Genomic DNA, 115,343 nt, shown 5'->3' with positions numbered 1-115,343 from the left:
GCCATCAGCAGGCCCAGCCCGACGACGCCGCCGGCCACCCCGTTGGTACTCAGCGCTGACACCGGATTCAGCGAGTCGAAGCTCATGCCATCGGGATGATGCAGCAAAGACGCCACCGCACTGATGGTGAGCATGCCGATCTCGCAAACCAGCACCACACCAAGAACTTTGGCCGCTACCGAGATGTCGAAGTGCGACAGCACCGCGATCACCACCAGACACACCGCGGCATAGATCTCCCACGGCAGGGTGATGCCCAGCTGCTGGCTGAACGCCTGATCCGTGAACGCGGCGAAGATACCGATCAACCCGGCTTCCATCGTCATGTAGGTGAACATCGACATCACGCCGGCCGCGAGACCGGGGATTCTCGACCAACCGCGCGAAACGAATGTGTAGAAAGCCCCTGCGGCGGTGATGTGCCGCGCCAGCGCGACGAATCCGACGCTGAACACCGCCAGGACCACAGTGGCGATGATGAAGCCCGCGGGGGCACCCAAGCCGTTGCCGAAACCCACCGCGACGGGCAGGTTGCCCGTCATCGCCGTGATCGGTGCCGAGAATGCCACCACCATGAAGACCACGCCGACGAGGCCGATCGCCCCGCGTTTGAGTGTCGAATGGCTCGCGTCAGAGCCGACCGCGGCAGATGCCGCGGGTACAGATTCAACGGCCATGGAGGCCTTCCTTTCCTACAGGCAACGTGATGTGCGTTACAGGTGCCGCGAGCGTAAGCGTTTAAAGAACTAAAAACAAGACCTATAGACCTAATCAATCAAACGTGACACTCTGTTAACAGCTTCGACCCAAAAGGTCTAATCACTGATTCTTTGACCAGTGCGTGCGACAACGTAAGCGCGACAGGAGGAACGCCATGCGCACTTGTACACAGCCGACGTCGACGGTCGAGCTGCTCGCTGCACATCTGCACACCGCCGCCGAGCACGGCAGGCGCGCCGCCAACAGCGGCGCCGTGTGCAGACACATCCCCGCGTTGGCCGGGGTCCCGAGCACCGGGTTTGCGATGGCAGTCGCGGGTGTCGACGGCAGCCTCCTGCACACCGGCGACAGCGACCATCCCTTTTCCATCCAAAGCCTGTCCAAGCTGTTCGCACTGTGTGCGCTGCTGCGCCATGACCGCGAGGCGTGGAACGACGTGGGCTGGGACCCGACGACCTCCGGCTACGGCTCGGTCGCCGACCTCGAACGCAACCACGGCAGACCGACCAATCCGTTCGTCAACTCCGGTGCCATCGTCGTCACCGACCGCCTCATCACCCACAGCGGTGATGCCGTCGCGTCCACCATCGGCCTTCTGCGTAATGCGGATGCGCGGGCGGCAGTGGACTCCGACATCGACGTCGCCCGTTCCGAGAGCTCGACCGGCCACCGCAACTCGGCGATCGCCCACGTCCTCGCCGAGCACGGCTACCTCGAAAACCCGATCGACGTAGTCCTCCAGCAGTACTTCTCCCAGTGCGCGATCACCGCCAGCGTGAAGACTCTCGCCACCGCGGCCCTGTTCCTGGCCGACCGAAGCGGCCCGAGCGCCATCCTGGACGAGGCCTCGGTGCGACGCGTGAACGCGGTCCTACTGACATCCGGTATGTACGGCGCCGCGGGCGATATCGCCTACCGCATCGGCCTGCCGTCGAAGAGCGGCATCGGCGGCGGTGTCCTCGCGGTCATGCCGGGCAAAGGCACGGTGTGCGTATGGAGTCCGCCGCTGGACGCCGTCGGCAACTCGGCAGGCGGGGTCGCCGCCATCGACGAGTTCGCCCGACTCGCCCGCTGGTCAGTGTTCTGACCCCCTCGTCAGAGAAAGTACAGTCGGCTCAGCGACACCGAATCCGCGGGCGCGGAGACGACCGGCGCGTCGTCAAGCGTGACCAGCCCGGTCTCAGCAGCCACCCGTACCGCGCCGGTGCGGCTGTTGTGCACCATCTGCGCCGGCCCGATCCCCCGGGTGCCGCGCACTCCCACCCGGCGCCGGCGGGTGGTCAGCACATCGGTGCCGCCACCGGCAGCGGCCTGGCTGACGAAGGCCACCGACAGATCGGCCGGTGTCGCACCGTGCCCACCGAACAGCGGGCCGTAGACCAATGGCTGCGCTCGGTCGATGGACGCATTCGGATCACCGACGACACCGTACGCGGGGAAGCCGGCTTTGAGTACCAGCTCGGGCTTGGCACCGAAAAGCTCGGGGCGCCACAACACGATATCGGCCAGCTTACCCGGCTCCAACGAGCCGATCTCATGTGAAAGCCCATGCGCAATAGCGGGATTGATGGTCAACTTGGCGATATAGCGCCGAACCCGGTCGTTGTCGTGGCGGTCATGCCCGGCACCCTCCAGCGCACCCAGATCGGCCTTCATCTTGCCCGCCATTGCGAACGTCCGCCGCACCGTCTCGCCGGCGCGGCCCATCCCCTGGGCGTCGGAGGAGGTGATCGGGATGACGCCGAGATCGTGCAGAACATCCTCGGCGCCCATCGTGCCCGCTCTGATCCGGTCACGGGCCATCGCGGTGTCACCGGGCAGATCGGCTTTGAGACCATGCGAGGCCATGATCATGTGGAAGTGCTCCGCAGTGGCATCACGGCCGAACGGGAGGGTCGGATTCGTGGAGGAACCAATGACATTCGGCTCACCAGCCAGCCGCAGCACGTTCGGCACGTGGCCGCCGCCGCACCCCTCGATGTGATACGCGTGGATGGTGCGACCGCTGAGCACCGCGAGCGTGTCCTCCACCGACAGGCACTCGTTGAGCCCGTCGGTGTGCAGCGCGACCTGAACGTCGTACTCGTCGGCCACCGTCAGGGCGGTGTGGAGAGCGCGGGTGTGGGCACCCAGGTCTTCGTGCACCTTGAAACCGCTGGCACCGCCTTCGACGAGCGCCTCGACCAACGGCCCTGCATCGGAAGATGAACCACGACCGAGGAATCCGATGTTGACCGGCCAGGCGTCGAACGAGTTGAACGCATGGCGCAGCGCCCAGGGCGAGTTCACCCCGACGCCCCAGACGGGGCCGAACTCCTGGCCGATGATTGTCGTGACGCCGGACGCCAGCGAGGCCTCCATGATGCGCGGGGACAGCAGATGCACATGGGTGTCCACTGCGCCTGCCGTCGCGATCAGCCCTTCCCCGGACACGATCGTCGTGCCCGTCCCGACGACCACCTCGACGCCGTCGAGAGTGTTCGGATTGCCGGCTCGCCCGACTGCGGAGATTCGGCCCTCGCGAATCCCGATGGACACCTTGCGAATTCCCAGGATCGCATCGATCACCAGCACATTGCTGATCACCACATCGCAGGTCTCCCGGACCGTGGCGCCCAGCAGATGCAGGCCATCGCGCGCGGTTTTGCCGAACCCGACCAGGAATTCGTCACCGGGCTTGGATGAGTCGTCCTCGACTTCGACGATCAGGCCGGTGTCCGCCAGCCGAACCCGGTCACCGGTCCGGGGGCCGTAGGTCGAGATGTAGTCGTGTGCGTCGTAGCTCATCGCGGCTCCACATTGTCTCGCTCCTCAACCGCCTCGTGCCTCGGCGGCATCGGTCGACTCGACTGGTCCCCCGAATCCAGGTAGCCACACTCCCGCGCCCGCCGCAATGCCTCCGCCTTCGCCCCCGGCGCATCCAGCGGACCATCGACCAGCCCGGCGAACCCGATGGCGATCCGGGCGCCCCCGATCGGCGTCAGGCCGACCTCGGCCGTCGCACCGGGATCGAACCGCAGCGAACTCCCCGCCGGGATCGCGGCCCGCCGGCCATAGCCGGTGGCCCGGTCGAACGACAACCGCGGATTGGCTTCGAAGAAATGGAAATGCGATGTCACGCTGATCGGGACGGCCGAGGTATTCGTGACCGAAATCATCACCACATCAACAGCTTCGGGCAGCGGCAGGTCCCCGGGCAAGGCCGCCCCCGGCGCATCCGGGCCCAGCGAACCGCCGCCGAACGGGTCGGTGAGGACGACCAGCCGGGTGCCGTCGTCGAACACCGCCTCGACGTCGACCGAGGTGACGATGTCCGGCACGCCCGGCAACACGTCTTCCGCACCCAGCGCCGCGCGGCCCGCGGCCATCGCATCCGCCAGTCGGGCACCGTCGCGCGCCGCCTCGCAGATGGTGTCGGCGATCAGCGCCGTCGCCTCCGGCACGTTGAGCCGCAGCCCACGTGCCCGGCGCTCGCGCGCGAGCTGCGCCGCGGTGAAGATCAGCAGCCGATCACGTTCACTCGGAGTGAGACGCATGGCGGCTAAACCACTTCCGGACAAGTCAGGCTCACTTAGCGGCGCCCCTCTCGCCCCAGGCTCGTTCCTCGCCTGCATCGTCGAGCGCCTCGGAACAGGCCCGCGCGATCGCCAGCTCCTCGTTGGTCGGAATGACCAGCACGGTGATCGGTGACTTGTCGGCGGAGATGAGTCGCGCGCCACGGGCCGGACTGTCGTTGAGGTGTTCGTCGAGCTCGATCCCCAACGGCGCCAGTCCGGTCAGGGCGTCACGGCGCACGGCGGCGTCGTTCTCGCCGACACCGGCGGTGAAGGTGATGACATCGGTACTGCCTAGGACCGCGAGGTAGGCGCCGATGTACTTGCGCAGCCGGTGGATGTAGACGTCATAGGCAAGGCGGGCCTGCTCTGAACCGTCGGTGATCTGGCGGTGCAATTCCCGGAAGTCGATTTCCCCGCCCAGGCCGAGCACACCGGAACGGCGGTTGAGCATCGACTCGATGTCCTCGACACTCATGTGTGCGGCGCGCGCGAGATAGAAGACGATGCCGGGATCCACGTCACCGCTACGGGTGCCCATCACCAGACCCTCCATCGGGGTCAGCCCCATCGACGTGTCGACCGGCCGACCGCCCACGATCGCCGACGCCGACGCGCCGTTACCCAGATGCAGCACAATCTGATTCAGGTTTTCCAGCGGCACCCCGAGAAACTGCGCGGCCTGCTCGCTGATGTAGCGATGTGACGTCCCGTGGAAACCGTACCGGCGGATCTGCCACTGGTCGGCGATATCGCGGTCGATCGCGTAGGTGGCCGAGGCCGCCGGCAGGTCGTGGAAGAACGCGGTGTCGAACACGGCGATCTGCGGGATGTCCGGCAGGATCCGGCAGGCCACCTCGATCCCGAGTACGGCCGGTGGGTTGTGCAGCGGTGCCAGCGGAGCGAGTTCGGTCAACCGCGCGATCAGTGCGTCGTCGACACGCGTCGGCCGGAACAGTGCCCGACCCCCGTGCACCACGCGGTGCCCGACCGCGACCAGGCCGAGGGAATCCAGATGTGCCCCCGCCTCCTCGAACAACTCGAACACGGTGCGCAGCGCGGCCTCGTGATCGGCGATGGCGCCGGCGCGGTGCAAATCCTGGTCGCCGATCTTCAGCTTGGCCGACGACGTGTCCTCACCGATCCGCTCGACGATGCCCGAGGCCACGGAGACGCCCGAATCCGGTTCCACCAGTTGAAACTTCACCGACGAGGAACCCGAATTGAGCACCAGCACCGTCCGGGGGGCAGCCCCTGCAGTGGTCATAGCCCCTGGGCCTGGATCGCGGTGATGGCCACGGTGTTGACGATATCGGACACCAGCGCGCCGCGGGACAGGTCGTTGACCGGTTTGTTGAGGCCTTGCAGCACCGGTCCGATGGCGATCGCGTTGGCGCTGCGCTGAACAGCCTTATAGGTGTTGTTGCCGGTGTTGAGGTCGGGGAAGATCAGTACCGTCGCCCGGCCTGCGACCGGCGAGTCCGGCATCTTGGTGGCCGCGACGGACGGCTCGACCGCGGCGTCGTACTGGATGGGCCCTTCGACCAGGAGCTCCGGGGCCCGCTGCCGCACGAATTCAGTGGCAGCGCGCACCTTGTCGACATCGACGCCCGTGCCCGAACTGCCGGTGGAATAGGACAACATCGCCACCCGAGGTTCGATGCCGAACTGGGCGGCGGTGCGCGCGCTGCTGATCGCGATGTCCGCCAACTGCTCGGCGGTCGGATCCGGGACGATCGCGCAGTCACCGTAGGCCAGCACCTTGTCGGCCAGGCACATCAGGAAAATGCTCGACACTGTCGAGACATCGGGCATCGTCCGAATGATCTCGAAGGCGGGCCGCACCGTATGCGCGGTGGTGTGGGTGGCGCCGGAGACCATCCCGTCCACCAGGTTGTTGTGCACCAGCATGGTGCCGAAGTAGGAGACGTCGTGGATGGTCTCCCTGGCCTGCTCGACGGTGATGCCCTTCTTCTTGCGCAGTTCGGCGTACTGCTCGGCGAAGGAGTCGCACAGCTCACTGGTGCGGGGATTGAGCACGACCGCGTCGGCCAGGTCGACTCCGAGTTCGGCCGCGCGCCCGCGCACCTCGGCCTCGTCGCCCAGAATCGTCAGATCGGCGACCCCGCGCTGAAGCAGCCGTCCAGCGGCCTTGAGGATGCGGTCATCCTCCCCTTCGGGCAGCACGATCCGCTTGCGATCGGAGCGGGCCCGCTCCAGCAGCTGGTATTCGAACATCTGGGGCGTCGTGATCGTCGGGATCGGGATCGCGAGACGGTCGAGCAGGTCCTCGATATCCACATAACGGTCCATCAGGTCGATCGCGGTGTCGATCTTGCGTTGTGAGGTGATGGTCACCCGGCCCCGCGCCGAGGCCACCGCGCTGGCGGTCTCGAAGGTGCCGAGATCGGTCGAGACGATGGGCAGTCGTAGCCGCAGGCCGTCCACCAAGGCGGCGATCGACCGGTGCAACTCGAGTCCGCCGTTGAGGATGACCGCAGACAACGACGGGAACCCTTCCGCCGCGTGGGCGCTCAGCACGGCCAGCACCACATCGGAACGGTCACCGGGCGTCACCACGGCCACACCTTCGGTGAGCCGTTCCAGCACGTGTTCGGCAGTCATACCGGCCACCAGCACATCGAGTACTTCGCGGCCGAGCAACGCCTCGTCACCGTTGATCAGCGTGCCGCCGACGGCCGACTGCAGGTCGGCAACCGACGGTGCCACCAACAGGGCGTCTTCGGGCAGGACATAGGACTTCGGCTCAAACCGGCGCAGGGCGTCGGCGACCTCCGTCAGCTGTTCGGGTCCGCACCGGTTGGCGACCACCGCCGCGGTGTGGGCGTGTTGGGCACCCAGCTCGGCGAGGCAGAGCTCGACGACGGCGGCGACCTCGTCAGGCGTGCGGCCCTGGGCCCGGATCGCGAGCACTACCGGCGCGCCGAGGTTGACCGCGATCCGCGCGTTGACGCTGAGCTCACTGGGGCTGGCGACATCGGTGTAGTCACTGCCGACGATGAGCACCGCGTCGCACTGGTCGGCGACGTGATGGAAGCGATCGACGATGTCGGCGATGGCAGCATCGGGGTCCTCGTGCAGCCGCTGGTAACTCACCCCAACACACTGGTCGTAGGGCAGTCCAGCGGTGGTGTGGTCCAGCAGAAGTTCGAGAATGTAATCCCGGGACGACCCGGCGCGGGTAATGGGCCGGAAGACCCCGACCTTGGCTACCGTGGCAGCCAGCCGATGCAGTATGCCCAGCGCGATCGTGGATTTTCCGGTGTCCCCTTCCGGCGATGCGATGTAGACACGGGCAGATGAGCTGTAGCCGTCGAGCACCCGACAAGCTTCCCCTACATAGCGCTGTCAGGCCAGACGACATCCACCGATGGCAGCGTTCTGACCTCGGATATTTGCTGAAGTCAATAAAATTACCGGAATATAGGGAAAAAGGTCACTACCTTACGGCCGCGCTAATTTGCCATACCCCTTTCTCCACGTTAATGTCACTCCCGCAGGAGTTCCACGCACTCATCCTTCAACGAGCGCGCATGCGGACTCACAGTCGAGTTCTTCCTTGCGAGGGGTATGCATGGCTTTCACCGATGTGGTCGGTAGCGGATACGGCACTGTCAAACGCCAAGTGGAATCAAGCGCGGCCGGCCACTCCAGATTCGCGTTCTGGTGGCGGATTGCAGCGGTGGTCGCATTGTTTTGCGTCGCCTACGGCGCCGTCTTTTTTCGAGTTATCAGCGACTCAGTCGACGGATCGCGAGCCGTTTTCCTCGTGGTGGCACCGATATTGGTCGTGACGGCCGCGACCGGCTACCGCACTCCGCCGCGGGGGGTGGGCGACAACGAATCAGACTGGATCGTCGCCGCACTGACCGGCGTCGCAGGTTTCACGATGATCGCCCTGATCACGAACCGCTTTCCCACCCTGGCGGGCATGTGGCGGCTGGAGCTGGTCGGTGGACTCGTGTGGGTGGCGTGCGCAGGCATGGTCATCTTCAGCGTGCGGCACGTGGTGCGAATGTGGCAGGTGTGGCTATTCGCACTTATCTGCGCTACCACGGTCCCCTATCTATTGGCCTCTTCCGCATTAGGCGGATCAGATATCGCCGCCGTCGCAGTCGGAACGGTATTCGGCACCTATGCCGTCTATATGGCGGGCGGCAGAACGCGCCAGCGATGGCGCTTGGTGGCCGCGGCGCTCTACCTCGTGATCGGTCTCGTCGCCGCCATCATGTTGACCCCGATGTTCGGCCTGATGGTGACAATTATCGTGGTCGCCGGTATTGCGCCCGCGCTCACCGCATTCGGTCTCTACCATTTCACCGAATGGACCGGGAATCACCGCACCGGCGCAGTCACCGTGGGTTTCCACCCACTGTCCGTGAGGTCACTGGTGGCACTGGCCGTCATCGCCGTCGCGCTGCTGTCCATCCACCTGCCCTCGAATCGCCCACCGGCGCCGCCGCTGGTCAACGCCGACTGGACCCAACGCAGCGTGCTGGGGCCCACCACCAACTTCGAGTTCATCACCCGCTTCCTGGGACCTGGCTCAAGACTGACCCGGGTGAAAGTTCCGGCCAGCGCGGGACAGCCCGCCGCCGCTGTGGATGTCATGTCGGCCCCCACTCTCGCCGCCCTGCAAGACTATTCGGACGCCGTGTGGTACCCGGCGTCGAAGCCGGTGAACTACCAGCCCGCATCGGTCGACGTCGAACTGCCCGCGGGTGCCCGTAGCGCCCACACCGACGCCGACGCCGCATCCGACGGCGGAGCCACCGACTGGTACGCCCTGACCTGGCTGTGGCAGACCCCGGCTGCATTCCAACGGGTCACCGTGGTGGTCAACCAGCACATCGACGCCGATAACGTCGTCGCGCCGCAACCTTTGACGCTGTCGGACAACCTGGCCGGCCCGGCCGCGTGGATCGCCCGTCAGCAGGCTGACGGTGTCGGCCCGGTCGCGCCCGAGGTCGTCGATCGCGCGGTGGAAGTGAGTCGCCTGGTCCTTCACGCAGGCGGGCTACCCGTTGCTTGATGAGCCGGGGCGCGGCATGCTTGCCCCCAACTTCTCCGCGCGCACAGCGCTCGGCCGCAAATCACTTCTTCGTCTCGCTGCGCTACTGGCCGTGCTGATCGCACTCATGGCGGCCTTCCCGCATGCTGTGCTGCCCACGATAACCACGATCGTCGCCATCTTCTACGTGGCATCGACACTGGACCGGAACTGGCTGCTACTCAAGGGACTTCACTCACCGTCGCAGATCGTCATCAGCGACGAGGAAGCGCTGGCGATCCCCGACGAGAACCTGCCCGTCTATACCGTTCTGCTGCCCGCCTACGACGAACCTTCGATCGTCGAGAACTTGATCAACGGCGTCGGCAAGCTGGTGTACCCGGCGGACAAACTCGAGGTCCTGCTTCTTATCGAGGAAGATGACCTCGCCACCCAGGCCGCACTCGCCGGCCTGCCCCTGCAGACCGTGCGGGTGGTGCTCGTCCCCGACAGCCAGCCCAAGACCAAACCGAAGGCCTGCAACTACGGCATGGCACTGCCCGACCTTCGCGGCGAGATGGTCACCATCTACGACGCAGAGGACGTACCCGACCCGCTCCAGTTGCGCAAGGCTGTGGTGGCGTTTCGCCGGGCTCCGGAAAACATCGGTTGCATCCAAGCACGACTCGGCTATTTCAACGAAAAGCAGAACCTGCTGACCCGATGGTTCGGCCTGGAGTACGACCAGTGGTTCAGCCTCGTATTGCCGACCGTCGAGGCCGCCAACTGTGTTGTCCCGCTGGGTGGTACGTCCAATCACATGCCGGTGTCGGTATGGCGGGCAATTGGCGGCTGGGACGAATTCAACGTCACCGAAGACGCGGACCTGGGTGTCCGGCTTGCGCGCCACGGCTACCGCACGCTGATCCTGGACTCAATCACGCTCGAAGAGGCCAATTCCGATGTGGTGAACTGGATTCGGCAGCGGTCACGCTGGTACAAGGGCTACCTGCAGACGATGATCGTCCACTTCCGCCATCCGGTTCGGCTACACCGCGAGATCGGCACCAAGGCGATGCTGCGCCTGGTCAATATGACTGGCGGCATCCCGATCACGAACGCCTTCAATTTGCTGTTCTGGTTCACCATGCTGGTCTGGATCAGCGGACGCCCCCTGGTTGTCGGCATGTTCTTCCCGCCCATCCCGTATTACATCTGCCTGGTCCTGTTCCTGATCGGTGCTCCCACATCAGTTTTCGTGGGCCTGATCGTCACCAAGGCGCTGGACAAACCGTATCTCTGGTGGGCAGCCCTGTTGGCGCCCTTCTACTGGATCCTCCAATCGATCGCCTCGGTCAAAGCGATATATCAGTTGATCTTCAGGCCGTTCTTCTGGGAGAAGACCGTGCACGGCCTGACACACAATCCCGACGTTCACATTCTCAGCACATCAAAATAGGAAGTTCATGATCAAGCGCATTGCGGTATTGGGTACCTTGCTGTCTTTCTTGACTCTTCCGGTGGCCGCGACCTTGCCGTTGGCAGTGGCCGCACCGCCGCCCGCCCCGGCTCCGGCGCCCAAGGGCACCGGTACCACCCCGGCGATCAGCTGGAACCAGCTCGGCCTGTCCAACGACATCCAACTGGTGGGCACCAATCAGAACACCGATATCGGGGTCCCGGTCCCCCAGGGCGTGGTGCCGACCGTGCTCACCGGCCAGATCGGCTCGGTGGTCAACCTCCGCAACGGGCGCGTCGACGTGCTCGACGCGCGGCAGGTGTACCTCGGAAGTATCGCTGCCCCTTCTAATCTGACCACCACCCGGTTCTCCATCAACATCGCTCCGGCGCAGGTCGTCGATGGAATCGCCAAACTGAGCTTCGTGCTGCGCGATGACAGTCCGCCGGCCGACAGCTGCTCACAGCCGTCTTCGGTGTCACTGAGCGATCTGGCCAACACGTACTCCGGCCCGACTCCCAACCCGCGGACCGTCGCCGACTTCCTGCCCGGTTACCTCGACCAGATCGTCATCCGGGTCGGGCCGAATCCATCACATGACCAGCAGCAGGCGGCGCTGGATCTGGTCGCCAAGCTGACGCACCTGTACCGCCCGATGCCCGTTCGCATCGACGTCGACACGACGGCCAATCCGCTGACGCCCGCACCTGCCGGTGTGTCGCGACGGGTGATCGAGGTTCGCGACGGGGGCGAGCCCGCCCTCAAGGTGGTCGGCGCCGACACTCCGCTGGCCCTGCTGGCCCTCTCCGGCAGTGGCGCAGGTCTGCTGCAGCAGGTCGACCTCTTCGCCGATCGTAGGATCAAGCTCGCCCAGTCACCCACGGCATCAGTCACTTCCGCGCAGGACATCGAGCGGCCCTCCACCGAGTCGATGACCTTCGGGGAGTTGGGCATGACGGGCCGGGTCACCGTGCAGGGCACGACGACCCTGTACACCGGCTTCGACGCCGACGCGTTCTCCGTCGGGTCCATCGACACCGCGAAGGTTCATCTGCTGGCCAAGTACACCCCGGTCGTCGGCGGGGACGCGACGGTGCTGCTGCGCTCGGGCAGCGCCATCATGGCCTCGCATGTGCTGGACAACTCCGGCCAACTCGATATCAGCGCCGACATCCCGGCCGACGCCATCCGCTCCAATGTCGGTATGGCCCTGGAGATCCGGTATGTGCCCAAACAGCAGTGCGCGCCGCTGTCGGATCGGATCACCTTCGAGCTGGACTCCGGGTCCACCGTCACCGTCGTTCCGGGTATGAACAACCGCGGCGGTTTCCCGATCCTGCCGATGTCGTTCACCCCCGACTTCAACGTCACTGTCGACTCGGCTGACCAGATCCGTTGGGCCGCACAGGCAATCAACCTGATGGGTCAGCAGTCCACCGTCGTCATGCGACCCAACGTGACAACATTCGACGAAGCGGCCAAATCGGGGACCGCACTGTTGACGGTCGCCACCGGCGACGAACTCGCCAAGGCCGGGATGGCCCCACCATTGTTGCCCAAGCAGGGCGAGACCGTGGCAATCAACGGCGCCCCGATAACCGATGTGGACCTCAACGGACCGATCGGGGCGGTGCAGGCCTTTTCCAACAACGGTCGCATGGTGCTGGCGATCACGCACACCGGTGACCTGTCTCTGGTCGATCGCAGCTTCGACTACATCCGCAGTCTCGACGGCCGATTCTCTTCGCTGTCAGGCGATGTCGTCGCCACCGGCGCCTCGGGTGACAGCCTGAACCTCACCCTTCGCGAAGGCGGCCCCATGCCGCATCAGCCCAACCCGGGCGAGGGCTGGAAATGGTGGGCGATCTCGACTATCGCCATCGGTGCGATCGTCATCGTCGGAGTGGCTGCAGCCCTGCTGATTCGGCGCAGACGCCGCACCGTGGGCTAGACCGTGACAGTCCTGGAGCTGACACCCGCGGTCGGTGCCGCGGCCGCCGACAACGGCCCTCCACCTGCGCCCTCGCGCAGGTGGGGGGTGGCGCTCTTCGTCTTCTTCGCGGCGGTCTACGGCGGCGTCGGCGCTCTACTCACGTTGCGTTACGGACTGATCGACGCCGACGGCATCAGCCGGGTGGCCAACGCGGGTTACGTTCTGATGAGCCGCGATCCGCACCTGTCGGCCATCGGCTTCGTCTGGAATCCGTTGCCGAGTCTGGTCGAAATACCCCTGCTGAAGTTCAGTCAGTGGTGGCCGGAACTACGGACGCAGGGCCTGGCAGCCGTCATCCAGAGCGCCCTGTTCATGGCGGGCGGCGCGCTCATGGTCCGGCGCATCGCCCTCGACCGCGGGGTGGGCGCGGGCTGGCGCTCGATAGCGGTTATCTGCTTCGCGCTCAACCCGGTGATCATCATCTATGGCGGCTCCGGGATGAGCGAGGCCGCCGAAGCGTTCACCACACTGTGGTGCGTCCGGTACCTGTTGCTGTGGCTGCAGTCACGGCGCACCGGCGATCTCGCGTGGGCCGGTGTCGCGCTCGGCGTCGGCTATCTGGCCCGCTACGAGGTCGCCGTCACCGCCTGCGGCGTCGGACTGTTGGTCGCGATCGTGGAGTTCCTGCGCTCCCGCCGCGAGTCAAGGATCTCCAGCGCTGTCCTCAGCGTCGTCATCGTCCTGTTCCCGTTCGGCGTCGCGTTCGTCGTATGGGCGCTGACCGGCTGGATCGTCAACGACACCCTGTTCGCGACGTTGACGTCCAAATACGGCAACGGCAGCCAGATCGCCGAATCCATCTCGCGCAGCGTCGTGTTGGCACAGGCCGGCGACCAGAGCTGGACGTTGATCTCGGCCCGGCTACTGGCGATGCAGCCGTTCGTCGGTATCGCCGTCATTCTCGGTGTCGTCACCAGCATGCTCGGCAGGAAGTTCGACGCCCTGGTGCCCGTCGCGGTCTTCGGTCCGGTGCTGGCGTTCGCAGCATGGGGGCAACACACCTCGACCACCTTCGGCTGGTTCCGGTTCTACCTGCTCGCCATACCGTTGGTTGCCTGCGTGGCACTGACCTGCTGGAACGCCGCCGGCTCCACCAAGGCGCCGCCATGGCGGCTCACCACCGCCGAGGCCAAGGCCGGTGCGGTTCTGCTGACCGCCTCGCTGCTGATCGGCTTCCCGGTGACGGCCAAGTCGATGCTGAATCAGGACATCGGCAACCAGCAGCTCCAGTTCGGTCTCAACTCACTGCTCGATCCGCAGAACAACCGGCCCGAAGATCAGTGGTACCGGCGCATGCTCAACAACGAGCGCCTGCTGGCCGACTACTTGGACAGCAAGAAGCTGCCCAACGGTTCGGTCCTGATGGACACCTTCCACGGCTGGGGCATCTGGCTGGCCAGCGACGACCCCAAGCAATTCGTGGTCACCAGTGACTACGACTTCAGGGCGGCATTGAACCGCCCCTGGGACTTCGGCATTCAATACATCGTCGACAGCAACCCGGCACACAGCGCCGCGAACGCGGTGAACCTGCGCTACCCGAGTTTCTGGTACGACGGCGCCGGTATCGCCACGATGGTGTACAGCGGCCGCGGCGACACCGGCGATGAGCGGTGGCGGGTTTTCAAGGTAGTCAAACCGACCTCGAAGGCAGATCTCGCCAAAGCCGCCTCCGAAACGGCTCAGCCGCCGGCCAAACCCGGCGGCTGAGCCCGAAGGCCGGCTAGCCCAGTTTGCGCAGGCGCGGTTCCAGGTCCTTCTGAAACAGGTCGAGGAAGCGGCGCTGATCGTGGCCCGGGGCGTGGAACACCAGATGGTTCAACCCCCAGTCGACGTACTCCTTGACCTTGGCGACCGCCTCGTCCGGATCCGACGAGACGATCCAGCGCTTGGCCACCTGTTCGATAGGCAGCTCGTCGGCAGCCTTCTCCATCTCGACCGGGTCGTGGATGGATGTCTTCTGCTCCGCGGTCAGCGACAGCGGTGCCCAGAACCGGGTGTTCTCCAACGCCAGTTCGGGGTCGGTGTCATAGGAGATCTTGATCTCGATCATCCGGTCGATCGCGTCGGGGGCCTTGCCCGCGGCCTCCTCGCCTTCCTTCACCGCGGGGATGAGCTTGTCCTTGTACAGCTCTGCGCCCTTGCCGGAGGTACAGATGAAGCCGTCGCCGGCGCGGCCGGCGTACTTGGCCACCTGCGGCCCACCCGCGGCGATGTAGATCGGGATACCACCCTCGGGCACGTCGTAAATCGAGGCACCTTTGGTCTTGTAGTACTCGCCGTCGAAGTCGACCTTGTCGCCAAGCCACAATTCGCGCATCAGCTTGATGGACTCGCGCAGCCGGGCGTAGCGCTCCTTGAACTCCGGCCACTCGCCTTCGTAGCCGGTGGCGATCTCATTCAGCGCCTCGCCGGTGCCCACGCCGAGGAAGATCCGGTCGGGGTACAGACACCCCATCGTGGCGAACGCCTGCGCAATCACCGCCGGGTTGTACCGGAACGTCGGCGTCAGCACCGAAGTGCCCAACACCAGCCGCTTGGTGCGCTCCCCGACCGCCGTCATCCACGCCAGTGAGAACGGCGCATGCCCGCCCTCCTGACGCCACGGCTGGAAGTGATCGCTGACGGTGGCGCTGTCCATTCCGTGCGCTTCCGCCTCGACCGCCAGTTCGACGAGCTCACGTGGAGCGAACTGCTCCGCCGACGCCTTGTATCCCAATTTGAGTTCAGCCACGGTTCTTTTCTACTCCCTTATCTAGACTCGCCCGATGGCACCTGCACCAGCCACGCTCGAACAGGTAACCGATCGCGTTCACTTCGCCAAGACAGACCTGGTGAACTGGACGGTCGTCGCCGACGACAACGGGGTCCTCCTGATCGATTCCGGATTTCCGGGTCAGCGCGCCGAGGTACTGGCCTCCCTGCGCGATCTCGGTTACAACGCGGCCGACGTCAGCGCAATTCTGTTGACCCACGCCCACATTGACCATTTCGGTTCGGCACTCTGGTTCGCCGACCAGTGCGGCACACCCGTCTATTGCCATGCCGATGAGGTCGGTCACGCCAAACGTGAATACCTCGAACAGGCCTCGCCCCTCGACGTCACACTGCATGCCTGGCAGCCTCGCTGGCTCAAGTGGTCGATGGACATCAGCCGCAAGGGTGCCTTCACCCGCGGGCGGATCTCCTCCGCGCAGGCGCTGACCGAGTCCGTCGCTGCACAGCTGCCGGGACAGCCGATGGCGATCCCCACGCCAGGGCACACCGGTGGGCATTGTTCCTACCTCGTCGACGGCGTCCTGATCAGTGGGGACGCGCTGGTCACCGGCCATCCGGTCTCGACAAGACGCGGACCACAGCTGCTGCACCGGGTGTTCAACCACAACGAGACCGATTGTGTGCGCAGCCTGGCCGCCCTGGCCATGCTCGACACCGATGTGCTGGTTCCCGGGCACGGCGATCTGTGGCGTGGACCCATCCGCTACCTGGCCGAGCAGGCGACACCATGATCACTCGAAGCGACCAAATCGTCGAGGCCGGGTGGCGCCGGACCTGCTTGCGGTACTTACCTTCCCGGATCGGCACTAGGTCAGTCCCCAGCGTTTGGCGATCAGTTCGTGGCTGCGCAACCGGTCCTCGTGCCGGTGGGTCACCGAGGTGATCACCAGTTCGTCAGCGCCGGTGACGCGCTGCAGGGCCTCGAGCCGGTCGGCGACCTCGTCCGGGTCACCGACGAATTGCGTTGCGGTGCGGTCCTTGACGATCAACTCCTGCTCATCGGTCAGCGGGGTGAAGTCGTCGGGATCGGGGTAGGGAGCGGCGCCCCCACGCGCCCGGATCGAGTGCACCCAGGCTCCGTAGCTCGACGCCAGATGCCGCGCGGTCGCCGAATCCTCGGCGACGACAACATCGGCCGAGGCCACCACGTACGGCTCTGCCAGGGTGACCGACGGACGAAAAGCGCTGCGGTAGGCCGCAACTGCATCCAGCGCGGTCCCGGGGGTGATGTGGTAGCTCGCCACGAACGGCAACCCGAATTCGCCTGCCACCTGTGCGCTCTGCCCCTTGCTGCTGCCGAACACCCACGGCACGAGGGCAGTACCCTCGCCCGGCACGACATGCACGTCGACTCCATTGACCAGATAACTGCCGTCGATCATCGCCAGGATGTCGCGGACCTGATCGGCGAAATCGGGAACCTGCGCCTCTGGTTGTTGGATGACCGACATCTGCGCGCGCATCCGGTCGCTGCGCATCAATGTGCGCAGATCGAACGGCGGGGGCACGACGACACCGTCGATCTCGCGCCATTCACCCGGCGGTTTGGGCGGTTCCGGGGATTCGGTGGCCGGGGACTCCTTCTGCGCTTCGGTCCGTCGTTGACCCGATCGCCCGACACCCAGATCGATCCGGCCGGGGTGGAATGCATCGAGGATGCCGAAGTTCTCGACGGTCGCGACGGCGGTGGTGAAGCCGAGTTGAACAGCGGCGGCTCCGACGTGAATCCTGTTGGTGGCGGCCGCGATCTGCCCGATCACCAGAGCCGGAGAGGAACTGGCAACGGCGACGAAGTGGTGTTCGGCCAGCCAGTAGCGCCGATAACCGAACCGCTCGGCATGCTGCGCCAGGTCGACGGTGTTGCGCAGCGCGGTGGCAGCGTCGGAACCCGCGCTGATCGGCGCCAGGTCGAGGATGGCGAGTGGCACGTTCACGGCGAGACCTCCGCATATCGATTGTCTGGATACGCGGCACGGAAGCGCCCGGACCGGACCAGCAGCGGTGCCGCCGGCGGATCGTCCTGAGCTACGCGCATGAACATCACACCAGGGTCCAACGCGCGACCAGCGGCTGCATTCCGGGCCTGCCATGTCCTCAGCCATTTACTCACCGTGAAGGCAAGCGCAGCAACCGCCGGAACCCCGTCATCGAACCCTTTGCGACTCTTTGCGCGAAAAGTTGACACGTGTAAAGTTTCGCCGCATGGACAACATCCGGGGTAAGACGATCGCCATCACCGGTGCCGCCCGCGGCATCGGTTACGCCACGGCGAAAGCACTGCTGGCCCGTGGCGCGCGGGTGGTCATCGGCGATCGCGACGTCGCAGTTCTCGAGTCCGCGGTCGCCGGCCTGAGCGGCCTTGGCATGGTGTCGGGTCACCCGCTCGACGTCACCGACCGCGACTCATTCGAGACGTTCCTCGACAAGGCCCGCACCGACGGGGACGGGCACATCGACGTGCTGGTCAACAATGCCGGAGTGATGTCGGTCGGGCCGTTCCTCGAGCAGACCGAGGGCGCGATCCGCAGCTCCGTCGAGGTGAACTTCTACGGTGTGCTGACCGGTTGTCAGCTGGTACTGCCGGAGATGGTCCGCCGGCATCGCGGGCACATCATCAACATCGCGTCGATGGCAGGCATGGTGGCCGTGCCCGGCCAGGTGGTCTACGCGGGCAGCAAGTTCGCCGTCGTCGGACTGTCCACCGCACTGGCTGACGAGTTCGCCCCGCAGGGCGTCAACGTGACGGTCGTAATGCCGACCTTCACCAACACCGAGCTCATCTCCGGGACCGAGACCACCTCGGCGACCAAACCGGTGCAGCCCGAGGACATTGCGGCCGGAATCGTCAAAGCGCTCGACAACCCCAAGCGCACCCACCTGTCGGTGCCGGCACCCCTGCGGTTCACCGCTTCGCTCACCGGGATGTTGCCCCCGAAGGCGCGCCGCTTCCTGAACAAGAAGATGGGCACCGACACCGTCTTCCTGACGTTCGACCGCACCGAGCGCAAGCGCTACGAGGATCGCGCGCAGGCGGCTCTCGGCGTGCTTGAGCAGAGCTAGTTCCCGGCAACCACGCCAGTCCCAGACGTCCCGGCGCGGGAGTGACATCTCGAAGTGCCCGCTTAGCGAGCGAATTCCGATTCGCTCATTGGGCGGGCACTTTGTTATCCCGTCCCCTCCGGCATTCTCCCGTCCCCTCCGGCGCCCCCAGTTCTGATCAGTCCGGGTAGTCCATCGGCACGCCGAGGGTGTTCAGCGTCATCGCCAGCGCGTCGTACTGGCCCACCAGCGTGACGAACTCGATCAGCTGACGCCGGTCCAGATGGCCCTCCAGTGACCGCCAACTCGACTCGGTCATCGTGCGATCGGCCACCAGTTCGTCGACCGCCGTCAACAGCGCCTGCTGTCGGTCGGAGAGCCCGTCGGCTGCAGGCCAGGCGAAGATCTTCGCCTGCGTCTGGGCGTCGACGCCGCGCTTGAGGGCCAGCCGTCGGTGTTGCTGGAGCTCGTACTCGCACTGGCGCAGGTGGGCCGTCCGGAGGATCGCCAGCTCGGTGTCGCGCTTGGGCAGCCGGCCGAAGTTCAGCAGATAACCGGAAAACGGTCCCCAGGTCCAGAACATGCCCTTGTGCTGCGCCAGCACCGTGAACAGATGGAACTCGGGGATTTTCCAGGCCCAGGCGGCGAACTTGCACCAGAGCCACCCGATCAGGCCGAGCTCACGCCGGCCACCGGGAGGGATACGCGGCGATGTCATCGCGCCATTAGACACCGACAGCGCTCCGGGCCTGCAGGCGCGAGCCGTAACGTCGCAGGCATGACGAACATCCCCACTGTCATCCCCACTGTCGACGAGGCCTTCGCCCGCCTGGACATGCCGATGCGGGAAGCGATGATGACCCAGCGGGCCGTTCGTCGGGTCCTACCCGACGAGGTGGACGACGCCATCGTGCGCAAGTGCATCGAACTGGCGCTGCGGGCGCCGACGGGGTCGAACGGCCAGAACTGGGAGTTCGTCGTCGTCAAGGACCGCGCCGTCAAGGAGAAGCTGGCCGCGCGCTACCGGCAGGCCTGGTCGGTGGCGCTGGCCACGCAGTATCGCCCCTGGACGATCGGGCGTGGTCTTCGGCGCGAGCTCGTCACCACCGATGACCCGATGGCCAAGCTCCTGCGGGCCGTCCAATGGCAGGTGGACCATTTCGCCGAGATCCCCGTCCTCGTCGTGCCGTGCCTGGGCGGCGGGCCCCGCGCGGGCATCGTGCCCTACGTACCAGCGCCACATGTGCTCGCCACCGGCGTCGCCGGATCGATCTACCCGAGCGTGCAGAACCTGCTGCTCGCGGCCCGCGCGATGGGCTTGGGCGCGAACCTGATCACCCTGCCCCTGTGGAGTGTCACCTCGGCGCGACGGATCCTCGGCCTGCCGGCATCGGTGACGCCGTACTGCGTGATCCCGCTGGGCTGGCCGCGCGGCCGCTACGGGCCGACGACGCGCAAACCAGTCGAAGAGGTGGTCCACCTCGACGGCTACGGAAACCGCGCCTGGCTCGACGGGTAAATCCTGGCACTACTTACTGCCACGTCAGTTAAGCTGGCCGCAACCCGCGCCGGACCTTTCTACGCGCAACCAGAAGCTGCAACGCCGACCTGCCGCCCAGCCGGCCCGGCCTGATGACGAGCACACTGGCAAATATTCGAATGTGAAGGATCCCACTGTGGCTGCCCCCAGCGAACCTTTGGTCACGCCCGTCGCGGTGATCGGAATGGCCTGTCGCCTACCTGGCGGTATCGACTCCCCCGAACAGCTGTGGCAGGCCGTGCTGGCCGGCGACGATCTGATTACCGAGATCCCCAAGGACCGCTGGGACGGCGACGAGTACTACGACGCCGAACGTGGTGTTCCCGGCCGGTCGGTATCGCGCTGGGGCGGCTTCCTCGACGACGTCGCCGGATTCGACGCCTCGTTCTTCGGCATCGGTGAACGGGAAGCCACCGCGATCGACCCCCAGCACCGACTGCTGCTGGAAACCGCGTGGGAAGCCGTCGAGCACGCCGGTATCGCGCCCACGTCGCTGGCGGGTTCGGCGACCGGTGTCTTCGTCGGGTTGTCGCACGACGACTACACGGTGCTGACCCGCGACGCGGGCGCCCTGGATCAGGCGTACAGCTTCACCGGCACTCCGTTCAGCATGGCGTCGGGGCGCATCTCCTACACGCTCGGTGTCAAGGGACCGTCACTGACCGTCGACACCGCCTGTTCCACCGGACTGCTCACCGTGCACCTGGCGTGCCGCAGCCTCGACGACGGCGAGAGCGACCTGGCGCTGGCCGGGGCCGCGATGGTGATGCTGACCCCGTCGGTGACGGCGTCAGCCTCCGCACAGGGCATGTTGTCGCCGAATGGACGCTGCCGCCCGTTCGACACCGCCGCCGACGGCTTCGTGCGCTCCGAAGGCTGCGGGGTGCTGCTCCTCAAGCGCCTGGCCGACGCCGAGCGCGACGGGGATCGCATTCTCGCCGTCATCCGCGGAACGGCGGCCAATCAGGACGGCCGCTCGGAAACGATCACCACGCCCTCGCGGGAATCTCAGGTTGCGGTGTACCGGGCCGCACTCGCGGCGGCCGGGGTCGACGCACAGTCGGTCGGCGTGGTCGAGGCCCACGGCACCGGCACCCCGGTCGGTGACCCGCTGGAGTTCACCGGCCTGGCCCAGGTGTACGGCACAACCGGGCCGTGCGCGGTGGGCTCGGTCAAGAGCAATGTCGGGCATGCCGAGTCCGCGGCCGGTGCGGTCGGGCTGATCAAGGCGATCATGTCGCTGCGCGACGCGAAAGTGCCGGCGACGCTGCACTTCACCGCCCTGCCCGACGAGCTGGCCCAGGTCGACACCAAGTTGTTCGTGCCGCAGCAGGTGCTCGACTGGCCGGTCGACGGCGGACCCCGACGGATGGGCGTTTCCTCGTTCGGCATGTCGGGGACCAACGTCCACGCAGTGCTCGAGCAGGCCGGAAGCGATGTCTTCGCGGCGACGCCGCAGCCGGCCGGGGCACAGATGTTCCCGCTGTCAGCCACGTCGGCCGACGCGCTGCGCGACACCGCCCGCCGGCTCGCCGACTGGGTGGCGGGCCATCCCGATGCCCTGCCGACAGCCGATCTGGCCTACACCCTGGCCTGCCGGCGCGGCCACCGGACCGTGCGCACGACAGTGCTGGCCGACACCACCGCCGAGCTGCTCGCCGGCCTGCGCGCGATCGCTGACGGCGACACGCAGTACCCGCCCGCGGCGGGGCACGACGATCTCGGCCCGGTGTGGGTGTTCTCCGGGCAGGGGTCGCAGTGGGCGGCGATGGGCGTCGCGCTGCTCAAGACCGAACCGGTCTTCGCCCAGACGATCGCCGAGCTCGAACCGCTGATTTCCCAGGAGTCCGGCTTCTCCATCACCGAGGCGATGACCGCACCCACCACGGTCGTCGGCATCGAGCGGGTCCAGCCGGTGATCTTCGCGATGCAGGTCGCGCTGGCGTCGACCGCGATGTCCTACGGGGTACGCCCCGGTGCGGTTATCGGTCACTCCCTCGGCGAGGTCGCGGCCGCGGTGGTCGCCGGGGTGCTCTCGCTCGAAGATGGCGTCAAGGTCATCTGCCGCCGCTCGCTGCTGTGCGCTCGGCTGGCCGGTGGCGGTGCGATGGGTTCGGTGGAACTCCCGGTGGCCCAGGTGCGCGACGAGCTGGCCGCCGCCGACATCACCGACGTGGTGGTCTCGGTGATCGCCTCGCCGCAATCCACCGTGATCGGCGGTGCACCGCAGACGGTCCGCGACCTGATCGCCGGCTGGGAACGTCGCGAAATCATGGCGCGCGAGGTGGCCGTCGACGTCGCCTCACACTCCCCGCAGGTCGATCCGATCCTGGCGGAACTCGCCGAGGTCCTGTCCGATCTCACCCCGGCCGCCCCGACCGTGCCGTTCTATTCGGCCACGCTCGACGACCCGCGCGCGACGCCCCGGTGCGACGCGCAGTACTGGGTCGACAACCTGCGCCGCCCGGTCCAGTTCGCGACGGCGGTTCAGGCCGCGCTCGACGACGGCTTCCGGGTGTTCGGTGAGCTGTCCCCGCACCCGCTGCTGATGCGGGGCGTCGAGCAGACCGCGAAGGTCGCCGACATCGCGGTGGCGGCCATCCCGGCCATGCGGCGCGAGCAGGAGCAGCCGCACGGCCTGGGTGATTTCATCGCCGACCTCTTCGGCGCGGGTGCCGCCGTGGACTTTTCGACGCTGTACCCGCAGGGCCGGCTGATCGACGCGCCGCTGCCCACGTGGACCCACGACCACCCGCTGCTGATCGGCTCCGGTGAGAGCACTTCCGCGCAGCAGGGCGCGACCACCGTGGCCGTGCACCCGCTGCTCGGCGAACACGTCCGGCTGCCGGAGGTACCGGAAAGGCATGCCTGGCAGGCCGATGTGGGCACCGGCAAGCTGCCGTGGCTGATCGATCACAAGGTCAACAATGTCGCCGCCTACCCCGGCGCCGCGTACTGCGAGATGGCGCTGGCCGCCGCCCAGACGATGTTCGGCGACCACCATGAGGTGGGTGACATCCAGTTCGAACAGCTGATGCTGCTCGACGAGTCCACCGAGGTCACCGCTGTGGCGACGGCCGTGGGGACCGGCGCCGCGGAGTTCGAGGTCGAGACCGACCAGGACGGCGAGCGGATCCGCCAGGCCGTCGCGATCCTGCGCGCCGCCGGGGACACCGCCCGCCCGGCCGGCCACGACATCGCCGGCCTGCTCGCTGCGCATCCGAACCGGATGTCCGGCGAGGAGATCCGGCAGTGGTTCGCCACCCGCAGGATCCAGTTCGGCCCGGCGTTCACCGCCCTCGTCGCCGTGCATTCGGCCGACGGCGTCGACTCGACTCTGTTCGCCGAGGTCGGTCTGTCCAGCGAACTACGTTCCCAGCAGGCCGGCTACGGCATCCATCCGGCGCTGCTCGACGCATGCTTCCAGTCGGTGGCCGCGGGGCTGCGGGCAGCCGGTCGCCCCGACGGTGGGTTGCTGCTGCCACTGAGCGTGACGCGGCTGCGCCGCTTCGGCGCCGGCCGCGACGCGAAGTACTGCCTGGCCCGGATCGTGTCGTCGGACGGCACCGCGATCGTCGCCGATCTGGACATCGTGGACGCGCACGGCGCGGTCGTCGCGCAGGTCGAAGGCCTGCGGATGGGCAGCCGAAGCTCGAAGGCCAGTGAGCGCGACCGTGTCCTGTCCGAGCGCCTGCTCACAGTCGAGTGGGAGGAACGGCCGCGCCCCGAACCGGCCCCCGACGCCACCGCAGGCACCTGGCTGCTACTCGCGACCGGCGAAGGCGACTTCGGAACACAGCTCTCGGCGGCCCTGACGAGCCGCGGCGGCGAGTGTCGAACCACTCTGACACCAGGCGTCCCGTGCGAGGGCGTCGTGGTCCTGACCGCGCCCGCCGACGCCGAGCCGACCGAGGCGTCGCTGTCCCGGGGGCGCGAGCTGGTCGAGCGACTCGTGCACGTCACGCAGGAACTGCTGAACACCGACGGTGAGCCGCCGCGGTTGTATGTCGTCACCCGCGGCGCGCTGGCCGTGAGCGCGAAAGACCCGATCAACCTCGATCAGGGCGGCGTGCGTGGCCTGCTGCGGGTCATCGGCGCCGAGCACCCGGAGCTGCGGCCGACCCAGATCGACGTCGACGGACTCACCGCGGCGGACGTGGTGGCCGACCAGCTGCTCAGCGGCTCAACCGAGGACGAGACGGCATGGCGCAACGGATCCTGGTTCGCTGCGCGGCTGCAGCAGAGCCCGCTCAAGCCCGGTGAGCGCCGCACCGCCGTGGTCGACACCACCCGCGACGGCATGCGCCTGGACATTCGCACCCCGGGTGACCTGGACAGCCTCGAGTTCGTGACTGCCGACCGCCCGGCGCCCGGACCCGGGCAGATCGAGGTGGCGGTCAGCGCGTCGAGTATCAACTTCGCCGACGTACTGCTCGCGTTCGGCCGATACTTCACCGCGGACGGCGAACGGCCAGGCCTGGGCGTCGATTTCGCGGGAACGGTGACCGCGGTCGGACCTGGGGTGACCGACCACAAAGTGGGCGACCGCGTCGGTGCCATCGCCGACGCCGTCGCCTGGGGCACGTTCGTCACCTGCGACGCGCGCCTGGCCGCGACACTGCCTGACGGAATGACCACCGAGGTCGCAGCGGCGATCTCGACGGCCTACGCCACCGCATGGTGCGGCCTGCACGATATGGCCCGTATCCAGGCCGGTGACCGGGTGCTGATTCATTCCGCGACCGGCGGCGTCGGGCAGGCGGCGATCGCGATCGCCCGGCACGCCGGCGCGGAGATCTTCGCCACGGCAGGCAACCCGGCCAAACGCGAACTTCTGTACACGATGGGTATCGAGCACGTATACGATTCGCGGACAACTGATTTCGCCGAAGAGATCCGCCGTGACACCAACGGCTACGGCGTCGACGTGGTACTCAACTCGCTGACCGGCGCGGCGCAACGGGCCGGGCTGGAACTGCTCGCGTTCGGCGGTCGCTTCGTGGAGATCGGCAAGCGCGATGTGTACGAGCACACCCGTGTCGATCTATATCCCTTCCGCCGCAACCTGGTCTTCTACTACGCAGACCTGCTGCTGATGAGCAATGCCGCACCCCGCCAGATCGGCGATCTGCTGCGCACGGTGTACGGCCTGGTCGGCGACGGCACCCTGCCCGCACCTGAGTACTCCGCGCGGCCACTTGCCCAGGCGGGCAACGCGATTCGTGAGATGAGCGCCGCCCAGCACACCGGCAAGCTGGTGCTGAGCATCCCGGCGGGCAGCCAGAGCGGGGTGGCTGTGCCACCGACTCGCGCCAAGGTGTTCCGCAAAGACGGCTCGTACATCGTCACCGGCGGTGTCGGCGGCCTCGGATTGTTCCTGTCGGCGGCGATGGCCTCGGCCGGTTGCGGACGGATCATCTTGACCTCACGATCACAGCCGAACCCTCAGGCGCAGAAGACGATCGACCAACTCAAGGCCAAAGGTGCCGACATCGTCGTCGAGTGCGGCAACATCGCCGACCCCGCCACCGCGGCCCGGCTGGTGACTGCGGCCACGGCCACCGGGCTACCGCTGCACGGTGTGCTGCATGCGGCCGCGGTCGTCGACGACGCGACGGTCGCGAACATCACCGACGAGTTGATCGACCGCGACTGGTCACCCAAGGTGTACGGCGCCTGGTATCTGCACCAGGCGGCCGCCGGGCAGCCACTGGACTGGTTCTGCAGCTTCTCCTCGGCGGCAGCGCTCCTGGGTTCACCCGGCCAGGGCGCGTACGCGGCAGCCAACAGCTGGCTGGACGCGTTCACCGCCTGGCGTCGCAGCCAGGGCCTGCCTGCGACCGCAATCGCCTGGGGCGCATGGGATCAGATCGGCAAGGGCGCGGGACTTGCGCAGCGCGGTGACACCACGATGATCAGTCCGGCTGACGGTGCCCACGCGTTCCGCGCGTTGCTGCGTTACGACCGGGGCTTCACCGGCTACCTGCCGTTGGCGGGGGCGCCGTGGCTCGCCTCCCTGGCCGCCCGCAGCCCCTTCGCCGAAGCGTTCGCCACCGCCGACGCCGGCACCGACTCTCACGGCGCCGCCGTACTCGCGGAGCTTCGCACCCTCTCGCCCGAGGAATGGCCGAACCGCTTGCGCCGGTTGGTCAGCGACCAGGTCAGCCTGATCCTGCGTCGCCCGGTCGACCCCGACCGGCCGTTCGCCGAGCACGGGCTGGACTCGCTCGGCAACCTGGAACTGCGCACCCACATCGAGACCCAGACGGGTGTGCGCGTCACGCCCAAGACCATCGTCACCTATAACACGGTGCGCACCCTGGCCGGGCATCTGATGGAGGCGCTGACACCGGTGGCGGTGGGGTAGGAGACACCGAGCGCCCAGACCAAGTCGTGGTCTAGGACCGTCTTGGTCGTGGAGCTAGCTGAAATCGTCAGAGGCTTCAGGGAACTGGTGCTGCCCTCCCTGGCGGGCGCGTCGGCGCTCGCCGGCGATCAGCATGGGGATCGCGAGCGCGAGGCTGACGACGACCGGAACAACCGACGCCTCCAGTCCGAAGTCACCACCGGTGAGGACATCGGGTCCGTGCACGGTGGTGAGGAACAGGCCGGCAATGTGGTGACCTGAGATGGGGATGCCCAGTAGTCCTTCGATCACGTTCCAGGCGAAGTGGATTCCGATGACGAACCACAGATTGCCGCGCCACATGAACGCAGCGCCCAGGAGGATGCCGGCCTCGATGGCAACGGCGACAGAACTCCACGGTGTTGCCCCGGAGTTCAGCAGATGGACTCCGCCGAAGAGCAGGGCGGTGACAACGAGGGCGATCCAGCGTCCGATCCGCGGACCGCCCAGCTGCTCGACGGCCTGGAAGATCACGCCGCGAAACGTGAGTTCCTCGACGATGGCAGCGCCGGCGCTGACCGCCAACGCAAACACGACGGTGGCGAGAGCGTCGCGCGGCGCCCAGACGACCCGATACACACCGGCGGCGGCGACGACGAGGACCGCAGCGCCGATGAAGGCCGAGCCGACGGCGAGACCCAACAGCATCTCGCGGGCGAACCTGCGCGGGGCGAGCTCGGGGGTCGGGCGCACGGCCACATACCTCATCGTGAGCTGGTAGAACACCAGTCCGACTGCTGCGCCGAGCAGTGCGGTCACGATGGCACCGGTCGCGCCCATCTCCGCCCCGACGCGCGCCAGGATCACGTTGGGCAGGAACACCGAGACCGTGCCGATGACCATCCAGATCAGCGGAAAGGACAACACCCGACGCAGGACGATCTCCTTAAAAGTGTCAATCTCGTCGACAAGCGATGGCCCGGTACGGCGCCCACGTCACTTTAACGTCCGCTCGGGCTCCGACGCCGAGTCCGGCGTTCCGCAGGTCACCAGGCAACCTCGATGCCCATCACCGGGACCCTTTCGGTAATCCGCGCCATAATTGCCTGACGCCGAAGCAGCCGCCGCCGCCGAGTCAGAAGGCCCATCACCATGGATAAGAAGACCCGCAAGCCCCTGAAGCCGCATTTCGACGATGTGCAGGCCCACTACGACCTGTCCGATGACTTCTTCCGGCTCTTCCTCGATCCATCACAGACCTACAGCTGTGCGTACTTCGAACGTGACGACATGACGTTGGAGGAAGCGCAGCTCGCGAAGGTCGACCTGGCACTGGGCAAGCTGGGGCTGCAACCGGGTATGACGCTGCTCGACGTCGGCTGCGGCTGGGGCTCGACCATGCTGCGTGCCGTCGAACGCTACGACGTCGACGTGATCGGCCTGACCCTCAGCAAAAACCAGCACGCCTCCGTCGAGCAGGTGTTCGCCTCCTCCGACTCCCCTCGTTCGAAGGAAGTGCTGCTCAAGGGCTGGGAGGAGTTCGAGCAGCCGGTCGACCGCATCGTGTCGATCGGCGCGTTCGAACACTTCGGCAAAGACCGTTGGGACGACTTCTTCGCCATGGCCTACCGGGTGCTGCCCGATGACGGCGTGATGTTGCTGCACACCATCACCGCCCTCACACTGCCGCAGATGACCGAGCGAGGCATGCCACTGACCTTCTCCGTGGCCCGGTTCGTCAAATTCATCCTGACCGAGATCTTCCCGGGCGGTTACCTGCCGACGATCGAAATGGTGGGCGAGCACGCCACCCAGGCGGGATTCAACCTCACCCGCACCCAGTCACTGCAGAAGCACTACGCCAGAACCCTGGACACCTGGGCGGCAGCGCTGGAAGCACACAAGGACGACGCCATCGCGATCCAGTCCGAAGAGGTCTACGACCGCTACATGCACTACCTCACCGGCTGTGCGCACGGCTTCAAGGTCGGCTACATCGACGTCAATCAGTTCACCTTGGCGAAGTGAGTCTGGATTCAGACCAGACGGGTTGATTGAATTCATCGAATCGGCTGGGAACTACGCTTCGAAGCAGACGAAGACCCCGGCTTCGCGGCCCTGACGGCCGGTGCGGCACACCATTTCGTGGTGGGCCCGATGTCGCTGACCGACATCGTGGTGGACGACATCGTGGTGGACGACATCGTGGTGGACGAGCGCTTGCGTGGCACCCGACGCATCATCGACGCGGAGCTGCGGCACTTGTCTGGCTGATCAAGCCGGCCGCGGTACGACCTCTTCCGGCGATTCGCCGGACCCACCGGCATCTCCGATGACGAACCGGTAGGTGTGTTCCAACCGCTGACTCATCCGGTGCGGAGTGGTTGTGTCCAGGCGTGATCTGACCTCGGCGCCTGCTCCGATGTCCGTCTGGTAGCAGGCGGCGACAACCGCTGACCACAGTCGGACCGCGCCCTGTACGCACGGATCTGCCGCCTCGACACCAAGATGAGCAGCCAGTGCCGCAGGCATCCGTTGCCGGCGCATCGCAGAGATCTGGCGCTGAAGGTGCGGGCTCTTGGTGACCACCACGGTTGCCGCCGTCAGGTGCGGAACCGATACCACGCCGCACCCATCGGCGATGTCGCCGAGCACCTTCGTCGTTGCCATGAAAAGGACTTCCTGCGGATTTGGGTGAGGCTTCATTTCGTCGCATACGGCCGACACGATGGTCTCGAAAATCGACACAATGACCGCGTCCTTATGCGCAAACACGCCGTGAAATGTCCTTTTGCTCACTCCGACAGCGGCGGCGATCTCAGCGACGCTGACCATGGGGTAACCGCGGCGGGAGGCCAAGTCGAGGGTCGCGCTGGCGATCGCCTGACGTAGCTGAGGATCGGGATTGGGCGCATGATGATCGATACGGCAAGGCGAGGTTTCGCAGTCCGACTCGCCGAATCTCACGGCAAGAGATTTATCGAGGCCGACATTAACGCTGGTCACCGCGCCAAAACTGTTCTGAGCGTGAAGAATCTTGGCATCCCCCTTAGGCCGCCGTATCAGTGCAGCGCTACCAAGGTCCCGGGCAACACGTCAACCGTACAGACATGCGCGCGTTGCCGCGCGATGTTCTGCCCCCTTGAATTCGACTCGGCGTGGGCCGCAGTTCCGGCCGCGGTCAGAGGAAATCGAAGTACGTGGTGCCGAGGCCGCCGGGCGTGCTGTAGTCGAGATAGATCGGCCCTTGCTGGAACGGGATGTTGCCGGTGTTCGGCCGCGATGCCTCGGCGGTCGAGTCGTCATAGATCGTGGGGCTGTTTGAAGCGGTGATCGTGTAGGTGTACAGCAGGGTGAGACCGTCGGCGGTGTAGACGCTGACCCTCGTACCGGGTTTGAGGCCTGTCCCGTCGGCAGCGCTGCCGGCGACGGAGGCCGGGAAATTGCCATTGACACCACCAGAATCGATATTGCCCCGCACCAGAGTGCTCGGCCCGTCATTGATCTTGACCTGGAAATTGCCGATCGAAGCACCCGCGACCGAGGCCCGGGAAGGCAGTGGGTTGGGCCCGAAGACAACTAGTCCGAACGGGCCAAGGATGTTCTGGTACACCATGATTCCGTCTTTGAGCTCCCCCGGCAACAGAGCATTCGGCGTCGTTCCACCCCCGGGGTTCGCTCCGATGCCCAACACACCGACGAAGCCGGCCGAGGCGTGACCGTAGTTGTCGTACACCGCTTCCGAACCCGGGTCAACGACCATGACACTGACAGGAGCAGTCACGGCGCCGCCCCCGAAATCGATTGTCGTGTTGTAGGTGTGGTAGTAGTACCGCACCGAAATGGTGTCGTCGCCATAACCGCTCGAACCTGATCCGGTAGCGGGGCCGAGGTTCTCTTGGCCGACGTACTTGCCCAAAATGGAGAGTCCGGAGGATCCGGAGTCGAGCAAGACAGGCACCATCGGGCCACCGTTGACGGAGAGATAGACGATCTGCTGGGTGGTCTCGACCGTGCGCATCAGTCGGACGGCGTACACCTGACCGTTCTGCTTGGCCTGGCCGATGAGGGCAGACGCCTCCGCTGCGGCAGCGGGCGCACCGAAAAGCCCGACCAGCGGTGTGGTGAGAGCGGCCACGTCAAGCGCGACTCCCGCGACCGACGGCAGCAGCAGAGTCCCAATGAGGGAGAGTTCGGCCAGTTCATGCGCGATCGGAATGTTGACGGTGTTGGCCACCGCAGTCTGCGCACCCTCGATACTGTTCTGCCAGGTCGTCAAGGACAACGCTGATTGAGCCAGAATAGCCTGGGGCACAAGCGAAACCAGCCCGGCGATGACGTTGCCAGTACCCCAGGTCTGCGCCTGCAGGACTTGTTGCGCATCGGCTATCTGCTGCAAAGCCAACTTCACTGCCGCGCCGGGGACGATGACCTGGTTGTCCGGAAGGTAGGACGTGTCGCCGTAACCGTCAGTGGCTGCTGCTGCGTCGGAGGTGGTCGTTGCCCCGGCTGTCGGCTTCGGCTTGGCCAGGACGGCGTGACTGGCACGACTCAGAGGTGCTGCGGTTGTCTTTGCAGACGAGGGCACGGACGACGACGAAGGTGCCGCGGCAACCACCGCCTTGGCCGGACCGGCAGACACCGCGGCCGTCGACGACGACACCGTGCGTGCTGGTCCGCGCGAATGGGTAGCGGATACAGCCGGTTTGGTGCTCGACGTCGAGTTACCGGCGCCCGAACCGCCCGACTGTCCGCTATCGGCTGCGGCGACCGCACTGCCCGACGCCAGTGCCGCGCCGATACCCAGCGTGACCGCGCCCGCTCCCAGCCACCCGTATGAGTGATGCACCCGGGATGGTTTGCGATGCCGTCCGCCGGCCGTCGTCTTCGACTTCTGTGCCATCAGTTTCCCCCAGCCCTGTGAAAGGTCAGAACGTCATTACGAAGTGCCGCCGTTATTTCCGGGCGAACCGCGGTGGCCGCCGTAACCACCGGAACCGCCGACGCCACCATTGCCCGGATTCGTGGTCCCACGCGGCGCGATGGCGGAGCCTCCGGTGCCGCCGTTGCCCCCGGTACCGCCCAACAGGCCGCCGATGGTGCCGGAGCCACCTGCCCCGCCCCTAGCGGTACCGGTGCCGTCGACCGTTGCGCTGCCGCCGGTGCCACCTCGGCCGCCGGTGCCGAGAATCAACCCACCGGGCCCACCGGGAGCGGCGGTGCCACCCGTCGCACTCTGATACTGAGAGTGGGCGTCGCCGCCGTTGCCGCCCCGTCCCCCGGTGCCGAGGATGGGGATGTCACCGCCGAAGCTGTTGCCGCCGCTGCCCCCGTTACCGCCCTGGGCGTAGTTGTAGACAGAGTCGGCCTTGCCTCCGCTACCACCGACGCCACCGGTGCCGACGGTCACTGCCCCGCCGGTGTTTCCGAGACCGCCGAGCGCGCTGCCGTAATTGGTCGAGACTGCCGCCCCGCCGTTCCCGCCAGCTCCGCCGGTGCCCAGACTCGTGCCGCCGCCCAAGCCTCCCGTGCCGCCGTAGGCGTAATAGTTGTTGCCGTAGCCGGTCGCGGTTTCGGCACGCCCACCTGCCCCGCCGGCGCCGCCATTGCCGATGGTGGTCGTCCCGCCGTTCCCGCCGACCCCTCCGGTGCCGACCGATTGGGTCGAAATACCCTCGCCGCCAACACCTCCGGAACCTGCGCTGCCAACCAAAGTGGCCCCGCCCGCCCCGCCTGCCCCGCCGGTGCCGCGCAGGATCACGGATTTGCCCTGTCCGCCGGCGCCACCGGTGCCACCGGTGCCGAGCGTGGCCTGTCCACCCGCCCCACCGACACCGCCGACGGCATTTACCGATGCAGCGGAGGCTGCGCCTCCGTCGCCGCCGCTGCCGGCATCACCACTGAGCCAGCCGCCGTTGCCACCGTCGCCGCCATTGCCACCGACTGCCGTCGTGTTGTTTGCGTAGATGTTGTCGTTGCCGCCGCCGACTCCGCCGGAGCCACCATTGCCCAGCAGAAGACCGCCGTTGCCGCCGTTGCCGCCGTTGGTGGCGATCGACGCCAACAATCCGGTCGTTGCGTTGTAGACGGCCGCCTCGCCCGCGCCGCCCTCACCGCCGTTGCCCAAAAACAGCCCGCCATTACCACCGTTGCCGCCCGCTTTGGCCTCCGTGGCCAGCGAGCCGTTGGGGAAGTAGGTGGCCTGAACGCCGTCGCCGCCGTCGCCGCCGTTGCCGAAGAACAGGACCACCGTTGCCGCCCGCTTTGGCCTCCGTGGCCAGCGAGCCGTTGGGGAAGTAGGTGGCCTGAACGCCGTCGCCGCCGTCGCCGCCGTTGCCGAAGAACAGGCCGGCGTTGCCGCCGTTGCCGCCGTTGGCGCCATTTCCGCCGTTACCGCCGAGCAGTCCGCCGTTGCCGCCGTTGCACGCATTTCCGGTGCAGTTCGAAGCTGCGTCCAGGCCGTCGCCGCCGTTGGCGCCATTTCCGCCGTTACCGCCGAGCAGTCCGCCGTTGCCGCCGTTGCACGCATTTCCGGTGCAGTTCGAAGCTGCGTCCAGGCCGTCGCCGATCAGCCACCCGCCCGGTCCGACGACCGGCGAAGCGGCCTGCACCGCGGCGATGCGATCCGCGGAGGACGCGGCAGCCTGATCGGTCGAGCCGTGACCGCTGAGCAACCAGAAGTCGGTGTCTGTCGAGCTGGTGTCCGGACTCAGCGGGATCAGCGAGGTCTCGGTCGACGCCAGCTGAATACCGGAGACCGTCACGGTTGGCGCCGTGAGCGACCCACTGAGCACAGCGACCAGAGCACCCGCCGAGGCGAATCCCGCCAATGCCACGGTGGCAACGAGGGGCGTCGACCGCCCCGGGATATCGCGATCGACAAACCGGCGCGCGGCCACGGCGTCCCCCAACTCCAGAAATCGTCAGCCAAATCTTGAATACATAGCGGCGAAAGAGCACCGTAAAACCCGGCGGACACATGCGTCAAGCATGTGCACAGTGAAATTTCAGGCGCTGCGCCGGCACCATCGCGCTCAGCGGTCCTGCTGCAACTGGATCAGGGTCAGTTGCAGGGTCATCACGAGTCGAGCCAGCGGATCCTCGATATCGAGGGCAACTTCTTCGCGCAATTTGGCGATCCGATATCTGACCGTGTTGACGTGAACGTTGAGGCGAGCGGCGGCGGCACGAGGGTCGGTGGTGAGCAGGTATTCGCGCAACGTCTTGACGTATTCGGTGCCGTTTTCCTGGTCAAGAGCCACCAGTATGGGGACCGGGCCGTTGCACACGATTTCAGTGGCCAGCGGACTGGTCGCCAGCCGCAGCAGCGCAGCGGTCGGCCAGACGTCGTCGAATTTCGCCACCCGCCGCCGTGCGTGTCCGTACCGGGCGACCGAGAGGGCTCGTTGCGCCTGAAGTCTCGCCTGCGGCAACTGCCCGCTTCCGACCGCAGGGGCGCTCAACCCGATGTAGATCCCCGGCACTTCGGAGAACAGGCCGACCACCCTGTCGATCACCGCGGCATCGGCGCTGGGCGTCGAGACCACCACGTAGAGAAGGTCATTCAGGTCGCCGACGATCAGCTGGACGTCTCCGGTGAGCCGGGCGCGATCCAGTAGGTGTACTACCCGCGACTTGGCATGTGTTCTCCGATCGGGAGTCAGATCGAACGCCGCGGCGATCACCCAGTTGATGCCGTCGGGCAGCAATTGCGACTGTCCGGCGTAGTCGGACCCGTCGCCGCTGTGCAACAGGCGCGCCAGGTGTTCGACCTCGATACGCTGTACCCGGCCGAGGACACCGCCGAGTTGTACCAGGTGGGTCGCCGCGCGGTCGGCGCAACGTAGGAATCCGGCGTACACATCGGGGCCAGGGGGCGCCGCATCCGGGGGCAGTGCGGCCCATAACAGGCCCAAGATCTCCTGGTCGCTGCGAATCGGTACCACCAGCCTGGCGGTCGCATCCGGTGAGATCTGCTGCAGCACAGTCGGTTCTCGCGACGACAGAATGCCCGCAGAGTGCCGTCGCGCCGCAATCGATCGACCACCTCGGCTGGAGTTCGCCGGTGCAGCAGCGTCTGTATCCGAACATGGTCAGTGTCGGACTGGTCAGCAGAGTAAGCCAGGATGCGGTGCAGAGAATCCTCGACCGTCACCGGACCGCCGGCAATCGACGCCGCAGCGTCGGCTATCCCGAACAGATCCAGCGACCCTGGTGGCGCCCCCGAGGTCTTGACCGCTCCCCCGGCACTGATCCGCTCGACGCGGCGCATGACTTCGTTCCAGCTCGTCTGCTCCGCGACCCGCAGAACCGCTGCCCCGGCACTCAAGGCGAAGTCGTGCACCGTCGGCGACAGCGCACCTCGAACAATGAGCGCGCTGAAGGCGTTCTGCGACAACGTAGTGTGGGCCAAGCGTTGAACCAGATCGGGCGCGGCGCCCACCAACAGCACGATCGCGTCGGCAGGGATTCCCGGCCCGTCAGAGGCGAAGTCCGCTTCGTCGAAAACCACCAGCCGCCCAACCGGGCTGGCCACGCCTTGCGGCGCCTCCAACACCTCGGCATCCAGGACCTCGACGAGGTCGGCCAGCGTCGCTACGGCCGACACAGCCGGCTCACGCGGCCGTCATGCCGCCGTCGACCACCACTGCGCTGCCTGTCATGAAGCTGGACAGGTCGCTGGCCAGAAATGCTGCGACGTTGGCGATCTCGGCGGGACGCCCTTCGCGTCCCAGCGGCTGCCATTGAGGCAACGACGCCCGCACGGTCTCCAGGCCACCGAGGCGTTCGGCGTGAGCCAGGTTGATCGGGGTATCGACCCATCCCGGACAGATGCAGTTACAGCGAACCCCGGCGTCGGCGAAATCGAGTGCCACGCTCTTGGTCAACATGAGCAGTGCTCCCTTGCTGACGCAGTAAGACGACAGCATCCTCTCCGCGACAAGGCTGTTCACCGAACCCATGTTGATGATGCTGCCGCCACCGGCGGCCAGCATGTGCGGAATCGCCAACTGACATGCCACGAATGCGGCACGGACGTTGACCGCGAAGCTCCGGTCGAAGTCCTGTAGCGAGGTTTCGACCACCGTGCCCGGCAGCGATACCGCAGCGTTGTTGACCAGTGTGGTGAGGCGCCCGAACCGCGCGATGGTGGCGTCGACGAGTGCTCGCATCTCGGTCTCACTGCTGACGTCAGCGCGAAACGGCAACACCCGGTCGACGTCATCTGTCAGTTCCGCCGTGGCTTGTACACCGGCTTCGTCGATATCTGCCGCCACGACCTGCGCACCGGCGCGGACAAAGGCCAGCGTGATCGCCCGACCGATGCCACTGGCGGCGCCGGTCACGACGGCGGTCCGACCGTGCAGACTCAACGGAATCGACGGTGCTGCCACCGCATTGGTTTCGATCACGTCAGTCATCTTGACCTTCCTCGGACGAATTGTCACCTGTGAAAATCACCGCGCCGGCAGCCTCGAACTCAGCGCGGTGCGAGCGCCACAGCGTGAAGGCGATCGCGATCCCCAGCGCCAGCCAACCGGCCACGAAGTAGAGCACGATGTTGTTGGGATAGGCCGGGATCGGCCACAGCGAGTAGTAGAGACCGAGCAGCAGCACCGCAGTCGCAACGGCCGGAATAATCGCATGCCGCAACAGATTCCACTCCTGCCGATACCGCTTCCAGTACAGCACCGGCACCGACAGGTTGCCCAGGATGTACACCACGATCACCCCCAGGGTGATGATCAGGCCGATGAACGCTGCGCCGGGGACGGGCCCCAACCAGGCACCGACCGCCACCGCCAACACCGCGTTGAACGCGGCGGTCGACAAGATTGCCGTCCACGGTGTCTTCCACTTGGGGTGGGTCCGCCCGAACGGCTTCGGGAAGAGCCCGGCACGGCCGAGGGAGAACATCACCCGCGACCCGGCGTTCACGCCGGCGAGCGAGATCGCCAGCGCGCTGTTGAGCAGTGCGAACGCCAGCAGGATCCACAACCACGGAGCCACCGCGTTGGCCAAGGTGAAGAAGGGACTGGGCTCATCGGCGATGCCGGTCGCCTGGTCGACGCCCCAGCCGACCACCAGCGCATAGTCGACGAAGACCCACACTGCGCCGACGAGCAGAATCGACAACATCACCACCCGCGGGATCACCTTGCGCGGCTCGACAGTCTCTTCGGCCAGCGGTGCCGCGGATTCAAAGCCGGTGAACAGCAAGACACTGAACGCAAACGCCAGGAAGAGCGCCTGCTGGGAGTCCACGTGCGGAAAGGTGAACGGTTCGGCCGTCACCTCGCCGGTATGGAAGAGGACGGCGACCGCATAGGCCACGATGACGACCGTTTCGAAGACGCCTAGCAGCACCGTCGCGCGAGCGGACAACTTGGCACCGAACAACGTCAGCGCCGTGACGATCGCCAACAAGACCAGCGTCAGAAGCCACCACGGAATGTTGATTCCGAGTTGCTGGTCGATCACGGGCTGCAGGATGCCGCCCGTGGCCAGCAGAATGAATGCCGGTTGCGGAGGGTCATAGAGGAAGTAGGACCACGATGTGACGAACCCGGCCCGGCCACCCAGACTGTTGCTGACATACGCGTAATAGCCACCGGCCGAGGGCAACTTACGGGCCAGCGACACCACACACAGACCGGTCAGCAAGACGGCGGCCATCGCCGCGAGCAGCAGTAAGGGGGACGACCCACCAACCAAGCCGGCGATCACCGGCGCCAAGATGACGATGCCCGCGGCCGGTCCAAGATGGCTCACTGCCTGAAAGAGCGCTTCCCGAGCGGTGATAACACCCGCAGCCAGCCCGTTATCGCTCGAAAGCCTCTGTGCTGCAGCAGTGTTCACCCTCTCTTGGGGCGCAGGTTTCTCTACGGTCATTCTGCTCCTCGCATCGTCCGGTAGCCTGGCCACAGCTCCCGGAGGCGCAGCGCAAGGCGTTACCCACTGGACTATTCCGCGATCGAGATCCCGTATCCATGTCCTGGCGCCACAACGTCAGGCGCCGGCCTTGGACCGTCAGCACAACGTCGAGAACACCGGCGGAGCCGGGTATCCCCTCCGATCCTCCTCGGCTCGCGCGTTAACCCGTTGCCCAGGAGGACGGTTCAGCCCAGCGGGTCAGTCGGTGACCGCGGTGTACTGGGCCGGGATTGCCGTCACCACATCACGGATCTCGGCGATGTAGCGCTGCTGGTCCGGCGCGTGCGTGTGATATTCGATGAGCAGCTGCCCGTCGTAGGTGCAGATGGAGTACATGTCGACCACGGCCGCGGACGCGAACAGCACCTCGGTGCTGAACTCCTCCACCTCCAGCCCCGGGGGGGTGCGCACGGCCGGCAGCTCCCCGCCCTGGGTCATCATGATGACATCAGGCAGCCCCGGTGGGTTACCCGCGTACTGAATCTGGAAGTGCAGCAGCGATTGTTGGATCACACCGTCGGCCAGATCCGATCGGAACGATTCGACGATGTCGGTGGCCAGGCTCAAAACATCGGTACCAGAGTCGATCTCGGCAAGATAGATGGCCATGCCCAGCGGGTTGGTGGCTTCCGTCGCGCCGACCGGCGGTGTCAAGAAATACCGCAGATCGACCGGATAGACATACGGGATCGGGATATGGGGGGTGCCCCGCAACCGCCACTCCGCCACCAGGATCGCGGCCGCCAGTAACGCGTTGAGGCTGACCCGGTGAGCGGAACACAGGTCGAGCAGGTCCCTGGTCTCCTGCCGCGACAGCCGGCACTCGGCCGCCGGGACGCGCACCGGCAGGGGCTCCCCGCCGTCCTGGTTCCGGCGCGACGGCGGCAGTTCGTAGGCGAACATCGCCGGGAACATGCGCTCGAGCCCGGACCGCTTACCCATCTCCACGCCGCGCTGCTCGAGCACGGCTTCCAGCGGCAGCGGTGTGGGATCGGCCTTGACCGGACCGATCTCGCCACCGGCGACCAGGTCGGTGTACCACCCGAACAGCTGCTCGAGCAGCGCGAACTGGTGATGGGCGTCGGCCATCGCGTGATGGGTGTACAGCGTCACCTCAGAGCGTTCGTCGCCGAGTTTCACCCGCAGGTTCACCAGCGCCACGGACTGGTCGGGCATCCGCTCGGCCGCGGCCGGGTCCTCCTTCTCCAGCCAGATACCCGGGTGCAGGTAGTCGTCGACGACGATCTGATGCCTGCCATCGGCGGCGGGCTCGAGTTGGCCGGCAAGCACCGGATGCGCCTGCAGCAGCGTGTCGAATGCCTCCGATAGCGCACTCACGTCGATCCGGCCGCCAAGGCGCAGCGTGATCCCGATGAAGTTACGACCCTGCGCGAAGATCTCCTCGGTGCGGGACAGATAGCGAATCGGTAATGCGCCAAACACTTCTGAGTACTCCTCTTTATCGGCTGGTGCTGGCCCGGCGGTAGCCCACCATGATCGGCCACAGGCATACCGCGAAGATTCCCGCGGACCACGCCAGGGTGCCGAGCATCGGGGTCAGCACCGGGCCGCCGACCGACAGGCCCCGCATCGCATCGACGGCGGTGGACATCGGCTGATAGCGGACGAGCGGCTGCACCCAGTCCGGGTACTTGTCCACCGGTACCAGCCCGGTGCAGAAGAAGGTGCCCACCATGCCCACGATCTGGATCGCCTCCACCAGAACCGCTTTGGGCCAGTACAGGGCGATCATGGTGACCACGGCCGAAAACGCCACCCCGAAGACCACCGGCGCGGCCACCCACGCCAGCGCGGCCGTGGGACCCTGGTGGAAGCGGAACCCGAGGATCAACCCGGTGACCAGGATGACCAGTGTCGTCGCGACGAGACGGATGATCTCGGCGAACAGCCGCGCCGACAGGCCGGCAGCGCGGTGCACGGGCAGTACCCACATGCGGGCCAGGAAACCGTCGAGGCGTTCGGTGGTGATCCCGACCATGCCGGCACTTGAGCCCGATATCGCGGCCAACAACGCCACCAGTGGCACGCTGCGATACAGGGCGTCTTCGCCGGTGGCCGCCGTGATCGAGTCGCCGAGGACGACGTCGAGGGTGAGCAGGAATCCCACCGGGAGGATCAGCGCATGCACGATCGTGACGGGGTTGCGAACCAACCGCACCAGCAGCCGCGCGGTCAGCACCCAGGTGTGCGACACCAGATGACGCGGCGAATCTTCCCAGTACGCCCCGTCGTTATGGGCTCGTAACGGCGCCGAGAACGTCTTGACCACGGCCATCAACCCCTCCGCCGGTAGACGACGACGGCCCACGGCACGGTCAGGACGATGATGGCCACCGCCCAGGCCAGCGCCGGGCCGACCACCGACCAGGTGGCCGGGACCGCCCACTGCCCGCTGTCCCCGGCCAGCGCCTGCAATGCGTAGACGAGTTGCGATACCGGCTGATCCCGGACCACCGGTTGAATCCACTCGGGAAAGCGGTGCAGCGGTTGCAGTCCCACCGACAGGTAACCGAAGATCAGCTGCGGTAACAGCAACCACTGCGTGGTCGCCGCGGGATTGCGCGAATTGGTGCCGATCACGTCACCCAAGAACGTCAGCGCCAGGCCGGTCAGCAACACCAGCAGACAGAACGCCGTGATGGCCAGCGGGCCGCGGTGAAACCGGAACCCGATGACGTATCCACAGGCCAACGCAACGGCCAACCCGATCACACAGCGGTACAGGCTGGCCGTGATCCGCGCCGCCACCGGCGTCACCGAGGCGATGGGCAGCGCCTGCAGCCGACGATTGAGGCCCTGCACCGCGTCGGTGGCGGCTCGGAACGCGGTGGAGACCGACGCGAAAGCGATGGCCTGTAAGGCGATCAAGGGCATCAGGTACTGCGCATAGCTGCTCATCGGCAGATCTGGGCCGGACATCAGCCGGTTCAGCGGGATGTAGAAACTCGCAGTGACCGCCGCCGACGCCGCGATGCCGACCGCGACCTCACCGTTACGCAGCGTGGGCACGACCATCCGCGCGGTCAGCACCCACCACTGCTGGACGGTGGATGGCCTGGGTCGGTTGGCGGTCAGGACGGTCACGACGACACCTGACGGGCCAAGACCTCGGTGTCGCCTTCGACGGCCGGGTCCGCAGTCAGTGCGAGGAACACGTCGTCGAGCGACGGGCGGCGTAACACGATGTCCGCCAACTCGATTCGGGCCGAGTTCAACTGCCACAACGCTGCGCTCAGGGTGTTTGGTCCGTCGGGCGCGGGCATCGTGATGCGGTCGGAATCCGGGGTGAGCGCGGCCCGGCTTGCCGCGGGCAGCAGCGAGCCGAGCGCATCGGCCATGGCCGCCAAGTCAGCCAGGTCACGCGGCACCATCTCGCAATAGGTGCCCCCGGTCCGCTCCTTGAGCTGGTCGGCCGTTCCCTGCGCGACGACGGTGCCGTGGTCGATCACGACGATCCGGTCACTGAGCGCGTCGGCCTCCTCCAGATACTGAGTGGTCAGGAGGGTCGCGATACCGGCGTCCTTGAAGGTGGTGACCAGTTCCCAGACGGCTTGGCGGCTACGGGGATCCAGCCCGGTGGTCGGCTCGTCGAGAAAGACCACCTCGGGGCGCACCACCAGTCCGCAGGCGATGTCGACGCGCCGGCGCATGCCGCCCGAATAGGTGCCGACGCGGCGACCGGCAGCCTGTTCCAGATCGAACTCGCGCAGCAGATCCCGGGCCCGGGCCCGGGCGGCGGATTTCTTCAGGCCCTGCAATCGGCCGAACATCACCAGGTTCTCGTAGCCGCTCAACATGTCGTCGAGCGCCACATGCTGGCCGGTGAGCATGATCGACTGGCGCACCATCGCCGGGTCACCGGCCACATCGTGGCCGGCCACCGTGGCACGTCCACGATCCGGCTTCGTCAACGTCGAGAGGATCTCCACCGTGGTGGTCTTGCCCGCTCCGTTGGGGCCCAGCAGGGCCACGACCTCACCGCGACCGACGTCAAAGGAGATGTCCCGCAAGGCGTCGACCGAACCGAACGACTTGCCGATGCCGTCAACCACGACGCCTTTACTAGAGCCACCGTTGGAACCCCCGTTGGAGCCCCCGCCGGAACCCTTGCCGGACTTCGACATCGCTGCCCTCACCTACTCGTCGTCATCGAAGACTGCCGCCGACAGGTCCACCAGGGCCAGCGCCTCGTCCTCAGAGTCGTCCTCGTCCTCATCGCCGGTGATCGCCTCGTCGATCAGCCCGATCAGCGTGGCCGGAAACTGCTGCGCGAGCGCTTCGACGGTGCCGCCGGACACCCGGCGGCCGTCATACCACCAGTCCACGTGTAGCACGCCACCGTGCCGGTACGCGCGCAATTCGAGCGGATGGCCCAGCCCGGGCAGCGTGCTGCGGACCGCCAGTTCGGTATCGCTGTCGAACTGCACCGGGGCGTCGCTCCCCTGCCACTCCGGAATCATGCCGAGATAGGTGAAGAAGACGTCAGACGGCGCACCGGCCGCCAGCACTGCCGCGGTCGGCGCGTGCAGATACCGCAACAGTCCGTGCCCGATTCCGTGGTGGGGCACGGCCTTCACCGTCCGGCTGACCTCCTCGAGCAGTTGAGCGGCGCTGGCACCGGAGTTGTTCACACACGGCAACGCGATCGGATAGATGGTCGAGAACCACCCGATCGTCCTGCGCAGGTCCACTTCCGGGCGCAGCACCGACCGTCCGGCACCCGCGAGGTCGATGGCGGCGACACCGTCGCCGACGGTGATCGCCAGGGCCCGGGCCAGTGCGGTCAGCAGGATCTCGTCGGTCGTCGACTGCAGCAGCCGCCGCGCGTTGTCGAGCTGCGAAGTCTGCTCCGGGGTCAGCACCATCGCCACCCTGGTCAGATCCGTCGCACCGGGCGACCCGGCGATCGCCGGGTCGGCCACCCGCAGAGTCACCTTCGCGGCGTTGTCGATCCAGAAGTCACGCCGGTCGAGCACCGCCGGGTGTCCGGCCAGCGCCGAGCACCGTTGCGACCACTCCCGCCAGCTGGTGGTCGCCGGTTCCAGGACGACCTCGGCGTCGGCGAGCCGTTGAGTGAACGCGGTCAGCAGGTCGGTCACCAACACCTCGCGTGCCGTGGTGTCGGCCACCATCTCGTGCACCGTCAGCACCAGGAAGCGGGGACTGCCGTCGGCGTCGGTGACATAGGTGGCGGTCAGCGGCGAACTGCTGAGATCCTGCGCCTCAACGGTTTCGGTAAGGACGGCGGCGAGCGCTGTCCGCTCGCCGGGCGTACCGGGCTGCGCATCGGCGGGCAGGGCCCGCTCGGTCAGCCCGGCGAAGTCCCCGGGCTCGCCGATCTGCTGCTCCCACGTCCCGGCCCGCATGACGACCCGTACCCGCAACGCGTCGTGGTGGTTGACCACGGCGGTCAGGACGGTGCGGACGTCGTCGGCGCTGACACTGGAGGCGAGCCGGAACACCAGCGGCACGCGCCACCGGCCCGGCTCGGCCAGTCCGCTGTCGAGGAACCGGTACATGTTGGGCGGGATCGGGGAACTGCGGTCGGTGTCGACCTGGCTGGTGAGCCCACCGGAGGCATAGCGGGCGACGAGCGTATCCGCCAGTGCGGCAAGGCTGCTGTGGTCGTAGAGGTCCTGCGGAGTCAGATCGAGCCCCTGGTGCGACGCCGTCATCGCGACACCGATCGCCACCAGCGAGTCGCCACCGAGAGCGAAGAAGTTGTCCGACGGCTGGACCGATTCGACGCCGAGGCACTGCGACCAGATGCCCTGCAGGGTCGCCTGCATCTGCGACCGGGGATCGGTTGCCGCGGCCACGGCAGCCGGCTTCGGTTGCGCCGCCGGGCCGTTCTGGGCGACGGTCTCTGTCGACCGGACGAACGTGTTCGCGGGGTCGACCCAATGCCGCTGCCGCGCAAAGGCGTAACCGGGCAGCGTCACCAACCGGGCGGCATCGCCGTGCAGGGCGGCCCAGTCCACGTCGATGCCGGCCGACCACAGCTGCCCCAGTCCCAGCAGGACAGCGTCCCGATCGTCGCGGCTCTGCAGAGGATGGCGCATCGGACGGATGGCGCGGTGGGTGTCCGACCATTCGGGCAGGCGCACCGCCGATCCGGTCAGGCTGCCGCCGGGCCCGACCTCCACGAGCACCCGGTGCGGTTCACCGAGCAGCACCTGGAGTTCGTCGGCGAAGCGCACGGTGGACCGGATGTGCCGGGCCCAGCGCTGCGGGTCAGTGGCCTCTTCGTCGGTCATCCAGGTGCCGGTGACGTTGGACAGCATCGGGATTCGCGGCGGATGCAGCGTCACCGTCGCGAGGAACTCGGCGAACGGCGCGAGCACGGCGTCCATGGCCCGCGAGTGACCGGCATGCTTGGACCGCACGCGTCGGGCCAGGATGCCCTGGGCGGCAACACGATCGGAGAAAGCGAGGATGGCTTCCTCGGTACCGGCCACCACGCAGCTGCCGGGATCGTTGACCGCGGCGAGGTCGACGTCGTCGGTGAGATACTCCGCGAGGTCTTCGGGGCCGGCCGCCACGGCGACCATGGCCCCGCCCGGCGCGCCGTGCATCAGGGTGGCCCGCAGCGACACCACCTTGATCGCGGTCGGCAGGTCGAACACGCCGGCCACCGTGGCGGCCGCGAGTTCACCGACGCTGTGGCCGGCCAGCGCCGCGGGAACGACACCGTAGGACAGGAGCAGTTGTGCCAGTGCATATTCGACCGCGAACAGGGCCGGATGAGCCACGGTGAACTGCTCCAGGCTCGAGCCGTCGAACACCGCTGACTTGAGGTCGATACCGAGTTCGGCGGCGAAGCCGGCCGCACACTCGTCGAAGGTCTCGCGGAATACCGGCTCGGTCTCATAGAGGCCGCTGGCCATGCCGGGGTGCTGGGCGCCCTGGCCGGGGAACAGGAACGCCACCCGGTCGGTGGCGGACGCGCTGCCCGCTGGGCATTGTGCGACGGAGACGTTGTCATGCTCGGCGGCGGTGAGGACGGCGGCGGCGTCGGCATGGTCGGCCACCACGGCCGCCATCCGGAACTCCTCGCTGCGTCGGCCCGCGAGGGTGAACGCCACGTCGGGCATCCGCAGGTGCTCGTCGCGGGTCAGTTCGGCGGCCAACGCAGCTCGGGCATCCTGCAGCGACTCGGCCGAGCGGGCCGACAACAACAGCACCTGCGGACCGGTGGCCGCGGGGACGTCCGAAGCGGACGGCGCCTCTTCGAGGACGACGTGCACGTTGGTGCCACCCACCCCGAACGAGCTCACCCCGGCCCGGCGCGGTCCCTCGGATACCCAAGGCGCGTAATGGTTCTGCACCACGAACGGCGTCTGATCCAGATGCAGTTCGGGGTTCGGGGTGGTGTAGTGCAGCGTCGGGGGGATCGCCTTGTTCTTCAGGCACAGGATCGTCTTGACCAGCCCGGTGATACCCGAGGCCACCTCAAGATGGCCGATGTTGGACTTGACCGAACCCAGCACGCAGGGAGCCGACCGGTCTTCGGTCGACACCTCGAACGCCTGCCGCAGGGCCTCGACCTCGATCGGGTCGCCGATCGGGGTGCCGGTGCCGTGGGTCTCGACGAATCCGATCGTGGAGGCGTCGACGTCGGCGACGGCATGCGCCTCGGCGACCACCTCGGCCTGTCCGGCGATCGCCGGTGCCGCATAGGTCATCTTGACCGAGCCGTCGTTGTTGATCGCCGAACCACGGATGACGGCGTGGATCCGGTCTCCGTCGTCCAGAGCGGCCTGCAGCGGCTTGAGGACCACCGCGGCGACGCCGCTGCCGAAGATGGTGCCATCGGAGCCGGCGTCGAACGGCCGGCAGTGGCCCAGCGGCGACACGATCGCCCCCGGCTCGTAGCTGTAGCCGACGTGATGGGGCACCCGGACGGAGGCCGCACCGGCCAGCACCATGTCGCATTCCCCCGACAGCAGGCTCTGGCAGGCCAGGTGCACCGCAACCAGCGACGACGAACACGCGGTCTGCACCGAGAAGCTCGGCCCACGCAGATCGAACTGGTGCGAGACCCGCGTCGCCAGGAAGTCCTTGTCGTTCTGCATCGACAGGTTGACCATCTCGACGGACAGGCCCTCGCCGACCATCACCCTCGGATCGCGGTGTGACATCAGGTTGTACAGCAAATAGCCACTGGCAGAACTTGTTCCGAAGACACCGATGACACCGTCGTAGCCGACGGGGTCGTACCCGGAGTCCTCGAACGCATGCCACGCGGTCTGCAGGAACAGCCGCTGCTGCGGGTCCGTCATGCGGGCGGCGTACGGCGTCATGCCGAAGAATTCCGCGTCGAACTCCTCGATACCGTCGAGGGTGGCCGCACGGCGGACATAACCGGGATCGGCCAGCGTCTTGGCGCTGACACCCGCGGCAGTCAATGCCTCCTCCGACAGGGTGGTGATGGATTCCTCACCGCGGCGCAGGTTGTCCCAGAACTCCGTCACCGAGTCGGCGCCGGGAAAGCGCCCGGCCATCCCGATGACCGCAATGGCGTTCTCCGGTACCTCGTTGTCGGTGTCCATCGTTGCCCTCGTCACTCGTGTCCTTTCCGTCTGCGCTGCGTGGCTCCGCGCCGGGCGAGCGCCCGCTGCTGCGCGCGGGCACCGAGCCCGGACGCGGCCTTTCCTGGGGTGTCAGTGGGGGTGTCTGTTGCCGCGCCCGACCCGTCGTTCGGCGTGGCGGCAAAGTCCATGCGCTCGATGAGGGCACCGGCCAGGCCGGTGATCGTCGGGTAACCCCAGATGAGCGCGGCCGGCAACGTGATCCCGAGGCTCGCTTCGAGCCGGTTGCGTAATTCCAGCGCCATCAACGAGTCCAGGCCGAGTGATTCCATCGCCTGGTCGTGGTGCAGCGGTTCCGTGGAGCGCAGCACCGTCCGGATCTCGTCGGCGATCGCCGAAGCCAGCCGGGCCGGGCGCTCGGCCGGATTGGCCGCGTCGAGTTGCGCCCGGATCCGGCCCGGGGCCGCGGTCGCCTCGCTCGTGCCGGCTGCCGCAGATTCGGCGAGCCGGGCGAACAACGACGACGTTCTGGTGGCCGGGAACGACTGAAACCACTGCTGCGCGTCGAGACTGAAAACCCCGGTGTGCGCGCGGTTTGCGGCAAGCACGCGCTGCATGGCCGCCATCCCCTCGTCGGCGGTGATCATCGAGATCCCGAGGCCGGCGAGGAACTGGGCGCGCCCCACCTCGGCCCAGGGACCCCAGTTGATGCCCACGGCAGGCAATCCCAGGGAGCGCCGGTGATCCACCAGGCCGTCGACCCACGCGTTCGCCGCGGCATAGGCGCCCTGTCCGGGCGTACCCAGCAAGGAGGACGCCGACGAGAACGTCATCCACCAGTCCAGCTCGAGATCCGCGGTGGCCGTGTGCAACCACCAGCTCCCGGCGACCTTCGGTGAAAAGACCCGCGCGGCGGCCGCTTCGGTCATGTTGAGCACGATCTCGTCGGCAAGCACCACGGCACTGTGCAGCACACCGGCCGGCGCGAAGCCGGCGTTCCCGAGCGTGCTCAGGAGTTTCGCCGCCGTGCCCGGTTCGGCGATATCGCCGGTGACGACCTCGACCCGGGTACCCGCGGCGGCGAGTTTCTCGATGGCTGCGGCGGTCTCCGCACTCGGCGCCGAACGTCCGTTGAGGACAATCATTCCCGCACCCTGGGCGGCCAGCCACTGCGCGAAGACCAGGCCGAGGCCACCCATGCCGCCGACCACGACGTATCCGCCGTCGCGGCGGACCAGCGGCGGTGCTGCGACTACCGCTTCGGTCCGGCCACCGGCCGGAATCGCCAGGACGATCCGGCCGTGCTGGGCACCGGATTCCATCAACCGGAAAGCGTCGGTCGCGGCTTCGAAGGGGAACTCGGTGACCGGCAGGACCGGCAGCGCGCCCGCGGCGACATGGCCCAGGATCTCCTGCAGGAGTTGCTGGTACCGCTGCGGGCGCAGCTGCAGATTCATCTCGAGGTCGACGACGGAGAACGACGCGCTCCTGGCCAATGCGGCCAGCCCCAGCGCCGAGTCGATGTCGATACCCTGCGTGCCGAGTTCGATGAACCGACCGCCGGGCGCCAGGATCTTCACCCCGCGCCGGATCGCCTCTCCCGGCAGGGAGTTCAGCACGACATCGACTCCGTACCCGTCGGTGGCGTGCAGAATCTCGTCAGCGAAGTCCAGGCTGTGTGAGTCGCCGACGTAGTCGACGCCGAGTTCGCGCAGCTCTTCGCGCTGGGCTGCCGAACCTGCGGTGGCGTAGATGCGGGCGCCGACCAGTTTCGCGACCGAGACGGCCGCCCGTCCGGTGTCGACGGTGGCGGAGTGGATCAGCACCCGCTCACCCGGGGCCAGGCGGCCGACCTCGCACAGCGCGTGCCACGCGGTGAGATACGCGATTCCGATCGAGGCGGCCTCCGCGTCCGGTAGCCAGGCCGGCGCCGCGACCACGAGGTCGGCTCGGGTGGTCAGATGGGTACCTAACGCGCCTGCACCGAAAGCGATCACGCGCTGGCCGACCGCGACGGTGTCGACATCGACCCCGCAGGACTCCACCACGCCGACGCACTCGAAGCCAAGGGTACCGGTCTTGAGAAGGTCATTGGCATTGAGACCCGTTGCGATAACCCGGATTTCGACCTGATCGGCCGCCGGCGGAGTCCGCGTCTCGAGGTGGACCGCGAGGATGTCCAGCTGCCCGGGATGATCGATCCGCAGCCCGGCGGTGTCGAGGCCGGCGAGGTCGACGACTGTGCGACGGGGTTCCACCACCAGCTCACCGCCCGCAGCGGTGGGTGCGGGTACCAGCCGGTTGACCGACCGGCGCCCGCTGCGCAACGCGACCTCGTCGTCACCCGGGGCGGCGAGCAGCTCGGCGATCAGCGCTGGTGCCGACGTGGCGCCTTCGGCGTCGACGTCGACGATCGTGGCCTTCAACTCGGGGTGCTCGAAGATCAGCACTCGGACGATGCCGCGAAGTTCGGCCTGCGCCAATGTGACTCGCTCACCGGCGGCAAGCACCTGGGCACCGCGGGTGACGACCCACAGCCGCGGGCCGGGCTCGGTGGCCGCCGCCAGCTTCACGATGTCGGATACCAGCAGGGTGCGCGACTGCGCGAGAGCCAGTTGCTCGACGTCGGTGAGCGCTTCGTCCACCGACCGGGGCGGGCAGGCGACGACAACGGCATCCCAGCGGATGTCCTTGCGCGCCAGAGCTTCCCGCAGTGGACCCAGGTCGTCGGCGGGCACGACGTGTCGATGCGTATCCTCGGGCAGCCCGGACAGCAGTGCGGCGTCACCGACCACCAGCACGGCACCGAGATCCCCGGCCGCCCGCTCAAGTGCCACCGGTTCCCATGCGGTGGTGAACAGCCCGCTGCCGTGCCCGGTTCCGGCCCGGGCAGCCTGCAGGACCGCCATGTCGACTTCGTCGATCTTCAGCAGCACCTGCCCCTGGGCATCGGCGAGGAAGACCTGCCCGACAAAGCGGTCCGCACGTGCGGTCGCCCGCAGCGTGGCGATCGCGCGGACACCGGTGGTCAGGTCGCCGTAGACGCGGACGCCGGCCAGTCGGACCGGCAGGATCATCGCGGTCTCGGCCCCGCCCGCGGCTTGAGTCGAGTCGGCCAGCGCGGCTGCGCCGAGAGTCTGCATCGCGATGTCCATCATCACCGGGTGCAGGATGAACCGGCGGGCCGCGGTCTTGGCCGACGACGGCAAGTGGACTGCGGCGCTACCCACTCCGGAGTCGGAGACGGCCAGAGAGACGATGCCCTGGAACGCCGGTCCGTGCTGTTGGCCGGCGCTGCGCAACGTGCGGTACAACTTCTGCGGATCGAGCTCGGTGAGCTCTCCGATCGTCGGCGGTTCGCCAGCTGACTGCCCGTCGCGTTCGAGCGTCGCGGTGGCGTGCATGGTCCAACCGGAACTGCCGGTGCGCGATCGGATTTCGACCCTGGGCTTGGACTCGTCGCCGTGCAGCGTGGTCACGACGGTCGTGTCGCCGGCCACCAGCATCACCTGATCCAGGCTCAGCTCGCGGATGGTCCAGGGCTCGCCGTCGGCGCCGAACGCGTCGGTCACGGCGGCGAGCGCCAGCTCCGCGTACGCCGCCCCGGGCAGCACACAGGCCTCCCCGACGCGGTGGTCGTTGAGCCACAACATATCTGGGCCGAGGGTGCTCTCCCAGATCCGGCTGCCGGTCGCCGGATCCGTCACACCGTAACCCAGCAGCGGGTGGCTGCCCGGCCTGATAGTGCCGGCGCCGACTGCGATCCGGTGGTGGGTGTGATGCCAGGGGGTGAAGGGCAGGCCCGTGCGGCGGCCCGCGGGATGGTCGCTCCGCGGTGCCCGGATGGTGTTCAGGGCGGTATGAAAAGTGACGGTGTCGTCGGCATCGCGTGCCATGGCGCCCAGGCTGTGATGGTGGCTGCCGGCCAGGGTGTCGGAGATGGCGTGGGTCAGCAACGGGTGCGGGCTCATCTCCACGAACGAGCAGTATTGCGCACCCGCGGCGGCGATCGCCTGGCTGAACCGGACCGGGTTGCGCAGGTTGGCCACCCAATGCCGGGCATCGAAAAGCGGTGTGGCACCGGCATTGTCGACAGTGGACAGGATCGGGATACGCGGCGGTTTGGGGGCCAGCCCGGCCAGCTCCACCTCCAGTTCCGCCAAAATCGGGTCGATGGTCGGATGGTGCGAGGCCACGTCGACGTCGATGCGCCGGGCGAGGCGGTCCTGGGCCGCAACCTGGGTGATCAACGCGTCGACATCCGCCGGCGGCCCGGCGATCACCGTCTGGCGCGGTGAGGCGTACACGGCGACCGTGACCTGTGGGCAGTCGGCGATGAGCGTCTCGGCGGCGGCGGCGTCCAATTCCAGCAGGGCCATGGCGCCCTGCCCGGACAACCGCGACATCAACCGCGACCGGGTCGCGATCACCCGCAGGCCCTCCGCCGGGGTCAGCGCGCCCGCCACCACGGCGGCGGTGACCTCGCCCATCGAATGTCCGATCACCGCATCGGGTTCCACACCGGATGACCGCCACAGCGCGGTCAACGCCAACTGCACACCGACCAGCGCCGGCTGGACCTGTGCGATCCCGGTCAGCGCCTGGCCGCCGGCGAGCACGTCATGCAGCGAAAACCCCGTCTGGGCAACGAAATCAGGCTCCAGCTCGGCGACGGCCGCGGCGAACGCCGGCTCGTCGGCCAGCAGCTGCCTGGCCATCCCCGCCCACTGCGAACCCTGACCGGAGTAGACGAACACCGTGCCCGAACCGCACGGCCCGTCGTGCGGCGCCACCAGGCCGACCGCCGGTTCACCGGCGGCCAACGCCCGCAGCCCCGCCACTGCCTGGGCGTGATCGCGGGCGGACACCGTGGCGAACCGGGGATAGCGGGTGCGGTGCCGGTCCAGTGTGTGGGCGACATCGGCCAGCGGCACCTGCGCCCCTGGGCCCGTCAGCCAGTCCGCGAGCACACCCGCCAGCGATGCCACCCGATCCGAAGACTTGCCCGACACCACCAACGTGGACACCGCAGGCGGAGTAACGCTCTCCACGGCAACAGCCTCCGGTGCCTGCTCCAACACGATGTGCGCGTTGGTACCCGAGACGCCGAAGGATGACACCCCGGCACGACGGGGCCGGCCGGTCGCCGGCCAGTCCCGCCCCTGGGCCGCCACGCTCAGACAGGATGCCGACTCGGTGGCGTGCGGGGTGAGCTGGGCGAAGTTGAGGTGCCGCGGGATGTAGCCATGGTGCAGGCTCAGCACAGTCTTGATGAAACCGGCCACGCCGGCGGCAGCCTCCAGATGCCCGAGGTTCGTCTTCACCGAGCCGAGGATCAGCGGCTCCGAGCTGCCTCGGTCGGCGAATACCTGACCCAGCGCTTCTAGCTCGATCGGATCACCGAGCGGCGTGCCGGTGCCGTGCGCCTCGACATAGTCGATCTCGCTGGGCGCCAACCGCGCCGAAGTCAGCGCCTGCCGTAACAACGCCTGTTGAGCCGGGCCGTTGGGCACGGTCACACCGCTACTGGCGCCGTCCTGGTTGACCGCCGAGCCCCGCACCACCGCCAGCACCCGGTCGCCGTCGCGTTCGGCGTCTTCGAGGCGCTTGAGCACCACGACGCCGCACCCCTCGCTGCGGACATAGCCGTCGGCGCCGGCGTCGAAGGTCTTGCACTGGCCGTCCGCTGCCAGCATCCCCCAGCGTGAGCAGGCGATGCTGGCGCCCGGGCTGAGCATCAGATTCGTGCCCCCGACCAGCGCGGTGTCGCTCTCGCGGCTGCGCAGGCTCTGGCAGGCCAGGTGGATCGCGGTCAGTGACGACGAGCAGGCGGTGTCCAGGACCATGGCCGGGCCCCGCGCGCCGAGGAAGTAGGCCAGGCGGCCCGCCGCGAAGTTCGCCGAGTTTCCGGTCAGGACGTAGGCGTCGAGCTCTTCCTGCGCGATACCCGACAGCGTCAGCATGTAGTCGTAGGCGGTCTGGCCGACGAAGACACCGGTCTGGGTACCGCGAATGGTCCGCGCCGGTATCCCGGCGTCCTCCAACGCTTCACAGGCGACCTCGAGGAGTAGCCGCTGTTGCGGATCGATCGCCGCCGCCTCGCGCGGCGAGATGGCGAAGAATTCCGCATCGAACTCGTCGGGCTGCCAGGACGTGAGGAAACCACCCTCCCGGTTGTTGATCGTGCCCGGGACGGTGTGGTCGTCGGAGTAGTACGCGTCGGCGTCCCAGCGCTGCGCCGGGACCCGGACGATGCCGCTGCGACCGTCTTTCAGCAGTTCCCAGTACTGGTCGGCGTTGTTCACCTCGCCGGGAAAGCGGCACGCCACACCGACCACGGCGATCGGTTCGGTGCTGGATTTCTCGGCAATCTCCAGACGCGACGAGAGGTCGTCGATCTTGCGGAGCGCGTCGGTGATGATCGCGCGGGCCCGATCAGGTGTTGCGGTGGTCAATTCGAGCGCCTAGCCCTTCGCAAGTCTGTCGGCAAGTTGTTGCAGCAGATCGTCTTCCGACAGGTCGTCGTACTCATCGGCGGGGGCGCCGGCAACGCTCGCGGCGTCCGCCAATTCGGGAAGAATGCCCGCCAGGTGATCGGTCAGGGACTCGACGTTCGGGTAGTCGAAGACGACCGCCGGGGTCAGGGATTCGCCAAGGCTCGCACTGAGGCCACGCGAGAGTGTGACGCTCATCAGCGAATCCATGCCGAGCTGGAAGAATCCCGCGGCCGGATCCAGGATCTCCGACGGCGGCAGGCCCAGCACGGCCGAGGCCAGCCCGCCGATATGGCCGGCCAGGAAGTCGCGGCGCCCTTCGGGTGCGCAGTCGCGCAACGCTTTCCGGAATTCGGTGTCGGCCGCGACACCGGTGCCGGACCCACCCGCACCGCTGCTGTCGTCGGCCAGCACCTCGTCGACGATGCGCAGGGCCCCACGAGTCCGGTACGCCGCGGCCAGCAGCGGCCAGTCAGCGTCGACCACGACGGACCGCACCGGGGCGTCACTTCCGAGCACGACCGACAACGCGCGGATCGCCACCTCGTCGGGCATCGGCTCAAGCCCCGAGTCCGACGTCACCTGACTGGCTTGGGATTGCAGATCCGCCAACGACTTCCACAGTCCCCAGTTCACCGCGGTGGCCGGCAGACCCAGGTTGCGCCGGGCCTGGGCCACGGTGTCGAGGAAGGTGCTGGTCGCCGTGTAGTGGGCCAGCCAGCGCGATCCGAGTAGACCCGAGATCGAGGAGAACAGCACGAAATGGCGGACCGCCGCACGCAGCGACAGGGTATGCAGGACGGCCAGTGCGTCCAGCTTCGGCCGGAACATGGCGGTGATGTCGCCGTCGCTCATATCCGACAGCGCGACGGGGCCGCCCGCAAACGCCGCCAGGTAGATGCCCTCCAGCGCAGGGAGTTCGGTGCCGAACCGCTCGAACAGCGCGGCCATCGCGGTCGCATCGGCGGCATCGGCGGCCACCGAGATCAGTGTCGTTCCCGTCGCCGCCAGTCGGCCCGTCAGCTCCTCGAGGCGCGCACCGGGGTTGCGCGACACTGCGACGATGGTGCCGGCGCCCATCTGCGCCAGTTGCTGGATCAGGTGCGGACCGATGTGGCCGGTCGCCCCGATGACGAGGTGGCTGGTGTCCGAGCCGAAAGCGGCCGTCGGCACCGGCACCGGTACTCGCCGCAAGCGGGGTACGTGCCGTTCACCGGCCCGGTAGACGACCTGGTCCTCACCGTCGGTCGCGTGGGCTTCGTCGCGCACCCGCTGCGCAGTCAGGACGGCGGGCATCGAGTCGTCGACATCGATGACGCGGCCCCATATTTCGGGGGTCTCCAGTGCGAGGGTGCGAGCCAGCCCCCATAGCACGGCGTGGCTGGGGTTGGCGCGGTCTCCGTCGGCGACCGGTTGGGCGTTGCGCGTGACGATGAACAGCCGCGGCGGCAACGGCAGCGACAGTAGTTCTTCGACAAGGGCTTTCGCCTGGTTGAACAACGCGTAGGCCGACGCGACGTCGATCGCACTGCCGGTGACCGCAGGCGCGAACAGGACGTTGTCGACCTCGGCCAGCGCAGCGCCACTACCGAGCTCGGCCTGCAGATCATCGTCACCGACGACCAGCCAGCTGCCGGCGCCTGCGCTTTCCGCGGCGGGCAGTGGGGACGTCGGCCAGGCCGGCTCGTAGAGCCAGTCGGCTGGGATCGGACTGCTTTCCCCGGCCAGCGCCCGCCGCCGAGCGGGAGCACCAAATCCCCTGGTGGACAATGCGGGTGCGATATCCATCCAGTGCCGAGTATGACGCCAGGGAGTGGTCGGGACGGTGGGATGCGGCTCCGGCAGGTGCTCGGCCCTGGGCGGACGGACCGTGTAGGTAGCGTTGAGGTTGGTGTGGAATGCGACGGTGTCGTGGGCGTCACGCGCCAGCGTGCCCAGACTGTGGTGATGGTCGCTGCCCGTCTCCGGCGCGTCCAGAGTTTCGCCGATCGCTTTGGTCAGCACGGGATGCGGGCTGATCTCGATGAAGGAGCAATGCTCGGCGCCGGCCTCGGCAATGGCTTGGTGGAAGCGCACCGGGTTGCGGACGTTCGCCACCCAGTGCTCGGCGCCGAAAAGCGCTGCCGAATCGGCATTCTCGACCGTACTGAACACCGGTATCCGCGCTGTTCGCGGGGACAGACCGGCAAGAGCGTCCCGCAACTGCGCCAGGATCGGGTCCATCATCGCGGTGTGGGAGGCCACCTCCATGTTGACCCTGCGGGCGAAGGTGTTCTGCGCGCGGGCCGTGGCGATGACGGCATCGACCGCCTCCGTGGGGCCGGCGACCACGGTCTGGCGCGGCGAGGAATACACCGTCACCGTCACTCCCGGGTAGTCGGCGATCAGTGCCTCGGTGGCGGGGGCATCGAGTTCCAGCAGAGCCACCGCGCCTTTCTCGGTCAGCTGGGCCATCAGCTGGGACCGGGCGGCGATCACCTGCAGCCCCTCGGCCGGGGTCAGCGCGCCGGCCACCACGGCGGCCGATACCTCACCCATCGAATGGCCGACCACCGCATCCGGTTCCACGCCGTAGGAGCGCCACAACGCCGTCAGCGCCAGCTGCATTCCGACCAGTACCGACTGAACCCGCACCGACCCGTCCACCGGTTCGCCGTTGGCCAGCACATCGCGCAGCGAAAAGCCCAGCTGCGCAACAAAATCCGGATCCAACTCCGCGATCGCGGCGGCGAACGCCGGTTCGTCGGCCAGCAACTGCCGGCCCATCCCGGCCCACTGCGAGCCCTGACCCGAGTAGACGAACACCGTGCCGGAGCCGCACGAGCCCTGGTGCGGGGCGACCACGCCGGTGGCGGACTGCCCCGTCGCCAGCGCCCGCAGGCCGGCCACCGCTTCGGCCCGGTCCGCCGCGCACACCGTGCCGAAGGTCGCTTCGTGGCTGCGGTGGTGATCGAGGGTGTGCGCGATGTCGGCCAGCGGGACCAGCGCGCCTGCCTCCGTCATCCAATCGGCCAGCATGGTGGCCGTCTCGGCCATGCGTTCGGTGTTCTTGCCGGTCACCACCAGCGTGGTGACGGCAGGCACCGTCGCGGGGCGTGGCGGTGAACCGACCTTCGGGCCCTGCTCGAGCACCACATGCGCGTTGGTCCCGCCGAAGCCGAATGACGACACCCCGGCGCGGCGCGGCCGGCCCGTCGACGGCCACGGCGTCGCTTCGTCGACGACCTTCAGCCGGAGCTCGTCGAACGGGATGTGCGGGTTGGGCGTCTCGAAGTTCTGGTTGGCCGGGATGGTGCCGCGGTGCAGCGCGAGCGTCGTCTTGATCAGCCCGACGATGCCTGCGGCGGATTCCAGATGGCCGAGGTTGGACTTGACTGCGCCGGCCAGCAGCGGGGCGTCGGGGCGCCGGCCGCGGCCGTACACCGTGCCGAGAGCTCGCGCCTCGATGGGGTCGCCGAGCAACGTCCCGGTGCCATGCGCCTCGACGTAGTCGATCTCGGCTGGCTTGACGTCGGCATCGGCGCAGGCAGCCCGCAGCACGGCAACCTGGGCGGCCGGGTTCGGTGCCATCAGCCCGTTGGATCGACCGTCCTGGTTGACCGCCGAGCCGCGGACGACGGCGAGCACCCGGTCGCCGTCACGCAGCGCGTCGGAGAGGCGTTTGAGGACCGCGACGCCGCACCCCTCGCCCCGGACAAAACCGTCGGCTGCGGCGTCGAAGGCGTGGCAGGCGCCGGTCGGCGACATCGCTCCGGCCGCGTCGAGACTGCCCGTCACGATGGGCGAGAGCAGCAGGTTCACCCCGGCGGCCAGCGCCAGCTCGGACTGGCCGGTTCGCAGGCTCTGGCAGGCCAGGTGAACCGCCACCAGCGACGACGAACAGGCGGTGTCCACGGTGAGCGACGGTCCGCGCAGGTCGAGGAAGTAGGACAGCCGATTGGCGATGATGCTCAGCGCACCGCCGGTGCCGGTATAGGCGTCGATGCCGCCGAGGTCGCGGGCGGCGAGGTAGCCGTACTCGCTGACGCTGGCCCCGGCGAAAACGCCGGTCTGCGAACGCCGCAACGTTTCGGCCGGGATCCCGGCGTGTTCCAGCGCCTCGACGGCGACTTCGAGCAGCAGGCGCTGCTGTGGATCGATATGGTCGGCTTCCAGCGGCGTGATACCGAAGAACTCGGCGTCGAAGCCGGCGATATCGCTGAGAAACGAGCCCCACCGGGTGGTCTTCGCCAACGCCGCCGACGTCTCGGGCGAGCCGTCGTCGAACGCCTGCCACCGCTCATCGGGCACCGAGCCGACTGCCGAGCGACCGGCGGCCAGGAAGTCCCAGAGGGCGTCGGGACCCAGAATATCCGCGTCGCCACCGGGCAGCCGGCAGCCGAGTCCGATGACCGCGATCGGCTCGTTGAGTGCCGAGCCCGCGGTTGCGGCCATCACGGCCGGGGTCTCGACCTCGGGGTGGACCAGCGCGTGGACCAGGCTGTTGAGCGTCGGGTTCTGCCAGAAGTCCACCGGCGAGACCGGACGGCCCAGCATCTCCGAGAGTTCACCTGACAACACGACCGCATCGCGCGAGCCCAGGCCCATCTCGTTCAACGGAGCGTCGAGCTTGATCTGGTCGGGACTGCAGCCGATGGTGGTGACCAGATAGTCGACCAACCAGTGACGAAGTTCGGCTTCCTGATCGTCTGCTTCCTGATCGCCGGACGAGGTCATACCTGCCTCTTCACGCTTCTCGAGAGGTGCCGACGGGGGAAACCCCGCCGGCCTGGGTGGCGGCCAGCGCCCGCTCTTCGATCCACTGCGCCAGGTGCGGCAGATTGCTGTTGATGTAGAAGTGGTCCCCGACGAATTCGGTCAGGTCGAACTCCGACGTCGTGCGCTGTGCCCACGGCGACATCAGTTCGGTGGTGGCCAGCTCGTCGTCGTCGGCCATCAGCGCGTGGATCGGGCAGGACACCTTCGCTTCAGCCGGGCTCTCGTAGGCCGCGACCGCCTTCAGCCCGCGCAGCGTCGGCAGAATCGTCGCCGCGAACTGCTCGTCGTTGAGGAACTCCGGGTTGACCCCGGTGACCTGGCTGACCAGCGCCAGCAACTGGTGGTCGGTGCCCTGGACGTTGGCGACGCGCCGCAGTAGTCCGGGGGCGGGCGAGGCCGAGACGAACAGCGCCGAGATGGGGTTGCCCGCCTGCTCGAACCTCAGCGCAAGCTCGAAGGCCAGCAGCGAACCCATGCTGTGGCCGAAGAATGCGATCTCTCCGCCTGGGGTTTCCTCAGGCTTGAGCATCCTGGCCAGTTTGTCGGCGAGCTCGGTGATGCCGACGTATTGGGAAAGATCCTTGCCCGCCTTCTTGCCCGGATACTGGACGGCGACGCACTTCACCCCAGCGCCGAAGGCCCTGGCCATCGGTACGTAGAAATCTGCCGAGCCGCCGGCATGCGGGAAGATGTAGAGCCGCGGCGGGCCGCCGGCGTTGGCGCCGTTGGGCGTACCCGAGGTCATACGGCTTCGTCGAGGCGGACGAAATTGTCCAGCCGGTAGCGGTCCAGGCACGCGGAGCGGCGCACCTTGCCGCTCGTGGTGATCGGGATCGCGCCTTGCGGCACCAGGACGATATCGGCCACCCGAAGGCTGTGCGACTGCGAAATGGCAGAGGTGACACGTCGTTTGACGTCCCGGAGGCGGTCTTCCCGGTCATCGCGGGAGGCGCCGTCCTTCAATTCGATGATGGTCACCAGGTGTTCGGTGCGCTCGTCCGGGATGGCGATCGCCGCGACGCGTCCGCCGGTGATCTCCTGGACGGTCGCCTCGATATCGTCGGGATAGTGGTTGCGCCCGTCGACGATCAGCAGATCCTTGATCCGGCCGACGATGAACAATTCGTCATCGGACATCACGCCGATGTCACCGGTCCGCAGCCAGCCCTCTTCCGGGGTGCCGGAGCCGGGGTTGACGATGGTGCCGCCGAAGGTGCGCTCGGTCTGTTCGGGGTTGCGCCAGTAGCCCATCGCCACGTTCTCGCCGTGCACCCAGATCTCCCCCAGCGCGCCCGCCGGGTTCTCCCGTCTGGTCTCGGGATCGACGATCCGCACCGCGGATGCCCGTCGCGTGCCGTAGCTGACCAGTTCCGTACCGCCGGCCGCGGTGTTCTCGCAGCGCTTGGCGTGCCCGGCGGAGAGCTTCTCGTACTCGAATCGGACGGTTCTGCCGGCACATTCAGGTTCTGGGGTCGCGACGTAGACCGTCGCCTCGGCCAGACCGTAGGAGGGCCGGACCGCCGTCTTGGCGAGATTGAACTGCGCAAACCGGTCCGCGAACCGCACCATCGTCGCGGAGTGGATCCGCTCGCTGCCGCTGATGATCCCGGACACGTTGCCGAGATCGAGCCCGGCCAGATCGGCGTCCGTCGTGCGCCGAACCGCCAACTCGAAGGCGAAGTTGGGAGCTGCCGAGAAGGTATGGGGATTCTTGGCCAGCTCCTGCATCCACCGGGCCGGTCGCTGCAGGAACGCCATCGGGCTCATCAGGACGGCGCGCACCCCACACTGGATGGGCGCGCAGATGCCGTGGATCAGGCCCATGTCATGGAAGAACGGCAGCCACGAAATGACCGTGGTGTCTGCGGGCGGGGCGCCGCCGTTGTCGGCGAAGTAGTCGGCCATCACCTGTTCGAGGTTGGCGATGACGTTGCGGTGCGAGACCATCACGCCGGCGGGCAGCCGCGTGGAGCCCGAGGTGTACTGCAGGTACGCCGGCCGGGTCCGCGGCTGGCGGACGGGTTCGGACTGGACCGGCGTCTCCAGGTCAAGGGCATCGACTTCCACGACGCTGACCGCCGAACGCCCGCCCGCGGCGGAGTACTCCCGGACGATATCGGCGACGGCCGACGTCGTGAGGATGACGGTGGGCTCGGAGTCGCGTAGCGCCGCGGACACCCGTTCGTCATGCGAGCCGAGCAATGGGACGGACAGCGGGACACCGATGAAGCCCGCGTGCAGGGAAGCCAGGAACGCGACGACATAATCCAGACTCTGCGGCGCGATGATCGCGACCCGGTCACCCGCCGCGCCGTGCAGCTTCAGCTCTTCGGCGACGACCTGCACCCGTTGATACACCTGGGCCCAGGTGAGGGTCTCGGCGAAGCCGGCAGGGTCGACGTCGTAGTCGATGAAGGTGAATGCCACCTGGTCGGGCTGCTGTACCGCACGGTCCCGCAGCAGTGTGGAAAGTGTCGACTCAGTTGCGGGCATTCGCTCTTCAGCCCCCTCGGGTTGTTGTGTTCGGGCACCGAGTAGCCGGCATCCGGGGTGCAGTGAGGTACGCCCGGCGACGCCGTTGTCACAGGGTCCCCCGACCCGAATGTGCGTGCGTCCGCCTGCCTAACCGCTCGCACTAGGCACCGTACGCGATTTTTACGTCCACGTCAGCGACTCACCTGCACACTATGGCGCAAGTATCGACACAGCAAGTGTCGAGGTGACCCGCAAACGTGGAGTGGTTAGCTAGTCGGCTTTTTAGAAGGTTTGCAGACCAGCTTGGAGCATTGAGTCCTTACCGACAACGGTTGTTGTCAATAGTGTGCCGAAGTAGCTGAAGAAAAATTACTCACAGGTAAGCTGATGTTTCAGCGCAGCGCCTGATCCAGGTCGGCGAGCAGGTCGTCGGTCCCTTCCAGGCCCACCGAGATCCGCACGACGCCGTCGCCGAGGCCGATCGCGGCCCGGCCCTCGGGGCCCATCGCCCGGTGCGTGGTGGTCGCCGGATGGGTGATCAGCGACTTCGCATCGCCCAGATTGTTCGAGATGTCGATCAGCCGCAGCCGGTCCAGCACCTCGAACGCGCGCTGCTTACCGCCGCCCTCGGGAGCGTCGAGATCGAAGGTGACGACGGTGCCCCCGCCGGACATCTGCCGCCTGGCCAGGTCGTGCTGGGGGTGTGACGGCAGATAGGGATAACGAGCCCAGCGCACCGACGGGTGGCCCTCCAGGAACTGCGCGATCTTCAGTGCCGATTCGGTGCTGTAGTTGACGCGCACCGCAAGCGTCTCCAGCCCCTTGAGCAAGGTCCAGGCGTTGAACGCACTGAGCGCCGGACCGGTGTGTCGCATCAACGTCTGCACGGGACCGTCGATGTACTCCTTGTCCCCGAGGATCGCCCCGCCGAGCACCCGGCCCTGGCCGTCGATGTGTTTGGTTCCCGAGTAGACCACCACATCGGCCCCGAGCTGCAAACCCTGCTGCAACAGCGGGGTGGCAAAGACGTTGTCCAGCACTACTTTCGCACCGGCGGCATGCGCCAGTTCACTGACGGCGGCGATATCTACGAGTGACTGCATGGGATTGGACGGAGTTTCGAAGAAGACGGCTTGCGTCGGCTTGCTCAGCGCCGCTTCCCACTGCTCCAGATCCTCGCCGTCGACGAAGACCGTCTCCACACCCCAGCGGGGCAGGATCTCGTTGCACACCACGAAGCAGGACCCGAACAGACTGCGGGCCGCCACCAGCCGGTCGCCGGCCCCCAGCAGTGCCCCCAGCGAAGTGAAGACCGCAGCCATCCCGGTCGCCGTCGCGAACGCGGCGGGCGCCCCCTCGATGAGGCGGAGCCGTTCCTCGAACATCGAAATCGTCGGATTGCCGTACCGCGAGTACACATAGCGGTCGATATCGCCGGTAAAGGCCTGCTCAGCGGCGCCGGCCGACTCGTAGACATAGCCCGAGGTCAGGTACAGCGCCTCGGCGGTCTCCTCGAAACCCGACCGGAGCAGGCCGCCGCGCACGCCGATGGTGGCCTGACTGACGCCCTCGGGCAGCGGCGCCGGCACCCGTACCGACGGCTTTCCGTCCGGCGTCCGATCGGGCGAGCGGCCGCTCACGACTGTTTCCACGGCAGGCCGACGGCACGCCATCCGGTGGAGCCGCGGTGGTGATTCTGGTCGAGGTTGCCCTCGAACCCGTCGAGCACGTTGTAGGACGGCGCGATACCCGCCGCGGTGGCGGCCTCCGCCGCACCGATCGAGCGGTTGCCGGAGCGGCACAGGAAGATCACCGGGCGGTCCCCCGGGGTGACGCCGGCGCTGGTCAGGTCATCGACGAAGTTCTCGTTACGCCGGCCGTCGCTGCCGTTCCACTCGATGTAGACGACCTCACGACCGAGTCGGGACAGATCGGCGACCCCCACGAAACGCCATTCGGCATCGGTTCGACAGTCCACCAGAACAGCTTCCGGATTGTCTTCCAGCATGTTCCAGGCCTGCTCAGGCGTGACGTCTCCGGCGTAACTCACAATCTCGAGTTTTCCACAGTTGACTGCAGTCGCGGGGCGCAGGGCGGCGCAGGTGTCCGGCGCGACCTAGGCCGCGGTGGGCGAGCAGACCTTCCACACGCCGTCCTCACGGGTGAACGTCGTCGGGGTGTTGATCTTGTCGTCGGGCGCCTTCTCGAAGTGGTAGATCACGGTGCCGGTGGCGTGGTCACCGTCGACGGCAACCCCGGTTACCCCGTCGACATACCGCGCACCGTGCTTGGCTACCGAATCCCGTTGCCTGGCAACCATATCCGCCTCAGTACCGACCACGGCGGCGCAGGTGTAGCCGCGCAGATCGGGATAGTTCTGCCGCTGAAGGGCATCGTTCTGGGCGATCGCGGCCCGCGACACCTGGTCCTCCTCGCTCAGTCCGTCACCGCGGTTCAACGCGAAGAGACCGATGACGATCAGGACGACGATGATGATCACCAGCGCCGCCAGGAACGGCAGCGGGCTCGAGCCGGTACTGTCCTGCGACTCGTCACGCCGACCGATCACGTGGACTTGCCCACGTGCCACACCTTGCGCAGCGCGGTGGAAGCCTGTCGGACCCGATCCCTGGCCCTGATCACATCCGGAGCGGTGGCCAGCGCCAGACCCAACCGGCGGCGCGGCTTGCTGAACGCGGCCGGAGCGGCGTGTGCGGGGAACACCCGGACATCGCTCTCGGCCACCCGCAGCGCTTCGGCGAGTGCCTCGGTCAGGCCGCGCTCACCCTGCGCCGCGCCCGCGGCACCGAACACGACTTCGGCCGCACCAGGGGAAATCATGATGGTGTCCACCGGCAAGCCGAGGATTGCCCTGGCATGCAGTTCGAACTCGGACAGGCGTTGCGATCTCAGTGTCACCAGCCCGCTGTCGTGCGGATGGCCGCTGATATCGGAGAAATACACCTCGTCGCCGCGGACCAACAGTTCGACCCCGAACACGCCGCGACCGCCGAGAGCGTTGACGATGCGAGCCGCGATCGACCTCGCCGCGTCCACCGCCGCCTCGCTCATCTGCTGCGGCTGCCATGACTCGAGGACCACTTCGCCGTCGAATCCCTCGACCCGCCGATGTCCGATGGGTTCGCAGAAGTGCAGGCCCTTGGTGTCCTTGGTGCGCACCGTCAGCAGGGTCACCTCGTAGTCGATCTCGACGACCGTTTCGACCATCACCCGGTTGTGGGTGATGCGCCCGGCCACCGAAACCGCACGCTGCCAGGCGGGTTCGACATCGTCGGGGCGCAGCAGAACCGATTGGCCCTCGCCCGGCAATCCCACCAGCGGCTTGACCACCAGCGGGAACCCCGCGTGCTCGGTGATGGCGGTCAGCTCGTCGACCGAACCGGCGAACCAGAACGGCGCGGTCGGCAAGCCGAGCTCATCGGCCGCGAGCCGGCGTAGGCCCTCCCGGTCGAGGGTCAGCAGTACGCTGCGCGCGCTGGGCACCACCTCGGTCAGTCCGCGGTCGGCGGCGGTGGCCAGTACGTCGGCGGCGATCGCGTCGGTGGCCGGCACGACGTAGTCGGGGCGCAATCGTGCGATCAGCGCGGACAGCTCGTCGGGGTCGGTCAGCTGTGCGACGGCGGTCTCGTCGGCCAGGCTGTGGGCGGGCGCATCGACATACTCGTCGACCGCGATGACCTCGGCACCGAGTCGCTGGAAGGCCACCACCAGCTCACGGCCCAGCTCCCCCGCCCCGAGCAGCATCACCCGCGGTGCAGGCCGGGGTGGTTCCGCCGGTCCGGGCTCGGGGCCGGGCTCTGCAACGTCGGCGTCGGCGTCGGCATCGGCGGACTCGGCTTCGATGCCTGCCTCGTCACTGGTGACCTCGTCACTGGTGACGAAGCTCGCCGGCTCATGGACGGACTCGGTCGTTTCCTCGTCGGTCATGCACTCAACTCCAGGTCGACATAGCACCAGCGCCAGGTTTCGCCCGGCTCGATCGAGCGCATCACGGGATGCTCAGTGGTATGGAAATGCGTGGTGGCGTGGCGGTGTGGACTGGAATCACAGCACCCGACATGCCCGCATGAGAGGCACATCCGCAGATGCGCCCAACTGGATTCACCTGCCTCCGCGCATTCCTGGCAGCCAGGGGTGAGCTGGGTGGGCTGGTCGGCATCCAGCGCCGCCGACAGGTGTTCGCAGCCGGTCTCCGGGACTGGTGTGGCCTTGCGCTGGCGCGAGCGTCTCATCGCGGGCACCTGGTTGGGGAATCCTGCATGCTGCTCACGGGGTTGCGTCCAACGACAGACATCTGTCCAAGGATAGGTGCCCGAGCCGAACACCAGCCCCAGGGAGGTTTGACCGCGTGAACGCCGAGCTGTTGGCCGTGTTGGTGGCCGCTGTCCTGCTGTCTGCGCTGGCCCGCCGGTTCAACCTGTCCTCGCCGTTGGCGCTGGTGGTGGCCGGTCTGCTCGTCGGGCTGATTCCCGGGGTGCCCGCGGTCGCCTTGGATCCGAACCTGGTGTTGTTCGTGGTCCTGCCTCCGCTGCTGTGGTCGGCGGGGTTGGAGAGCTCGTATCTGAACATGCGGCGCAACATCCGCGCGATCGGCCTGCTTGCCGTCGGGCTGCCGCTGGCCACCACATTCGCGGTGGGTTTCGTGGCCTATCGCACGGTGCCCGACCTGACCGTGGCGGGCGCACTCACCCTCGGCGCCATCGTCGCGCCACCGGATGCGGTCTCCGCGACCGCGATCGGCCGGCGGCTGGGCCTGCCGCGGCGGATGATGACGCTGCTCGGCGGCGAAAGTCTGCTCAACGACGCCACCGCCCTGACCGCATACAAAGTGGCGCTCGCGGCGGCTATCGGTGCGGCCTCCAGCTGGCAGCACGGTCTGGCCACCTTCGGGCTGGCCGTCGTCGGCGGCGTCGCGGTGGGCGGCGTGCTGGGCAAGCTCATCGTCAATATCCGGGCCCGCCTGGACGACCCGCTGGTCGAAAGCGCGATCGGGCTCGTGGCGCCGTTCATCATCTACCTGCTGGCCGAGGAGATCCACGGTTCGGGAGTGCTGGCCGTCGTGGTGGCCGCCCTGTTCCTCGGGCAGCGATCCACCACCGCCGGGTACGCCACCCGACTGCAGGACGACGCGGTGTGGCGGGCTCTGCAGCTGGTCCTCGAATCGTTCGCGTTCCTGCTGATCGGCCTGCAGCTGCCCAAGGTGATCAGCGAGCTGCACGGCATCTCGTTCTCGGTACTGGCGATCTCGTCGGTGGCCGTCCTGGCCACGGTGATCGTGGTGCGGATCGTCTGGCTGTTCCTGTTCGCCTACGTGCCGCGGATCATGTTCGCGCACATCAGGGAACGCGAACCCGCGCCCACCCCAGCGCAGATATTCGTGATCGGCTGGGCCGGGATGCGCGGGGTGGTGTCGCTGGCCGCGGCGTTCGCGGTGCCGTTGACGACGCTGTCCGGGACGCCGTTCTCGGGCCGGCCGCACCTGGTGTTCCTGACCTTCGTGGTGGTGATCGGCACGCTGCTGCTGCACGGGCTGACACTGCCGTTGTTGATCCGCAAGCTCGGTATCCGGGGCGATGAAGCACACACCGACGTGGTCCGCGCTGCGGCAGCGCAGACCAGGGCCGCCAATGCGGCAGGCAAGCGGCTCGACGAGCTAGTCGCCGAACAGAAGGAGAGCGGCGAGCCGCCGGATGTCTACGAGCGCGCCGCCGAGGTGCTGAGGCGCTGGAACACCCGCCGCGGGGAGGCCGCCTGGGAGCAGCTGGGCCGGCCCGAAGGTGATATCGGCGAAGGCCCCGCGACGGTATTTCGCAAGTTGCGCCTCGAGATGCTGGCGGCCGAGCGGGAAGTTCTCATCAAGGAACGCGATGACGAGCGCATCGACGACGAAGTGCTCCGATCGCTGCTCCACGGGCTCGATCTCGAAGAGGCCACGCTCAACCGGGACTAGCTCAGTCGACGTTGCGCCATCGTCACTTTCACGACGCTTGGGGCGCCAGAAGCGTCGTGCATTTCACAGTCGGTCGCCCAACTGGTCCTCGAACGTCCGCATCGCCGCGGTCAACGCGACGAACACCCGGTGGGCGGCGGCGAGATCGGCATCGGGCAGCCCGGCCAACGCGTCACTGGTGTGCTCGCCCAGTGGAGTGAAAAATGCTCGCGCGACGGTCATTCCGTGCTCGTCGTAGCGCAGGATGACCTTGCGCCGGTCCCCAGGGTCCGACTCGCGGCGGATGTGACCCGACGCGATCATCCGTTCCACCAGGTAAGTGACCGCCGCTCCGGACACCCCCATCCGCTTGCTCAACTCACCCGAGGTCAGTGGGGCGCCAGCGCTGTCAGCCACCATGATGTGCACGAGTGCCCGAAAGTCGTTGGGCGCCAAGTCATGTAGTCCGGCGAACACGCGTCCGATCTGTTCGGACTCGGCGGCCAACGCCCGGACGTCGGCGCCGATCAGCGCCTCCAGCTCGGTCCGCTCGGTCATGCGGACGAGCATATCGGCTCCGCAGCAGATTATTCACTTGATTAATAGTTAAGTATATGAAATATTTGCCCGGGTGAGTTGGAATCGTTTCGCCACCCTCGTCACGTCGCATCGCTCCTGGGCAGTCGCCCTGCTCGTCGCGCTGGCTTCCGGGCTGCTGATCGCCGTTATCGGCAGCGACTCCTCAGCCCAGCAGTCGCCGGTGTCGCTACCGCCGTCGGCGGAATCAGCCAGGGCTGCAGCACTCCTCAAGCAGTTTCCCGGCGGGGACAAAGCACCCGCCATCCTCGTGGTCACCCGGACCGACGGCACGGCGCTGACCCCTGCCGACCTGGCCGCCGCTGCGCCGAAGAGCGGTCCGCCGCTGACGGTGTCCACCGACGGCAAAGCGGCGCTGACCGCGATACCGATGAGCGCCGAGCTGTCCGGATTCGCACTCAGCGACGCCGTCACCGAGTTGCGCGCGGCGGCGACCAAGGATCTGCCCCCCGACCTGCGCGCCCAGGTGACCGGCGGGCCGGCATTCGGGGCCGATATCGCCAATGCCTTCGCAGGCGCGAACATCACCCTGCTCGCGGTGACCGCAGCCGTCGTGGCACTGCTGCTGATCCTGACCTACCGCTCCCCTGTGCTCTGGCTGGTGCCACTGACGGTGATCGGATTCGCCGATCGGGTCGGCGCCGCCATCGGTGGCCCGATCACCTCGTTGGCCGGTCTGAGCGCCGACGGGTCCACCGCGGGTATCACCAGCGTGCTGGTGTTCGGGGCAGGTACCAACTATGCCCTGCTGTTGATCTCACGCTATCGCGAAGAGCTGCATCATGATTCGGACCACCTGGTGGCGCTGCGCCGAGCTGTTCGCGCCGCGGGGCCGGCGATTCTGGCCAGCAACGCCACCGTCGTGCTGGCGTTGCTCACCTTGCTGTTCGCCTCCTCGCCGAGCACCCGCAGCCTCGGCCTGCAGGCCGCATCGGGACTCGTGGTGGCCGCGGTCTTTTCACTTCTGGTGCTGCCGCCGCTGCTGGCGCTGTGCGGGGTTCGACTGTTCTGGCCGTTCATTCCGCGCCAGGGCGGCCCTGACCTCGCCGACAGCGGCGTCTGGCATCGCATCGCCGCCGGTGTCGCCCGCCGACCGACTCAGGTGCTGGTCGCATCGTTCGCGGTGCTGGCAGTGCTGGCGTGCGGGTTGTTCGGTGCGCACATCGGGCTGTCCCAGACCGAGCAATTCCGGGTCAAGGCCGAATCGGTGGCGGGATTCGAGACCCTCGCAGCTCACTTTCCCAGCGGACTGACGGATCCGACGCACGTCATCGGCGCCAGCGACAAGAGCCCGCAACTGGAGACGGCGATCAAGGCCACCCCGGGGGTGGTGTCGGCCACCGCCGCCGGGGACGACGGCCACGACCGCACACAGTGGTCGGTCGTCATCGATGCCGCACCAGCCAGCGACGGTGCCTTCGAAACCATTGACGCCCTGCGCGATTCGGTGCACGGCGTGGACCCGACGGCACTGGTCGGTGGATCAGACGCCCAAGCTCTCGATGCCCGCGACGGGGCCTCGCACGACCGGCTGATCATCGTCCCGGCCATCCTGGCAGTGGTCCTGATCGTGCTGTTCATCCTGCTGCGCGCGGTGATCGCGCCGCTGGTCCTGGTCGGGGTCACCGTGTTGAGCGCGCTGGCCGCGCTCGGTCTCGGCGACTGGGTCAGCGTGCACCTGTTCGGCTTCCCCGCACTCGACAACAGCACTCCCCTGTTCGCCTTCCTGTTCCTGGTGGCCCTCGGGGTGGACTACACGATCTTCCTGGTGACCCGGGCGCGGGAGGAAACCCAGGAGCACGGCACCACCGGCGGCATCGTCCGGGCTGTCTCGGCTACCGGTGCCGTCATCACCAGCGCCGGCATCGTCCTGGCCGCGGTGTTCTGCGTACTGGGTGTGCTGCCGCTGATCGTGCTCACTCAGCTCGGCATCATCGTCGGTCTCGGCATCCTGCTCGACACGTTCCTCGTCCGAACCGTCGTCATCCCCGCGCTGTTCACCCTGATCGGGCCCAGGATCTGGTGGCCGGCCACCCTTGAGCACCCGGCGGCCCGGCACCGGGCCGGCTAGCGTCAACGAGGCGTTCGTCTCGCGGGCGTAGCGTCGAAGCATGGCAAAAGTGCTTGCGGACCGCGATATCTGCATCGGCGCCGGCATGTGTGTGATGACCGCCGAAGCCGTTTTCGACCAGGACGATGAGGCGCTGGTCGTGGTGCTCACCGACGAAGTACCCGAGGACGAGCAGAAGCGGGTCGACGACGCCGTCCGGCTGTGCCCGTCCGGGGCGCTGTCGCTGAGGGACTGAACTCCGCTAGGACGTCGGTTCGGTCCGGCGCGGCGGCTCGTGGTGCGGGAGGTCGATCACGCCGGCGCGGACCAGCACCAGCAGGCTGACCACCAGCACCCAGGCCGGGAAAGCCAGCGCGATCCACATGCTGATGTCGCTGACGATCAGCAACCCGATGGCCGACACGTAGGTCACCAGCACCAACCAACGCGGCATCAGCCCGGTCCGCAGCCAGATGGTGGCCAGCGACATCATGAACACCGCGGCCATCCGCAGCGCATACGTCTTGGTCAGGGCCAGCAGCGTCATGCGGCCGAAGGTGGCGACCGCGGAGGTGTGGTCCCCGTCGATGACGCCGGCGCTGCCGACCAGTCCGGCGCCGACGGCCGACGCTGCGAAGATCATCCCGAGGAACAGCAGACCACTGCCCAAGAACACCGACGAGAAGAACTTGTCCTCGAACGCGCCGAACCCGTCGCGCACGACGCCGATGAACCACAGGAAGCTGATCCCGGCGAACGGCATCAGGATCGTCGAGATCCTGATCTTGGTGCTGCCGATATCGAGCCACTGGGATCCCGGTGCGGCACCTTCGGGCAGTGCCGTGCGAATGAGGATCAGCGCGGCCGCGAACAGCACGGCGAACAGGACGCCGGCGAACGCGGCGGCTCGGGGTGTCGTCAGCCTGCGGATGTGCCGCTCGGCTCCGTTCATGGTCACGGCGCCATGGTCGCACGGGGCCGCCGGCTTGGGGTTAAGGCTGGCCGGGCAGTAGGCGCACCATCAGACCGTTGCTTTCGGCCAGCAGTGTGCCTTCCGGGTCGCGCAATTCGGCATTGACGAACGCCTTGCGGCCCTCCGCTTCGCGGATCCATCCGGTCGCCGTCAGCTCGGTGTCGATGGGCGTGACGTTGCGGTAGTCCACGTGCAGGAACGCGGTCCGGCTGATGGGGCGGCCCGCGGCATGGATGACCATGCCGAACACCGAATCGAACAGCAGCGGCAGCACACCGCCGTGCACGGCGTGATTACCCCCGACATGGAAGCGGCTGAACCGCACCCGCAACGCGACACCGTCGGGTTCGAACTTGTCGACGAACCACGGCGGCATCAGCAGACTGCCCGCACCGGGCAGGCTGGGCACGCGGTTGGCCGGGCCGACCCCCTCGGCAGCCAGGAACGGCTCGAGCTCGCCGACCAGGGCTTCGACCCGGTCCGCGGCATCGGTCCACACCTCTGGCGACGGATCAGTGGAGACCGCGAGATCCTGCAGCCGCCGCATGGCGGCCAGGAACCGGCCGAAACCAGGTCCCGGATCGGCCGCGTCGAAGACGGGGAATCCGCCGTGCCGATCGTATTCGGGGTCGACGCGCCGTGGGTCGAGGCCGTAATCCGTCGGAAGCCCGTCCGTCATCGGGGCGCCAGGATATCGCGCCGGACGATCGTCTGATCACGACCCGGCCCCACCCCGATGCACGAAACATGGGCTCCGGCAAGCTCTTCCAGTCGCAGCACGTAGTCGCGGGCCTTGGCGGGCAGGTCGTCGAACTCACGGGCGTCCGAGATGTCCTCCCACCAGCCCGGCAGCTCTTCGTAGATCGGCTCGGCGCGGGTGATGTCGCTCTGCGTCATCGGCATCTCGTCGGTGCGCTTGCCATCCACGGTGTAGCCGACGCAGATGGGCACCGTCTCCAGGGAAGACAACACGTCGAGCTTGGTCAGGAAGTAGTCGGTGATGCCGTTGACCCTGGTGGCGTAGCGGGCGATGACCGCGTCGAACCAGCCGCATCGTCGCGCCCGCCCGGTGGTGACACCGACCTCGCCGCCGGTCTTGGACAGATAGGCGCCATATTCGTCGAACAACTCGGTCGGGAACGGACCGGAGCCGACGCGAGTCGTGTACGCCTTCAGGATGCCGAGGACCGTCGTGATCCGGGTAGGCCCGATCCCCGATCCGACGGAGGCCCCGCCCGCGGTCGGATTCGACGACGTGACGAACGGATAGGTGCCGTGGTCGACGTCGAGCAGGGTGCCCTGCGACCCCTCCAGCAGCACCGTCTCACCGTTCTCCAGCGCGGTGTTCAGCAGCAGCCGGGTATCGGCGATGCGGTGCTTGAAACCCTCGGCCTTGGCCAGCAGGGTCTGCACCACCTCATCTGGGTCCAGCGCCTTGCGGTTGTAGATCTTGACCAGCACCTGGTTCTTGAACTCCAGCGCGCCTTCGATCTTCGCCGCGAGCAGGCCCTCGTCGAGCACGTCGGCGACCCGGATCCCGATCCGGGCGATCTTGTCCTGATAGCAGGGACCGATCCCACGGCCGGTGGTACCGATCTTCTTGCTGCCCGCGTAGCGCTCCACGACCTTGTCGATGGCCACGTGGTACGGCATCAGCAGATGCGCATCAGCGGAGATCAACAGGCCGGAGGTGTCGACCTGGCGGTCCTCCAGCCCCTTGAGCTCCGTGAGCAGCACCCCCGGATCGACGACGACACCGTTGCCGATGACGTTGGTGACCCCAGGCGTCAGAATGCCCGACGGGATCAGGTGCAACGCGAAGTTCTCACCGTTGGGTAGCACCACGGTGTGACCCGCGTTGTTACCACCTTGATAGCGCACAACCCACTGCACGCGTCCACCGAGTAGATCGGTGGCTTTTCCTTTGCCTTCGTCGCCCCACTGGGCGCCGATGAGGACGACTGCCGGCATGGCGTATCTCCCGCTATCAACCCGCTTATATGTGTTCCAGCCGGTGAGCTACCTTATCCGACCGAGACCCTCCCGGTATGCAAGGAGCTGCAGTGACCATGGCAGATCCCCGCGCGGACATCGTCGCCTTACTGTTCAGCGCCCGCCGGCTGCCGCGCGCGCTGACCGGATTGCCGGTCGTCGAGGTAGCCGACCCGACCGAGATAGACGCCGCCAGCGAGACCGCCCGCCGGCTCATCGTCGTCGGGGCCGACTCCGATCTGGCCGCGGTGCTCACCCGGTTGCTGCGTACCGAGCGGCTCGCTGTCGAAGTCGCCCACGTCTCGCGCCGAACTGCCGCGCGTACGGCGCAAACCGGTGCGGCGCAACGGGTTCCGCTGATCCGCGACGAGACCGGGCAGGTGCTTGTCGGCGCCGCGTACTGGCTGCCAACCGACGAGGCACGGACCATCCACGGCGAAGGTGTCGTCGACGACACGGTGCTGTTCGACGGTGACGTCGCCGGCGTGCTGATCGAGCCGATCCCGACCGTGCCGGGGCTGCGGGCCAGGCTGCTGACGTCTCGGCTGCGACCCAGACGGTGGGTGGCCGGGCGCGCAGCACAACTGGGGACCACCGGCGCGATAGTGGTGCGCGACGGTGTCCCCGCGAGCCGCGTCGTGCGGCGCTCGACGTTCTACCGGCATACCGAGGGATGGCTGCGCGTCTCCTGATGTGTCTGTCTCGCTCCTCAGCCCGGCTCGTTCCTCGCCGCGCATCGGTCGACTCGACGGACAACACTCGTCTGTCTCGCTCCTCAGCCCGGCTCGTTCCTCGCCGCGCATCGGTCGACTCGACGGACAACACCGGTAGTTTCGTGAGGTGAGCATGCGGTCCATTCACCAGTCGGTTCGCCCGAGCCCGATCTTCCTGGCCATTGTGGCGCTCACCGCGCTCGGCGGTGTGCTGGCGTGGCTGGCTGCGGGCACCAGGACACCGCTGGCCTATATCGGGGTGTTCATCTTCGTCATCGCCGGTTGGGTGGTGTCGCTGTCACTGCACGAGTTCGGGCATGCGTTCACCGCCTGGCGCTTCGGTGACCGCGACGTCGAGATCCGTGGCTACCTGACGCTCAACCCGCTGAAGTACTCCAACCCCCTGCTGTCACTGGCATTGCCGCTGGTGTTCATCGCCCTCGGAGGGATCGGATTGCCCGGCGGCGCGGTCTACGTCCGGACGTCGTCCATGACCACAAGGCAACGCACACTGGTGAGCCTCGCCGGCCCGTTCGCCAATCTGGTGCTGGCCGTCGTGCTGCTGGCGCTGACCCGGCTGTTCTACGACCCCACCCACGGCGTCTTCTGGTCCGGTGTGGCCTTCCTGGGATTTCTACAGGTCACCGCGTTGATCCTGAACCTGCTGCCGATCCCGGGCCTGGACGGCTACAACGCGCTCGAGCCGCATCTGAGCTACGACACGCAGCGGGCCCTGGACAACTTCAAGCCGTGGGGCTTCGCCATCCTGTTCATCGTGCTGATCGCACCGCCGCTGAATCAGATGTTCTTCTCGCTCGTGTACTGGTTCTTCGGGCTCTCCGGCGTGCCGCCTTACCTGTCGGTGATCGGGGGCCAGTTCACCCGGTTCTGGTCAGCCTGGATGTGAGCCGCCCATCCGCACATAGGTGGACGCCGCCTCCGCCCGATTGGTCGCATGGAGCTTCCGCAGTACCCGCTTGACGTGGCATTTCACCGTTCCCGCAGAGATCACCAACTCGTCGGCGATCTGTTGGTTGGTCCGGCCCGCCGCCATCAGGCGCAGCACCTCGACCTCACGGCGGGTCAGGATCGCCTGCATCCGAGAGTTGGCCTCCGCCAGTGATCGGGTGGCCGGACTGCGTTCGACAGGCTCGACCTTGCGGAGTTCGAGATCGGCATCCTGCAGGGCACGAGCCGCCTCATCGGCCGAGGCCAGGGCGCGCCGCACCTCCTCTTGCTGGCGGCGCATCCGCTCGAGCAGGACAGTGCGCTCAAAGGCATAACCGAATCCCTCGGCGAAGGCCCAGACCGTGTCGCGGTCGATCTCGTCGACGGTTCGTCCCGAGTACAGCCGGTCTGCGTGCAGGAATCCGATCACCTTGCCAGTGGGCATCACGGGTGCCGCCACATAGGAATGCGTCAGCGAGAAGTCGACGATGGGCCGGTTGACCCGCGGATCGTTGCGGGCATCCCGCACGATGGCTGGCGCGTGCCTACGGATCATCTGCGTCTCCAGCAGCATGTGATCGAGCGGTGGCGCCACCGACTGGGCGAACGCGACCATCTTGTCGGCACCTTCGGTATCGGCGCCGAAATATGCCGACTCCATCACCATCCGGCCCTCGTGCACGCGGAAAAGTACCGCTCGATCGAATCCACAGGACTCGACGAGCTCCCGCGTCGCCCGGTCGACGATCTTGGCCACCTCGTCGACCACCCGCAGCTTGCTCAGCGCCTCTTGGACCTGAAGCAGGGCCAGGGTTCGTCGCCGGGCCCCGTCCTCGATCAGTTCTCGCTCCAGCAGCGACAAGTCGAGCACTGCTTCCAAGGCGGCAAGCGCCTGCTCGTCGCCGGTCGCTTCCAGGGCGGTGCGCACCAGAGTGGCGTTGAGGTCGACCGCCTCGGCGACCGACTGCACCGGGTCTTCGGCCGGTTCGACGCCGCCGTTGTCGCAGGCGTCGGCATAGCGGCGCCGAACGGCGCTGAACGGGCCGGGCCGCGATGCCCAGCCGGGATGGTTACCGTCGATGAGGGTCATGATCGGCCGATCGTCCCACCGCCCGACGACCCGCGAGGCCGAACCGGACGCGCATTCTGCCCGGACGGGATCAGGACTCCTCCCGATCGGGATATCGACCCGCGCAGACAGCTGTAACAGGCTGATCGGCATGTCACTTGAGTGTCTGACCAGCCTTACTGAGCCCGCGGGTATCGCCGATCCCTATCCGCTGTACGACGAGTTGCGGGCGCTCTCGCCCGTCGCCGGTTATCGGGACTGGCCACCGGGCACCGTTCCCGGTGTCGACGAGCCGGTCACGGCGTGGGCGCTGTTCCGCTACGACCAGGTCTTCGAGGCGGCCAAAGACAACGCGACGTTCTCGTCGCGGGACCCGATCCAGGAGGCCTCGTCGGCGCCGAGTCTGATGCTGGTCAACACCGATCCGCCGTCGCACACCGCCGAACGCAAGCTGGTGAGCCAGGCTTTCTCGCCACGCCGGATCAAGCGACTCGGAGGGTGGCTCGACGAGCTGATTCCCCGCCTGCTCGACGAGGTCGGCGACGGTGAGACGGATGTGATGGCCTTCGCCGCCGAGGTGCCCACCCGCGCAATGGTGCGACTGCTCGGCCTGCCCGACGGTGACCATGTCCGCTTCAGACACTGGGCCAACGCGTTCATGCTGTCGTCATCGATGACGCCGGAGGAACGAATCGCCAGCAACCAGGAGATGGTCGGCGCGTTCGCCGCCCGGCTGGCCGAACACAGTGCGCGCGACGGGGACGTGGAGGAGGCCGGCGACCTGATCTCTGCCTTGCTGCGCGCCGGGGTCGACGGTCAGCGGCTCACGTCGGAAGAGATCGTCCGGTTCTGCGTGACGCTGGTGGTCGCCGGAAGCGAAACGACGACGTATCTGGTCGGAAATCTGTTGCACGCACTGGCCACCGAGCCCGCGGTCACCGCACGGTTGCGGGCCGACCGGTCGCTGTTGAACACGTTCGTCGAGGAGACCATGCGCCTGACCGGACCACCGCAGCGTCTGTTCCGGATCGCCACCCGCGATGCCGAGATCGCGGGATCGGTTATCCGCGAAGGAGATTGGGTGGCGTTGTTCTTCGGTGCAGCCAATCGGGATCCTGAGGTTTTCGACGATCCCGGCCGGCTCGACCTGGACCGGCCCAATATCCGGGCGCAACTCTCGCTGGGACACGGCCTGCATTTCTGCCTCGGCGCAGCTCTGGCCCGCCTCGAGGTCATCGCCATCCTCGACGCGGTGCTGGATCGTTACGGCACCATCGCGCCCGGCGACAGCCCTGCTCGCAAACAGGACGCCAGCCTGTTGACCCACGGCTTCACCCGGCTGCCATTGGTTCTGAGCCGATGACCGCGATCAGTATCGAGGAGCGCAATATCGCCGCGACCAAGATCGTCTACGCGGCGATACCGCGGGGTGATCTCGATACGGCCGTGCGCCAGATGGACCCCGATATCCGTATCACCTACTACGGCACACCCGCGATCCCCTATGCCGGCGACTACGCCGGGATGGCCGCGGCGATCGATTTCTTCACGATCGTCGGCACCACGGTGGCGATCCTCGATCTTCAGGCATGGGCCTTCATCGCCGACGGCGACCAGCTGGCGACCTGGGGATGGATGCGGTTCCGGCGCTTGGAAACCGGGTTCGAGTGGGAGTCGGAATTCGCCCACATCATCACGTTGCGGGACGGGCGTTGGTTGCATTTCCGGGATTTCATGAACTCGGCACTGACACACGCCGCATTCAGCTGACTCCGCGCACGCTGTGCTCCGGGGTGGCATCGGACCCCTCGCTCGCGAAGCGCAGTAGCACCCGCGACCGATGCCACACCAGGCCCGGCGACGCCGGAACCCCCTGGCAAACCGACCGCCGCGATACTGCGTCACAAACATACATGCGTGTATGTAAGGGTGCCAGTCTAAGCGACGGTGTCGCCAAACAACGGGCGTCGGTCAAACGATGTTGGTCAATTCACTTTCGGACGGTTGGCCGCCCACCTCGCGATCGACGGGTCGGCGGCCCGGCGAAGGCCGGCCTTCGAGCGCTCCCAGCGCCGCCGCGCCCGAGATGCGTCGTCGTCGACGAAGGACGAGATCAGAACGCCGCGCAGCGTGTCCATCACGGTGTAAAGGAACTGCAGCATCGGCTTCTTGACGTCGGCGGGCACGTACTCCGCCACCGCGACCAGCAGGGCGCCGACCACGGTCGCCTCGACCTTCGCCACCTCGCTCCGCAATGCCGGATCGGTGCGTGCGGCAACCCAGAGTTCCACGACGGGGATGAACATCGACTCGCAGTGGATATCCCAGGCGATATCGAAGATGGCGTCGAGGGGGTCTTCGGCCCGCGCCATCCGGAGGCCGTACTCCGGCACCATCATGGCGGTGCGGGTTGCCGCCAGATGCTGAATAGCGGCCAGCATCAGGTCGTCGCGCGACCCGAAGTGATGCACCTGCGCACCGCGGGTCAGGCCGGCCATTTCCGCGACCCGCGGCGTCGTCGTCCCGGCGTAGCCGTACTGCACCAGACACCCGATGGTGGCCTCAAGAAGACGGGTCCGCGTCTCGGCGCTGCGCTGAGCTTGGCTGCGCCGCTCGCGCGGGGGATGCGTCGTCACCGAGCGCACTGCCAGTTCATCCCCACCGCCCGAGAATACCTTCACGGCGGTAGGCAAATGGGGACTCCCGGGCGGGACATCTTGCAATACATGCGCTTTTGCGCATATATTCGCCGGTATGGGTGCTGGTCACGAACACAGTCACGGCGGCGGCGATACCCGCGTCAGCCGGATGGTCATTGCCGCGGGCATTCTGACCGCCTTCTTCGTCCTGGAGTTGGTTACCGCGCTGACGATCAACTCGATCGCGTTGCTTGCCGACGCCGGCCACATGTTGACCGACCTCGTCGCCATGTTCATGGGCCTGACGGCGGTCCTCCTGGCCAAACACGGACCCGCATCCACGGCCAGGACCTACGGCTGGCACCGCGCCGAGGTGTTCACCGCCGTCGCCAACGCGGTGCTGCTGCTGTGCATGGCGGGCTTCATCCTGTTCGAGGCGTTCGAGCGTCTCGGTGATGCGCCAGACGTGCCCGGTGTACCCATGATCGTCGTTGCCGGGGCGGGCCTGGTCGCCAATGCCGTGGTGGTACTACTGCTGCGGTCGAACTCGGAAACCAGCCTCGCCGTCAAAGGTGCCTACATGGAGGTCGTCGCCGACACCGTCGGCAGCATCGGCGTGCTGATCGCGGGCATCGTCACGGTCACCACCCGCTGGCCCTACGCCGACGTCGTCGTCGCTGTCCTCGTCGCGCTCTGGGTCCTGCCCCGGGCGATCGCGCTGGCCCGGTCGGCGCTGCGCATCTTGAGTGAATCCTCACCCAGTCACATCGACGTCGACGAGCTGCGCACCGCACTGGGCGCGGTGTCCGGCGTCACCGAAGTGCACGACCTGCACGTCTGGACGCTGGTGCCGGGCCGGGACATGGCCACTGCGCACCTGACCGCCGGTGGCGACTCCGCGCAGGTCCTCACCGAAGCCAGGGCCGTGCTGGCCGCCCGCGGGCTGGAGCACGCGACGGTCCAGGTCGAGCCGCCAGAGAGTGCCGACGACTGCCACGCGCACAACTGTTAGATCGAGCCCAGCGGTTAGGTCAGGCCCAGCTCGGCGCGCGCCGCAGGATCGCAGTCGTCCAGCAGGTCGAGGCAACGCGCATATTCGTCGGTCTCCCCGATCGAATCGGCGGCCCTGGCCAGCGCCGCCACGCAACGCAGGAAGCCACGGTTGGGCTCGTGCGAATACGGCACCGGCCCAAACCCCTTCCAGCCGTTGCGGCGTAGCTGATCGAGTCCGCGGTGGTACCCGGTGCGGGCGTAGGCGTAGGCAGTGATCGCCTTGTCTTCGCCAAGGGCCTCCTCGGCCAGCGCCGCCCACGCCACCGACGCCGTCGGGTGCGCGGCCGCCACGATCGCCGGGTTCTCGTCGGCAAGCAGTTCTGCTTCGGCTTCGATGTCACCGGGAAGAAAAACCGGCTCCGGTCCCAGGAGATCACCCATGCGCGTCATGGCGACCATTGTGCCGTGTCCGGCCTGGCCCTCCTCACCGGCTCATACCTCGCCGTCCAGCTGTGGTGGCGGCCGCTAGTCTCGAGAGCGCACGATCGCATTTCTTCGCACGTCGATACGGGGAGGACAGCAGTACCGATGTCGAATCCATCAGGACCCGACCGGGACGACTCATCAGGGCGGCCGGCCGATGTCGACGGCGAGAACGCCGACGAGGTCACTGAGGTCACCGATGTCCACGCCGATCCGCCTACCGAAGTCTTCGCCGCCGGCGAGGAGACTCCGTCCGACCCGAGCGTCACCCCCGGAGAGCGCCGGTTCACCGCGCCGTCGGGCATGGATGCCGGCTCCACCCAGATCATCGACCGCGCCCCTGAACCGGCGACCGAGATCTTCAACGTCTCCGCGGACGCGACCGAGCCCAGCCTGTTCACCGATTCCGGCGTCGGCACCAAAGGTGCTGCACCACAGGCGATTCCGCCCCGCGCCGATGCCCCCAAACTGCCCACCAAACGACGCAGCTGGGGGTGGGTGGTGGCGGTCCTGCTGGTCATCGCCGCCTTGGTTGCCGTCGCCGTGCTCGTCACGGTGCTCCTGACCCGACACAGCACGCCCGGCGCGTCGCAAGAGGATCGGGTGCGCGAGACCATCCAGGGCTTCGACACCGCGATCCAGAAGGGTGACCTGGCCGCCCTGCGCAGCATCACCTGCGGGGAGACCGCCGCCAGCTACAACAACTACAACGCCGCGCAGTGGACCGACATCCACGCCAGGGTGGCAGCGGCCAAACAGTACCCGGTGGTGGCCAGCGTCGACCAGGTGATCGTCAACGGTGAACACGCCGAGGCCAATGTGACGACCTTCATGGCCTTCGATCCCGCCACCCGCTCGACCCGCAGCTTCGACCTGCTCTTCCGCGATGAACAGTGGAAGATCTGCCAGGCTCCCGGTAACTGACCTGCGAAGTTCTTAGCGAAGCATTACTAGCTACTCCCAGCCGCCTTATATTGCGCCGATAACTTCATAGTCATGCTGATCGACGTTCGCTGGCTCGGATTCCGCCTCTTCCACCGTCACAAGGCCGCTCGCTAGTTTGTGGTTTCGGCGTGCTGCCGACCGCTGAGCGGTCATGAGCACGCCGAAACCACACTCTCTAGCCCGCTGACACACTCCGGCCTGCGCTGTGCAGGTCATTGCACGCCTCGATAACCCGTTCGGTCATCCCCGCCTCGGCCTTCTTCAGATAGCTGCGCGGGTCGTAAGCCTTCTTGTTGCCGACCTCGCCGTCGACCTTCAACACCCCGTCGTAATTGGTGAAGAAGTGTCCGGCGATCTGACGGCTGAACGCGTACTGCATGTCCGTGTCGACATTCATCTTGACCACGCCGTACTTCAGCGAATCCTCGATTTCGGACTTCAGCGAGCCCGAACCGCCATGGAACACGAAGTCGAAGGGCTTGGCCCCCTCGGGCAGGCCCAGCTTGGCCGACGCGACCTTCTGGCCTTCGGCCAGCACCTCAGGCTTGAGGACGACGTTGCCGGGCTTGTAGACACCGTGCACGTTGCCGAACGTCGCCGCCAACAGGTACTTGCCGTGCTCACCCGCGCCGAGCGCCGCGATGGTCTTCTCGAAATCCTCGTTGCTGGTGTAGAGCTTCTCGTTGATCTCGGCCTCGACGCCGTCCTCCTCGCCGCCGACCACGCCGATCTCGATCTCCAGGATGATCTTCGCCGCGGCGGCGATCTTCAGCAGTTCCTGGGCGATGGAAAGGTTCTCGTCGATCGGCACAGCCGAGCCGTCCCACATGTGCGACTGGAACAACGGATCCTTTCCCGCGGCGACACGCTCACCCGAGATCGCCAATAACGGCCGCACGTAGGTGTCCAGCTTGTCTTTGGGGCAGTGGTCGGTGTGCAGGGCGACGGTGATGGGGTACTTGGCCGCGATCACGTGGGCGAACTCGGCCAGCGCAACCGCGCCGGTGACCATGTCCTTCACACCCAGACCCGACCCGAACTCGGCGCCACCGGTGGAGAACTGGATGATGCCGTCGCTGCCTGCATCCGCGAATCCCTTGATGGCCGCGTTGATACTCTCCGAGCCGACGCAGTTGACCGCCGGGAATGCGAAGGAGTGCTCCTTGGCACGGCCCAGCATCTCGGCGTAGACCTCGGGCGTGGCGATGGGCATAGGAATTCCTCTCGGCTCAGCTGCGTGTCTCCGGCATTATCTCAGGAACTCCGCACCGCTGGCAGACCGCATGACGATCGGCCCTGCGCTGGCTCTTTGCCTACCGCCGGTATGTTTGGGCGTCATGACCACCACTGTCACGGCCATGCCCAGCTTCTTGGACCCGCTGACACTCGTCGGATACTTCGGCACCTGGGCGCTGGTCGGCCTGCTGGTAGTCATCTTCATCGAGTCCGGGGTGCTCTTCCCCGTCCTGCCCGGCGACACCCTGCTGTTCGTCGCCGGCATGCTTGCCGCCGGAACGGCCTCACTGCCCCACGGCGACCAGGTCAACTTCCAACTGTGGCAGCTGCTGGTGTTCATCCCCATCGCCGCCATCCTCGGCGGCCAGGTCGGGTACTTCATCGGCCGCAGCATCGGCACCACGATGTTCAAACCGGATGCGCGCTTCCTCAAGGAGCGCTATCTCCACGAGGCGCACGCGTTCTTCGAGCAACGCGGCCCGTTCGCCATCGTGCTGGCCCGGTTCGTCCCGATCGTGCGGACCCTGGCACCCATTACCGCCGGCGCCGCGAAGATGACGTACGGGATCTTCACTCTGTTCAACGTCATCGGCGCCGTCTTGTGGGGCGTCGGGCTGGTGTTGCTCGGGTACGGCCTCGGACAGTTCGAGTTCATCCAAAAACTTCTGGAACCGATCTTCATCCTGATCGCGCTGATCTCGGTCATCCCGCTGTTCATCGAGTGGTACAAACGGCGCAAGGCGACCAAGGCCGCCGGCCAGGCCGAAGGGGAGCCGACGGCCGGCCGGACCTAGCTGAACCGGCTCAGAACAGCACCTTCGCCAACTCCCGCAGCGCGGGCCGCGGATCGACCACCGGGTTGTCACCGAGCACCTGCAGCACGACGTGGTCGGCGCCGGCGTCGAGATGTGCCGTCACTTTGGCTGCCGCCTCTTCCACCGTCCCCATTCCGACCAGCGCGCGGGCCAACGTGTCGGAACCGCCGCGCACCAGATCGGTTTCCTCTTCGAAGCCCTGGCGCAGCCACGAATTGCGGTAGTTCGGCAGGCCGCTGTAGACCTCGAGATGCGAGTGCGCCCAGGCCAGTTGGTCCTCGGCGCTGCCGCCGACCGCGACCGCTTGCTCGGACACGACCCACTTACCCTCGCCCAGGATCTCGCGGGTGACGCGGGTCTGCTCGGGTAGCACCAGATAGGGATGGGCACCGTCGGCAGCACTGCCGGACAACTCGATCATCTTCGGGCCGAGAGCGGCCAGCAGCCGGGTCGGGCGGCCCACCCCGGGTTCGATCACCTCGGGGACCGCGGCCATCTTCGCCAGATAGTCGCGCATCGTCGCCAGCGGCTTCGAGTATGTGCCGCCCATACCCAGTTCGACCAGGGGCGCATGACTGACGCCAAGGCCCAGTACGAAGCGGCCCGGATGCAGCGCGGTCAGCGTGCGGGCACCGGTCTCGGCAGCCGAGGGCAGCCGGATGTGGATATTGGCGATGCCGGTACCGATCACCAGCCGCTCGGTGGCGGACAAGAATGCCGCCGACTGGGTCAGCACTTCCTTGCCGGTCACCTCGGGGATGAACAGCGACCCGAAACCAAGGTCCTCGATCTCGCGGGCCACTTCCTGCGCGTCGATGATGGACCAGGTTTCGCTGGCCCACCACACACCGATGCGGGAGGGAAAGTCGATGCGGGCATGCTCGTGGGTGGTCACGACAGCGATGCTATGCGCCCAGCCCGAGGAGCATCTCACGCAAGCTGTTCAGCGAATGGGCGGGCAACAGCGCATCGCAGTACGGCAGCGCCGCCGCCATCGACCCGGCCAGCGGGCGGTAGTCGGGTGCGGCGGCGCGCGGATTGAGCCACACCACGCGATAGGCCCGGCGCCGCAGCCGTGCCATCGCATGACCGAGAACGTCCGGCGGGTCGGAATCCCAACCGTCGGAAGCGATGACGACGATCGCACCCCGCAACGCATTTCCGTGCGGCGCCGTCAGCAGTTCGGCCACGCAGTGCCCCAGCCGGGTGCCGCTGTACCGATCGCCCACCTTGGCGTTGGCGCGGGCCAATGCAAGGTCGGCGGACCGGTGCGACAGCACCGAGGTCAGCCGGGTCAGCGATGTCGAGAAGGCGAAGACCTCCGGCCGGACGGTGGCCCCACGCAACACGGCGGCCCGCATCAAGTGCAGGTACACCGTCGCATAGGGCTGCATGGATCTGCTGACGTCGCAGAGGAACACCATCCGTCGCGGGCGTCGTCTGCGGCGGGTCCGCACCAGCTGCACCGCCTCCCAACCGGTGGTGCGCGACACCCGCATCGTCTGCCGCAGATCGATTCTGGTGCCGCGCCTGCCGCGCTCGCGCCGCAGCGTGCGGCGCCGGGGCCAGCGGGTGGTGGCCTGTTCCAGCCAGGTGCCGATGCGCCGCAGATCCTCGTCGTCGAACGTCTCGAAAGCATCGTCAGCCCGCGCGGCCAACCGGCTGGGTAACACCTCCGGGATAGTCACATCGGTATCGGTGATGCCGGAGAATTCCGTCGCGACGATCGACGCCGGCCGGGTCACCCAAGGCAGGCCGCCGCCGTCGAGCGCCGGCTGCGCTGCGCCGGCGACACCGGGCACCGATGCGGCTGCCGCGCTCTGACTCGCGCTCAGACTGACCGGATCCATCCCCGTCACGGCGTTGGAGAACACCGCATCGAAAACCGCGTCGAAGGCCCGCAGATCCTCTACCCGATTCACCAGGGTCAACCGCGCCGCCCAGTACAGGTCGGACCTCGCCGTCGGCGCCAGTTCCTCCAATGCCGCTACGAAACACGCCGGGCCGCTGGGTGATACCACGACTCCGCCGCCGCGTAGCCGCGCCACCAGGGCCACCGCGAAAGCCGCCCGGTCGACACCGCGCAGCAGCAGCGGCGCAGTCATCGCGATTCGCGCGCTGTCCTACCGCTTCGCCGCCCCAGCGTGAAGATGACGGCGGCCGCCACGACTGCGGCGAGCACCGCCGGCAGATACTTCGTGAGAACGCCGCCACCAGCGAGCTCCAACAGGTCGATCGGGGCCGCTTCTGGTTGCGGCGGCGCAAGCACAGGGCGGACGGGCTCAGCCGGGGCCGCCGTCAGCTGCTCCGGCTCAGCCGGCGGCGGGGCGTTCTCCGCGGCCAGTTTGGCTTCCAGCGATTCGACGAACTGGCCAAGGAGCTTTTCCGAAACCTGCTGCAGCATGCCACTTCCGAACTGGGCCAACTTACCGACCACTTTCAGGTCGGTGTCGACGGTGACGCGGGTACGGTCACCGGCATCGTGGAGAGTGGCGGTGACAGTGGCCGCCGCGTTGCCGGTACCGCGCGACTCCTTGCCTTTGGCGTCGATGACGGCCCGATACCGCTCGGCGTCTCGTTCGACGAAATGCACCTTGCCATTGAACTCACTGGTGACCGGGCCCACCTTGATCTTTACCTTGCCGAGGGTGTCGTCGCCCTCGTGTCCGGTCATCGTCGCGCCCGGCATCAGCGGGATGACCTGTTCCAGGTCGTTGAAAAGCTCCCACGCCCGGCCGATCGGTGCGGTGACGGTGAACTCGTTGGCGATCTTCATAGTCGATATACCTTTCCTGTACGCGGTCCCGCCGTCACGGCGAGCTGTACTCCATGAACGCCTCGACGATCACGGTGTAGTCATCGGGAGTTTTGGCCAGCGCACCCAGACTCTGCAGGGACTTCTCGGATACCAGGTCGGTCACCCGCAGCGCGACCAGCGCTGCGACCCAGTCGATGGTCTCGGCAACGCCTGGTGGCTTATCCAGGTCGAGATTGCGTGCGGTGGAGACGAATTGGCTCGCGTGTTCGACGAGTGCGGTGTCGGCCCCGGCTACGGTGCGCCGGACGATCTCTGCGGCACGCGCGGGGGCCGGGTAATCGATCCAATGGTAGAGACAGCGTCGGCGCAACGCGTCATGCAAGTCACGGCTGCGGTTGGAGGTGAGCACCGTGATGGGTGGCGTTTCTGCGACGAAGGTGCCCAGTTCAGGAACGGTGACACTGGCTTCACCGAGGAACTCCAACAGCAGGGCCTCGAATTCGTCATCGGCACGGTCGATTTCGTCGATCAGCAGCACCGGCGGCCGTGGCCCACGGTATCGGACGCACTGCAGAATCGGCCGGTCCACCAGGTAGGCGTCGGTATAGAGGTCAGCTTCCTCGATGCCGGTGCCACGCGCTTCGGCGAGCCGGATGGCCAGCAGTTGTCGTTGATAGTTCCAGTCGTACAGCGCCTCCGCCGCGGTCAAGCCCTCGTAACACTGCAACCTGATCAGCGGAGAATCGAAGACGGCAGCAAGAGTTTTCGCCGCCGTGGTCTTACCGACGCCGGGTTCGCCCTCCAGTAACAGCGGGCGGCCGAGCGAGGCGGCCAGGTAGAAAGCAGCCGCGGTGCCCTGGTCGAGCAGATGGTCATGGGCGTCGAAGCGACGGATGACGTCGTCGATATCGGCAAAGAGGGCGGTCGTCATGCGCTCGCGACGAACGCAGTCCGGCAGCCAGGCCCGCAGAACCAGTAGTCATTGCCGGCCACCCGCAGGTGCTCCGCCGTCGGCCCCATCACCACGCTCATCCCGCAGATCGGATCGATCGCCTGCTCCGTTGTCGCGCCAGCCCGCACGGGTACCGCCAGTCCGTCGACGCGGATCGCCGCGATCACCTCGGCCACCACCGACACGGCGATCTCGGCGGGTGTCTTCGCACCGATCGGCAGACCGACCGGGGTGTGTACCCGGGCCCGCTCCTCAGCGGTCAAGCCCAGCTCATCCAGGACCGATGCCCCGCGAATCCTGCTGGCCACCAACCCGATATAGCCGATGCCGGCGTCGAGAGCCGCACGGATCAGCTCGCCTTCCGGTCCACCGTGGCTCGCGATCACCACAGCGGTGGTCTCGACCAGCCCGACACCGGCTTCGTCACCGTTGACGTCATAGCCGAGCGCACCGCACATCCGCACCAACGCGTCGGCGATCGGCGTCGCACCGTGGATCCGCACCAGCGGTGCCGGCACCTGCGGCACCAGGAAGATCTCCAGCGCACCACCGGACAGGCACGGGTTGACCACCACACAGGCGCCCGGCGCCTCCGGGAAGACGACATCGCCGTCAGGAAGCACCCGAAGTAGCAGGCTCTGATTGGTCTGCAGTGCACCGAGGGCCGCCTTGCGCACCGAGTTCTGCGCACACTGGCCGCCGACGAAACCTTCGATAGTGCCGTCGGGCAACATGATTGCCTCGTCACCAGCGTGCGCCGACGTGGGCTGCTGGGCCCGTACGACGGTGGCATGCACGAACGGTGTGCGGGCTCGGCGCAGCTGGGCCGCACGTTCGTCGATGGTCATATCCGATCTCATGAGAGTCGGCGGCCTAGATCGGCGGGGTGGCGCGGCCCTGCATCGCCTCCCAGACCCTCGACGGCGTCAGCGGCATATCGGCATGTCGAACACCGAACGGCGCCAACGCATCCACCACGGCGTTCACCACCGCCGGCGGCGAGCCCACGGTGGCGGATTCGCCGACTCCTTTGGCTCCGATCGGATGATGCGGTGACGGAGTCACCGTGTGCCCGGTCTCCAGGTGCGGAACCTCCATGGCGGTCGGGATCAGGTAGTCCATCAACGATCCACCCAGGCAGTTGCCGTCGTCGTCGAAGGCGATCATCTCCATCAATGCCATCCCAATACCGTCGACGATGCCGCCGTGGACCTGGCCTTCGATGATCATCGGGTTGATCCGGGTGCCGCAGTCGTCAACCGCCAGGAACCTGCGCACTGTGACCACCGCGGTGCCGGGGTCGATATCGACCACGCAGAAGTACGCCCCGTAGGGATAGGTGAGATTCTCCGGGTTGTAACAGATCTGGGCGTCCAGCCCGCCTTCCAGGCCCTCCGGAAGATCGCCTGCCCCATGGGCTTTCATGGCGATGTCCTGAATCGTGACCGCGGCGGTGGGGTCGCCTTTGACATGAAAGGAGCCCTTGTCCCAGTCGAGGTCGGCCACGCTGACCTCGAGCATCCCCGAGGCGATGATCTTCGCCTTGTCACGAACCTTGCGAGCCACCAAGGCGGCCGCCGCACCCGAGACCGGGGTGGAGCGGCTGCCGTAGGTGCCGAGCCCGAATGGGGTCTGATCGGTGTCGCCGTGCACCACGTCGATATCGTCCGGTGGGATACCGAGCTCTTCGGCGATGATCTGCGCGAACGTCGTCTCGTGCCCCTGTCCCTGGGTCTGCACCGACAACCGCACCACGGCCTTGCCCGTCGGATGCACCCTCAGCTCGCACCCGTCGGCCATGCCGAGCCCCAGGATGTCCATGTCTTTGCGCGGGCCCGCGCCGACGGCTTCGGTGAAGAACGACATGCCGATGCCCATCAGTTCGCCGCGTTCGCGTTTCTCGGCCTGCTCACGGCGCAACTCGTCGTAGCCGATCATGTCCATGGCCAGGCGCATGGTGGTCTCATAGTCGCCCGAGTCGTACTGCCAACCGGTCCTGGACTGGTACGGAAACTGCTCCGGTTTCAGCAGGTTTCGCAGCCGCAGCTCGGCGGGGTCGATCTTCAACTCGTGGGCCAGGCAGTCGACCAGCCGTTCCACGAAGTACACCGCTTCGGTGATCCGGAAGGAGCAGGCATAGGCCACCCCGCCCGGTGCCTTGTTGGTGAACACCGCGGTCATGTGGCAGTACGCGGCCTCGATGTCGTAACTGCCGGTGAACACCCCGAAGAAACCGGCCGGGTATTTCAGCGGTGAGGCCACCCCGTTGAAGGCACCGTGATCGGCCAGCACAGTGGAGCGGATCGCGAGGATCTTGCCGTCCTTGGTCGCGGCGATATCGCCGACCATGATGTAGTCGCGGGCGAAACCGGTCGACGTCAGGTTCTCGCTACGGTCCTCCATCCACTTCACCGGCTTACCCAGGATCAGCGAGCCGACGATCGCGCACACATAGCCCGGGTAAATGGGCACCTTGTTGCCGAACCCGCCGCCGATATCCGGTGAGATGACGCGGATCTTGTGTTCGGGGATGCCGGCCACCAACGCATACAGCGTCCGGTGGGCGTGCGGCGCCTGGGTGGTCGACCACAGGGTGAGCTTGCCGCTGATCGGATCGAGATCGGCTACCGCACCGCAGGTTTCCATCGGCGCGGGGTGCACTCGCGGGTAGACGATCTCCTGGGTCACCACCACGTCGGCCCGGGCGAACACCGCGTCGGTGGCGGCTGCATCACCGGTTTCCCAGTCGAAACAGTGGTTGTCGGTTTTGCCGTCGAGGTCGGTCCGGATGATCTCGGCGTCGGGTGCCAGGGCGCGTCGGACGTCGACAACGGGCTCGAGTGGCTCGTAGTCCACATCGATCAGTTCCAGCGCGTCACGTGCGGAGTAGCGGTCTTCGGCGACGACGAACGCCACCTCCTGGCCCTGGAAGCGGACTTTGTCGGTGGCCAGCACGGCCTGTACGTCGTTGGACAGCGTCGGCATCCAGGCCAGACCCTTTTCCGCCAGATCGGCCCCGGTCACTACGGCCTTCACCTTCGGATGGGCAAGGGCCGCAGACACATCGATGCCGGCGATCTTGGCGTGCGCGTACGGCGAACGCAGGATCGCCAGGTGCAGCATGCCGTGCAGATTGATGTCGTCGACGTAGTTGCCTTTTCCGCGGATGAATCGGGGGTCCTCCTTGCGCATCATCCGGCCGTAGCCGCACGGCTTCTTGTCGTTGTCGGCCCGGTCGTTCTCGGACGGGGGCCGAACCTCGGTGGTGGTCATGCGCCGCTCCCGGCTTCGATGAGGTGGTCGCCGGCGTCGCCGCCGAGGGTCTCGTCGGACTGCGTGTTCGGCGCGAAGTCCTCCCGGCCCTGCTTGGCGGCCCACTGAATGGATCGCACGATCGTCGTATAGCCGGTGCACCGGCAGATCTGCCCGGAGATGGCCTCACGGATGGTGTCCTCGTCGGGATCGGGAATGCGATCCAGCAGCGCGCGGGCGGTGATCAACATGCCTGGGGTGCAGAAGCCGCACTGCAGGCCGTGGCACTGCATGAACCCTTCCTGCACCGGGTCCAGCTTGCCGTCAACTTCCAGGCCTTCGACCGTCCTGACGTCATGCCCGGATGCCATCGCCGCCAGCATCGTGCACGACTTCACCGGTTCGCCGTCGACGCTCACCACACACGTTCCGCAGTTGGACGTGTCGCAGCCCCAGTGCGTTCCGGTCAGCCGCAGCTGGTCGCGCAGGAAGTGCACGAGCAGCAGTCGCGGCTCCACATCGGCGCTGACCGATTCGCCGTTCACCGTCATAGTGACCTGCATCGAAGCTCCTAATTTCCTTGGGGCGCGGGCGTATTGCGCACCCGTTCGACCGATGTGCGCAGCGTCCGGATGGTCAGTTCGGACGCGAGGTGACGTTTGTAGTCCGCGCTGCCGCGCATATCGGACACCGGCTCGCAGGCTTCCGCTGCGGCCCGGCCCGCCTCGGCGAAGGTGGCCTCCGTGGCGGGCTTGCCCGTCAGGGCATCGGCCAGTGCGCGCAGCCCGTCGCCGTCGGGGTTGACCGCGGTCAGTCCCACCCGGCCTGCGACGATCCCCGTCTGGTCCTGATCAAGGGTGACGGCGGCACCTGCCGCGGCCACGGCCCAATCCCCCACCCGGCGTTCCACTTTCGCGTACGCGCTGGACATGTTGAGCCGGATGGGAATCCGCACTTCGATCAGCATCTCGTTGTGCGCCAGCGACGTCTCGTAGGGGCCTTCGTGGAAATCGTCGATCGGGATCTCCCGCTGGCCGCCGGGGCCGCGGGCGACGCAGACGGCATCGAGCACCATGCACACTGTCGTGAGGTCCTCCGCTGGGTCGGCCTGGCACAGGGAGCCACCGACGGTGCCGCGGTTGCGCACCACCGGGTCGGCGATCACCTTCTCCGCGTCGCGGAAGATCGGCAGCACTGCTGCCAACGGGGCGGACTCGAGAACCTCGCGGTGCCTGGTCATCGCGCCGAGCTTGACCAAGGTCGGGTCGCTAACGATGTAGCCGAGTTCGCCGGCGAGGTCGTTGATATCAACCAGGTACTCCGGATTGGCGATCCGCAGTTTCATCATCGGTAGCAGGCTGTGACCGCCCGCAACGATCAGGGCGCCGTCGCCGAGGCGGTCGAGAAGACCAACGGCGTGCTCCACGCTGGTCGCGCGTTCGTACTCGAAGGGGCCGGGAACTTGCATGTGACTGGCCTCACATCCATGGAAGGAAGCCCCAGTGTTGGCCGGTCGTACTGAACCGTCAATAGCCGGTTAAGGAATCACTTAACTGACTATGTTGATGCTGGTGATGATGGATGCGGCCGAGCACCTCGGCCAGTGGCCGACCCCCGCCGCCCCATCTGCGGGCGATGATTTCGGCCGCGATCGACACGGCCGTCTCCTCCGGGGTCCGGCCCCCGAGGTCCAGCCCGATTGGGCTCGACAGACGCTCCAGTTCCGCGTCGGACAGCCCAGCCTCCCGCAGCCGGACCATGCGGTCCTCGTGCGTCCGGCGCGAACCCATCGCGCCGATATAGGCGACCTCGGGCAGTCGCAGCGCGACTTCGAGGAGCGGCACGTCGAATTTCGGGTCGTGGGTCAACACGCAGATCACGGTGTGCGCGTCGATCGTGCCGGCCTCGGCTTGCGCCGCCAGGTAGCGGTGTGGCCACTCGACCACCACCTCGTCCGCAGTCGGGAACCGCGCCGATGTGGCGAAGACCGGACGCGCATCGCACACCGTGACCCGGTAGTGCAGGAACGAGCCCTGCTGCGCCACAGCCGCCGCGAAGTCGATCGCCCCGAACACCAGCATGCGGGGCCGCGGCGCGTAGCTAGCGACGAAAACCTCCATGCCGAGACCGCGCCGCTGGCCGTCCGGCCCGTAGGTCAGCACCTCGCTGCGGCCCGCCGCCAGCAGGCCGCGGGCGTCGTCGGTCACGGCCGAGTCGGCGCGCGGCGACCCCAATCCCCCGGCCACCTCGTCGCCCCGGACCACCAAGCGCCGGCCCACCCAGGCCGGGTCCTGATGGGCGATCACTGTCGCGACGGCCGCGGGCCGATGGTTCACAATGTCATCGGCGAGCGCCCCGAGTTCGGGAAAGGTGCTCTGCGACACCGGCTCGACGAAGATGTCGATGGTGCCCCCGCAGGTGAGGCCGACGGCGAAGGCCTCATCGTCGCTGACGCCGTAGCGCTGCAGCCGAGGTTGCCCGTCCGCGGCTACCTGGGTGGCCAGCTCGTACACCGCGCCCTCGACGCAGCCGCCGGAGACCGAGCCGCTGACGGTGCCGTCCGGGCTGACGACCATCGACGCGCCGGGCAGTCGCGGCGCCGACGAATAGGTGCGCACGACGGTCCCGACACCGACAGTGCCACCGGCACGCCACACCGCCATCAGATCGCCGAGCACATCCCTCACGCCATCAAACGTAGGCTCATTTCGTGACACCGGCACAACTTCGCGCGTACTCCGCGGTGGTGCGGCTGGGCTCGGTGCACTCCGCGGCAGCAGAACTCGGGATGTCCGACGCCGGTGTCTCCCTGCATGTCACCCAGTTGCGCAAGGAACTCGACGACCAACTGTTCACCAGGACCGCGGCCGGGCTGGCGTTCACTCCCGGCGGCCTGCGATTGGCCAGCCGGGCCATCGAGATCCTCGGCTTGCAGCGCCAGACGGCGATCGAGGTGACCGAGGCCGCGCACGGCAGGCGTCTGCTGCGGATCGCGGCGTCGAGCGCATTCGCCGAGCACGCCGCACCCGGTCTGATCGAGCTGTTCTCGTCGCGCGCCGATGACCTGTCGGTGGAGCTGAGCGTGCACCCGGCCAGTCAGTTTCGCTATCTCATCGAATCCAGAGCGGTCGACGTGGCACTCGGACCAGCCAGTGCCGTCCCGTCCGACGGGACCGACGCCATCGCCGCACGCCCGTTCCTGAAATACCAGATCATCACGGTGGCCGCGCCGGACAGCCCGCTCGCCATGGCTGCGGGTCCGCCGACTGCGGCCCTGCTCCGCGAGCAGATGTGGATGCTGGGGCCGTCCGCGGGCAGTGTCGACGGTGAAATCGGGGTGATGCTCAAGAAACTCGCGATCCCCGAAGAGCAGCAGCGCATCTTCCAGAGTGACGCCGCGGCATTGGAGGAGGTGCAGCGGGTGGGTGGCCTGACGCTGACGATGGGTTTCGCGGTCGGTAAGGATCTTTCGGCGAAACGACTGGCCCACATCAAGGGTGCCGGCCTGCAGGCCGAAGGCGAATGGGTCGCCTTCACCCTCCCGCCCGGATCACGCCAACCCGCGGTCTCCGAACTGGTCCGCTTTATCACCACTCCGCGCTGCACGCAGGCCATGATCCGTGGCACCGGTGTCGGCGTCACCCGCTTCAAGCCGAAAGTCCATGTGACGCTCTGGAGTTGATCGGAGGCAAGCGAGGAGGAGAAATGGCGCGGTAGCGCTAACCCCGCTCCTCCGCCAAAGCCCGGATCAGGCTGGCCGCATCCCACGGACCTTTATGCCGCTTACCGTTGACGAAGAACGTCGGCGTGGAGTTCAGGTCCATCAACTCGGCGTCCTGGGCGTCGTCCTCGACCCGGTGCAGCACTTTCGGCGAATGTAGATCGTCGTCGAATTGTTTGATATCGCAGCCGATTCCGTCGGCGTAACGATAGATGTGCTGCCACTGCAGATAATCCTGGTGCGCGAACAGCTCGATGCCCATCTCGAAGTACTTGCCTTGCAGGCCTGCGGCTTCCGCGGCCCGCGCGGCGTCCATCGCGTGCGGGTGGACCCGCTCCAGTGGCAAATGTCGCCACACGTACCGCAGTTCGTCGCCGAAGTGCGCCCGTACCTCGTCGATCGACCCGGTGGCTCGACTGCAGAACGGGCACTCGTAGTCGCCGTATTCGACCAGCGTGAGCGGGGCCTCCGGGTTCCCGCGGAAGTGGTCACGCGCGGGATCGACCGGACGGAGCAATGTGGCACCGACGGCAACAGGTGGACTCAGCGCGTCGGTGATCCGGAACACTGCCCAGCCCAGGGCAAATGATGCGACCGAGGCGACCAGCACGCCGACGCGCGCCTCGTCCTGCTTCACCGGATCGGAGATGGCGATCTCGACGATGAACAGCGCGATCGTGAACCCGATACCGGACAGGGCGGCGCCGCCCGCGATGCGACGCAACGTCAGCCCGGGAGCCAGCCGTCCGACTCCCGTCGCCCGAACGATCGCCGTTGCCCCGGTGATACCGACCAGCTTGCCGACGACGAGACCCGCGATGATCCCCCACGTCAGCGGTGAACGCACTGCCCCGGACAATGTTTCGCGGTCCAGATGGACACCGGCGTTGGCAAGGGCGAATACCGGCAGCACCAGGTACGAGATATACGGCTCGAATGCCGTCTGCAACCTCTCGTTGATCGAGATCGAGTCGCGCAGGCTGCGGGTGGCGGCGCGGGCGTACTCGGAGTTCGGCGACTGGCGGAAGGCCCGGATCAGCCCGACGGCTTCCTCGACCCGTTGCCGCTCCGGGGTGAATACCGGGATCAGCAGCGCCACGGCCACCCCCGCGAGTGTAGGGTGCACTCCACCGATCGACAGCGCGAGCCATAATGCAAGCGCGAGTACCGAATACGCCGCCCCACGCCCGACAGGCAACAGCCGTACGACCGTGAGCACTCCGATCAGCAGCGCGGCAGCCACCAGCGGCAGCGCCCGGAGGTGATCGGAGTAGAACAGCGCGATCACCAGCAGTGCACCGACATCGTCGACCACGGCCAGCGTCAGCAGAAAGGTCCGCAGTCGGGCCGGATATTTCGGCGCTATCACCGCCAACGCACCGATCAAAAACGCCGTGTCGGTGGAGATGACGACTCCCCAGGCCTTGGCATCCTGCCCTGAGGGATTGAAGAAGAGGAAGATGACAGCCGGGAGCATCAGCCCCGCGATGGCGGCCACCACAGGGACCGCGGCGCGGGCCCGATCGGTGAGCTCGCCGATGGTGAATTGGCTCTTCACCTCTAGTCCGACGGCGAAGAAGAAGAACGCCATCAGTCCGTCGTTGGTGAGGCGCTGGACGGTGAGCTCGGCGTGAAAATCACCTACACGCAGACCGACCTCGGTTCCCCAGAACGCCGGATAGCTGTGCGCCCAGGGCGAGTTGGCCCAGACGATCGCAGCCAGGGTGGCCAGCAACAGCAACGCCGCGGCCCTGTTCTCGCCGCCGCGCGGCGCAGTGGGGTCGCTGCCGAACCGGCTCGGCAGCAGCCGACTCAGACCGGGGCCGTCACCGGAGCTCGTCTGGTCGCCCTCCGGCGTGGTCACGTCCGGCTGTACTCGCTGAACTCGGCGAGTAGCTCGGGACGGTCGACCGCACTCGACGACACGACGGCACTGGGTTCCGCACCGAGCAGGATGCGCTTGATCGGTACCTCCAGGCGCTTACCCGTCATCGTCCGCGGAATACCCGGTACCGCGATGATTGCGTCAGGCACGTGCCGCGGTGACGCGTGGGTGCGGATCGCGGCGACGATCCGGTCCTTGAGAGCGTCGTCGACGTCGGTACCGCCGTCGGCCAGCGCGACGAAAAGCGGCATCCAGTAACCACCATCGGGCTGTTCGACGCCGACGACGAGGCAGTCCTGCACGTCGGGCATCCGTTCGACCGCGTTGTAGATCTCGACGCTGCCCATTCGCACTCCGCCGCGGTTCAGGGTGGCGTCACTGCGGCCGTGCACGACGACAGAGCCGCGATCGGTGATGGTGATCCAGTCGCCGTGGCACCAGACACCGGGATACTTATCGAAATATGCTTCGCGGTAACGGGTTCCGTCGGGATCGTTCCAAAAGAACACCGGCATCGACGGCATCGGTTCGGTCAGCACCAACTCACCGGCTGCACCGATGACATCGCGACCGTCCTCGGTGCGCGACTCGATGGCCGCACCCAGCGACAGGCACGACAGCTCCCCTGAGACCACCGGGACGATGGGACAGCCGCCGACGAACGCGGTGACGACATCGGTTCCGCCACTGCAGGATTGGACAGGAATCGGGCGGCCGACCCCCTCCTGGATCCATTGGAACCCCAAGGCGGGCAGCGGCGAGCCGGTGGAGCCGACCGCGCGCAGCGCCTCCAGAGAGTGCCCGCCCTTCGCTGGGATCCCCGGGTGCAGCTCCTCCTTGGCGCAGGCCAGGAAGTACCCGGCGCCCGCACCCAGCACGGTGACCCTGTGATCGGCAGCCACCTTCCAGAGGCTGTCGGTCTGCGGATAAGTGGGGCTGCCGTCGTACAACACGATCGTCGCGCCCACCAGAAGACCACCCACCAGGAAATTCCACATCATCCAACTGGTGGTGGATTGCCATAGGAACCGGTCCTCAGGTTTCAGATCGACATGCAGACCGAGGTATTTGAGATGTTCGAGCAGGACCCCGCCGTGCCCGTGCACGATGCCCTTGGGAGCGCCGGTGGTGCCGGAGGAGAACAGCACCCACAGCGGATGATCGAAAGGTACTGGAGTGGTCGATAATTCGGCGCTCGGCGCGACTCCGATGCCAATAGCGTGGGCCCACGAGGTCGCATCGGCGACCTCGAGACCGATACGCGGCACGAGCACGGTGGCCTTCAGCGTCGGCAACTGGGCACGAATCTCGGCGAGCTCAGGGCGCTTGTCACGGCGCTTGCCGCCGTACACCGATCCGTCGGCCGCCACCAGCACGGTCGGCTCCAGCTGCGCGAGCCGGGAGACGACGCCGTCGACCGCGAGGTCAGGGTTACAGACCGCCCAGGTGGCGCCGACCGCGGCAGCGCCGAGGAAGGCCACCACCGCCTCACCGATATTCGGCAGATAGCCGACCACCCGGTCGCCCGGCTGCACTCCCACGTTGCGCAGGTAGGCGGCGAAGGCCGCGGTCTCGGCGCGCAGCCGTTGCCACGGCCACTCGGTGGCGCCGTCTTCACCGGCGGCCACCAACGCGGGCCGATCGGCGCTGGCATGCCGGAAGATCTGATCTACGTAGTTCAGCGTTGCGCCCGGAAACCATTGCGCGCCCGGCATTTGCCGCTTTCCGAGCGGTGTGGCGGCAGGGGTGGTGGCCTGTACGTCGAAGAACTGCCAGATCGACTCCCAGAACCAGCCGATATCGCTGACCGAGGCCTCCCACAGCTCGGTGTAATCGGCGTAGTCGCCACGGCCTTCGTCGCGCAGCCAGTCCATGAACCGGGTGATATTGGCGTGCGCGACGGTCTGGATGTCAGGTGTCCAGGAGCCGGGCTCACACGGTTCTGTCATCGGCTTAGTCTTCATTCTCCAACGCAGCGGGTTGCACTGCGTGTGCAGCCTCCATCAACATCCAGCCCGAGAGCTGGACGGACATATCGCGTTCCGGTACCTCGGAGGCGTTCACTGCGCCCTCGACGAACTCCGCCTCCTTGCCGGCTGCGGTGGGCAGGACAGCGGCCCGATCCCAGAACGAACCGAACAGCGGAAGACCGTCGACGGTCTGGCGGTACTCCCAGGCCGATTCCGCCGACTTCACGACGATGGTCCGTGCTGTATCGCGGGCGGCGATGTCCTCGGCCGTGTCACCGGGCAGGGTGGTCGCGACCAGCGCGAGATACCTGGCGGTGACACCACCGAACAGACCACCGTCGCCACCGCCGGTGCCCTTGAGCACGCCGTCGGGCGCCATCTCCGCGCTGATCGCCGCGACCAGTCGATGCACCCGCTTCGCGTGCCGTTCATCGTCGGTGCGGGCGGCCAGCTCGGTCTCGAGTCCGACCACCACTCCCTGGCAGTAGGTGTACTGCGCGCGCACCAGTGACCCGGCCTTGATGCCGTCGAACACCAGGTGGGTTTCGGGATCGATCAGCGTCTCGTCGATCCAGTCGGCCATCTGCTGGGCCCGCCGCAGCCGGTCCTCATAGCGACTCAGGAAGATTCCGGCCGGGCCGTTGGCGGGGGCGTTGAAGAACTGGTCCTGTTTGCGCCACGGGATGCCACCGCCGTCCTCGGGCACCCACGCTTTCACGAACTGCTCGGCGAGCTTCTTGCAGGCACCCGGCCTGTCCACGCCGGCGAGACGACCGGCCCGTTCGATCGCCAACGCCAGCCACGCCATGTCGTCGTAGTAGTCGTTGACCCAGGATCCGATGTTGCGCAATCGGTGCCCGCGGATCTGTCGGGTGATGCTGGCGAGCCGGGCGGGCTGCGGGTCCCGCACCTGAGCGTCGACCAGGCAGTCCAGCAGATGCGCCTGCCACCAGTAGTGCCAGGTCAGGAATCGCTTGTCGCGCTTGGTCGGCGGCCAGGCCACGACACCGAGTTGCGTACCCGGCAACCCCCACAGCTTCTTGAGATGCCGTGCAGCGACAGCGGCCTCAGCAGAGGCCGCACGGTTGCCCCATACCTGATCCATGTCGTCACATCCTGCCCTACCAGGCGTGGTTGAGGTCACCCCATTGCCTGATCCAGCTGTGCATCGCAATCCCCGCCGCGACCGACGCGTTGATGCTGCGGGTCGATCCGAACTGCGCGATGGACACCACCAGTTCGGCGCCGGCCTTGGTCTCCTCGCTGATCCCGGGCCCCTCCTGGCCGAAGACCAGCAGAGCCTGCCGGGGCAGCGGCGTTTCCTCGAGCCGCACCGAACCGGGCACATTGTCGACAGCGACGACCGTCAGCCCCGCCGCCGCGGCAAAGGACATCAGTTCGGCCGAAGTCTGGTGATGATGAAGCCGCTGGTAACGGTCGGTCACCATCGCGCCGCGCCGGTTCCAGCGGCGCCGGCCCACGATGTGCACGGTGTCGACGGCGAACGCGTTCGCGGTGCGCACCACGCCGCCGATGTTGGCGTCGTTACCGAAGTTCTCGATGGCGATGTGCAGCGCGTGGCGGCGTTGGTCGATATCGGCGATGATCGCCGTCCTGGTCCAGTAGCGGTAGGCGTCGACGACGTTGCGGGTATCCCCGTCACGCAACAGCTCGGGGTCATACCGTGGGTCATCAGGCACCGGACCGTCGTGTTCGGTTGCCCACGGCCCCACCCCGTTGGACGCCCCCCATTCGGTCGGACCGGGAAGCGTCAGGTCGGATTCGGTCACTTCGTCCACACTGCGGCGTGGGTCCCGACGACCGACAGCGTGGCGTACAGCAGGGCCGCGTTGATCTCGCCCTGTGTGCACAACGACGCGTCGACATGGACCGAATTCAGCGAGGCATCGGGCAGCACGAGCACCGAGGCGCCGTAAGCCTGGCAGGCGGGATTGAGCCCGGGCGGTGGCAGCGTCGGCGCCACCACCAGCATCAATGGACCGCCGCGCCGAGCGGAGTCGTCACGGTATTCCGACACCACGGCGTCTGCCCGCAGGCCGAGCAGCATGTAGCCGTTGCCACTGAAGGCCGCCGGGTCCCCGAGCGAAACGGCGCTCAACTGGGCGCCGTCGGCCCGCCAAGCGTCCAGGCTCGTCGTACTGACCACCAGTCCCGTGTCGTTGACGTTCGTCGGCGGCACCCCGACCGGATAGGCCGCGGCATAGGCGACCGCAGTCGAGGGGATCCGGTCGCGTGGCGAGTACGCATAGACACCGCGAACCTGCGACTGATCCCTAATCGGCCCGACGCAGACGGTGCCGGTCAGCCGATCTGGCGACGGTGCCTGCAGCGGCGCGATATCGGCGGCCGGCACCTGATCACAACTGCCGACGCCGGTGGCCTCGATCGGGTGTGCCAACGCCCCGTACAGACCGAATCGGAGGTCTTCGGGTTTCGCCCGCGGCGCGGACGGATCCGCCGGCGCCGCATCCACGTCGATCAGGACGTGGTCGGCGTCGAAACGCAGATTGGCCACCGAGATGTTCCAGCCCAGCAGCGCCATCGACTCACCGAGCTTGGCGGTTTTCGCGCTGAACGGGTCAGGTGGGGCGTCGCGGCCGGCGCAGCCGACCACGGTGAGGGCGAGCACCGTGGTGAGCGAGACGGCGCGCCGCAGCACGGTCAGAACTCGTTCGGCGCGCACCCCGACTCCCGCTTCGTCATGAGTCCGATTGACGAACTCCGTTGGTGCACTGTACGTCGCGCGGAATTTGCGGCAGGACGGCACTACCGAAGGGCAACTTCGCCAACACCGCGATTTCGCGAACAGACAACGGGGCGTACGACTACCGCGGACGAGCGCGTACCAGCGGAATCAGCAAAGACGTCCGCACGCCGGCGAGACTGGGGAATTGCGATAGCCGGTGCACGTGAGCGCCCGCCCGCGGGACAATGGCGGCGCTGGCGAAGAACTGGCGCACACAGCTCCGGTGCGGACGCCCGCCGGAGCCGCGATGGTGTGGCCAACTCCGAAGTCTGCATTTATCTGCGATGTCAAATAGCCACGCCTCGTTCGCCGGTATCGACGCTCTCGCAAATAATTTTTACGACCCGAGAGATTGCTGCACCATAGTCGTGTCAGTGCCCGCGACACGCCGCAGTGACCGATGCCACATAACGTTCACAGGTCCTTCCGCGATTCCTATCAGGGACTACTTATAAAAGCGGGCGTGATCAGGCCGAACGCTGCTGCTCGCGGCGCGATTCGCGAGATAATTGGAAGTGCTTATTAGCACATGCGGGGGGCACGCAAACCCAGGCCGATCACACTGATCGGCCTGCAGCACAGTTCGAAGGCACAACGACGGATAGGAACGACCTTGAATGCTCCTCTAGCATACGCGCGCGAACACACCCTCGATCTGACCAGCAACCCCAGCTGGTGGGATGCCGAATCGGAGTGCACGCTTGTTCTCGCGCAGCCGTGGACGGAGCCGGAACTGTGGGATGAATATATCGCAGGCGCCGTTCGCAGCTACCAAAAGTACGGGGTGCAAGATGCACTCGACACCGACCGGTTGGCAAGCGGAGAAGACACGATTCTCTTCTTCGCCGCGATCGACGCGCGGGGGCGTGTCCTGGCGGGTTTGCGGGCGAAAGGACCATTGACGTCTGCCGATGATTCTCATGCCGTCGTCGAATGGGCCGGGCAGCCGGGCCTGCCCGCCGTGCGCAAGATGATCGACGACCGGGTGCCATTCGGCGTCGTCGAGATGAAAACCGCATGGGTGACCGATGATCGGGAGCGCAACCGTTCACTCACCCGGGTGCTGGCCCGCTCCGCTTCGCACGCGATGGCCCTGATGGACATCCAGTTCTGCATGGCCACTGCAGGAGCTCACGTGCTTGGCCGCTGGCGCTCATCGGGAGGCGTAGTGGCGGAACACATTACGCCGACGCCCTACCCGGATGAGCGGTACGAGACCCGGATGATGTGGTGGGATCGCCGGACATTCACCAAATTCGCAGAGCCAGAACAGGTTTCGAAGATGCTGGCCGAATCGCGAGCGCTGGCAAGGATGACCTCCGGCGACGCCGGCGCACACTCCTTCAACCGGGGTCGGGGCAGAGTTGCTGGACCGGCGGCAGTTGGAGCCCTGGGCGAGCTGGCATAATTACGGCGCGCCGCATGGTGCGTCACCACTTGTCAGTCGTTGGGAAACATGAGATCTGAGCTGGACGCCGAGTCCGATATCGCCGTTTCGAGCGCGCGAATACTCGACGAGGGCGTCGCCGCCGACCACGAAGTTCTTCAGGCACTCAGGGCTGATCCTCGGATCGAATTCCTCGACCACCGAGATGACCAGCTTCTTTGCCTGCGGGAACTGCGCCCGGCCGCCGAACCCGAACTGATTGCCGAGTCGACACGCTGGGCCTATTACCCCTGGCGGCGCTCGGTGATCGGCGTGCTCGGGCCGCTGGCCTACCGACGCGTGCGGCTCGATCGCAACCGGAACCTGATCACCGCCACTGAACAGGACCGGCTCGGCGGCCTGCGGATCGGCATCGTCGGCCTGAGCGTCGGACATGTCATCGCCCACACCCTGGCCACCGAAGGGGTGTGCGGCGAACTGCGGCTGGCCGACTTCGACACGCTCGAATTGACCAACCTCAACCGCGTGCCGGCCAGCGTGTTCGACCTCGGGGTGAACAAGGCCGTCCTGGCCGCCCGCCGGATCGCCGAGATCGATCCCTACCTGACCGTGACCGTCCAACCGGCCGGCCTGACACCGGCCAATCTGGACGCGTTTCTCGACGGCCTCGACATCGTCGTCGAGGAGTGCGATTCGCTCGATATGAAGGCGATGATCCGCGAAGCGGCGCGGCGGCGGCGGCTGCCCGTCCTGATGGCGACGAGCGATCGGGGGCTGATGGATGTCGAGCGCTTCGATCTGGAGCCGACACGGCCGATCCTGCACGGCCTACTCGGCGATGTCGACTGGACGTCGCTATCTGGCCTGTCGAGCCGCGACAAGGTGCCCTACCTCCTCAAGAGCCTGGAAATCGCGCAGTCGTCGCCGCGGGCCGCGGCATCCATGGTGGAGGTCGGGCACACCCTGACCACGTGGCCGCAGCTGGCCAGCGAGGTGACTCTGGGCGCGACCGCGGTCACCGAAGCCGTTCGGCGGGTCGGTCTCGGCGAGCCGTTGGACTCCGGTCGGGTCCGGATCGATCTGACCGAAGCGTTCGACCACCTGGCCCAGCCGCCGATCCCCCACGAGCCTGCCCCGGCCCCGCCCGAGGTTGCGGCCGCCGCGCCGGGATTCGCCCTGGACGTGGTGGCGGCCGCCGCGCGGCGGGCCCCGTCGGCGGGCAACGCGCAGCCGTGGCGAATCGTTGCCGATGACTCGACCGTCACCATCAGCGTCGCAGCCGAGCACCCCTCGGCCCTCGACATCGACTTTCGCGCCAGCGCGGTGGCCGTGGGGGCGGCCGCTTTCAATGCCAGGGTGGCCGCCGCAGCTCACCGGCTGCTCGGACCTGTCGAATTCGATCGCGACGAGACCTCGCCGCTGCGGGCGGTACTGCGGCGCGGCGACGGCGCAGACCCAGCCCTGGCCACGCTCTACCAGGCCGTGTTGGACCGAGAGACAAACCGCAGGCACGGCGACACCGCGGCCATCGACCAGCAGGTCCTCGACACCCTGACTGCCGCGGTCCACCAGGAGGGGGCGCAGCTACGGCTGCTGACGACCAGGACCGATATCGAACAGGCTGCCGCGATCGTCGCCGCGGCAGACCGCATCCGCTTCCTGACCCCGCGGCTACACAGCGAGATGATCGCCGAACTCCGGTGGCGCGGCGATCCCTCGCCCGACACCGGAATCGACGTCGACAGCCTCGAGTTGCACGCCAGCGACCAGGCCGTGCTGGACATCCTGCGCCGCCCCGACGTGATGGCCAGTTTGGCGCAGTGGAATGCCGGTGATGCGCTCGGCGACGACGGCAGGGACCGCATCCGGGCCAGCTCCGCACTCGCGGTGATCTCGGTGCACGGCGACACTCTTGTCGACTACGCCCGCGGCGGTTCGGCCGCCGAGGCGGCATGGGTGGTCGCCCACGAGCATGGCCTGGCCGTACAGCCCGCGTCGCCACTGTTTCTGTACGCCCGTGACGACGACGACCTCGACCGCATATCGCCTGCGTTCGCACCGGCCCTGCGGACCCTCCACGAGGCATTTGGCGAACTGACAGGGATAGCCTCCGACGAATCGCCGGTACTCATGCTTAGGTTGTCTTACGCCCCGCCTGCATCGGTTCGCAGCCGCCGACGCACAACCCATCCACCTAACGTTGGGCTGACCAGATAATGCCGCTCGAGCACGGACGACGGAGCCTGGATCTTGTCGTGACGGCGGCCGCCACAAAGCTGATGACCGCCAACACGACCAACGCGGCCGTGGTCATCCAGAGCGTGCTGGCGGACCTCGTGGAGGTATTCGGTCTCGACCACAGCTTCGTGCGCTACAACGACCACTCCATCCGGGCGTCCATCCTGGTTGCCGAATGGCCGGTCCGAACCGGTGTGCCCGACCCGGATCCGATCGGCATCGTGTACTTCGAGGATGCCGATCCCGTCTTCGCGCTCGCCGAACATGCCAAGTCGCCGGTGGTGTTCCGCCCCGAACCGGCCACCGACGACTATCAGAAGCTGATCGAGGACTCGGGCGGGTTCGTCAGCACGCTGGCTGCGGTCCCACTCGTCTCCGCCGACGTCACCACCGGCGTACTGGGCTTCGTGAAGTTCGCCGACCGAGAGTGGCAGCCCCAGGAGATCAACGCAGTCGAGGCCATTGCCTCGTTGCTGGCGCAGGTGCAGGCCCGGTGCGCCGCCGAGGACCAGCTCCGCTACCTAGCCGAACACGACGACCTCACCGGCCTGCACAATCGGCGCGCGCTGCTCGCGGAGCTCGACCGGCGGCTGGCGGCCGGCCGGCCGGGACCGGTTGCAGCGTTGTTCCTCGATCTGGACCGGCTCAAGGCGATCAACGACTATCTCGGTCACAACGCGGGCGACCGGTTCATCCGGGCGTTCGCCGAGCGACTCGAACGTGGAACTGCGGACGATTATCTGATCGCCCGCTTCGGTGGCGACGAGTTCGTCGTCATCCCATCGTCGCCGCTGGACGCGACCCAGGCCGAGTCGCTCGCTGGTGAGCTCCAGTCGAAACTGCGCGAGCGGGTGTCGATCGACGGGGAGACACTGACTCGCACCGTCAGTGTCGGTGTCGCACTTGGCGTCCCGGGTCGGGACACCTCCTCGGACTTGTTGCGCAAAGCGGATCAGGCCGTGCTCACCGCCAAGGGCGCCGGCGGTAACAAGATCGCGGTGTTCTCCGAGGACATGTCCCTGCGCAGCGCGTTCCGTAATGACATCGAGCTGCATCTGCAGGGCGTGATCGAAAGCGGCGCATTGGTGCTGCACTATCTCCCGGAAATCGACATGCGCACCGGCGAGGTCCTCGCGACCGAGGCACTGGTCCGCTGGGAGCACCCGACGCGAGGGCTACTGTTCCCGGATTCGTTCATCGGTGTTGCCGAATCCATCAATCTCGCAGGCGAACTCGGCCGATGGGTGGTCCGCGCCGCCTGCGCCGAGTTCAGCGCATGGCGGTCACGCGGCGTCGGGACGAACGCCGTGCTGAGACTGAACGTCTCGCCGGTTCAGCTCGTCGCCGAGGGATTCGTCAGGGAAGTCGCCGCCACCATCGAGGAGTTCGGCCTGGCCGGCGAGTCGGTCTGCCTGGAGATCACCGAAAGCGTGGTGGTATCGGATATCGAGACCACCCGGATCACGCTCGCCGCCCTGAAAGAGGTGGGTGTACAGATCGCGATCGACGACTTCGGCACCGGTTACAGCGTGTTGTCCCACCTGAAATCGCTTCCGGTGGACACCCTCAAGATCGACAAGTCGTTCGTGCGCGACCTCGGCACCAACGCGGGCGATCTCGCGATCGTACGCGCGGTCATCGCACTCGCCGACGCATTCGGTCTCGAGCTGGTTGCCGAAGGTGTCGAAACCGAGGCTGCGGCAAGGACTTTGATGCAGCACGGGTGCCACCGCGCGCAAGGCTATCTGTTGTCGCGACCATTGGAGGGCGCGGCGATGGAGGCGCTGCTGGCGAAGCGGCGGATCGTGCTGCCGTTCCCCGCTCCGCTGCCCACCGCGCCGTGAGTCAGCGTGGCGTGGCCAGCAATTCCAGCCGGGCGAACCGGCTGGCTGCGCGGGTCACCAGGGCGACCACCGCCGAGGAGGCGTTGTCCAGACCATCGGCGGGCAGGGTGGGAGTCGATACGCTGCCACCCGTTTCCATCACAACACCGCGTCTGGCCCGGACCGCGCGCGGCCCGGTTGGGGTGTCGACGACGGCCCCGACCACCTGTCCGGCCTCGAATACCAAGCGCTGCAACGAATTTGATGATTCATCGTCGAGGCCGAGTTCTTCAGCCCGAGCGGCCAGCCACTGGTCCAGCCCCTCGGCGAGGCGACCGTTCTCGACGTCGATCCTCCCCACCACGGCGGCTTCGAGCCTCTCGCCTGCGCTGCGGTAGGTAACGGTCTCCGAGTGCGCGAGGGTGGTGTAGAGCAGTCCGTACGGCGATGCCAGGCAGCGGTTCGCCCAGTCCCTCAGCGCGGAGCCGACGAAGGTGGCGATGCCACCTCGGCGTGACTCGGGCTGCGGGTCGTCCAGGGTGCGCATCGGCACCTGGCTCGGGACGGCGCAGCGGATCAACGGTCCGATGTCCTCGGTGAGCGCGGTGAGGTAGTCGACGGTCGCGGAGTCGGTGATACCGAGTCGGCCCGCCAGGTTGTCGGCCTCGACGCCGGCTGTGTCGGCCCCGTGGCCGGCATCGGCGAAGAAGACCTCCGTCCCGCCTTGGTTGGCGGCACCGATCGCGGCCGCCATGGCTCCGGCGCCGCGACCGATGCAGACGATGTCGACGATGTCGTCCCAGTCGATATCGCTCGACTCGCCGACGGCGTCGGACAGGATGTCGTCGGCATACTTGCCGCTTCGGGCGCTGGGATCCGGCCGCTGGCCGCCCCGCCGTCCCCTACCTGAGCGGTCGCCGAAGTTACCGGACCGCAGCGCCAGGTCCGCCCACCTCAGGTCGGCTTTCTTCGTTCGGGTGAACGAGTTCGCCGGCTGACCGGCGCGCCGCTGCGCCACCGTCCCCACTCCGGCCGGCGTCGCATCCCTCCACGTCGAGGACGAACCAAGAGTTCTCACGTCGGCGATCTTACATACTTTTTGGATGATTTTTATCGATCCTCATGACTTACAGTATTTTGACAGTCGGGCCTCCACCAGGCCCGTCCTCAGTACACATCACCGAAATGGAGGCCTGCTGACAATGCGCATCCAGGTCACCTCATGACACCACCGGCGGACTCAGCCCGCCAGCAGATCATGCGGGCCGCGGCTCACCAGTTCGCGAACCGTTCTTACAGCTTGGTCAGCCTCGACGACATCCTGCGCGAGGCAGAGGTGACCAAAGGTGCGATGTACTTCCATTTCCGTTCCAAGCACGCCTTGGCGCTCGCGCTCATCGACACCCAGAGCGCGATCATGCGAAACACCATCAACGACCTGCTCGCCAACAAACTCTCCGGCCTGGAGACGCTGATCGACATCTGTTTCAACCTCGCGATGCAGGAGGTCACCGAGGATCTGGCCAAGTCGTCGCTGCATCTGCTGGAGGCCATCGGGCGCACCGAGGACATGCAGACCAAACGACTCGCCGAGTGGGTCGCCGGTTTCTCCGAGATCACCCGCCGCGCGGCCGAGGAGGGCGACCTCCTCGACACCGCCGATCCCGCCGATGTGAGCCGGTTGTTCGTCGCGATGTACGCCGGTATCCGGCAGGTCAGCGACCTGGAGAACTGTGAGGAGTATCTGCGCCACATCGAACGGGCGTGGCTTCAGGTGATGCCCGGTGTGGTCCGGGCGGACCGGCTCGACTACTTCGCACAGTTCGTCCACCGGCGCACCGCTGTCGCGATCCGGACCGTCAACCGTTGCTAATCTTGACGTCCACTCCCATCCCGGAGGTCCAACGACGATGGTTCGCCAGGCCAGGTCCGAGGCCACCCGGCGCAAGATTCTCGACGCAGCCATTGAGCTCTTCAGCGAGGTCGGATTCGCGGCCACCAGCCTAGGCGACATCATCGAGCGTGCCGAGATGACCAAAGGTGCGCTCTACTACCATTTCGAATCCAAGGAGTCGCTGGCTTCGGCGATCATCGAAGAGCGGCGGCCAAGGTCTTCGACACCATCAGCACCATCTGTGCGTCAGCTTCGCCCGCACTGGAAAACCTGATGCACAGCTCCTTCGCCGTAGCCGGCCTGGTCACCTCCGATGCCAACGTCCGCACCGGCATCCAGGTTGCCCGCGCCCTTGGTGAGTTCAACGACGCGGTCACCCAGTCCTACCAAGGTGCGCTGGAGCTGGTCACGTCGCAGCTGACGGTTGCCGCGTCCGACGGTGACCTGCGCAGCGCGCTGTCGGTCGACGCGGTGGCCGAGACGCTGCTGGCCACCTATCTGGGCGCGGAGCTGCTGACGGGCCCCAGCGCGCCGAGCACGGAGCTGTTCCGCCGGCTCACCAGGATCTGGGACATCATGCTGCCGGCGATCGCCGATCCGGACGCACTGCCGTTCCTCAAACAGTTCCTGTCGCGCGAAGCGCTCCGCCATGACCAGGGCACGCTGCAGATCGGCGATTGATCAGAGCTCATCGACCCAGAGCCGTTCGGTCAGATCCTGGAACACCGCGAGGGCGAATTGGTCCTCGTCACGCAACGCTGCCGACCGGCTCATGTTGGCCCGCACCGTCGACCCGTCCCGGTGCGCCAGCTCCACGATCAGGTCGGCGTGGGCACGCAGAACGGCGACCGCGGATTCGTCTGCAGTCATGGCACGGAAGATCTCGTGAAAGCCCTTGGCCTGCAACGCTTCGGTGCTGTAGCCGAGCATTTCGCCGAACGCGCTATTGGCGAACAAGATCTCACCGTCGGCGGTGATCGCCAGCACCGGTACCGGAAAGCGTTCCAGGACAACGAGAGCAGGCAGCTGTTGCAGCGCCTCCATCGGCGAGAGCGGCGTCGTCGCGCGTTGGCGGCGTTCACTCACCCGTAAGCCCCAGATCGGCCAATCCCAGCACACTGCGGTACAGCAGGCCCTCGGCCTCGATGATCTCGGCAGCACCCGTCGCCCGGTCCACCACGGTCGCGACGCCGACCACCTCGCCTCCGGCCTCGCGGACGGCGCGCACGGCAGCCAATGGCGAGGCGCCGGTGGTGCTGGTGTCCTCGACGACCAGGACCCGCCGGCCGGCGACGTCGAATCCTTCGATCTGGCGTTGCATGCCATAGGTTTTCGCCGATTTACGTACCACGAAGGCGTCGATGGGGCGGCCCGGCGCGTGCATGATCGCGGTGGCGACCGGATCGGCGCCAAGGGTCAGGCCACCCGCCGCCGCGTAATCCCAGTCGGCGGTGAGTTCGCGCATCAAGACACCGATCAACCGGGAGGCACGGTGATGAAGAGTGGCCCGGCGCAGGTCGACGTAATAGTCGGACTCGCGGCCTGAAGAAAGCACCACCCGGCCCCTGACCACCGACAGGTCGCGCACCAAAGCCGCGAGTTCGGCACGATCGGTCGAGGTCAGCTCACTGCCGTGGGTCACCCGGACAGCCTAACTAGCGTTGGTAGTGCGGCGCCTGGCGGCTGTTGCGCGGCGGCGGGGTCCGTCGCACGGGTTCAGGCCGGCCGGCCTCGCGCCGGACAGCGTCCGGTCGGACCTGCGGTGTGTCGGTGCGCCCCGGTGGCAATTCGGCGCGAGTGGCGGGTGCCAGCGGGCGGCCGGGACCGGCGTTGCGGCGCGGGGCGGCTCCGATCGCAGCCTGTGCCGGCAGCGGCGGCAGTACCCGCAGCAGGTCGTTGAACTGGCGGACGGTGCGCAGCCCTTCGTCCCACTGGGCGCGACTGCTGCCGATCGGCATGCTGATCAGCGTCCAGTTCTCTTCGTTCCACATGATCTCAGCGCAGTCCGGCGCGGTGTGGGCGAAGGTGACCATGCGCCGGTCGCAGGCGCGGCGGGCGGCGTCGAGGTTGGTGGAGTAGACCATCCGCGGTCCGATGGCACCCAACAGCCAGACGTCGTTCTCTCTGGGTTCTTTGACTCCCTTGAGTCGCAGGTCGACGACGACGTTCGTCCCGACCTTGCGATGCAGCGCGATGACAGTGGCGACGTCTTCGAGGTCGAAGATGAACACCGCTTCACCCCGGATCTGGCCGAGCACCACGTTGCGGGCGGTGATATCGCCGACCGTGGACATCACGCCACGTTTCCAGCGCTTGAGGATATCGGCGGATTCAGGCTCGTAGTCGAAGCCATGGGAGCGCGCCCAGGACTTCCGACGACGTCCGAGCCCACGACGCCGATCCAGATCGAAATACAGCAGCACCGCCGCACCCACGAAACAGAGTGCGGATAGCGTGAACCAGAGCGGGACCATTGGACACAGCCTATCTGTTGACGGCGGGTAAATGAGAAGGGCTGCAGGTCACAACCGCGTTACACCCGGGCTTTCTCCCCGCCAACAGACGCAAAGAACCCCCGACACGCCGGGTGCCGGGGGTTCTTTGCGTCTGTTCGGCCGGAGATCGCTAGCTCAGGATCAGGCCGTCGCCGTCAGGACGGAGGTCGACGGTGACGGTGTCGCCGTCGTGCACCTCGCCTGCCAGCAGTTTCTTGGCGAGCTGGTCGCCGATCGCCTGCTGCACCAGCCGGCGCAACGGACGGGCCCCGTAAATCGGGTCGAAGCCACGTTCGGCGAGCCATTCCTTGGCCAGCAGTGAGACCTCGAGGCCGAGGCGCCGCTGCGCGAGCCGCTTCTGCAGCTGAGAGAGCTGGATGTCAACGATCCGGACGAGTTCGTCAGGGGCCAGCCCGTCGAAGATCAGCACGTCGTCGAGCCGGTTGATGAACTCGGGCTTGAACGCCGCCCGCACTGCCGCCATCACCTGCTCCTCGGTGCCGCCCGACCCGAGGTTGGACGTCAGGATCAGGATGGTGTTGCGGAAGTCGACCGTCCGGCCCTGGCCGTCGGTCAACCGACCTTCGTCGAGGACCTGCAACAGCACGTCGAACACATCCGGGTGCGCCTTTTCGACCTCGTCGAACAGCACCACCGTGTACGGGCGTCGCCGCACCGCCTCGGTCAGCTGACCGCCCTGGTCGTAGCCGATGTATCCGGGCGGCGCGCCGACCAGGCGGGCCACCGAGTGCTTCTCGCCGTACTCGCTCATGTCGATGCGGACCATGGCTCGTTCGTCATCGAACAGGAACTCCGCCAGCGCCTTGGCCAGCTCGGTCTTGCCGACGCCGGTCGGGCCGAGGAACAGGAACGATCCGGTCGGCCGGTTCGGATCGGCGACGCCGGCTCTGGTGCGGCGGACCGCATCAGAGACCGCCTGCACGGCCTTGCGTTGCCCGACGACGCGCTTGCCGAGCTCTTCTTCCATCCGCAGCAGCTTGGCGGTCTCACCTTCGAGCATCCGGCCGGCCGGAATCCCGGTCCAGGCCGAGACGACGTCGGCGATGTCGTCAGGACCGACTTCCTCCTTGAGCATCAGGTCGGTCTGCGCCTGAGCAGTGGGGAGGGCGGCGTCGAGCTTCTTCTCGACCTCGGGAATCCGGCCGTAGCGCAGCTCGGCGGCCTTGGCCAGGTCACTGTCGCGTTCGGCCCGGTCGGCCTCACCGCGCAGTGTGTCGAGCTGTTCTTTGAGGTCGCGCACGATGTCGATGGCGTTCTTCTCGTTCTGCCACCGGGTGGTCAGCTGCGAGAGCTTCTCCTGGTAATCGGCCAGTTCCGCCCGCAGCTTCTCCAGACGGTCTTTCGACGCGGCGTCTTCTTCCTTCTCGAGAGCCATCTCTTCGATCTCGAGTCGGCGGACCAGACGCTCGACCGCGTCGATTTCGACGGGCCGCGAGTCGATTTCCATCCGCAGCCGAGACGCTGCCTCGTCGACCAGGTCGATGGCCTTGTCGGGCAGGAAGCGGCTGGTGATGTAGCGGTCGGACAGGGTGGCCGCGGCAACCAGCGCGGAGTCCGTGATCCGGACGCCGTGATGCACCTCGTAGCGGTCCTTGAGCCCGCGCAGGATGCCGACGGTGTCTTCCACCGACGGTTCACCGACCAGCACCTGCTGGAACCGGCGCTCCAGGGCGGCGTCCTTCTCGATGTACTTGCGGTACTCGTCGAGGGTGGTCGCGCCGACCAGCCGCAGCTCGCCACGAGCCAGCATCGGCTTGATCATGTTGCCGGCATCCATCGCCGAGTCGCCGGTCGCGCCGGCTCCCACGATGGTGTGCAGCTCGTCGATGAACGTGATGATCTGGCCGGCCGAGTTCTTGATGTCGTCGAGGACGGCCTTGAGCCGCTCCTCGAACTCACCGCGGTACTTGGCACCGGCGACCATCGACCCGAGATCCAGGGAGACGACGGTCTTGCCCTTGAGGCTCTCCGGCACGTCGCCTTCGATGATGCGCTGGGCTAGGCCCTCGACGATCGCGGTCTTGCCGACGCCGGGCTCACCGATGAGCACCGGGTTGTTCTTCGTACGACGGCTCAGCACCTGCACTACACGACGGATCTCGGTGTCGCGCCCGATGACCGGATCGAGTTTGCCTTCCCTGGCCCGCGCGGTCAGGTCGGTGGAGTACTTCTCCAGCGCCTGATAGGTCGCCTCCGGGTCCGGGCTGGTCACCCGGGCGCTGCCGCGCACCTTGACGAACGCATCACGCAGCGCTTCGGGCGACGCGCCGTGCCCGGTGAGCAGCTTGGCGACCTCGGAGTCGCCAGTGGCCAAGCCGTACAACAGGTGCTCGGTGGAGACGTACTCGTCGTCCATCTCGGTGGCCAGTTGCTGCGCCGCGGTGACCGCAGCCAGCGATTCGCGCGAGAGCTGCGGCGTCGAGTTCGCACCGCTGGCCGACGGAAGCCGTTCGACGAGGCGTTCCGCCTCCGCCCGGATGGTCGCAGGATCTACTCCGACCGCTTCCAGCAGTGGTGCAGCAATGCCGTCGTTTTGCGTCAGCAGTGCCATCAACAGATGCGCGGGCCGGATCTCCGGGTTGCCTGCGGCAGTGGCCGCCTGCAACGCCGAGGTCAGCGCCGCCTGGGTTTTTGTGGTCGGGTTGAACGAGTCCACGACACCTAACCTTTCCTGGTTCGATACGGGTGGGGAAATGCTTCTCGCGTTGTCCAACACAGTCAAGGTTGAGTCTATTCCACTCAAGTCTAGCCGACTTGGTGAGATTGCGCCGCACTCTGGGCGCCGTTCGACGCGGTAGCCGCTACCGTCTGTCTATGTCCGACTCCGGCTCCGGCGATTTCGAGTTCGAACGGAAATTCTTCGTCCACGAATTACCTGCCGTCGCAACCTCTGATCCCAGTCCCGTGCTCATCGTTCAGGCCTATCTGTTCGCATCCGACGGCTACGCGGTCCGCGTACGCCTGCAGGGCCCCGCAACCGGTGAATCCGATACCGCTCCTCACGCGCTGGTGGCATCTCTCGGGGACGAGGCGATAGGCACCATGACCGCCAAGGGGCCTGCCGCCGGTGGCACCCGCTATGAGGCCGAACGAAGCCTCGATCCACTGGTCGCCGGGCAGATCGTTGCGCGCGCGGAACACGTCGTCGCCAAGATCCGCCACTCGGTCTGGCTGGGCGAGGACGGCTGGATCATCGATCGGTTCCTGGCCCGCAACGAGCCCCTCGTGCTCGCCGAGGTCGAGCGCGGCAGCCCGGTAATCGATCTGGTCATACCCGAGTTCTGCGCCACCGAGGTCTCCGAGGACGACCGGTTTCGCAACGAGTACCTGGCACATCAACCGTTCGGCGCCTGGGCCGACGCCTACCGCAGCGAGTTCGAGCTGCTCGGCCCCACTTTCGTCGACACCCTCGGCCGAAACCACTTCGAAGGCACCACCCCGCCACTCCCCGGCTGAGCTGGTGCCGCCGAACCGCTAAGCCACGTTCACCCGACCGTGCACCCAGCCGTCGTCCTCGACGACTCTGATGTCGACGGTCGGTGACATCTCCATGAGATCGGCGAGGATCTTCTTGGCCTGCCGCGGCCCCGGCGGGGCGGGGATGCCACTTCTGGTGAGGCGCTCGCCGTAGCGCAGGCTCACGGGGTAGATCGCCAGCTCACTCAGACACAGATCGCCATCCGGGGTGCTCTGATAGACGGCTCGCGGCACCACCGTCTCGAAGGTGAATTCGTTGGCGAACCCCCCAGTGGCATTGACGATGGCGGACAGGTCGGCGTCCGTAGCGCGCCGCGGATACTCGAACGCCTCGGCAAGCAGGCGCCGGTTGGCCGGCAGTTGGTGTAGCTCCGCGGAGAGGGGCTCCTGAATGTCACTCCAGAAGAAATTGCCCAGCCCCGTGAAAATTGGCTTGCCCCGGTATATTTCGATCGATCCCACATTGTGATTGCCGGTGGTGACGAACGCTGCCGCACCGGCGTCGATGGCGGCACGCGCGACGTCCGACACGAAGGCCGCGGGGCGCAGGATCTGCAAACCCGACTCCCACTCGTTCTCGGCCTGGTGCGCGTGCAGGGCCGCGATCACGAAATCGGAGTGTTGGGCCGCCAATCGGATGTTCTTGAGGATATCGGCGAGGTCGTTCTCGTCCGGTTCGTAGCGCATCGCCCGCTGCTGCGCGGGTGCGAACCGCACACCGAACCGGGTGATGACATCACCGGAGTCCGGGCCCAGCGCGGTCAGCGCGGCGTAGAGCTCCCGCTCGACCAGGTGGGTGGTCTCGATGGCGAGCGCACTGACGCCCGGTCGGCCGGGCGCCGCGCCGCAATAGTGCAGCGCCTCTGACGTCGGCCGGAAGGTCGAGGCGAACGAGACCAGGCCGACGCGTCCCTGCGGCAGTTCGAGGTAGCGGGGTGAGCGAGCGAGCCCGCCGTGCCTGCCGACGCCCGCATGCACGATGCCCGCCTCGTCAAGACGCCGGGACGTCTCGAGCATGCCCTCGAGTCCCCAGTCCAGCGCGTGGTTGTTCGCCCGGGAGACGATCTGCAGGCCGAGCCCGGCGAGATCAGGGGCGACACCGGGGTGACTGGCAAGGGTCCAGTCGGCATCCCACGAGTACGGGCTACCGGTGAAGGTGTCCAAGTCGACGATCGTCGTCTCCAGGTTCCCGTACCGGAGGTCGGCGGAGCGCAGCAGTGCGATCACCCGGGCGAACTCCGGGTCGGCGGCAACGGTCGCGCCCAGCGGCCGCGACATGATGCAGTCCCCGACCGCGATGAAGGTGAATCCCGATGGCATTGCCGACCGGAGTTCGCGGTCGATGGGCCGACGCGGGTCAAACCGCGCCGACCTGGCCACCGGATCCGCCGACAGCGGGCCGCTAACGGGACAGGACCCCTTCTGCTGCGGCGCGGCCGGTACGGACCGCCCCCTCCATGTAACCGGCCACCCAGTAATCCGAGCCAGCGACGAAGAACCGGCCCTCGGGCTGGCTGTGGGTGGGACCGATCGCGGTCAGATCTCCCGGTGCGTAGTGGGCCATGTAGCCCAGCGTGAACGGCTCGGTGGACCACTCTCGGGTGAACAGCGCCGTTGGCTGCGCAGCCTGGGAGCCGTACATCCGGGCCAGCGCGTCGAGCGCATCGCGGTCTCGTGCCGACTGGTCACCGGCCAGATGAAACGCCAGCTGTGACGGCGCGACCAACGCCGAGATGACACCGGGCCCCTGGATCCAGGTCGAGCCCACCAGGCCATCGCTGTAGGACGAGCCGTTCTTGCCGAGATCGCGCCAGAACGATGTCTCGTAGGCCGCAACCACTTTCGCGGTCAGCGAGTTACGCACCCGGCGAAGCGCCCGCAGCCGCTCGGCGCTGAGGCCGCTGATGGCGATCCGCCGCAGGGGTGCGACAGGGATCGCGCAGATGACGTTGGCGGCGGTGACCACTTCGCCGGTGGCAAGTACCACCTCCACCCGATCGGGATGCACGTCGATCGCGGTGACCACGCTGGACAGGCGGATGTGATCGCGCAGTTCCTCGGCCATCCGCGCAGCCACCGTGGCGCTGCCCTCGGCAACCGTGAACTTGGTCCACTGCTCGACGTCGTAGTAGTTGCTGAGCCCGTCACCCGCCACCGCCGCCTTGCGCAGCTCCGCCAGCAGCGACGTGCGTTTGAGGGAATCAGCGGCCAGACCGGCCTTCGCCAGCTCGAACATCCGCACCACGCTGTCGCGTGCGCCGACGCTGCGCAACCACGCGTGGAACGACACGCTGTCGAGCGCTGCAGCGTCGGGATGGGCCCACGGATTGTCCGGGTCGACCCCCTTGGCCAAGTCCACGAACAACCCCACCACGCGGGCGTAGTCGGCATGGTCTTCGTCCGACATCCACGGTGCCGGATCGCCCGTCAGCACCGAATCGTCGATGTCCCAAACGGTCTCGCCCGGTTCGGCGCTGTAGCTCTCGCGCAGCGTGAGCCCGAGCTCGTCGACCAGAGCGCGGTACGAGGTGTGCGCCGTGCCGATCAACTCCCCGCCGAGCTGGACGACCCTGCCGTCGTCCAGCGTGGTCTGCAGAACCCTGCCGCCGATGCGGTCACGCGCCTCCAGCAGCGTCACCTCACACCCGGCGCGGCGTAGATCGCGGGCGGCGCTCAAACCCGCCAGACCCGCTCCGAGCACGACAACATCAAGCATGGCAACTCCTTGAATCAGTAGACGTAGAAACCGCGCCCGGCCTTGCGGCCGGTGTGACCCTGCGCGACGAGTTCTCGCAGAATGGCCGGCGGCGCGAACCGCGGGCCGAGGGTGTCCGCCAAATGGCCGGCGATGTCCAAGCGGACGTCGAGGCCGACGATGTCGGTCAGCGCCAGCGGACCGACGGGGTGTTTGTAGCCGAGCTTCATCGCCGTGTCGATGTCCTCCGCCGATGCGACGCCCTCTTCGAGCATCCGCATCGCCTCCAGCGCTATCACGACACCTAGCCGCGATGTGGCAAAACCAGGCGAATCACGCACGGAGACAGCTTGTTTACCGAGTGCATTGACCCACCGCACCGCATCGGCACGCAGCTGTGGATCCGTCCTGGCACCGTTGACGATCTCGACGAGCTCGCTGGTGGGAACGGGGTTGAAGAAATGCAGGCCGATGAAGCGCTGCGGCGCGTCGAGTGCGCCGGCCAGCGTGTCGATCGACAACGACGAGGTGTTGCTGGCGAGCACACATTCCGGTGCCACCGACTTCTCGACCGCGGTCAGCACGTCGGCCTTGAGCTCGATGATCTCCGGAACGGCCTCGATCACCAGTGCCCGGTCCGCCAGCTCCTCGAACGACGTGACCACGCGCAGCCGACTCGACACCGCTGGCCAGGATTCGGTGACGGTGCCCCGCTCGATCGCGGTGCGGATCGATTTCTCGATGCGGGCGGCGGCCGCCTGTGCGCTGTCGGGGTCGGCTTCTCGGACCACGACCTCGCACCCGGTGGCCAGGAAGGCGTGGGCAATACCCGCGCCCATCCGGCCGCCACCGACGACTCCGACGAGTTCAGGAAGTGCGGACATTGCGCTTCTCCAGAAATGCCGTCATCCGCTCGTACTTCTCGTCGCTTTCGAACAGTAACGCCTGCGC

At 67.0% G+C, this 115,343-nt stretch carries 90 protein-coding genes and 1 pseudogene (2 of these 91 cut by a window edge); 29 read left to right on the top strand and 62 right to left on the bottom strand.

Annotation, left to right across the window (positions count from 1 at the left end; all coding sequences use genetic code 11):
• Window positions 1–677 carry the start of an APC family permease gene (locus H7J73_RS29835; protein ID WP_264071428.1) on the bottom strand. It extends 862 nt beyond the left edge of the window, so only the first 677 of its 1,539 coding nucleotides appear in the window; it begins with the start codon at window positions 675–677; the stop codon falls past the left edge of the window.
• 197 nt (window positions 678–874) lie between these two features.
• Here H7J73_RS29835 and glsA point away from each other — a divergent pair, with 197 nt between their 5' ends.
• Window positions 875–1,807 carry a glutaminase A gene (gene glsA / locus H7J73_RS29830; RefSeq protein ID WP_264071427.1) on the top strand — a complete coding sequence of 311 codons (933 nt, stop codon included), beginning with the start codon at window positions 875–877 and terminating at the stop codon, window positions 1,805–1,807.
• Window positions 1,808–1,815: 8 nt separating this feature from the next.
• Here glsA and H7J73_RS29825 read toward each other — a convergent pair whose 3' ends face one another.
• Genes H7J73_RS29825 through pta form a run of 4 tightly spaced genes read right to left on the bottom strand, consistent with a single transcriptional unit; the run spans window position 1,816 to window position 7,616 of the window.
• Window positions 1,816–3,507, bottom strand: a complete 1,692-nt coding sequence (locus H7J73_RS29825) for an urease subunit alpha (RefSeq protein WP_264071426.1) — start codon at window positions 3,505–3,507, stop codon at window positions 1,816–1,818.
• The gene (gene ureA / locus H7J73_RS29820) at window positions 3,504–4,256 is read right to left on the bottom strand and encodes an urease subunit gamma (protein ID WP_264071425.1); all 753 of its coding nucleotides are present in this window, start codon (window positions 4,254–4,256) and stop codon (window positions 3,504–3,506) included. Before ureA ends, H7J73_RS29825 begins: the two co-directional genes overlap by 4 nt.
• Window positions 4,257–4,287: 31 nt before the next feature.
• Window positions 4,288–5,541 carry an acetate kinase gene (locus H7J73_RS29815; RefSeq protein WP_264071424.1) on the bottom strand — a complete coding sequence of 418 codons (1,254 nt, stop codon included), beginning with the start codon at window positions 5,539–5,541 and terminating at the stop codon, window positions 4,288–4,290.
• Window positions 5,538–7,616, bottom strand: coding sequence for a phosphate acetyltransferase (gene pta, locus H7J73_RS29810; RefSeq protein WP_264071423.1), 2,079 nt, complete (start codon window positions 7,614–7,616; stop codon window positions 5,538–5,540). Before pta ends, H7J73_RS29815 begins: the two co-directional genes overlap by 4 nt.
• A 253-nt stretch (window positions 7,617–7,869) precedes the next feature.
• Here pta and H7J73_RS29805 point away from each other — a divergent pair, with 253 nt between their 5' ends.
• Genes H7J73_RS29805 through H7J73_RS29790 form a run of 4 tightly spaced genes read left to right on the top strand, consistent with a single transcriptional unit; the run spans window position 7,870 to window position 14,447 of the window.
• Entirely contained in the window at window positions 7,870–9,327 is a 1,458-nt protein-coding gene (locus tag H7J73_RS29805; protein ID WP_264071422.1) for a hypothetical protein, read from the top strand.
• A gap of 16 nt (window positions 9,328–9,343) precedes the next feature.
• Window positions 9,344–10,744, top strand: a complete 1,401-nt coding sequence (locus tag H7J73_RS29800; protein ID WP_264071421.1) for a glycosyltransferase family 2 protein — start codon at window positions 9,344–9,346, stop codon at window positions 10,742–10,744.
• 7 nt (window positions 10,745–10,751) lie between these two features.
• Window positions 10,752–12,695, top strand: a complete 1,944-nt coding sequence (locus H7J73_RS29795; protein ID WP_264071420.1) for a cellulose biosynthesis cyclic di-GMP-binding regulatory protein BcsB — start codon at window positions 10,752–10,754, stop codon at window positions 12,693–12,695.
• Window positions 12,696–12,698: 3 nt separating this feature from the next.
• Complete coding sequence (locus H7J73_RS29790; RefSeq protein ID WP_264071419.1) at window positions 12,699–14,447, top strand: glycosyltransferase family protein; 1,749 nt, start codon at window positions 12,699–12,701, stop codon at window positions 14,445–14,447.
• A 13-nt stretch (window positions 14,448–14,460) separates the two neighbouring features.
• On the opposite strand, the gene fgd is transcribed toward H7J73_RS29790, so the two are convergent.
• Window positions 14,461–15,471, bottom strand: coding sequence for a glucose-6-phosphate dehydrogenase (coenzyme-F420) (gene fgd / locus H7J73_RS29785; protein ID WP_264071418.1), 1,011 nt, complete (start codon window positions 15,469–15,471; stop codon window positions 14,461–14,463).
• Window positions 15,472–15,505: 34 nt separating this feature from the next.
• On the opposite strand from fgd, the gene H7J73_RS29780 reads away from it, so the two are divergent.
• Window positions 15,506–16,246 (top strand): MBL fold metallo-hydrolase, encoded by a 741-nt coding sequence (locus H7J73_RS29780; RefSeq protein ID WP_264071417.1) that lies wholly within the window; start codon window positions 15,506–15,508, stop codon window positions 16,244–16,246.
• Window positions 16,247–16,321: 75 nt separating this feature from the next.
• Here the strand turns inward: H7J73_RS29780 and H7J73_RS29775 are convergent, their stop codons facing one another.
• The gene (locus tag H7J73_RS29775; RefSeq protein WP_264071416.1) at window positions 16,322–17,449 is read right to left on the bottom strand and encodes an LLM class flavin-dependent oxidoreductase; all 1,128 of its coding nucleotides are present in this window, start codon (window positions 17,447–17,449) and stop codon (window positions 16,322–16,324) included.
• A gap of 268 nt (window positions 17,450–17,717) precedes the next feature.
• Here H7J73_RS29775 and H7J73_RS29770 point away from each other — a divergent pair, with 268 nt between their 5' ends.
• A complete protein-coding gene (locus H7J73_RS29770; protein ID WP_264071415.1) occupies window positions 17,718–18,575 on the top strand; it encodes an SDR family oxidoreductase in 858 nt (285 codons plus the stop codon).
• A 157-nt stretch (window positions 18,576–18,732) separates the two neighbouring features.
• On the opposite strand, the gene H7J73_RS29765 is transcribed toward H7J73_RS29770, so the two are convergent.
• Complete coding sequence (locus H7J73_RS29765; protein ID WP_264071414.1) at window positions 18,733–19,272, bottom strand: carboxymuconolactone decarboxylase family protein; 540 nt, start codon at window positions 19,270–19,272, stop codon at window positions 18,733–18,735.
• 60 nt (window positions 19,273–19,332) lie between these two features.
• Here H7J73_RS29765 and H7J73_RS29760 point away from each other — a divergent pair, with 60 nt between their 5' ends.
• Complete coding sequence (locus tag H7J73_RS29760) at window positions 19,333–20,073, top strand: nitroreductase family protein (protein ID WP_264071413.1); 741 nt, start codon at window positions 19,333–19,335, stop codon at window positions 20,071–20,073.
• Between the two features lie 157 nt (window positions 20,074–20,230).
• Window positions 20,231–26,461, top strand: coding sequence for a sulfolipid-1 biosynthesis phthioceranic/hydroxyphthioceranic acid synthase (pks2, locus tag H7J73_RS29755; protein ID WP_264071412.1), 6,231 nt, complete (start codon window positions 20,231–20,233; stop codon window positions 26,459–26,461).
• 54 nt (window positions 26,462–26,515) lie between these two features.
• Here the strand turns inward: pks2 and H7J73_RS29750 are convergent, their stop codons facing one another.
• Window positions 26,516–27,367 (bottom strand): CPBP family intramembrane glutamic endopeptidase, encoded by an 852-nt coding sequence (locus tag H7J73_RS29750; RefSeq protein ID WP_264071411.1) that lies wholly within the window; start codon window positions 27,365–27,367, stop codon window positions 26,516–26,518.
• A gap of 225 nt (window positions 27,368–27,592) precedes the next feature.
• On the opposite strand from H7J73_RS29750, the gene H7J73_RS29745 reads away from it, so the two are divergent.
• Entirely contained in the window at window positions 27,593–28,468 is an 876-nt protein-coding gene (locus H7J73_RS29745) for a cyclopropane mycolic acid synthase family methyltransferase (protein ID WP_264071410.1), read from the top strand.
• A gap of 246 nt (window positions 28,469–28,714) precedes the next feature.
• On the opposite strand, the gene H7J73_RS29740 is transcribed toward H7J73_RS29745, so the two are convergent.
• From H7J73_RS29740 to H7J73_RS29715, 6 genes and pseudogenes are all read right to left on the bottom strand, one after another.
• Window positions 28,715–29,110, bottom strand: a complete 396-nt coding sequence (locus tag H7J73_RS29740; RefSeq protein ID WP_264071697.1) for a hypothetical protein — start codon at window positions 29,108–29,110, stop codon at window positions 28,715–28,717.
• A gap of 90 nt (window positions 29,111–29,200) precedes the next feature.
• Window positions 29,201–29,407 (bottom strand): annotated as a pseudogene (locus H7J73_RS29735) (TetR/AcrR family transcriptional regulator); the annotation flags it as partial.
• 214 nt (window positions 29,408–29,621) lie between these two features.
• A complete protein-coding gene (locus tag H7J73_RS29730) occupies window positions 29,622–31,343 on the bottom strand; it encodes a PecA family PE domain-processing aspartic protease (protein WP_264071409.1) in 1,722 nt (573 codons plus the stop codon).
• Between the two features lie 36 nt (window positions 31,344–31,379).
• Window positions 31,380–32,690, bottom strand: a complete 1,311-nt coding sequence (locus H7J73_RS29725; protein ID WP_264071408.1) for a hypothetical protein — start codon at window positions 32,688–32,690, stop codon at window positions 31,380–31,382.
• Window positions 32,581–33,351 (bottom strand): hypothetical protein, encoded by a 771-nt coding sequence (locus H7J73_RS29720; RefSeq protein WP_264071407.1) that lies wholly within the window; start codon window positions 33,349–33,351, stop codon window positions 32,581–32,583. Before H7J73_RS29720 ends, H7J73_RS29725 begins: the two co-directional genes overlap by 110 nt.
• A gap of 123 nt (window positions 33,352–33,474) precedes the next feature.
• Entirely contained in the window at window positions 33,475–34,425 is a 951-nt protein-coding gene (locus tag H7J73_RS29715) for a PucR family transcriptional regulator (RefSeq protein ID WP_264071406.1), read from the bottom strand.
• A gap of 141 nt (window positions 34,426–34,566) precedes the next feature.
• Here H7J73_RS29715 and H7J73_RS29710 point away from each other — a divergent pair, with 141 nt between their 5' ends.
• The gene (locus tag H7J73_RS29710; protein WP_264071405.1) at window positions 34,567–34,860 is read left to right on the top strand and encodes a hypothetical protein; all 294 of its coding nucleotides are present in this window, start codon (window positions 34,567–34,569) and stop codon (window positions 34,858–34,860) included.
• 195 nt (window positions 34,861–35,055) lie between these two features.
• On the opposite strand, the gene H7J73_RS29705 is transcribed toward H7J73_RS29710, so the two are convergent.
• The 16 genes from H7J73_RS29705 to H7J73_RS29630 all read right to left on the bottom strand — a co-directional run bounded on the left by H7J73_RS29705 (window position 35,056) and on the right by H7J73_RS29630 (window position 63,907).
• On the bottom strand, window positions 35,056–35,862 hold the full coding sequence (locus tag H7J73_RS29705; RefSeq protein ID WP_264071404.1) for an SDR family NAD(P)-dependent oxidoreductase: 807 nt from the start codon (window positions 35,860–35,862) through the stop codon (window positions 35,056–35,058).
• A complete protein-coding gene (locus H7J73_RS29700; protein ID WP_264071403.1) occupies window positions 35,855–37,333 on the bottom strand; it encodes an APC family permease in 1,479 nt (492 codons plus the stop codon). Before H7J73_RS29700 ends, H7J73_RS29705 begins: the two co-directional genes overlap by 8 nt.
• Window positions 37,334–37,573: 240 nt before the next feature.
• Window positions 37,574–38,818: a phthiocerol/phthiodiolone dimycocerosyl transferase family protein gene (locus H7J73_RS29695; RefSeq protein WP_264071402.1), complete on the bottom strand. Its 1,245-nt coding sequence runs from the start codon at window positions 38,816–38,818 to the stop codon at window positions 37,574–37,576.
• Between the two features lie 16 nt (window positions 38,819–38,834).
• Complete coding sequence (locus H7J73_RS29690) at window positions 38,835–39,671, bottom strand: ABC transporter permease (RefSeq protein WP_264071401.1); 837 nt, start codon at window positions 39,669–39,671, stop codon at window positions 38,835–38,837.
• A complete protein-coding gene (locus H7J73_RS29685) occupies window positions 39,671–40,480 on the bottom strand; it encodes an ABC transporter permease (protein WP_264071400.1) in 810 nt (269 codons plus the stop codon). The genes H7J73_RS29690 and H7J73_RS29685 overlap by 1 nt, the downstream gene beginning before the upstream one ends.
• On the bottom strand, window positions 40,477–41,520 hold the full coding sequence (locus H7J73_RS29680; protein ID WP_264071399.1) for an efflux ABC transporter ATPase subunit, DrrA-related: 1,044 nt from the start codon (window positions 41,518–41,520) through the stop codon (window positions 40,477–40,479). Before H7J73_RS29680 ends, H7J73_RS29685 begins: the two co-directional genes overlap by 4 nt.
• A 12-nt stretch (window positions 41,521–41,532) precedes the next feature.
• Complete coding sequence (locus H7J73_RS29675) at window positions 41,533–45,948, bottom strand: beta-ketoacyl synthase N-terminal-like domain-containing protein (RefSeq protein WP_264071674.1); 4,416 nt, start codon at window positions 45,946–45,948, stop codon at window positions 41,533–41,535.
• Window positions 45,949–45,959: 11 nt separating this feature from the next.
• Window positions 45,960–52,382 carry a type I polyketide synthase gene (locus H7J73_RS29670; protein WP_264071398.1) on the bottom strand — a complete coding sequence of 2,141 codons (6,423 nt, stop codon included), beginning with the start codon at window positions 52,380–52,382 and terminating at the stop codon, window positions 45,960–45,962.
• A gap of 9 nt (window positions 52,383–52,391) precedes the next feature.
• Window positions 52,392–57,137: an SDR family NAD(P)-dependent oxidoreductase gene (locus H7J73_RS29665; protein WP_264071397.1), complete on the bottom strand. Its 4,746-nt coding sequence runs from the start codon at window positions 57,135–57,137 to the stop codon at window positions 52,392–52,394.
• Between the two features lie 10 nt (window positions 57,138–57,147).
• The gene (locus tag H7J73_RS29660; protein ID WP_264071396.1) at window positions 57,148–57,924 is read right to left on the bottom strand and encodes a thioesterase II family protein; all 777 of its coding nucleotides are present in this window, start codon (window positions 57,922–57,924) and stop codon (window positions 57,148–57,150) included.
• Window positions 57,921–59,672, bottom strand: coding sequence for an AMP-binding protein (locus H7J73_RS29655; RefSeq protein ID WP_264071395.1), 1,752 nt, complete (start codon window positions 59,670–59,672; stop codon window positions 57,921–57,923). The genes H7J73_RS29660 and H7J73_RS29655 overlap by 4 nt, the downstream gene beginning before the upstream one ends.
• 374 nt (window positions 59,673–60,046) lie before the next feature.
• Complete coding sequence (locus tag H7J73_RS29650) at window positions 60,047–61,327, bottom strand: O-succinylhomoserine sulfhydrylase (protein WP_264071394.1); 1,281 nt, start codon at window positions 61,325–61,327, stop codon at window positions 60,047–60,049.
• On the bottom strand, window positions 61,291–61,704 hold the full coding sequence (locus H7J73_RS29645; RefSeq protein WP_264071393.1) for a rhodanese-like domain-containing protein: 414 nt from the start codon (window positions 61,702–61,704) through the stop codon (window positions 61,291–61,293). The genes H7J73_RS29650 and H7J73_RS29645 overlap by 37 nt, the downstream gene beginning before the upstream one ends.
• 66 nt (window positions 61,705–61,770) lie before the next feature.
• Window positions 61,771–62,223: an Rv0361 family membrane protein gene (locus H7J73_RS29640; protein WP_435405601.1), complete on the bottom strand. Its 453-nt coding sequence runs from the start codon at window positions 62,221–62,223 to the stop codon at window positions 61,771–61,773.
• Window positions 62,220–63,602: a formate-dependent phosphoribosylglycinamide formyltransferase gene (gene purT, locus H7J73_RS29635; protein ID WP_435405600.1), complete on the bottom strand. Its 1,383-nt coding sequence runs from the start codon at window positions 63,600–63,602 to the stop codon at window positions 62,220–62,222. The genes H7J73_RS29640 and purT overlap by 4 nt, the downstream gene beginning before the upstream one ends.
• Window positions 63,599–63,907 (bottom strand): UBP-type zinc finger domain-containing protein, encoded by a 309-nt coding sequence (locus H7J73_RS29630; protein WP_264071392.1) that lies wholly within the window; start codon window positions 63,905–63,907, stop codon window positions 63,599–63,601. The genes purT and H7J73_RS29630 overlap by 4 nt, the downstream gene beginning before the upstream one ends.
• 116 nt (window positions 63,908–64,023) lie before the next feature.
• On the opposite strand from H7J73_RS29630, the gene H7J73_RS29625 reads away from it, so the two are divergent.
• The gene (locus H7J73_RS29625) at window positions 64,024–65,625 is read left to right on the top strand and encodes a Na+/H+ antiporter (protein ID WP_264071391.1); all 1,602 of its coding nucleotides are present in this window, start codon (window positions 64,024–64,026) and stop codon (window positions 65,623–65,625) included.
• 63 nt (window positions 65,626–65,688) lie between these two features.
• On the opposite strand, the gene H7J73_RS29620 is transcribed toward H7J73_RS29625, so the two are convergent.
• A complete protein-coding gene (locus H7J73_RS29620) occupies window positions 65,689–66,162 on the bottom strand; it encodes a MarR family winged helix-turn-helix transcriptional regulator (RefSeq protein WP_264071390.1) in 474 nt (157 codons plus the stop codon).
• A gap of 73 nt (window positions 66,163–66,235) precedes the next feature.
• On the opposite strand from H7J73_RS29620, the gene H7J73_RS29615 reads away from it, so the two are divergent.
• A complete protein-coding gene (locus H7J73_RS29615; RefSeq protein WP_264071389.1) occupies window positions 66,236–68,272 on the top strand; it encodes an MMPL family transporter in 2,037 nt (678 codons plus the stop codon).
• Window positions 68,273–68,312: 40 nt separating this feature from the next.
• Window positions 68,313–68,507, top strand: a complete 195-nt coding sequence (locus H7J73_RS29610) for a ferredoxin (RefSeq protein ID WP_264071388.1) — start codon at window positions 68,313–68,315, stop codon at window positions 68,505–68,507.
• A gap of 6 nt (window positions 68,508–68,513) precedes the next feature.
• Here H7J73_RS29610 and H7J73_RS29605 read toward each other — a convergent pair whose 3' ends face one another.
• From H7J73_RS29605 to H7J73_RS29595, 3 genes are read right to left on the bottom strand one after another with little or no spacing between them, the layout of a single operon-like run.
• On the bottom strand, window positions 68,514–69,203 hold the full coding sequence (locus H7J73_RS29605; RefSeq protein ID WP_264071671.1) for a hypothetical protein: 690 nt from the start codon (window positions 69,201–69,203) through the stop codon (window positions 68,514–68,516).
• Between the two features lie 40 nt (window positions 69,204–69,243).
• Window positions 69,244–69,903 (bottom strand): PaaI family thioesterase, encoded by a 660-nt coding sequence (locus H7J73_RS29600; protein WP_264071387.1) that lies wholly within the window; start codon window positions 69,901–69,903, stop codon window positions 69,244–69,246.
• Window positions 69,900–71,195, bottom strand: coding sequence for an adenylosuccinate synthase (locus H7J73_RS29595; protein ID WP_264071386.1), 1,296 nt, complete (start codon window positions 71,193–71,195; stop codon window positions 69,900–69,902). The genes H7J73_RS29600 and H7J73_RS29595 overlap by 4 nt, the downstream gene beginning before the upstream one ends.
• A gap of 98 nt (window positions 71,196–71,293) precedes the next feature.
• Here H7J73_RS29595 and H7J73_RS29590 point away from each other — a divergent pair, with 98 nt between their 5' ends.
• Complete coding sequence (locus H7J73_RS29590) at window positions 71,294–71,908, top strand: peptidase M50 (RefSeq protein WP_264071385.1); 615 nt, start codon at window positions 71,294–71,296, stop codon at window positions 71,906–71,908.
• Between the two features lie 154 nt (window positions 71,909–72,062).
• Window positions 72,063–72,836: a site-2 protease family protein gene (locus H7J73_RS29585; protein WP_276031932.1), complete on the top strand. Its 774-nt coding sequence runs from the start codon at window positions 72,063–72,065 to the stop codon at window positions 72,834–72,836.
• Here the strand turns inward: H7J73_RS29585 and H7J73_RS29580 are convergent.
• Entirely contained in the window at window positions 72,822–73,967 is a 1,146-nt protein-coding gene (locus H7J73_RS29580) for a LuxR C-terminal-related transcriptional regulator (RefSeq protein WP_264071670.1), read from the bottom strand. The two genes, H7J73_RS29585 and H7J73_RS29580, sit on opposite strands and share 15 nt — an antisense overlap.
• Before the next feature lie 130 nt (window positions 73,968–74,097).
• Here H7J73_RS29580 and H7J73_RS29575 point away from each other — a divergent pair, with 130 nt between their 5' ends.
• On the top strand, window positions 74,098–75,309 hold the full coding sequence (locus H7J73_RS29575; protein ID WP_264071383.1) for a cytochrome P450: 1,212 nt from the start codon (window positions 74,098–74,100) through the stop codon (window positions 75,307–75,309).
• The gene (locus tag H7J73_RS29570; RefSeq protein WP_264071382.1) at window positions 75,306–75,716 is read left to right on the top strand and encodes a nuclear transport factor 2 family protein; all 411 of its coding nucleotides are present in this window, start codon (window positions 75,306–75,308) and stop codon (window positions 75,714–75,716) included. The genes H7J73_RS29575 and H7J73_RS29570 overlap by 4 nt, the downstream gene beginning before the upstream one ends.
• A gap of 215 nt (window positions 75,717–75,931) precedes the next feature.
• On the opposite strand, the gene H7J73_RS29565 is transcribed toward H7J73_RS29570, so the two are convergent.
• Window positions 75,932–76,582 carry a TetR/AcrR family transcriptional regulator gene (locus H7J73_RS29565; protein WP_264071669.1) on the bottom strand — a complete coding sequence of 217 codons (651 nt, stop codon included), beginning with the start codon at window positions 76,580–76,582 and terminating at the stop codon, window positions 75,932–75,934.
• Window positions 76,583–76,700: 118 nt separating this feature from the next.
• Here H7J73_RS29565 and H7J73_RS29560 point away from each other — a divergent pair, with 118 nt between their 5' ends.
• A complete protein-coding gene (locus H7J73_RS29560; RefSeq protein WP_264071381.1) occupies window positions 76,701–77,597 on the top strand; it encodes a cation diffusion facilitator family transporter in 897 nt (298 codons plus the stop codon).
• Between the two features lie 14 nt (window positions 77,598–77,611).
• On the opposite strand, the gene H7J73_RS29555 is transcribed toward H7J73_RS29560, so the two are convergent.
• Entirely contained in the window at window positions 77,612–78,028 is a 417-nt protein-coding gene (locus H7J73_RS29555; RefSeq protein WP_264071380.1) for a DUF3151 domain-containing protein, read from the bottom strand.
• A 138-nt stretch (window positions 78,029–78,166) separates the two neighbouring features.
• On the opposite strand from H7J73_RS29555, the gene H7J73_RS29550 reads away from it, so the two are divergent.
• Window positions 78,167–78,985, top strand: a complete 819-nt coding sequence (locus H7J73_RS29550) for an Rv0361 family membrane protein (RefSeq protein WP_264071379.1) — start codon at window positions 78,167–78,169, stop codon at window positions 78,983–78,985.
• 196 nt (window positions 78,986–79,181) lie between these two features.
• Here H7J73_RS29550 and fbaA read toward each other — a convergent pair whose 3' ends face one another.
• On the bottom strand, window positions 79,182–80,219 hold the full coding sequence (fbaA, locus tag H7J73_RS29545; RefSeq protein ID WP_264071378.1) for a class II fructose-bisphosphate aldolase: 1,038 nt from the start codon (window positions 80,217–80,219) through the stop codon (window positions 79,182–79,184).
• A gap of 124 nt (window positions 80,220–80,343) precedes the next feature.
• Between fbaA and H7J73_RS29540 the strand changes: the two genes are divergently transcribed.
• Window positions 80,344–81,036: a VTT domain-containing protein gene (locus H7J73_RS29540; protein ID WP_264071377.1), complete on the top strand. Its 693-nt coding sequence runs from the start codon at window positions 80,344–80,346 to the stop codon at window positions 81,034–81,036.
• Window positions 81,037–81,046: 10 nt separating this feature from the next.
• Here H7J73_RS29540 and H7J73_RS29535 read toward each other — a convergent pair whose 3' ends face one another.
• From H7J73_RS29535 to H7J73_RS29495, 9 genes are read right to left on the bottom strand one after another with little or no spacing between them, the layout of a single operon-like run.
• Complete coding sequence (locus tag H7J73_RS29535) at window positions 81,047–81,952, bottom strand: LLM class F420-dependent oxidoreductase (RefSeq protein WP_264071376.1); 906 nt, start codon at window positions 81,950–81,952, stop codon at window positions 81,047–81,049.
• 10 nt (window positions 81,953–81,962) lie between these two features.
• Window positions 81,963–83,162, bottom strand: a complete 1,200-nt coding sequence (locus tag H7J73_RS29530; protein WP_264071375.1) for a vWA domain-containing protein — start codon at window positions 83,160–83,162, stop codon at window positions 81,963–81,965.
• On the bottom strand, window positions 83,159–83,833 hold the full coding sequence (locus H7J73_RS29525; protein ID WP_264071374.1) for an SRPBCC family protein: 675 nt from the start codon (window positions 83,831–83,833) through the stop codon (window positions 83,159–83,161). Before H7J73_RS29525 ends, H7J73_RS29530 begins: the two co-directional genes overlap by 4 nt.
• Before the next feature lie 34 nt (window positions 83,834–83,867).
• On the bottom strand, window positions 83,868–84,746 hold the full coding sequence (locus H7J73_RS29520) for an AAA family ATPase (protein WP_264071373.1): 879 nt from the start codon (window positions 84,744–84,746) through the stop codon (window positions 83,868–83,870).
• Window positions 84,743–85,615 carry an XdhC family protein gene (locus H7J73_RS29515; protein ID WP_264071372.1) on the bottom strand — a complete coding sequence of 291 codons (873 nt, stop codon included), beginning with the start codon at window positions 85,613–85,615 and terminating at the stop codon, window positions 84,743–84,745. The genes H7J73_RS29520 and H7J73_RS29515 overlap by 4 nt, the downstream gene beginning before the upstream one ends.
• A gap of 25 nt (window positions 85,616–85,640) precedes the next feature.
• Window positions 85,641–88,040: an aerobic carbon-monoxide dehydrogenase large subunit gene (locus tag H7J73_RS29510; protein WP_264071371.1), complete on the bottom strand. Its 2,400-nt coding sequence runs from the start codon at window positions 88,038–88,040 to the stop codon at window positions 85,641–85,643.
• Window positions 88,037–88,582 (bottom strand): (2Fe-2S)-binding protein, encoded by a 546-nt coding sequence (locus H7J73_RS29505; RefSeq protein ID WP_264071370.1) that lies wholly within the window; start codon window positions 88,580–88,582, stop codon window positions 88,037–88,039. Before H7J73_RS29505 ends, H7J73_RS29510 begins: the two co-directional genes overlap by 4 nt.
• Window positions 88,583–88,590: 8 nt before the next feature.
• Window positions 88,591–89,487 (bottom strand): FAD binding domain-containing protein, encoded by an 897-nt coding sequence (locus H7J73_RS29500; RefSeq protein WP_264071369.1) that lies wholly within the window; start codon window positions 89,485–89,487, stop codon window positions 88,591–88,593.
• 58 nt (window positions 89,488–89,545) lie between these two features.
• A complete protein-coding gene (locus H7J73_RS29495) occupies window positions 89,546–90,706 on the bottom strand; it encodes an XdhC family protein (RefSeq protein WP_264071368.1) in 1,161 nt (386 codons plus the stop codon).
• A gap of 23 nt (window positions 90,707–90,729) precedes the next feature.
• On the opposite strand from H7J73_RS29495, the gene H7J73_RS29490 reads away from it, so the two are divergent.
• Window positions 90,730–91,701, top strand: coding sequence for a LysR family transcriptional regulator (locus H7J73_RS29490; protein ID WP_264071367.1), 972 nt, complete (start codon window positions 90,730–90,732; stop codon window positions 91,699–91,701).
• Window positions 91,702–91,738: 37 nt separating this feature from the next.
• Here H7J73_RS29490 and nhaA read toward each other — a convergent pair whose 3' ends face one another.
• From nhaA to H7J73_RS29465, 5 genes are read right to left on the bottom strand one after another with little or no spacing between them, the layout of a single operon-like run.
• On the bottom strand, window positions 91,739–93,547 hold the full coding sequence (gene nhaA / locus H7J73_RS29485; protein ID WP_264071668.1) for a Na+/H+ antiporter NhaA: 1,809 nt from the start codon (window positions 93,545–93,547) through the stop codon (window positions 91,739–91,741).
• A gap of 53 nt (window positions 93,548–93,600) precedes the next feature.
• Entirely contained in the window at window positions 93,601–95,574 is a 1,974-nt protein-coding gene (locus tag H7J73_RS29480) for an acetoacetate--CoA ligase (protein ID WP_264071366.1), read from the bottom strand.
• 4 nt (window positions 95,575–95,578) lie between these two features.
• A complete protein-coding gene (locus H7J73_RS29475) occupies window positions 95,579–96,700 on the bottom strand; it encodes a glycoside hydrolase family 76 protein (protein WP_264071365.1) in 1,122 nt (373 codons plus the stop codon).
• Between the two features lie 16 nt (window positions 96,701–96,716).
• On the bottom strand, window positions 96,717–97,370 hold the full coding sequence (locus H7J73_RS29470) for a TrmH family RNA methyltransferase (protein ID WP_264071667.1): 654 nt from the start codon (window positions 97,368–97,370) through the stop codon (window positions 96,717–96,719).
• Between the two features lie 11 nt (window positions 97,371–97,381).
• Window positions 97,382–98,272, bottom strand: a complete 891-nt coding sequence (locus tag H7J73_RS29465; RefSeq protein WP_264071666.1) for a hypothetical protein — start codon at window positions 98,270–98,272, stop codon at window positions 97,382–97,384.
• 703 nt (window positions 98,273–98,975) lie between these two features.
• Between H7J73_RS29465 and H7J73_RS29460 the strand changes: the two genes are divergently transcribed.
• The 3 genes from H7J73_RS29460 (at window position 98,976) to H7J73_RS29450 (ending at window position 103,831) form a co-directional block, all read left to right on the top strand.
• Window positions 98,976–99,770 carry a hypothetical protein gene (locus H7J73_RS29460; protein ID WP_264071364.1) on the top strand — a complete coding sequence of 265 codons (795 nt, stop codon included), beginning with the start codon at window positions 98,976–98,978 and terminating at the stop codon, window positions 99,768–99,770.
• Window positions 99,771–99,818: 48 nt separating this feature from the next.
• Window positions 99,819–101,966, top strand: coding sequence for an Rv1355c family protein (locus tag H7J73_RS29455; RefSeq protein ID WP_264071363.1), 2,148 nt, complete (start codon window positions 99,819–99,821; stop codon window positions 101,964–101,966).
• A 62-nt stretch (window positions 101,967–102,028) separates the two neighbouring features.
• Complete coding sequence (locus H7J73_RS29450) at window positions 102,029–103,831, top strand: bifunctional diguanylate cyclase/phosphodiesterase (RefSeq protein WP_276031917.1); 1,803 nt, start codon at window positions 102,029–102,031, stop codon at window positions 103,829–103,831.
• 1 nt (window position 103,832) lies between these two features.
• Here the strand turns inward: H7J73_RS29450 and H7J73_RS29445 are convergent, their stop codons facing one another.
• Window positions 103,833–104,888, bottom strand: coding sequence for an FAD-dependent oxidoreductase (locus tag H7J73_RS29445; RefSeq protein WP_264071361.1), 1,056 nt, complete (start codon window positions 104,886–104,888; stop codon window positions 103,833–103,835).
• Window positions 104,889–105,032: 144 nt separating this feature from the next.
• On the opposite strand from H7J73_RS29445, the gene H7J73_RS29440 reads away from it, so the two are divergent.
• Genes H7J73_RS29440 through H7J73_RS29430 form a run of 3 tightly spaced genes read left to right on the top strand, consistent with a single transcriptional unit; the run spans window position 105,033 to window position 106,385 of the window.
• A complete protein-coding gene (locus H7J73_RS29440) occupies window positions 105,033–105,683 on the top strand; it encodes a TetR family transcriptional regulator (RefSeq protein ID WP_264071360.1) in 651 nt (216 codons plus the stop codon).
• A gap of 37 nt (window positions 105,684–105,720) precedes the next feature.
• Complete coding sequence (locus tag H7J73_RS29435) at window positions 105,721–105,978, top strand: TetR family transcriptional regulator (protein ID WP_264071359.1); 258 nt, start codon at window positions 105,721–105,723, stop codon at window positions 105,976–105,978.
• Complete coding sequence (locus H7J73_RS29430; protein ID WP_264071358.1) at window positions 105,978–106,385, top strand: hypothetical protein; 408 nt, start codon at window positions 105,978–105,980, stop codon at window positions 106,383–106,385. The genes H7J73_RS29435 and H7J73_RS29430 overlap by 1 nt, the downstream gene beginning before the upstream one ends.
• Here the strand turns inward: H7J73_RS29430 and H7J73_RS29425 are convergent, their stop codons facing one another.
• The 4 genes from H7J73_RS29425 to clpB all read right to left on the bottom strand — a co-directional run bounded on the left by H7J73_RS29425 (window position 106,386) and on the right by clpB (window position 110,876).
• Window positions 106,386–106,748: a PAS domain S-box protein gene (locus H7J73_RS29425; protein WP_264071665.1), complete on the bottom strand. Its 363-nt coding sequence runs from the start codon at window positions 106,746–106,748 to the stop codon at window positions 106,386–106,388.
• A gap of 34 nt (window positions 106,749–106,782) precedes the next feature.
• The gene (gene pyrE / locus H7J73_RS29420) at window positions 106,783–107,328 is read right to left on the bottom strand and encodes an orotate phosphoribosyltransferase (protein WP_264071664.1); all 546 of its coding nucleotides are present in this window, start codon (window positions 107,326–107,328) and stop codon (window positions 106,783–106,785) included.
• A gap of 31 nt (window positions 107,329–107,359) precedes the next feature.
• Window positions 107,360–108,178 (bottom strand): trehalose monomycolate transport factor TtfA, encoded by an 819-nt coding sequence (ttfA, locus tag H7J73_RS29415; protein WP_264071357.1) that lies wholly within the window; start codon window positions 108,176–108,178, stop codon window positions 107,360–107,362.
• A gap of 151 nt (window positions 108,179–108,329) precedes the next feature.
• Complete coding sequence (gene clpB / locus H7J73_RS29410; protein WP_264071356.1) at window positions 108,330–110,876, bottom strand: ATP-dependent chaperone ClpB; 2,547 nt, start codon at window positions 110,874–110,876, stop codon at window positions 108,330–108,332.
• 158 nt (window positions 110,877–111,034) lie between these two features.
• Between clpB and H7J73_RS29405 the strand changes: the two genes are divergently transcribed.
• Window positions 111,035–111,676 carry a CYTH domain-containing protein gene (locus tag H7J73_RS29405; RefSeq protein ID WP_264071355.1) on the top strand — a complete coding sequence of 214 codons (642 nt, stop codon included), beginning with the start codon at window positions 111,035–111,037 and terminating at the stop codon, window positions 111,674–111,676.
• 18 nt (window positions 111,677–111,694) lie between these two features.
• Here H7J73_RS29405 and H7J73_RS29400 read toward each other — a convergent pair whose 3' ends face one another.
• From H7J73_RS29400 to H7J73_RS29385, 4 genes are all read right to left on the bottom strand, one after another.
• Window positions 111,695–113,017 carry a CapA family protein gene (locus tag H7J73_RS29400; protein ID WP_264071354.1) on the bottom strand — a complete coding sequence of 441 codons (1,323 nt, stop codon included), beginning with the start codon at window positions 113,015–113,017 and terminating at the stop codon, window positions 111,695–111,697.
• An 82-nt stretch (window positions 113,018–113,099) separates the two neighbouring features.
• Window positions 113,100–114,428, bottom strand: a complete 1,329-nt coding sequence (locus tag H7J73_RS29395; protein ID WP_353962014.1) for a flavin monoamine oxidase family protein — start codon at window positions 114,426–114,428, stop codon at window positions 113,100–113,102.
• On the bottom strand, window positions 114,428–115,276 hold the full coding sequence (locus tag H7J73_RS29390) for a 3-hydroxyacyl-CoA dehydrogenase family protein (protein WP_264071352.1): 849 nt from the start codon (window positions 115,274–115,276) through the stop codon (window positions 114,428–114,430). The genes H7J73_RS29395 and H7J73_RS29390 overlap by 1 nt, the downstream gene beginning before the upstream one ends.
• Window positions 115,260–115,343, bottom strand: the 3' end of a protein-coding gene (locus H7J73_RS29385) for an enoyl-CoA hydratase/isomerase family protein (protein WP_264071351.1). 663 nt of this gene lie beyond the right edge of the window; 84 of the gene's 747 nt are visible here — the last part of the coding sequence; its start codon lies off the right edge, out of view; its stop codon occupies window positions 115,260–115,262. Before H7J73_RS29385 ends, H7J73_RS29390 begins: the two co-directional genes overlap by 17 nt.

It is taken from the genome of Mycolicibacterium komossense (genome assembly GCF_025822605.1).
Classification (GTDB): Bacteria; Actinomycetota; Actinomycetes; order Mycobacteriales; family Mycobacteriaceae; genus Mycobacterium; species Mycobacterium komossense.
The sequence above is the reverse complement of the archived record's forward strand: the minus strand, read 5'-3'. Positions and strand labels throughout refer to the sequence as shown.

Bases quoted from the DNA above. Each gene is read 5' to 3' on its own strand.
- glsA (WP_264071427.1), top strand. From the start codon at position 875: ATGCGCACTTGTACACAGCCGACGTCGACGGTCGAGCTGCTCGCTGCA.
- H7J73_RS29825 (WP_264071426.1), bottom strand. From the start codon at position 3,507: ATGAGCTACGACGCACACGACTACATCTCGACCTACGGCCCCCGGACC.
- ureA (WP_264071425.1), bottom strand. From the start codon at position 4,256: ATGCGTCTCACTCCGAGTGAACGTGATCGGCTGCTGATCTTCACCGCG.
- H7J73_RS29815 (WP_264071424.1), bottom strand. From the start codon at position 5,541: ATGACCACTGCAGGGGCTGCCCCCCGGACGGTGCTGGTGCTCAATTCG.
- H7J73_RS29805 (WP_264071422.1), top strand. From the start codon at position 7,870: ATGGCTTTCACCGATGTGGTCGGTAGCGGATACGGCACTGTCAAACGC.
- H7J73_RS29800 (WP_264071421.1), top strand. From the start codon at position 9,344: ATGCTTGCCCCCAACTTCTCCGCGCGCACAGCGCTCGGCCGCAAATCA.
- H7J73_RS29795 (WP_264071420.1), top strand. From the start codon at position 10,752: ATGATCAAGCGCATTGCGGTATTGGGTACCTTGCTGTCTTTCTTGACT.
- H7J73_RS29780 (WP_264071417.1), top strand. From the start codon at position 15,506: ATGGCACCTGCACCAGCCACGCTCGAACAGGTAACCGATCGCGTTCAC.
- H7J73_RS29770 (WP_264071415.1), top strand. From the start codon at position 17,718: ATGGACAACATCCGGGGTAAGACGATCGCCATCACCGGTGCCGCCCGC.
- H7J73_RS29765 (WP_264071414.1), bottom strand. From the start codon at position 19,272: ATGACATCGCCGCGTATCCCTCCCGGTGGCCGGCGTGAGCTCGGCCTG.
- H7J73_RS29760 (WP_264071413.1), top strand. From the start codon at position 19,333: ATGACGAACATCCCCACTGTCATCCCCACTGTCGACGAGGCCTTCGCC.
- H7J73_RS29745 (WP_264071410.1), top strand. From the start codon at position 27,593: ATGGATAAGAAGACCCGCAAGCCCCTGAAGCCGCATTTCGACGATGTG.
- H7J73_RS29740 (WP_264071697.1), bottom strand. From the start codon at position 29,110: ATGGCAACGACGAAGGTGCTCGGCGACATCGCCGATGGGTGCGGCGTG.
- H7J73_RS29730 (WP_264071409.1), bottom strand. From the start codon at position 31,343: ATGGCACAGAAGTCGAAGACGACGGCCGGCGGACGGCATCGCAAACCA.
- H7J73_RS29710 (WP_264071405.1), top strand. From the start codon at position 34,567: ATGCGGTGCAGAGAATCCTCGACCGTCACCGGACCGCCGGCAATCGAC.
- H7J73_RS29705 (WP_264071404.1), bottom strand. From the start codon at position 35,862: ATGACTGACGTGATCGAAACCAATGCGGTGGCAGCACCGTCGATTCCG.
- H7J73_RS29700 (WP_264071403.1), bottom strand. From the start codon at position 37,333: ATGACCGTAGAGAAACCTGCGCCCCAAGAGAGGGTGAACACTGCTGCA.
- H7J73_RS29690 (WP_264071401.1), bottom strand. From the start codon at position 39,671: ATGGCCGTGGTCAAGACGTTCTCGGCGCCGTTACGAGCCCATAACGAC.
- H7J73_RS29680 (WP_264071399.1), bottom strand. From the start codon at position 41,520: ATGTCGAAGTCCGGCAAGGGTTCCGGCGGGGGCTCCAACGGGGGTTCC.
- H7J73_RS29675 (WP_264071674.1), bottom strand. From the start codon at position 45,948: ATGGACACCGACAACGAGGTACCGGAGAACGCCATTGCGGTCATCGGG.
- H7J73_RS29665 (WP_264071397.1), bottom strand. From the start codon at position 57,137: ATGACCTCGTCCGGCGATCAGGAAGCAGACGATCAGGAAGCCGAACTT.
- H7J73_RS29660 (WP_264071396.1), bottom strand. From the start codon at position 57,924: ATGACCTCGGGTACGCCCAACGGCGCCAACGCCGGCGGCCCGCCGCGG.
- H7J73_RS29655 (WP_264071395.1), bottom strand. From the start codon at position 59,672: ATGCCCGCAACTGAGTCGACACTTTCCACACTGCTGCGGGACCGTGCG.
- H7J73_RS29650 (WP_264071394.1), bottom strand. From the start codon at position 61,327: ATGGCGTGCCGTCGGCCTGCCGTGGAAACAGTCGTGAGCGGCCGCTCG.
- purT (WP_435405600.1), bottom strand. From the start codon at position 63,602: ATGACCGACGAGGAAACGACCGAGTCCGTCCATGAGCCGGCGAGCTTC.
- H7J73_RS29630 (WP_264071392.1), bottom strand. From the start codon at position 63,907: ATGAGACGCTCGCGCCAGCGCAAGGCCACACCAGTCCCGGAGACCGGC.
- H7J73_RS29620 (WP_264071390.1), bottom strand. From the start codon at position 66,162: ATGACCGAGCGGACCGAGCTGGAGGCGCTGATCGGCGCCGACGTCCGG.
- H7J73_RS29610 (WP_264071388.1), top strand. From the start codon at position 68,313: ATGGCAAAAGTGCTTGCGGACCGCGATATCTGCATCGGCGCCGGCATG.
- H7J73_RS29605 (WP_264071671.1), bottom strand. From the start codon at position 69,203: ATGAACGGAGCCGAGCGGCACATCCGCAGGCTGACGACACCCCGAGCC.
- H7J73_RS29600 (WP_264071387.1), bottom strand. From the start codon at position 69,903: ATGACGGACGGGCTTCCGACGGATTACGGCCTCGACCCACGGCGCGTC.
- H7J73_RS29595 (WP_264071386.1), bottom strand. From the start codon at position 71,195: ATGCCGGCAGTCGTCCTCATCGGCGCCCAGTGGGGCGACGAAGGCAAA.
- H7J73_RS29590 (WP_264071385.1), top strand. From the start codon at position 71,294: ATGGCAGATCCCCGCGCGGACATCGTCGCCTTACTGTTCAGCGCCCGC.
- H7J73_RS29585 (WP_276031932.1), top strand. From the start codon at position 72,063: ATGCGGTCCATTCACCAGTCGGTTCGCCCGAGCCCGATCTTCCTGGCC.
- H7J73_RS29580 (WP_264071670.1), bottom strand. From the start codon at position 73,967: ATGACCCTCATCGACGGTAACCATCCCGGCTGGGCATCGCGGCCCGGC.
- H7J73_RS29575 (WP_264071383.1), top strand. From the start codon at position 74,098: ATGTCACTTGAGTGTCTGACCAGCCTTACTGAGCCCGCGGGTATCGCC.
- H7J73_RS29570 (WP_264071382.1), top strand. From the start codon at position 75,306: ATGACCGCGATCAGTATCGAGGAGCGCAATATCGCCGCGACCAAGATC.
- H7J73_RS29560 (WP_264071381.1), top strand. From the start codon at position 76,701: ATGGGTGCTGGTCACGAACACAGTCACGGCGGCGGCGATACCCGCGTC.
- H7J73_RS29555 (WP_264071380.1), bottom strand. From the start codon at position 78,028: ATGACGCGCATGGGTGATCTCCTGGGACCGGAGCCGGTTTTTCTTCCC.
- H7J73_RS29550 (WP_264071379.1), top strand. From the start codon at position 78,167: ATGTCGAATCCATCAGGACCCGACCGGGACGACTCATCAGGGCGGCCG.
- fbaA (WP_264071378.1), bottom strand. From the start codon at position 80,219: ATGCCCATCGCCACGCCCGAGGTCTACGCCGAGATGCTGGGCCGTGCC.
- H7J73_RS29540 (WP_264071377.1), top strand. From the start codon at position 80,344: ATGACCACCACTGTCACGGCCATGCCCAGCTTCTTGGACCCGCTGACA.
- H7J73_RS29530 (WP_264071375.1), bottom strand. From the start codon at position 83,162: ATGACTGCGCCGCTGCTGCTGCGCGGTGTCGACCGGGCGGCTTTCGCG.
- H7J73_RS29525 (WP_264071374.1), bottom strand. From the start codon at position 83,833: ATGAAGATCGCCAACGAGTTCACCGTCACCGCACCGATCGGCCGGGCG.
- H7J73_RS29520 (WP_264071373.1), bottom strand. From the start codon at position 84,746: ATGACGACCGCCCTCTTTGCCGATATCGACGACGTCATCCGTCGCTTC.
- H7J73_RS29515 (WP_264071372.1), bottom strand. From the start codon at position 85,615: ATGACCATCGACGAACGTGCGGCCCAGCTGCGCCGAGCCCGCACACCG.
- H7J73_RS29510 (WP_264071371.1), bottom strand. From the start codon at position 88,040: ATGACCACCACCGAGGTTCGGCCCCCGTCCGAGAACGACCGGGCCGAC.
- H7J73_RS29505 (WP_264071370.1), bottom strand. From the start codon at position 88,582: ATGCAGGTCACTATGACGGTGAACGGCGAATCGGTCAGCGCCGATGTG.
- H7J73_RS29500 (WP_264071369.1), bottom strand. From the start codon at position 89,487: ATGCAAGTTCCCGGCCCCTTCGAGTACGAACGCGCGACCAGCGTGGAG.
- H7J73_RS29480 (WP_264071366.1), bottom strand. From the start codon at position 95,574: ATGACAGAACCGTGTGAGCCCGGCTCCTGGACACCTGACATCCAGACC.
- H7J73_RS29475 (WP_264071365.1), bottom strand. From the start codon at position 96,700: ATGGATCAGGTATGGGGCAACCGTGCGGCCTCTGCTGAGGCCGCTGTC.
- H7J73_RS29455 (WP_264071363.1), top strand. From the start codon at position 99,819: ATGAGATCTGAGCTGGACGCCGAGTCCGATATCGCCGTTTCGAGCGCG.
- H7J73_RS29450 (WP_276031917.1), top strand. From the start codon at position 102,029: ATGACCGCCAACACGACCAACGCGGCCGTGGTCATCCAGAGCGTGCTG.
- H7J73_RS29440 (WP_264071360.1), top strand. From the start codon at position 105,033: ATGACACCACCGGCGGACTCAGCCCGCCAGCAGATCATGCGGGCCGCG.
- H7J73_RS29435 (WP_264071359.1), top strand. From the start codon at position 105,721: ATGGTTCGCCAGGCCAGGTCCGAGGCCACCCGGCGCAAGATTCTCGAC.
- H7J73_RS29430 (WP_264071358.1), top strand. From the start codon at position 105,978: ATGCACAGCTCCTTCGCCGTAGCCGGCCTGGTCACCTCCGATGCCAAC.
- H7J73_RS29425 (WP_264071665.1), bottom strand. From the start codon at position 106,748: ATGGAGGCGCTGCAACAGCTGCCTGCTCTCGTTGTCCTGGAACGCTTT.
- ttfA (WP_264071357.1), bottom strand. From the start codon at position 108,178: ATGGTCCCGCTCTGGTTCACGCTATCCGCACTCTGTTTCGTGGGTGCG.
- H7J73_RS29405 (WP_264071355.1), top strand. From the start codon at position 111,035: ATGTCCGACTCCGGCTCCGGCGATTTCGAGTTCGAACGGAAATTCTTC.
- H7J73_RS29400 (WP_264071354.1), bottom strand. From the start codon at position 113,017: ATGCCATCGGGATTCACCTTCATCGCGGTCGGGGACTGCATCATGTCG.
- H7J73_RS29390 (WP_264071352.1), bottom strand. From the start codon at position 115,276: ATGTCCGCACTTCCTGAACTCGTCGGAGTCGTCGGTGGCGGCCGGATG.